The following is a 115343-nucleotide window of genomic DNA, read 5'->3' on the forward strand; positions in this document are numbered from 1 at the left end:
GGGCTGCTGTGGCTGCTGGGAACCGACGAGACGGGAGACCAGCGTCTGGTGACCCTGTCGCCGCAGGGAGAGGTGGGAGTGATCGACACCTCGACGCTGCCCGGTGGGATCGTCGACATCGCAGTCGACCCGACAGGCACCCGCATCGGAGTGCTGCTCGAGGTGGAGGGACAGGTTCAGTTCGGTCTGGTCATGATGGATGACGCACGGCAACTCTCGCCGTGGCGGGCACTCACCGTGGCTGCGGACTCCGGCGAGGTGTTGTCAGGGTTCACCGCCCTCGACTGGACCAGCGAGATCGATCTCGCGGTGATCGCGAGGGATGGGGCGGGGGGCTCGGTGTTCCTCGTTCGCATCGATGGTTCCCGGGTCCAGGACATCGGCCCAGTGATCGGGGAGCCGGTCCAGGTGACCGCCCTGCCCCGGCCGAGTGGGGACTCCGTTGCGATCCGGCACCCTGACGGCCAGGTCGTGGTCTACAGTGCACATCGCACCTGGCAGACCGCCACGGCGCACTTCGACTGGATCAGCTATCCCGGATGACCTGTGGACAAGCGTCCTGAGCGGGAGCAGGTGCCCATGATGGGGACATGAGGTTCCTCGACGCAGCCGCTGACCTTCTCCTCGGGGCGAGCTGTCCTGGCTGCCGCATCCCCTCCCTGGGGGTGTGCGCGAGTTGCGCCGGGCAGCTCCGGCAGCACCCGACACATGTGGTCAGACGCCCCGGACTCGACACGACGGTCTTCGCGGCGGCACCGTACCGTCCCCTGCTGGACCGGATCATCCCGACGTTCAAGGACGACGGGGCATGGGGTTGTGCCGGTTTCCTGGCAGGACTGCTGGCCCGCAGCCTCCAGCACCATGACCTGCGGCAGGGAGTGCTGCTGGTGCCTGTCGCCTCCCGTCCCGACGCGGTGCGACGTCGAGGTCTCGACCACGGCCGGGTGCTGGCCAGAGGTGCGGCGCGTCGGCTCGGGGTCGGGTGGGCGGCCCTGCTCAACCGGCCCAGTGGTGGAGCCGCCCAGCGAGGCCTCGACCGCCGCGGCAGACTTGAACTGTCCGCGTCGAGGTTCAGCGTCAGACGAACCGGGCGGCCTGTCATCCTCGTGGATGACGTGGTCACGACGGGGGCGACACTGCGCTCAGCCATCGGTGCGCTGCGTGACGCGGGTGTGCAGGTGGCGGGTGCAGCTGTCATCGCGGATGCGAACACGTTCCCCATCTGACGAAATTGCCTTGCCATCGGCCCACGGGGGAGTAATCTCGAGGAATGGAGGACGCCAGCACCAGCCGACCGAAAGGTCGGTACGGGCTGGCGTCAGGCTTTGAGGTCCCTTGATCTCTCACTGCACATCAGGAGGAAGCATGGACATCGTCGTCACCGGTAGGCACTGCACTGTTGGTCCTGACCTGAAGGAACTCGTGCACGAGCGCATCGCAACGGTCGAGCGACTCCGGGATCGGGTGATCCGGGTGGAGGTCGAGTTCTCCGCATCCGAGGCACGCAACCCCTCCGACGCCATCGAGGTGCAGATCACGCTCCGGAGCAGGGGCCCGGTGGTGCGTGCCGAGTCCCGCGCCCACGACAAGACCCTCGCCTTCGAGCAGGCCTTCGACCGGTTGAAGGTCCAGCTGCGCAAGGCCGCTGATCGGCGCAAGACCCATCGTGGCCTGCGCACCGCCGTCATCGTCGAGCCGGCTCCCGCCACCGAGGTGGTGGAGGCGCCGGAGCCCGAGGTGTCCCGTCGGGAGGTGGCCGGACTCGTGGTCGACGGTGACGGTCCACTGGTGGTCAGGGAGAAGGAGTTCGACTCCGCCCCGCTGACCCTGGCCCAGGCCCTCGACGAGATGGAACTCGTCGGTCACGACTTCTTCCTCTACCAGGATGCAGAGACGGGGCGCCCATCCGTGGTCTACCGCAGGAAGGCCTACAACTACGGTGTGATCCATCTCAACGTGAACCAGTGACGTCATGAACAACGGCGGACCGGGTCTCTCCCGGCCCGCCGTTGTTTGTGGTGACGGTCAGGCTGGCTAGGATTGCAGGCGGTGCGCCGTTGGCCACACTCGTCAACCCGAAGGAACACAGCTGTGGGTTTCATGGATTTCCTGAGCGGTCTCGGATCCGGGGCTCAGCTCAAGAAGCTGAAGAAGGTCGCGGATCAGGTCAACCTGATCGAGGAGGACTTCTCGTCGATGTCGGACGCCGAGCTTCGTCAGCAGACCGACGAGTTCAGGAAGCGACTGGAGGACGGCGAATCCCTCGACAAACTGATGCCGGAGGCCTTCGCCACGGTTCGTGAGGCCTCCGTCCGAGTGCTCGGCAAGCGCCATTTCGACGTGCAGATCATGGGAGGCGCAGCGCTCCACTGGGGCAACATCGCCGAGATGAAGACCGGCGAGGGCAAGACCCTCGTCGGCACCCTGCCCTCCTACCTCAACGCCCTGGACGGCAAGGGGGTCCACATCGTCACCACCAATGACTACCTGGCCAAGTACCAGTCGGAGCAGATGGGGCGGATCCACCACTTCCTCGGTCTGGAGGTGGGGGTGATCCTCGCCTCCATGACCCCGGCCGAACGCCGCGTCGCCTACGGGGCCGACATCACCTACGGCACCAACAACGAGTTCGGGTTCGACTACCTGCGTGACAACATGGCGCTCAGCGTCGAGGACCTCGTGCAGCGTGGGCACCACTTCGCCATCGTCGACGAGGTCGACTCGATCCTCATCGATGAGGCACGAACTCCGCTGATCATCTCCGGGCCCTCGCAGGACAATCACGAGTGGTACCCGGTGTTCGCCCGGCTGGTCCGGCAGATGAGCCGCGACGTCGACTACGAGGTCGACGAGAAGAAGCGCACCATCGCCATCGGGGCCTCCGGCATCGAGTTGGTCGAGGACCGGCTCGGCATCGACAACCTCTACGAGTCGGCCAACACCCCGCTCATCAGCTACCTCAACAACGCGATCAAGGCCAAGGAACTGTTCAAACGGGACAAGGACTACGTCGTGCTGGACGGTGAGATCCTCATCGTCGACGAGCACACCGGTCGCAGTCTCGCCGGGCGACGCTACAACGAGGGTCTTCACCAGGCACTCGAGGCCAAGGAAGGCGTCAAGATCAAGGATGAGTACCAGACCTTGGCGACGGTGACCCTCCAGAACTTCTTCCGCATGTACGACAAGCTCGCGGGCATGACCGGTACGGCGAAGACGGAGGAGTCGGAGTTCCAGAAGATCTACGGCCTGGGGGTCATCCCGATCCCGACCAACATGCCGATGATCCGCAAGGACCAGAAGGACAAGATCTACCGCACGGCCGAGGCGAAGTACGAGGCCATCGTCGCGGATGTCGTGGAACGTCATGAGAAGGGGCAACCGGTCCTGATCGGTACCGCCTCGGTGGCCAAGTCCGAGATCATCTCCGGGCTGTTGAAGAAGGCCGGTGTCCCGCACGAGGTGCTCAACGCCAAGCAACATGCCCGCGAGGCCGCGGTGGTCGCCCAGGCCGGCCGCAAGGGTGCCGTCACCGTCTCCACGAACATGGCAGGTCGCGGCACCGACATCATGCTGGGTGGCAACCCGGAGTTCCTCGCCGACCTGCAGCTGCGCAAGCAGGGCCTGGACCCCGTGGAGCACCCGGAGGAGTACGAGGCGCAGTGGCCCGACACCCTCAAGGCGCTGGAGGAGCAGGTCGAGGCGGAGCACAACGAGGTGGTGGAGGCCGGTGGCCTCTACGTGATCGGCTCGGAGCGGCACGAGTCGCGTCGGATCGACAACCAGCTCCGAGGACGTTCCGGACGGCAGGGCGATCCGGGGGAGTCCCGGTTCTACCTCTCCCTGCGTGACGACCTGATGCGTCTGTTCACGCCGGACCACCTGGAACGTTCACTGCTGATGATGAAGGTGCCGGATGACGTGCCGATCGAGTCGAAGCTCGTGAGCAATGCCATCGAATCTGCGCAGAAGCAGGTCGAGTCGCAGAACTTCGAGATGCGCAAGAACGTGCTCCGCTACGACGACGTGATGAACCGGCAGCGCCACGTGGTCTACCGTGACCGGCGACGGGTGCTCGACGGTGAGGACATCTCGGAGCAGTTGCGTGACCGTGCCGGTGAGGTGGTCGAGGCGGTGGTGCGGCAGCACACCGTCGGGGTGCCCGAGGACTGGGACCTGGACATGTTGTTCAACGAGTTGCGCACGGTCTATCCCGTGGGCGTGGACCAGGCAGAGGTGGAGGACGAACTGCCGAGCCAGGACGAGCTGGTCGAGCTGCTCGTCGACGACATCGCCGTGGCCTACGCCGCACGGGAGGAGTCGTTGGGCGAGGAGACCATGCGTGAACTGGAGCGCCAGGTCCTGCTCTCGGTGGTGGACCGCAACTGGCGAGAGCACCTCTACGAGATGGACTACCTTCGCGAGGGCATCGGGTTGCGCGCCATGGCCCAGCGTGACCCCCTGGTCGAGTACCAGCGGGAGGGTGGCGACATGTTCGTCTCGATGCGGGAGGCCTCCTTCGAACAGGCCATCCAGATGCTGTTCAACGTTCCTGTCAACAAGCCGGAGCCGCTCGAGGTCGGTGTGGTCACCGATGCCGATGGCAGGCCGGAGGATGTCCTCGGCAAGGCGGAGGCCGTGCGGACCGGCAAACCTGCACCGCTGGCCAAGGGCCTCGAGGGCAAGAAGCAGGAGAACCTCACCTATTCCGCGCCTGACGAATCCGGAGAGGTGACCACCACTCGCGCCGGATCGAAGCAACCGAGGCGGACCACGTCGTCGGGCGGTGGCAACCGCGCAGCTCGTCGCAAGGCGGCCAAGAAGCGCCGTTGAACGAGATCACCCGGCGCCGACGAGGGCCAGGTCAGAACAGTTCCACGTCTCGGCCAGTTCCAGTCTGAGACACAGGGCGAGCCATCGCTCGCCACTCTGGATCGTGCCCGTGGCCTCGGCGACGCCGGGGCTCGGGCACTGCACGTGCATCCGGCCCAGACGTCCCGGGCGAAGATCCAAGGTGTCGACGTAGACGACCAACCGGTTGAATGCCTCCGGAGCGAGCCAGGGCCGGATCTGGTGCAGTGCGCGGGACCCGACGAGTGCCTCGCGGATGCAACGGGCGACGATGAACGCCGCCTGGGTGAGCTGGGGATGGGTCATGGGGTCACGTTAGACACGTTGGTGTCACCCCGGCCGGGGTTCGGCATCAGGTGACAACACCTCGGCCCGGATTGACAACACCTGACCGCGGTGGCGGCATCGGTGCCGCGGCAGGGCGTAGGGTGGTCGCGTGGTTGGAGAATTGGTGTTCATCCCCATCGCACGGGAGGAACTGGGAGCGATCGACGGCTCGGTGACCTTGCGCGACCGTGAGGCCCACCGCGTCACCCCTGAGCTGCTGGAGGCCCTGGGCTACACCACGGAGCAGCGCGAGGACGCGGAGTACGCAGCACTCGTGCTGGCCTCGGTGGCCGCATTGGCGAGGCATGGCGAGCGGCTGGTGCTCGTGGCGGACGTGGCCCCGGCCCTGGTCTCCCAGGGCCGGGACCTGGACAATGGCGGATGTGTGCTCTCAGAGGTCCCACAACGGTCGCTGACCTGCTGGTTCAGTGAAGCGCCGGGCGTCGACTGGACAGCCGCAGCCGTTGCTGCGAAAGGCCTCGACATCGACACTGCGTGGGGATTCGATGAGGTTCAGGAACTGCTCGCCAGTTCCGACCTGCTGTGGAACGACGTCGAGGAGTACCGTCGGGGGCTGTGAGCGAGGGCAGGTCAGGACTTGCTCAGCCAGGCCCGGGCACGACGCTCGATGCCCGCGAAGGCGGACTTGATCATCGGTTCGACCATGCCTTCCACCTTCTTCCCGACGAGTGGGATCTTCACCTCCAGTTCGCCGTCGTACTGGGCCACCGAGGCGTTCTCCCCGGCGGGGGAGAGCAGGGCGTTGGCCTCCACGGCCACGGGAGCGCCTGCGATGTCCACGGTGAAGATGCCCTGCCGGTTGCCGGCCTCGTCGGGCTGGCTCCAGGCGAAGGACTGGGCGATCTTGATGCCCTTTCCGAAGAACTTCGAGATGGATTCGGGGGCGGGCAGGGACAGCTTGAGGTGGGTGGTCTCCCCGTCGATGTCGACGGTGTGCTCGAGTGCACCGGCATGCCTGGCGATGTCGTCGATGAACTCGGGGTTGCGGAAGAGGGCGACGACCTCGTCGGTGGTGCCGTTGAACTCGTGGCGGTAGTTGAGTTTCATGGCGGACAATCTAGCGCTCATCCACCGACGCCACGAGCCGGGTTCACTACGATGGCGTCATGAGGATCGACCTGCACACCCACTCCCGGGTCAGCGACGGCACCGACACGCCGACGATGCTGGTGATGAAGGCTTTCCAGGCGGGGTTGGACGTCATCGCGCTCACCGACCACGACACCTTCGACGGGGTCCCGGAAGCACTGGAGGCGGGCAAACGCATCGGTGTGAAGGTGCTGCCCGGGATCGAGATCTCATGTCGTCTCGAGGGGCGGACCGTGCACCTGCTGGGATACGGGTGCGACATGTGGAACCGAGCGCTGAACGCAGAGCTCGCGAAGGTTCGGGTCGGCCGGACACAGCGTTTGCCGCAGATGTGCGCCCGACTGGCTGATCAGGGTATCACGATCACGGTCGACGACGTGATGGCGGTGGCCCAGGGCGCCCCGTCGATCGGCCGCCCCCACGTGGCGGATGCCCTGGTGGTCAAGGGGGTGGTCAAGGACCGGCAGGAGGCCTTCGACGGCTACCTGGCGGAGGGAGGACCCGCATATGTCCCTCGTTACTCGATCGACCTCGACCAGGGCATCGATCTGGTGCACGAGGCGAGGGGTGCGGCGGTGATCGCCCATCCCTGGGGACGCAAGAGCCGGGAGGTGCTGACGGCTCCTGTCATCGAGAAGCTGACCAGGGAACACCAGCTGGACGGTTTCGAGACCGATCACCGGGATCATGACCGGGACACCCGCCTGCTGCTGTTCGAACTGGGAGCACGCCTGGGACTGATCAGAACCGGTTCCAGTGACTACCACGGAGCGAAACGTCCTGACCGTGACCTGGGGTGCTTCACCACCCGGAAGAGTGCCTACCTGGAGTTGCTCAGCAGGATCCGTGCCCGCGGTGGCACGGCCTGAGAGGTGTGTGTCCCGACGTGGCTCCAGACGATAGGCTGACCCGCATGGAAACGGAGTTCCACGACCCTGACAGGACCCTCGCCCGCTCGGAGGAGCGCAGCCGCGAGATCGAGGCCCAGATCGCAGCGGACCCCTCCCGGTTCCGGCTGCTGACCGGTGACCGTCCCACGGGACGGCTGCACATCGGGCACTACTTCGGCTCGTTGATGAATCGGGTCCGGTTGCAGGACCGGGGCATCGAGACCTACCTCATCGTCGCGGACTACCAGGTCATCTACGACCGTGACGGGGTGGGGGAGCTCAAGGACAACGTGTTCAACATGGTGGCCGACTACCTGGCGGCCGGCATCGATCCGGAGCGCACCGTCATCTTCACCCACTCCGCGATCACCGCGCTGAACCAGCTCATGCTGCCGTTCCTGGCGCTCGTCACGGATGCGGAACTGCGTCGCAACCCGACGGTGAAGGATGAGCTGGCCACCTCGAACCGGCCGATGTCCGGGTTGATGCTCACCTTCCCCGTCCACCAGGCCGCCGACATCCTGTTCTGCAAGGCCAACTTGGTGCCGGTCGGCAAGGACCAGCTCCCACACATCGAACAGGCCCGGGTGATCGCCAGGCGCTTCGACGAGCGGTACGGCCGGGTCGATCCGAGTCGTCCCGTCTTCCCGGCGGCCGACGCGCTGTTGAGCCGAAGCGGGACGGTGCTGGGTCTGGATGGTCAGAAGATGAGCAAGTCCAGGGGCAACACCATCGAACTCGGCATGACGGCCGAGCAGACGGCGAAGCTCATCAAGCGGGCCGTCACGGACTCGGATCGTCACATCACCTTCGACCCTGCCAACCGACCGGAGGTGAGCAACCTGGTCAACATCGCCGCGATGTGTCTGGACCGGGAGCCGGTCGATGTCGCCGAGGAGATCGGCGACGGCGGGGGCGGCGGCCTGAAGAAGTTGGTGACCGCCGCCGTCAACGACCACTTCGCCCCGCACCGTGCCAGGCGTTCCGAGCTCCTGGCGAACCCGGATCACCTGTGGGCGGTGCTGCGACAGGGCAATGAACGGGCCAACGCCGTGGCGGAGGCCACCCTGGCGGAGGTCCGCCAGGCCATGAGCATGGACTACTGATCCTGGTCGGTGACGTCCACGCCGGCCCGGCGGCGACGACGGCGCCGCTTCGGGGTGGCTTCGTCGCTCTTCGGGGGCTGATCCCCCGGGCCCTCGGTGTGACGGCGGCGTCGACGCCTGGTGGTCCCCTCCGAGGTGGTCTCCGGTTTCGCCCTGTCCTTCCGGGCAGGGCGGGCCGAGCGTGGGAGCCTGCCCTTGGTGCCCTCGGGGATGTCCAGGTCCTCGTACAGGTGGGGTGAGGAGGAGTAGGTCTCGACCGGGGTGTCGAAACCCAGGTCGAGTGTCTTGTTGATCACCTTCCAGCGGGTCACGTCTGCCCAGTCGACCAGGGTCACCGAGATCCCGGAGTTGCCGGCCCGCCCGGTGCGTCCGATGCGATGGACATACGTGGCATCGGTGTCGGGGCACTCGTAGTTGATGACGTGGCTGACCCCGGTGATGTCGATTCCTCGAGCGGCGACATCGGTGGCGACCAGGGTGGTGACCGTACCCGCGCGGAACTTCTTCAGGGCGCGCTCCCGGGCCGCCTGGTTCAGGTCACCGTGGATCGCGGCCGCCGGGAATCCCCGGTCCACCAGCTCATCGGTGAGTCGCTGGGCGGCTCGTTTGGTACGGCAGAAGACCATGATCTTGCCGGCGTCACGGGCCTGGATGATCCGGGCCACCACCTCCGGCTTGTCCAGGTCGTGGGCCTGGTAGACGAACTGGGTGATGTCCGGGACCGTGGCCGAGGCGTCAGCCCCCTCGGCGCGGATGTTGACAGGGTGGTTCAAGGTGGCCCGGGCCAGCGCAAGGATCGGTGCCGGCATCGTCGCGGAGAACAGCAGGGTCTGCCGCGAGGCGGGGGTTCTCGCCAGCAGTTTCTCGATGTCCGGCAGGAAGCCCAGGTCCAGCATCTCGTCCGCCTCGTCGAGGACCAGCACCTGGATCCTCGACAGGTCGAGGGCACGACGGTTGGCCAGGTCGAGCAGTCGGCCCGGCGTGCCGACGGCGACATCAACGCCCTTCTCGAGTGCTGCGAGCTGCTCGTCGTAGCCGGTGCCACCGTAGATGGTGAGCACCCGGGTGCCCAGCCGGGAGCCTGCGAGTTCCAGGTCACGGGCCACCTGGAGGGCCAGCTCCCGGGTGGGGGCGATGACCAGTGCCCGGGGGCGACCGTGATCAGCCGGCTCATCCGGGTCCTCGGCCAAGGCCTCCAGCCGGTGCAGCAGGGAGGTGCCGAAGGCCAGGGTCTTGCCGGTCCCGGTCCGGGCCTGACCGATCAGGTCGGTGCCGCTGAGGGCCAGGGGGATCGCGAGGGTCTGGATCGGGAACGGGTGGACGATGCCGGCCGCGGCGAGGGCGGCGGTGATCTCCTCCCGGATCCCGAGATCGGCGAAGGTCTCTGTGGTGGGGGTTGTCTCGCTCAGGGTCAGACCTAACTGTCAGGCGGTCGCCGCAGGTGTGGCGACCGCGGGGCATCCAGCCTCCGGGCGAGTCCACCGCGACAACGCGGATCGGAAGTGGGAGGGCCGGGTTCTACAGTGCGCCGAAACCGACGGGGCGGGCATCGGCGGGGCCGAGGTCCAGGTAGGCCACCTTGGCGGCCGGGATGAGAACTCGACGACCCTTCTCGTCGGTCACCTCGAACAGGGAGCCATCGGCGAGCGCGGCACGCAACGAACCCAACACCTCGTCCGCGTTCTCCGTGGTGCGGAGCTGAAGCTCGCGGTTGATGTCGCTGATACCGATGCGCACGTCCATGTGGACAACCATAGCGAAGTCGTCACAGTTCGTGCCGCAACAGGGCCACGGTGATGTTGTCACGACCACCGAGATCGTTCGCCCAGGTGGCGAGTGCCTCCACGATGGCGACCAGGGTCTCACGGCCGCGGGTCTGGTACTCGAGCACGGCTCGCAGGGCATCCGGTGCGCTGGCGTAGTTCCACAACCCGTCGGAGCACAGCAGCAACCAGCCCGCGGAGGGTGGCCGGAGCTCGACGAGCGCGGGTGTGACGTCGGAGGCGTTGCGACCGAGCCAGCGGGTGATCGAGTGGGCCTGCAGTGAGGCCTCGGCCTCCTCCCTGGCCATGCCGAGCATCATCCGGGCCTGGGCCATGGAATCGTCCTGGGTGAGCTGCCAGGTGGCACCGTCATCGCCGAACCAGTAGGCACGGGAATCCCCGATGCTGCCGACCAGCAGGCGACTGCCCTGGACGGCAGCAGCGACGAGCGTGCAGGCGGAGGCCTCTCCCTCGGGGGCTGCGGCCAGCACCGCCTCGTGGGCGTGTCCGAAGGCAGCGCGGAAGGCCTTGGCATCCGGACCCGGGCCGGAGAGCGCCCCCATCAGTGTGGAGCACGCGGTCTCCGCGGCGATGAGGGAGGCTCTCTCGGATCCGTGGGCGGTGCTCACGCCGTCAGAGACCACCAGGACGGCCTGTCGCACCGCCAGGTCCCGTGCCGCGAGGTTGAGGGCGTCCTGGTTGGTGGGGTGGCGTCTGCCCCGGTCGCTGCACCCGGCGAGCCACGGCACCGGGGAGGCCACGTAGTGGTGCCTGGCATTCGGCGAGGCACCGTCCTCGACGTTGGTCACCTCACAGCGGGCGGACGTGATCCGCCTGCTTGCCCTTGGGTCCCTGGACGATCTCGAACTCGACGCGCTGGTTCTCGTCCAGGGTCCTGAACCCGGTGGTGTCGATGGACTTGTAGTGCACGAAGACATCCTCGCCGGGGGCACCGTCGACAGCGATGAAGCCGAAGCCCTTCTCCGCGTTGAACCACTTGACGGTTCCCTGAGCCATGTTGTTCTCCTGAATCGCTGGCCATCGCACGGTGCGACGAACTCCAGACAAACTCTTGCACATTTTGTGGGTGATGCATGCTTCGATGGGGGCATGACCTCGGTGAACAAGTGGCGTCTGCGGGCCTCGGAGCCCGCCGGGGTCATCCAACTGGATGACGCCCAACGAACCGCCGTGAATGTCCATCAAGGCCTTCGAGTGGTGCTCGGCGGGCCCGGGACGGGCAAGTCCACGGTTCTCACCCAGGCCGTGGTCGAGCGGATCCGGGCCGGGAGTTCACTGGACCGACTGGTGGTGCTCGCCTCCTCCCGGACCGCTGCCCAGAGCCTGAGGCGTGAGATCGTGAGGCAGCGCGGTGGGGCCGAGGTCGGGGCGAGGGTGACCACCATCCATGGTTTCGCTCTCGCCCTGATGCGTGAACTCGGCGATCCGGAGCAGGACTTCCGGTTGCTGAGGGCCCCGGATCAGGAACAGCGGCTGCGTGACCTGCTCGACGGGCTGCCACCCGAGTTCTGGCCGCAGGAGGTACGTGAGGCCGCCGGGACCCGCACCTTCGCCAGACAGCTGCGCGAGGTGCTGGCCAGGGCCAGACAGCTCGGGCTGGATCCCGACCGGGTGGAGGAGATCGCGGGTGATGAGGACCTGTACCGGGCCGTGGGACGGTTCTTCGAGCTGCACCTGACGGTGGGGGACTTCCACGGTGCGCTCGACTATGCCGAGCTGGTGCACCGAACCCGGATCCTGCTCACCGAGGAGGGGGTGGCCAGGTCCTGTCAGGCACGCTTCGACGGGATCTTCGTCGATGACGCCCAGGAGCTTGACGAGGTGAGTTTCCGGCTGGTGGCGGACCTGGCCCGACTGGGCCTGCCGGTGCTCGCCACCGCGGACCCCCAGCAGCGACTCGGGGCGTACCGTGGTGCCTCGGGCGGTGCGGTCGGACACCTGCTGGGGCTTCCTGAGAGCACACGTGTCGAATTGCGGACGGGATACCGCAACAGTCCCGCAGTCACGGCGGCCCTCGCCCGGTTGCGGTCCGCACTCGATGCCAGCGAGGCCCCACCCGTGCCCGAGCCGGTCCGTACGGAGCCGGGGACGGTGACGGTCACCTGGTTCGACGACCCGGCGGCGGAGCGGGCCCATCTGGCGGCACGGTTGAGGCAGGCGGTGCAGGAGGGGTACCAGTGGCGTGACCTCGCGGTGGTGACGCGCCGTGGCGGGGCGGAGATCGAGCTCCTGGCCCAGGAACTCAGCGCACGCGGCATCCCCGTGGACGTCGACGGGGAGGACCGGGCGCTCGGTGCGCAGAAGGCGGTACGGGCACTGTTGGCAGCCCTGGCCCATGCCGCTGCGCCGCACGAGATGGAGACGGATCTGCCGATGCTCCTCACCGGCCCTCTCGGCGGGCTCGACGCCGTGCAGCTGCGTCGTCTGGGACGTCGTCTGCTGAGTCCGGGGAGCGATTCGACGGCAGCACTGCTGGGAGCGGCTGCGAACCCGTCCCGCCTCGACGAACTGGGGGATGAGGACGCCGCGACCGCGGCCCGTCTGGTCCGTCTGCTCTCCCTGGTGGGAGCCGAACTGGCGGAGGGCTGTGACGTGGGACGCGCCCTGTGGCTGCTGTGGGCGGGCACCCCGTGGCCGGAGCGCCTCAGGCAGGCCGCGTTGAACGGGAACCGCAGCGCGGAGGAGGACCTCGACGCCCTGGTGGACCTGTTCGACCTGGCAACCCGCCGGATGGAGCTCCGCGGGATCTCCGGGGCCCTCACCTTCATCCAGGAGATCGAACGCGAGGAGATCGCCGGTGACACGACCAGGGAGCTCGCGGCCCTGCCGAGGGGAGTCCGGCTGCTGACCGCACACCGCGCCCGCAGCGGGGTGTGGCGTCAGGTCCACGTCGTCTCCGTCACGGAGGGGAGCTGGCCCAGGAGCCGCTGGCAACCGGGACTGCTTGATCCTGATCGGCTCGCCCCTGACCATCTCGATGCCGCCTCCACGGCTGGGCTCGTCGCAGCGGAACGGCGCAGCTTCTACGTCGCCTGCTCCCGCGCGAGCGAGGCACTGCACGTCTCGGCACCGATGCCCGGTGAGGAACACCCCGACCCGCCGTCGAGGTTCTGCCGTGAACTGGGGGTGACACCGCAGGAGATCCACGGTCCACCGGTCGGCTTGCTCACCCCGCAGGCACTGGTGGCCGACCTGCGCCGGGTGCTCGAGGACCCGACGAGCAGTCCGGGACTTCGCCGTGCCGCGGCGCTGAGGTTGGCACGGTTCCCGCACCGGGATGCCGCCGTGACGAACTGGTGGGGGGCGAGGCACCCCTCATCCGGGGACTGGACCATGGCGGATCCCGTGGTCATCACCGGTTCCTCCCTCCAAGGGCTGGTCCGCTGCCCCCGGAACTGGTTCCTCTCCCGCAGGGGCGGGGGTGACCAGGGACGGGGCACGCAGGCCACCGTCGGTGACGTGGTCCACATGATCGCACAGCGGGCGGCACGCGACGACCTGGACCTGGAGCAGATGGTCACCCTTCTCGACGAGGTGTGGCCGAGACTGCGGTTCCCGCGGCTGTGGCGCAGCAGATCGGAACGGGAACAGGTGGTGGGGATCCTCACCCGGTTCCACCGGTGGCATCGGGACAACCCGGGACGGCTGCTGGGGGTGGAGGTGCCCTTCGAGGCTGCCCGGGAGGTCTCGGGTACCCCGGTACTGCTGCGTGGCACCGTGGACCGGCTGGAACTGCACGGCGACCGACTGGTCGTGGTGGACCTCAAGACCACCCGCACGATGCCGACGAGGACGGAGCTGGCCGAACACTCCCAGCTGGGGGTCTACCAGCTGGCGGCCCGCCTCGGTGCCTTCGCCCACCTCGCCCCACCCGGGACCCGGGTGGGGGAGCCGTCGCTGCTCCAACTGCGACACGGGCTCCACATCCCTCAGCAGCAGTACCAGACGGTGCTGCCCGAGGGACGGTCCTGGCTGGACGAGCAACTGGAGCAGGCGGTGGCCACCCTCAGGTCGGGGCACTTCGACGCACGTGAATCCGTCTTCTGCCGGTGGTGCCCGTTCCGGGACTCATGCCCTGCCGTTCAACCAGGAGGTCTGCTGTGACTGCGTTCACCCAGCCCGAGGACGTGTGTCGTGCCACCGGCATCCCGTTCAGCCAGGAACAGCTCGAGGTCATCTGTTCCCCCTTGGAACCCCAGGTGATCGTCGCCGGAGCCGGCACCGGCAAGACGACGGTGATGGCGGCCCGGGTGGTGTGGCTGGTCGGCTCCGGGCAGGTGCGTCCCGAGCAGGTGCTGGGTCTGACCTTCACCCGGAAGGCCGCCGCTGAACTGGGGGCGCGTGTCGCGCAGGCACTCACCCGAGGTGGGCTCGCCCAGGCAGAGGTCAGGGAGGAACAGGAACTGGTCCTGACCTACGATGCCTTCGCCGGACGCATCGTCCAGGAGCACGGCATCAGGCTGGGCAGGGAACAGGGCCATCGGATGCTCACCGGGGCGTCCCGGTTCCGACTGGCGCAGCGTGTGATCGAGGAGTTCGACCGGCCCCTGCCGATCATCGAGAGACGCCATGCGACGGTGCTGCCGGAACGGCTGCTCGACCTGGATGCCGCCATGGGGGCGCACCTGGTCTCCCCGGAACGGGTCCGGGAGTTCACCCGGCAGAGCATGGTGCAGTTCGAGGCGGCCCCCACCCACCGGGGCAACCGGTACAAGGTGATCGAGGAGTGCCTGGCAGCGGCGGAGGAACGGCTCCAGCTGCTGGAGCTGGTGGAGGCCTACCGCGGCCTCAAGGCGAGCATCGGGGTGGTGGAGTTCGCCGACCAGTTGGCGAGCGCGGTCGAGGTGGCCCGGTACTTCGCGCCCGTCAGGGCGGCGCTCAGGGAACGGTTCAAGGTGGTGCTCCTCGACGAGTACCAGGACACCTCGTCGGCCCAGGCGGAGCTGCTGCGCACCCTGTTCAGCGGGCCTGACCCGGAACGTGGGCGTGGTTTCCCCGTCACCGCGGTGGGGGACCCGAACCAGGCGATCTACGGGTGGCGGGGCGCGGCGGCCTCGAACATCCTCGACTTCCCGCTGGCCTTTCCGCGGTCGGACGGCACTCCGGCGACCCGATGGTCGCTCACCATCAATCGACGCAGTGGCACCAACATCCTGGCGGTCGGCAACGCGCTGGCGGAGCCGCTGCGACAGACGGTGGGAGGAGGCGTCTCCCTCGTCGCTCCCGACGGGGTCGGCCCGGGAACGATCGTCGCGCACGGTTTCGACACCGAGGATGAGGAGTTGGACCACCTGGCCCAGGACGTGCTGGGTCGGCATGCGACCGGGGTCGCCTGGCGGGACATGGCCGTGTTGACCAGGCGAAACGAACTCCTGGGCAGGGTGTGGCAACGGCTGAGGGATCGTGACATCCCCGTCGAGATCGTCGGTCTCGGCGGTCTGCTCCACCTGCCGGAGATCGCTCCCGTGGTCGCCACATTGAAGATCCTGGCGGATCCCCTGGCCAACGCCGAGGTGGCGGGGCTGCTGACCGGGGAACGCTGGCAGGTGGGTCTCGACGACCTCGGACGGCTCGCCGAGCGAGCCAGGGAGCTGGTCGGTGCCAAGGAGGAACTCCTCGGGACGATGGACGTGCTGGAGGAGGTCGTGGTCCGCTCGGACCCGGTGCTGACGCCGTCGCTGTTGGATGCGGCCCTGGACCCGGGGGAGCGATTGAGCCCGGAGGGCACGGCCCGGGTCCGGCAGTTCGCAGCCGAGATCAGCCGGTTGCTGGCACATCGGCTGGATCCGGTCCCGGAACTGGTGACCCGCGTGATCGCGATGCTGGGTCTGGAGACGGAGATGCTCATCGAGGGTGACACCAGCCAACTCGCCCGGTTCGTGGCGGCCTGCGCCAGCAGCCCGGACCTCGACCAGACAGGCAACCTGGCAGGGCTGTTGGCGTGGCTCGATGCCGAGGACCTCCACGGGGACGGCCTGGAGCGGGCGTTGCCGAGCGAGGCGGACTCGGTGAAGCTGCTCTCGGTCCATCGTGCGAAGGGACTGGAGTGGGAGACGGTGTACCTGCCAGCGTTGAGCCAAGGCGTCTTTCCCAGCCAGGATCGCAGCGGGAACTGGACCACCAACGCGGCCATGCTGCCTTCCCCGTTGCGTGGTGACGCCCTGGGCATCCCTCAGCTCCTGGAGTACTCGAAGCAGGGGATCGACACCTACAAGGACGAGCTCAAACAGGAGTCCCTCCTCGCCGAGGATCGGCTGGCCTATGTCGCAGCGACCCGTGCCCGCAGCCACCTGCAGGTCAGTTGTCACCACTGGGCACCGGGACGCAGGAAAGCCTCCGGCGGCAGTCGCTATCACGCGGTTGCCGAGGCCTTGGCCGACACCGTCACCAGGAGCGAGGTGAGTGACACCAATCCCGTCCCGGTGGCCCTGAGGCAGGCCGCATGGCCAGGCCGGGGGGACCCGGTGCGCAGGGAGGCAAGGCAGCGGGCAGCACGTCTCGTCGAGGAGGCCCGCCACGTCGAGGGTGACGAGGAATGGGTGTGGCGCTCAGGGATCGCCTCGAGGACGGAGCTGGAACGGATCGCCACGTGGGACGCCGAGGCGGCCTTCCTCGCGGAGCAGGCGGCGCGCAGGGAGATCCGGGAGGTGTTGCTGCCTGATGGGCTGTCGGCCTCCGCGATGATGGAGCTCGCTGCTGACCCCGAGGCCTTCGCGGAGCGGCTGGCTCGTCGGATGCCACGGGAACCCAGGGCCGAGGCACTGCTCGGGCAGCGGTTCCACGACTGGGTGGTCTCCCGGTACCGGGAGAGCCCGGGATTCGACGAACTCGTGGCCTCACCTGCCCCGGATCCGGCCCTGCTGCGGCTGCAGGAGGCGTTCGAACGCAGTCGTTTCGCCCACCTGCAGCCACTCGGTGTGGAGGTGCCGTTCCTGCTGGACCACGACGGGCTGATCCTCAGGGGGAGGATCGATGCGGTGTTCCCCGCCGTCGATGACAGCCATGACGTGCTCATCGTGGACTGGAAGATCGGGAACGCTGATGCCGATCCATTGCAACTGGCCATCTACCGGCAGGCGTGGGCCGAGGCGTCAGGGGTCCCGTCGGCGCGGGTCGCCACCGCCTTCCATCACGTGATGGGCAATCGGACAGAGTTCGTCGCGGCCCCACCGAGCCTGATCGCAGCCGCAGCCGATGTGCTCAGGACCTGAGACGGGAGGTCTCGTCGTGGATGGCGGAAGCCACCTGGCTGAGCTTGTCGCGGTGCTGGTTGGCGTGGTGGGCGCAGAACATCAGTTCGCCGCCGGTGAGCAGGGTGACGCGGAGGTATGCCTGGGCCCCGCAGCGGTCGCAGCGGTCCTGGGCGGTCAGGGTGTGCTGGGCCGGGTTGGTGCTGATGCTGGTCATGCTCGCCCTTCCTGTGGTGTCGTCTCGCGCAGTGATCTCTTACGTTGATATCAAACGTAGCGCGCCTGTTGAATGTTCCCGTGCCTTCAGGAGTAGCCTGTGTCGGTGCCTCAGAAGTCCAGTTCCCACAACCCCCGCGACTACGGGGCGAAGAATCTGCTCGTCCTCGAGGGGCTGGAGGCAGTACGCAAGCGTCCTGCCATGTACATCGGTTCCACGGACACCCGGGGACTCATGCACTGTCTGTGGGAGATCATCGACAACGCGGTGGACGAGGCGTTGTCCGGCCACGGGGACCACATCGAGGTGACCCTGAACGCCGATGGATCGGTCCTCGTCGCCGACCATGGTCGGGGCATCCCCGTCGACAAGGAACCCCGCACGGGCCTCAGCGGGGTCGAGGTGGTCTACACACGTCTCCACGCCGGGGGCAAGTTCGGCAACTCCTCGTACAACGCCACGGGGGGGCTCCACGGGGTGGGGGCATCGGTGGTCAATGCGCTCAGTTCCCGCGTGGACGTCGAGGTGGACCGTGAGGGTGCCACCTGGGCGATGAGTTTCAGGCGCGGTGTGCCGGGAGTCTTCGACGGTGAGGGGCCGGAGGCGCCGTTCACCCCGACCTCCGGGCTGCGCAAGGGAAAACGGATCCCGAAGGACCGCACGGGCACCCGGGTGCGCTACTGGGCGGACAAGCAGATCTTCCTGGCCGACGCCGGGCTCTCACTGACCCAGCTCCACGACCGGGCGCGGCAGACCTCCTTCCTGGTGCCGGGGCTGAGGATCGAGGTCACCGACGACCGCTTCGGTGAGGCCAGCCGCGAGGTGTTCCACCACGACGGGGGCATCACCGAGTTCGCGGACTTCCTGGCCAAGGACGCGCCGCTGACCGAGGTGCTGCGGCTTCAAGGGCGCGACGCCTTCGTCGAGACCGTTCCCATGCTGGACGAGGCCGGGGCGATGACCGCCACGGACGTGGAACGCACACTGGACGTGGACATCGCCGTTCGGTGGGGCACCGGTTACGACACCACGGTGCGCTCCTTCGTCAACATCATCGCCACCCCGAAGGGAGGCACCCACGTCTCGGGTTTCGAGCGTGGCCTCACCCGGGCCTTCGTGAAGTCGCTGGAGGGCACCCGGCTGCTCAAGAACGGTGACGAGATCATCAAGGACGACTGCCTGGAGGGACTGACCGCGGTGATCACCGTGCGGTTGGCCGAGCCCCAGTTCGAGGGGCAGACCAAGGAGGTGCTGGGCACCCCGCCGGTGCAGCGCCTGGTGGCGCGGATCGTCGAGCAGGAGCTGATCGACTTCCTCACCTCCTCGAAGGCGGCGACCAAGCAGGTGGCCCGCACGTTGATGGAGAAGGTGGTCGGTGCGTCACGGACCCGGGTGGCGGCCAGGGCGCACCGGGAGAACCAGCGCCGCAAGAACGCCCTGGAGTCCTCCTCGTTGCCACCGAAGCTGAAGGACTGCCGCAGCAGCGACGGTGAGGCCACGGAACTGTTCATCGTCGAGGGCGACTCGGCCCTCGGTACGGCGAACTCCGCCAGGAACTCGGAGTTCCAGGCACTGCTGCCGATCCGGGGCAAGATCCTCAACGTCCAGAAGGCCTCGGTCGGTGACATGTTGAAGAACGCGGAGTGCGCCTCCATCATCCAGGTGGTGGGGGCGGGCTCGGGCCGTACCTTCGACGTGGACGCCGCGCGCTACGGCAAGATCATCTTCATGGCCGACGCCGACTCGGACGGCGCGCACATCCGCTGCCTGCTGGCCACCTTGTTCTTCAAGTACATGCGGCCCCTGGTGGAGGCGGGAAGGGTGTTCTCGGCGGTACCGCCACTGCACCGGTTCGAGCTCATCAACCCGAAGCGGGGGATGGAGAAGTACATCTACACCTACACCGACGGCGAGTACCGACGCAAGATGGCGGAGCTCACCAAGAAGGGGGTGCGGTTCAAGGAACCGCAGCGCTACAAGGGCCTCGGTGAGATGGATGCTGGCCAGCTGGCGGAGACCACGATGGATCCGAGGCGCCGTACCCTGCGTCGTCTCACCGTCGACGACGCGGCCCGGGCGGAGGCGATCTTCGAGATGTTGATGGGCAACGAGGTGGCCCCGCGCAAGGAGTTCATCGTCCAGGGGGCCTACGCGCTCGAGGCCGACCGCATCGACACCTGAGACACGGTGGCTCCGGCGACCCGCATCATCTCCTCGACGTGTTGGTTACCCTGAGAGGGTGCGAATCGGGTTGACAGGCGGCATCGCCTCAGGGAAGTCGACGGTGGCCAGGGAACTGGAGCGCTTGGGGGCCCACGTCATCGACGCCGACGTGTTGGCCCGGGAGGTGGTGGAGCCGGGGACCCGGGGCCTCGAGGAGGTCGTCGAGAGGTTCGGGACCGGGGTGCTGGGGCCAGACGGGTCACTGGATCGGGCAGCACTTGGGGACATCGTGTTCTCCGACGCGGCGGCCAGGAGCGACCTGAACGCGATCATCCACCCCCGGGTCCGGGAACGTGCCCGGGAGTTGGAGGCGGCTGCACGGCCGGGCGCGCTCATCGTCCACGTCATCCCGTTGCTGGTGGAGACCGGTCAGGTGGACAGCTTCGACGCCGTCGTGGTGGTGGACACCACGGTGGAGGAACAGATCACCCGCCTGATGCGACGAGGCGGTCACGACCGCGACGACGCAGCGCGACGGGTGGCCGCCCAGGCCAGCCGGGAGGAACGGCTGCGGGCGGCCACCCATGTCATCGACAGCTCGGGTCCGGTGGCGCAGACCATGGTGCAGGTCCGGGCCCTCTGGGAGGAACTCAGTGGACGCGGGACCTGTGATCGATCCAGGCCAGCCCCATCGCCGAGAGGATGAAGGCCATGTGGATGAACGTCTGCGTGAGCAGCAACCAGGTGGCCTGGGAACCCATCTGGTCGTAGTAGGTCTTCGCCTCGACGAAGGTCTTGAGCAGGTGGACCGAGGAGATGCCGATGATCGCCATCGCCAGTTTCACCTTCAACACGTTGCTGTTGACGTGGCTCAGCCACTCGGGCTGGTCGGGGTGGTCGTGGAGGTTGACCCTGGAGACGAAGGTCTCGTAACCGCCGACGATCACCATGATGAGCAGGTTCGCGACCATCACCACGTCGACGAGTCCCAGCACCGCGAGCATCATGTCGGCCTCGGTCAGCGAGTTGACGTGGGAGGCGGTGTGCCACAGCTCCTTCATGAAGGTGTAGACGTACAGCAGCTGCGCTCCGACGAGCCCCACGTAGAGTGGGGCCTGCAACCAGCGGGAGGCGAACAGCAGGGCGGCCAGGGTGCTGGAGAACTGGCGTGGGGCGGACTCAGGGGTCTCGGTGTCGCTCATCGGTTCCTCTCAGGGGACGGTGGGGCCAAGGCAGCATACCCGCACCTGAGAAGGAGTGGGAACTACCTGGTGGCCTCGATGAGCTGTCGCAGCTCCTTCTTCAACTCGGCGATCTCGTCGCGGTGCCGGGCGGCCAGCTCGAACTGGAGATCGGCCGCGGCCTGGTGCATCTGGGCGGTGAGGTCGTCGATGAGTCTCGTCAGTTCCTGCTCCGGGAGGTCCGCCGTCGCACGCCTCGACCCCCGGCCCGCCAGCAGCTGGGCGGTGTCCGCATCCTCCCGGCCGAGCATGTCGGTGATGTCGGCGATCCTCTTGCGCAATGGCTGTGGATCGATGCCGTGGGCACGGTTCCAGGCCAGCTGTTTCGCCCGACGGCGGTTGGTCTCCTCGATGGCGGCCGACATCGACGAGGTGACCCGGTCAGCGTACATGTGGACCTGGCCCGAGACGTTGCGGGCGGCGCGGCCGATGGTCTGGATGAGGGAACGTTCCGAACGCAGGAAACCCTCCTTGTCCGCGTCGAGGATCGCGACGAGGGAGACCTCGGGCAGGTCGAGTCCTTCCCGGAGCAGGTTGATGCCGACCAGGACGTCGTAGTCGCCGAGCCGCAGTTCCCGCAGCAGTTCGACCCGCCGGATGGTGTCGATGTCGGAGTGCAGGTACCGGGTGCGGATCCCCGCCGCCATGAGGTAGTCGGTGAGATCCTCGGCCATCTTCTTGGTCAGGGTGGTCACCAGCACCCGCTCGTCGCGTTCCGCCCGGGCACGGATCTCGGCGACGAGGTCGTCGATCTGCCCCGTGGTGGGTTTGAGGATGATCTCGGGATCCACCAGACCGGTGGGACGGATGATCTGCTCCACGGGCCCGGAGCTGCGTTCCAGTTCGTAGGGGCCGGGGGTGGCCGACAGGTAGACGGTCTGCCCGATCCGCTGCGTGAACTCGTCGAACTTCAGCGGCCGGTTGTCCAGCGCCGAGGGCAGGCGGAAACCGTGTTCGACGAGGGTGCGTTTCCGGGAGGCGTCGCCCTCGTACATGCCGCCGATCTGCGGGATCGTGACGTGGGACTCGTCGACCACCAGCAGGAAGTCCTCGGGGAAGTAGTCCAGCAGGCAGGCGGGGGCGGACCCTGCGGCGCGGCCGTCGATGTGGCGGGAGTAGTTCTCGATCCCGGAGCAGGTGCCGATCTGGCGCATCATCTCGATGTCGTAGCTGGTGCGCATCCGCAACCGTTGGGCCTCCAGGAGCTTGTGCTGCGCCTCCAGGTCCTGCAGCCGGGTGGCGAGTTCCGCCTCGATGCCCTCGATGGCCCGCTCCATCCGCTCGGACCCGGCGGAGTAGTGGGTGGCCGGGAAGACGTAGATCTCCGACTCGTCACGGATCACCTCACCCGTGAGCGGTACCAGGGTGGTGATGCGTTCGATCTCGTCACCGAAGAACTCGACGCGGACCGCGTTCTCCTCGTACATCGGATAGATCTCCAGGGTGTCGCCGCGCACCCGGAAGGTGCCGCGATCGGTCGAGAGGTCGTTGCGGTTGTACTGGATGTCCACGAGGTGACGCAGCAGGGTGGAGCGGTCGTGCTCGTCCCCGACCCGCAGCGTGATCCGTTGTTCCAGGTACTCGGCCGGGGTACCGAGGCCGTAGATCGCGGAGACGGTGGCCACGACGATGCAGTCGCGGCGGGTCAGCAGCGAACTGGTGGCGGAGTGCCGGAGCCGCTCCACCTCCTCGTTGAGGGAGGAGTCCTTCTCGATGTAGGTGTCCGTCTGCGGCACGTAGGCCTCGGGCTGGTAGTAGTCGTAGTAGGAGACGAAGTACTCCACCGCGTTGTCGGGGAAGAACTGCCGAAGTTCGTTGGCGAACTGGGCCGCCAGGGTCTTGTTGGGCTGCATCACCAGCACGGGGCGCTGCAGCCGCTCCGCCAGCCAGGCCACCGTCGCGGTCTTGCCGGTTCCCGTGGCACCCAGCAGCACGACGTCCTGTTCCCCGGCGCGGATGCGACGTTCCAGCTCATCGATGGCGGCGGGCTGGTCCCCGGAGGGCGCGAAGTCCGCCTGGACGCTCAGCGGAGCGACCTGGCGGCGCAGTTCGTCAAGAGGTCTCATCAGGCCCACAAGCTTACAATTCGCCGGGTGGCGGTGGTCGGCAACAGACGGTCATCCGACGATTCGCGACCACGTCACGCCTGAACGGGAGCCAGACCCTGGTTGAGACACGAATGGCCGGGACCGGCAAACCGGTCCCGGCCATCGAAGGAGTCGTCAGGCGACCGGCTCGACGCAGTAGGTCCGCTTGGCGGTGGGCAACGACCACGGCTCGCTGGGGGCCTCGCAGGTGGCGTTGGCCTCCTCGATCACCTTGCTGATCTTCGCGTTACCAGCAGTGCACTCGACTTCCTTGTAGGGAGTCAAGGCATCATCGACCTCCTGGTAGCACTTGCCCTCGTGGAGGTTGGGGGCAAGGCAGGCCACCTTGTCGGTACGGCTCGCACCGCGACGCGACTTCGACGTGACGGTGTACGGAACGGTGTCTTCAGTGGGGCAGCCTGCCTCGTTCGCGGCGATCGAGGCGACCTTCCAGGAGAAGGGCTCCTTGTCGCACTCGATCTTCTTCTCGCTGGCATCATCAGCGGTGCCGCTCAGTACGATGCAGTTGCCCTCCTTGAGGGCCTGATCGGTCTGGATCTTCTGCCAGAGGCCCCAGCCACCGGCACCGACGGCGACGACGGCGACCACGATGCTGATGATGCCGCGCAGGCCGAGCCCACCGGACTTCTTGGCCTCGGCGGCCTGCTGCTCCAGGTACTCCTGGTGGGCCTCCTCCTGCGCCTCCTGGGCGGCCTGCTGCTGCCACGCGGCGTGCTGCTGCCATGCAGCCGCCTGCTGCTGCTGTGCCCAGGCCGCGGCCTGCTGCGGATCGGTCGGGATCTTGTTCGGATCGAAGGGCTGCCCGTTCGGGACGTTCGGGGGCTGAGTCATTGGGTATCCTTCACCACTCACTTCTGGGAACGGGGAAGATCGTACTCACAACCCCACTGGTTTTGTCCAGATGACAATTCTGTTTCGTCAGCTCTCCTGGACCCGGTCGGTGAGGGCGCCTCGGGTCGCCCACAGGAACAGGTCCCCGGTGGGGCCGCTCAGCCGAGGTCTTCCGGGGCCACTGCCGATGGTGCGCACCACACCGTCGTTGCTCTCCAGCTTGACCGGGCCGATGGGTGGTTTGATGCAGGTCAGTTCGAAGTCCAGCAGGCGCCGCGCGATCTCCGGGGCCAGTTCCACCCCGCCGTCGGCGGGTTCCAGATCGAAGTGGTGCAGCACCACCTCACGCAGCCGCACCAGGGGAAGCTCGTGGACGGCGATGTGGAGGCCCTCACGCAGGTGGAAGGCCCCGGTCAGATCCGCCAACCCCGTCAGGGCGGCCAGGACCTCACCGGAGGTGGTGTCGAGGGCGATCTGCATGTCCAGACCGTCCGACATCGACAGGATCTCGTCCTCGTCCCCCAGCCTCGGGTCCAGCAGATCCGGGGTCTCGCCGGTCTGCAACTGTTCGGCGATACGGGTCAGGCGACGTGCGCCGGTGATGAGGTGCGCCGCGACGTGGGCCCGGGTCCAGCCGGTGAGCATCGACGGGGCGCTCCAGTCGTCGGCCGAGTAGGTGATGGTGCGGCCCAGCAGGAGATGGGTGTGGTCCCGGATGGCGTGCAGAACCGCCTCGAAGGGGGACTGAGCCGGGTCAGGAGTGCTGCTGGACATGGCCGCAAACCTATCAAAACCGTCAACCCGCGTGTCGTGCAGGAGCCAGCTGTCCCACCCCGGGACGGCCCTGTTCCGACGCCTTCTCCGTGACACGCCCTAGCATGGGTGCTCGTGAATGCTCGACCGTCCTCACGTGGCCTGCTCGTCCGGGGTGCCCGTGTCCACAACCTGAAGAACGTGTCCCTGGACCTGCCCAGGGATGCACTGATCGTCTTCACGGGGCTCAGTGGTTCGGGGAAGTCCTCCCTGGCCTTCGACACGATCTTCGCCGAGGGACAACGACGCTACGTCGAATCCCTGTCCGCCTACGCGAGGCAGTTCCTCGGGCAGATGGACAAGCCGGACTGCGACTTCATCGAGGGTCTGTCCCCGGCGGTGTCGATCGACCAGAAGTCCACCTCCCGCAACCCGCGCTCCACCGTCGGCACCATCACCGAGGTCTACGACTACCTGCGGTTGCTCTTCGCCCGGATCGGCGTCCCGCACTGCCCGGAGTGCGGGGCCCCCATCGGGAAGCAGAGCCCGCAACAGATCGTCGACCGGCTCATGGGGATGCCGGAGGGCACCCGGTTCCAGGTGCTGGCCCCCATCGTGCGGGGCCGCAAGGGGGAGTTCCAGGAGACCTTCCGTCAGCTCATCGCCGACGGGTACGCGAGGGTCCGTGTGGACGGCGCGCTCCACGCCCTGACCGAGGTTCCCGCCCTGGACAAGAAACGCAAGCACGACGTCGACGTCGTGGTGGACCGGGTGGTGGTCAAGGAGTCCGCGAAACAGCGGATCACCGAGTCCGTGGAGGCGGCGCTGCACCTGGCCCAGGGCGTGGTGGGGGTGGAGTTCGTGGACCTGCCCGCCGATGACCCGGAGCGGGAGAAGCGGTTCTCCGAGAAGCTGGGGTGCCCGAATGAGCACGATGTCGCCATCGACGAGCTGGAGCCCCGCCAGTTCTCCTTCAACGGTCCCTGGGGGGCCTGTCCGGAGTGCTCCGGGCTCGGCACCATGCTGGAACCTGATCCGGAGCTCATCATCCCGGATGAGTCACTGAGCCTGCTCGACGGTGCCATCGCGCCCTGGAACACCCCGCACCTCAAGGGACACTTCGAACACGTCCTGGAGGCGCTGGCCGCGGAGTACGGCATGGACATGCGGGCCCCGTGGCACGCTCTGTCCGCAGCCCACAAGAAGGTGCTGCTCCACGGGGTGCCGGGCGCGGTGGCGGTCTCCTTCCGCAACCGTTTCGGGCGGGTCCGCTCCTACTCCCAGAAGTACGAGGGCATCATCCCGTTCGTGCGTCGTCGTCACGGCGAGGCGGAGACCGATGCCGGACGTGAACGCTGGGGTGGGTACATGCGTGAGATCAACTGCCACGGCTGTGGTGGGGCCCGCCTCAGGAAGGAGACCCTCGGCGTCACCGTCGCAGGACGCAACATCGCCCAGGTGGCGGACCTGTCGATCGGTGAGGCCTTCGCCTGGCTGGACGGGTTGCAGCTCAGCGAACGTGAGGCCCGGATCGCGGAGCGGGTGGTCAAGGAGATCCGGGAACGGTTGCGTTTCCTGCTGGACGTGGGGCTGGACTACCTCACGCTGTCGCGTTCCGCAGGCTCACTCTCCGGTGGTGAGGCGCAGCGGATCCGACTCGCCACACAGATCGGGTCCGGACTCGTCGGGGTGCTCTACGTGCTGGACGAGCCGAGCATCGGACTGCACCAACGCGACAACCTGAGGCTGATCGAGACCCTGGAGCGGCTGCGGGACCTCGGCAACACCCTCATCGTCGTCGAGCACGACGAGGACACGGTGCGCGCCGCCGACTGGGTGGTGGACATCGGCCCGGGGGCGGGGGAACACGGCGGTGAGGTGGTGGTCTCCGGCCCGGTCGACGAACTGCTGGAGTCGGAACAGTCCCTGACCGGCAAGTACCTCTCGGGACGGCTCAGCATCGACGTGCCCGCCCTGAGGAGACCCGGCAACGGCAGGAAGGTCACCGTGGTGGGGGCCGCGGAGAACAATCTGAAGGGCGTGGACGTCTCGTTCCCCCTGGGGAAGCTCATCGCGGTCACGGGGGTCTCCGGCTCCGGCAAGTCGTCGTTGGTCAACTCCATCCTCTACACGGCCGCGGCGAAGCAGATCTACAACGCCAAGGCGGTTCCCGGTCGTCACCGCTCGCTCAAGGGATTGGATCACCTCGACAAGGTGATCCAGGTGGACCAGTCGCCCATCGGCCGGACCCCCCGCTCCAATCCGGCCACCTACACCGGGGTCTTCGACAAGATCCGCGGCCTGTTCGCGACCACGCCCGAGGCGAAGGTGCGGGGCTACCTGCCCGGCCGGTTCTCCTTCAACGTCAAGGGCGGGCGGTGTGAGAACTGTTCCGGTGACGGCACGATCAAGATCGAGATGAACTTCCTGCCCGACGTCTACGTGCCGTGCGAGGTGTGCCACGGGGCCAGGTACAACCGTGAGACCCTCGAGGTGCACTACAAGGGGAAGTCGATCTCCGAGGTGCTGGAGATGTCCATCTCGGAGGCGGTGACCTTCTTCGAGTCCATCCCCGCCATCGCCCGGCACCTGCGGACCCTGGAGGAGGTCGGTCTCGGCTACGTCCGGCTCGGTCAGCCCGCGACCACCCTCTCCGGGGGCGAGGCGCAACGGGTCAAGCTGGCCGCGGAGTTGCAGAAGCGGTCCACGGGTCGCACCCTCTACGTCCTCGACGAGCCCACCACCGGCCTTCACTTCGAGGACATCCGCAAGCTGCTCACGGTTCTGCACCGGCTCGTCGACGCGGGCAACACCGTCGTGGTGATCGAGCACAACCTCGACGTCATCAAGGCCGCCGACTGGATCATCGACATGGGGCCGGGCGGCGGCTCCCGGGGTGGTGAGGTCGTGGCCGTCGGCACCCCCGAGGAGGTCGCGGCGACGGAGGGCTCGGCGACGGGTGAGTTCCTCGCCCCACTGCTCACCCGTCAGTGACCAGGCGGTACGTCGCCCAACCGGTGCTGAACCCGACCGCGACCAGGTCCGGGCCCAGGGCCGCGAGACACAGGGTGGCGCCGATGTGCCGCTCGGCGAGGAGTTCTCCCTCCTGACGCCAGGCGCGCAACCATCCGTCCTCGTCCACGGTGACCAGGATCTCCCCCGAGGATCCCAGGGCGACGACGTCGAGCGGCATCGCCTCGCCCGGCATCGGGATGCGGGCCAGCTCCTCCCCGAGGTGGGGATCCCAGATGTGCAGGGCTGCGTCGTCACCGAGGCTGGCCAAGCGGCCCCCATCGAGCGGGAGCAGCCCATCGTGGAACGTTCCCTGCTCCTTCGCGCCGGGGAACAGCTCTCCCAGCAGCCCACCCGCGGCGTCCCACAGCAGGACCGCGTCCTCGCAACCCGCACTGGCGATCCGGACGGTGCCATCGGGATCGGTCCAGGTGGCGGTGGAGAGCACCCAGTCGGTGTGGCCCGCCCACGGTTCCCCGAGCTGCCCGCCGAGCGGATCCCACAGCCGCAGGGTGTGGTCATCGGCTGCTGAGACCAACCTGAGTTGGCCATCAACCGTCACCGGGGTGAGGGACGTGATCCAGTCCTCATGCCCCCGCAGTACGTTGAGCACCTGCCGGGTGCGGAGGTCCCACACGACGATGGTGCGGTCGTCTCCGGCACTGGCCAGCAGGTGCCGCCCATCCGGGCCGATCAGGGTGACCAGGGCCCGCACCGCGTCGGTGTGTGCGTCGAGGGCGTCACCCACCGGTTGCCCGGTCACCGGGTCCCAGACCTGGATGACGCCGGTCACGTCCCCCGTCAGCAGGAGAGCGCGACCGTCGAGACTGACCGGGGCGACGGCGAAGACCGGCTGGAAGGAGGGTTGGGTGACGGGCAGCCGGGTGGGATCCCACAGCCACAGCATTCCGTCCGCGTCGCCGACGACGAGGCGGCCATCGGGCATGGTGGCCATCGCGGAACAGTCGTGAGGTGTGCGCACCGGGCGGCAGCGGACCCGGCCGGTGCCGGGGTCGATGAGACGGAAGCCGTGCACATCCCCCGCGACGGCGAGCTCGTCACCCGACGCGGTCGGCAAGGCCGCCCACAGTGGGAACCCGTCAGGGGTGGACACCACGGTGACCCCGGTCTGGCCCAGGAACCGTACCGTGCCGTCGTAACAACTCACCGCCAGTCGCTCGCCCCGGATGTGGACCGAGGTCAGGAAACCGCCGCCCGGGTCGATGCTGTCCACCCGGGTGGCGGAGTCGAGGTCCCACAGCCGCAGCCGACCGTCCCCGCCGACGGTGGCCAGCCCGGAGCCGTCGAGCGCGAGGATCCCGCTGACGATGCCGTCGTGGCCGGGCAGCTCACCGGTCGGCGAGCCGTCGGCGATCCGCCACGACCGGATCCGACCATCCGTGCCACCGGAGACCAAGGTGTCGTCCGTGACGTGGAGCACGGTGACGCCACCCGGATGCGCAGCGCGAACCCGCCACCGCTCCTCCGAGAGATCGGGGTCGAGGAGCAGCAGGGTGCCGTCGGCGAGCCCCACCGCGATGCCCTCGCCGGGTGCCGCAACCGCGAGGACGGGAACGTCGAAGCGGCGCCAACTCAACTCCCAGGTGTTCGGATCCGAGGCGATGACCGCGCCGTCATCAGCGCCCGTGACGAGCCGCCAGGAACCATGTGGACGATGTTGGACCACGATGGCCCTGATCGTGGAGTCGTGCACCAGGTGGTGCCGGTTCGGTGGGGTCGGGTGCCTCAGGTCACACACCTGCCGCCACGTCGTCGGGGTCATGGGAGGTTCAGGCGCTTCTGGAAGGCGGCCAGTGGCCGCTCCGAGATGAGCACGAACCGGATCAGCTCCAAGCTGCCGGGATCGTTCTGGGCGGCCCGAGCGGCGGCCACCGCGGCCGCGGCCACGTCGTGGATGGACCAGCCGAAGGCCCCGGCCGAGACCGCGGGCAGGGCCAGGCTCGTGCAGCCCAGCTCCTTCGCCAACCGCAGTGAGTTGTCGAACGCGGCCCGCAGCAGGGCAGGGTCGTCCTGACCCGCTCCCCGGTTCGGACCCACCGTGTGGATCACCCACGAGGCGGGCAGATCGAAGGCAGGGGTGGCGACGGCCTCGCCCACCGGCAGGCCCTTCGGGTGGGTGGTGCGACGCAGCTCCCGGCAGGCGGCCAGCAGCTGCGGTCCGGCGGCCCGGTGGATCGCACCGTCGACCCCGCCGCCTCCCAGCAGGGTCCAGTTCGCGGCATTCACCACGGCATCCACGGCCTGCGTGGTGATGTCGCCGATCACGGCCTCGATCGTCGTCATCGCGACTCCTCTCACAGATGGGTGGCCAACAACTCGGCCAGACTCATCGACTCGCGGCCGACCAGCCCCTTGAGCTGGGTCTGGCAGCTGAAACCGTCGGCCAGCAGGATGGCCTCCGGATGTGCCGCCACCGCCGGCCCCAGGTCGTGTTCGAAGACCTTCACGCTCACGTCGTGGTGCCCGATCTCCACCCCGAAGTTCCCGGCCAGACCACAACAACCCCCCGCACGGATCACCTCGGCCCCGGAGCGTTTCAGCAACCGGTGGTCGGCCTGCCAGCCGATCACCGAGGTGTGGTGGCAGTGGGGTTGGGCCACGATGGTGTGACCGCTGAGGTCCGGTACCTGGAAGTCCGGGTCCTGCTCCAGGAACTCCGCCAGGGTGAGCACCTTCCCACCCAGGGCCGCGACATTGGGGTCATCGGGTAGCAGCTCCAGGGCGTCCGAACGCCACACGCTCGTGCAGCTCGGCTCCACCCCGACGATCGGCACCCCCTCGGCGACCACCGGGGCCAGCACCTTCGCGGCCCGGGCGAGCTGTCTCCTGGCACCGTCCAACTGCCCGGTCGAGATCCAGGTCAGTCCGCAGCACGCGGTCTGGTCGAGTGCCCGCGGCTCGTAGCCGAGCCGAGTCAGCAGCTGCACCATCGCTGCGAAGGAGGTGGACTCGAAACAGTCACTGAAGGAGTCCACCCAGATCAGCACCGGTCCCTTGACCCCACCCGGGGGCAGGGGAGTCCGACGACGTGCCGTCCGGGAGGCGAAACGCGGGATCTCGCGTCGCCCGTCCACCCCGGCCCCCCACTTGAGCAACGCGCTGAGGCCCGGGGTCCTCCCGACGAGGTTGATGAGCGGACCCAGGCCGGGGATCCGGGTGATGAGCCGTCCCCACCGTGGCAACCAGCCCAGGGAGTAGTGGTTGCGGGGGCGGAGCCTGCCCTTGAACCGTTCGTGGGTGACGCGGGCCTTGTAGGCCGCCATGTCGATGCCGGTGGGACAGTCCCTGGCGCAGCCCTTGCAGCTCAGGCACAGCTCCAGCGCCTCGGCCACCTCAGGGGAACGCCACCCATCCACGATCACCGATCCGTTGACCATCTCCTGCAGGACACGGGCCCGACCCCGGGTGGAGTCCTTCTCCTCCCTGGTGGCCTGGAAGGACGGACACATCACCCCGCCCGAGACCGTGGTGCTCGACAGGCACTTGCCCACCCCCGAGCACTGGTGGACCTGTGCCACGAAATGGGGGTCCGAGGTGTTGAGCGGGGACCGGGTGACCGCCACCATCCGAAGGTTCGCATCCGTCGGGGCAGGGTCGACGAGCACCCCCGGGTTGAGCAGGTTCTCCGGGTCGAACAGGTGCTTCACGGCACCGAACAGTTCCAGCGCGGCGGGGGAGTACATCTTCGGCAGCAGCTCGGAACGGGCCCGGCCATCACCGTGCTCCCCCGACATCGAGCCACCGTGGGAGGCCACCATCTCCGCCGCCTCCAGCATGAACGCCCGGTACCGGGCACGACCGTCGGCCGCCTCGAAGGGGAAGTCGATACGGGCATGGACACAGCCGTCCCCGAAGTGCCCGTAGGGCATCGAGTGGAGTCCGTGCTTGTCCAGCAGTGCCTCGAAGTCACGCAGGTAGGCACCGAGTCGTTCCGGCGGCACCGCGGCGTCCTCCCAGGAGCCGTAGGCCGGTTTGTCGAGGGACACCCCCGCCAGTCCCGCACCGTCGGCGCGGAGCTTCCACAGCTGTGCGGCGCGTTGCTGGTCCTCGACCACCCAGCCGGCCTGCGTGTCTGCCTCCGCCAACAACGCCTCGGCCCGGGCCCGGACCTCCGCGGGGTCCTCCCCGGCCAGCTCCACGAACATCCAACCCTCACCGGTGGGGAGTTCGCCGACGGCCTCGGCGCCCTGCTTGCGGATCACCACGTCGACGATCCGTCGGTCCAACCCCTCGCAGGCGGTGGGGGAGAACTTCAGCAGCCGCGAGATGTCATCCCCCGCGTCCGGCATCGAGGGGTAGCCGAGGGCCACCATGACCCGGTGCGAGGGATCGGGCGTGAGACGGACCGTGGCCCGGGTGATGACCCCGAGTGTCCCCTCGGTCCCGGCGAAGAACTTGGCGACGTCGAAGCCCTTCTCCGGCAACAGGTGCTCCAGCGAGTACCCGGAGACCTGGCGGGAGAACCGGCCGAACTCGGTGCGGATCGTGCCCAGGTTGGCCAGCACCAGGTCCCGCAGCTCGGGGAACTCGTCGCGCCCGAGCACCCTGAGCTCACCGTGACCATCGATGATCTCCAGCTCCACGACGTTGTCGGCCATCCGCCCGTACCCCAGCGCGCGGGGTCCGCAGGCGTTGTTGCCGATCATCCCCCCGACCGTGCAGCGCGACGAGGTGGAGGGATCCGGGCCGAGCCGCAGCCCGAACGACGCGGCGGCCTGCTGCAACTGCTCCTGCACCACCCCGGGATCGATGACCGCGGTGCGTGCCTCGGGATCGATGCCGTGGATGTGGGTGAGATGACGGCCGACGTCGATGACCAGGCCCTCACCGACCGCGTTCCCGGCGCAGGAGGTGCCGGCCCCACGCACGGTCACCGGGAGACGGCAGGACAGTGCGGCCCGCACCAGGGTGATCAATTCGTCGCGACTGCGGGGACGGGCGACGGCGCGGGGTGGTACGCGGTACAACGACGCGTCGGAGGAGTACAGCGCCCGGGTCAACGAGGAGTCATCGACGAGGTGGGCCAGATCACCCAGTTCAGCACGCAGTCCGCCGGTCACGACTCCTCATCGTAATCGGCCACGGCGAGGATGGCCTCGCTGGCCCGGCCGATGACCTCCAGATCCGCCGGGGAGACGACATCGACGAGGATGCGTCTGACGGCGGCGACGTGGCTGGGGGCCACCTCCTCCAGGAAGGTCATGCCCTCCTCGGTCAGCTCCGCGAACACCCCTCTGCCATCGGCGGAGCAGTTCTGACGGCGGGTGTGACCGCGTGCCTCCATCCGTTTGATGGTGTGGGTGAGGCGGGAACGTGACTGGCTGACGGCATCGGCCAGTTCACTCATCCGCAGCATCCTGCCCGGTGCCTCGGAGAGCCGGACGAGGATCTCGTACTCGGCAAGGTCCAACCCGACGCGGCGCAGGTCAGCATCCAGGTAGTTCTGCATCCGGTGCATCGCGGCCAGGAGATTCCGCCAGATCTGCTGCTGCTCGGCGTCCAGCCAGTTCACCTCGGTCATCACGTCATATTAACGTCACCGTGGGATCGGGTCCCATCTGATGCCCCGGTGCACTAGGCTCGCACCGCGACACGACGAGGAGAGGCCATGAGTCTGCAGGACGAGCTTTTGGGTTTTGCCAACTCCGTTGGCGACATGTTCCGCAACCGGGTGGCCGCCACCCCTGATGCGCTGGCCTTCATGGACCCCGACCGTGCCCCGGAGGGGCCGAACACCTGGCGGCGGATGACCTGGGCCGAGGCCAGGGTGGTGGTCGACGAGTTGGCGGCCGGGCTGCTGGCGCGTGGCCTCGGCCACGAGGAACGTGTCGGGATCATCAGCACCACCCGGGTGGAGTGGATCCTGCTCGATCTCGCGGTGGCCTGCGCCGCCGGGGCCACCACGACGGTGTACCCGAACACCGCCGAGGAGGACGTCGAGTTCATCCTCTCGGACTCGGGCAGCGTCGCGGTGGTCGTGGAGAACGCCACCCAGCTGGCCAAGGTGCGGGCCGCGGAGTCGTTGCGAGGGAGACTCCACACCATCATCGTGCTCGATGACGACGGGGTGGAGCTTGATGAGCAGGTGGTCTCCTACGGCCAGCTCCTGGAACTCGGACGCCGAAGGCTGGAGGAGGACCCGGAGGTGGTGGACCGTGCCATCGCGACCACCACCAAGGACACCCTGTCCACCCTCATCTACACCTCCGGCACCACGGGCCAACCGAAGGGGGTGCGCCTGCTCCACGCCTCCTGGATCTACGAGGGAGCAGGGACGAAGCACTGGGAGATCATCGACCACACCGACCTGCAGTACCTGTGGCTGCCGCTGTCCCACGTCTTCGGCAAGGCGCTCATCGCCTGCCAGATCGCCTACGGTTTCGCCTCCGCCGTTGATGGTCGCATCGACCGGATCGTCGCAGGACTCGGCGAGGTCCGGCCGACCTTCATGTGTGGGGCACCCCGCATCTTCGAGAAGGTGCGGGCCGCGGTGCTGACCGGCAGCACCGGGCTGAAGGGAAGGATCGCCCGGTGGGCGTTCGCCGTGGGCCGTGACTCCCGCAGTTACCGCCTGGAAGGGCGTCCCATGCCGAAGGGACTGGCCTGGAAGTACCGGATCGCCGACAAGCTGGTGTTCTCGAAGCTCAAGGAGAAACTGGGCGGCCGTATCAAGTTCCTGATCTCCGGATCGGCGAAGCTGTCCCATCAGGTCCAGGAGTGGTTCTACTCCGCGGGCCTGCTCATCATCGAGGGCTACGGCGCCACGGAGACCTCCGCCATCGCCTTCCTCAACCTCCCCTCGGAGCCGAGATTCGGCTCCGTCGGCAAGGTGATGCCGGGCATCGAGACGAGGCTGGCCGATGACGGTGAGGTGCTGATCCGTGGTCCCATCGTCACCCCCGGCTACCACAACCTGCCGGAGGTCACCGCCGAGGCCTTCAGTGACGGCTGGTTCCACACCGGTGACCTCGGGGTCTTCGACGACGAGGGCAACCTCACCATCACCGACCGCAAGAAGGACCTGTTCAAGACCTCCGGTGGCAAGTACGTCGCACCGCAGAAGGTGGAGAACGCCGTCACCACGAACATCCCCTACATCTCGCAGGCCGTCGCGGTCGGGGACGGCCGCAAGTACTGCTCCGCGCTGCTGGTGCTGGACCCGGTGCTGCTGCAGAAGTGGGCCGAGAAACACCAGCTGGGACACCTCAGCTATGCCGAGCTCAGCCAGCGTCCGGAGATCCGGGCCTCCATCGAGCGGCAACTGGAGAAGGCCAATGCCCGGCTGGAGCGGTGGGAGACCATCAAACGTTTCGTGATCCTGGACCACGAGCTCACCGTCGAGAACGACGGCGTGACCCCCAACATGAAGATCCGTCGCGCTCTGGTCACCAGACGTCACGAGGACCTCATCGAGTCCCTGTACGACGCCGAGGACTGAGATGTTCCACACCACCGTCCCGCTTCGCTGGTCCGATCTGGACGCACAGGGGCACGTGGGCAATCCCCTCGTCGTGGACTACCTGCAGGAGGCCCGTGCGGCGTTCTTCCGGGCAGGCCCCTGCTCGGCGTTGCTGGACTCCGGGGTGGTCGTCGTGGGGCATCAGATCCGCTATGACGCACCCATCCGGTACATGGACGCGGGCGTTGAGGTCGCATTGGGGATCTCACGGCTCGGCGGGGCACGTTTCGAGGTCGCCTACCAGCTGTACCAGGGTGACCGACAGGTGGCCGAGGCCCGCACGGTGCTGTGCCCCTTCGACTTCGAGACCCAACGCCCCACCCGACTGGCAGCGACCGACCGGGCGTGGCTGGAGGGCCACGCGGTGGTGGCTGAGTCGTTGCGTGAACTCACCGCCTCGTCACTCGACGGGCACGGCACCGTCACACCGTGCCCCGTGCGCTGGTCGGACCTCGACTCCTACGGCCACGTCAACAATGTCAAGGTGTTCGACTACCTCATGCAGGCGCGCATCACCGCCACCACGGCATGGGACCCCGCCATGACCCGAGCAGGGGCGGGGGAGTCCAGCCTGACCTGGCTCATCGCCCGCCAGGACGTCGACTACGTCAACCAGATCCCCCATCGGGTGAGGCCCTACGCGGTGCGGACCGCTCCCGTGGCCCTCGGCCGGTCATCCGTCACCCTGGCCGGGGAGGTCTTCGACCCTGACGACGACACCCTCTTCGCCCGGGGCCGCACCGTCCTCGTCGCCGCGACCGGTGGTTCCGCCACCGAGGGGCCGACGAAGACCGACCTCCCCGAGACGCTCCGCGCCACCCTGAGCGGCAGGCTCGTCACGGCTCGATGACCAGACCCTGAGGGTGGATCCTCGCCCCCGCCTGACGCATCACCTGATGCAGGGGGTGGGCGGTGGCCCGTTCCCCGTTGATCTCCTCGATCCGGAACCGCTTCAGCCTGCCCTCGGTCACGGCCGCCACGAGGCAGGCCACCACACGGCTGGCGGCCTCCTCGCCCTGGAACAGGGTGAGGGTGCGCAGCCCCCGTGCCAGATGAGCCAGGCACTCACCATCCGAGATGACCACGAAGGATCCACTCGACCTGGTGGGTCGGGCACCCGCATGGGGTGGCCACGCCAGGGACAGCCCGAACGCGTTCGCGGGATCCCGCGCGGCCAACAGATGGGCAGTCGGGTCGCCGGGCTCCCGGAACGGTGCGGTGCGCTGGATGAAATCGGGCGGGGCGAACTGAGCAGGCCCGAGGCCCTCCACGAAGACCCCACGATCGACCACCCCCTGCGCCTCCAGCTGGCGCAGGTCCCGGTAGACGGCCGACCAACCGCCAGGCAGCCCCGTCGCGACGGGCCGCGTCACCAGGCCGAACAGCCCGAGCCACTGCGCCAGGAACACCTCGGCTCCGGCAGGTTCGTCGCTGACCGCGTACCAGCGTCCCGGCAGAACGGTGTCGTCCGCAGCAGGTCGCAGGGGCCGCGCGATGCGTCGCCTCGTGGGTCGCGGCGTGGGCACAACCCGTGTCGTTCTCCCGAGCAGGGCACGCAGGGGGTCCATGGACCCGGGCGCGATCGTCCCGGCTGCCGCCGCGGCCCAGGCCTCCTCAGCCCGGCTGGCCGGGATGAGACCGTCGCCGAGTCGTGCGGCGAACTCCCGGGACTCGGCTCCCGGCTCAGGACGGGGTGGCAGAAGATCGAGGTCCCGTGCGTCCATGATCGCGATGGGGGGATCCTCTCCCGGGCCGAGCACCCGGATGGCGGCGGCTCCCCGGGCGAGCAGCAGATCGAGATCCCGGGGCTGGTACCCGGGACATCGTGAGGGCAGCAGGTGTGACTCCCACTCACTCGCGGGCAGGACGGTGCCCGCGAGCACCCCCAGCGCCTCCAGCACGGAGTCACAGCTGCCGATGCGGTGCACCTCCGTGAGGAGGAATCGCGCGTACGCCCTGCCGGGGAGTGGGGTGACCCGGGCGCGGGCGGCGGCGAGGCTCCGTTCGACGAGGCGTCGCCAGACGGCGGCATCGCAGTGGTGGACACCGTGGGCCGTGGGCACTCGGACCCGCACCATGCGTCCGGCGGAGACCTCCGCGTCGAGCAGCCCCTCCGCAACGGCGTGGTCGATCGCGAGGGCCGCGGTCAGTTCCTCGACGCGGAACGGAGTCCGGGTGCGGGCGAAGCGGTCCACCAGCTGCACCATGGGGTCGCGTCCCGGAACCTGGCCAGGGGCCCCGGTGAACAGCGGCAGGTCGCTGCGGGCGATGATCCGTCCCACCCCGGCCAGGTCGATCTCAGCCCAGTCCGCGGGCAGTTCGGCGGGGAGCGCCACCTCGGAACGGGAGGCGAGTTCCTCCCGCGTCAAGGGGCCGAGACGGCGGGGCAGTTCGATCAGCTCGTCGAGGTTCCGGGCCCGGCGTCCGGGCAGCGTGTGCTGGAGCTCGCCCCACATCCGCTCGACGACGGCCTCGTCGAGGATCCGGGTCGGGTCCCCTGCCAGCCCGATGGCCTCGAGGGACTCCGAGTCGACCGCGATCCCGGTGCCGCCCCGATCGCCGACGGGCAGGTCACCCTCATACATGAAGGCGGCGGCGTAGCGGTGCAGCAGTGACGCGGCGAAGGGCGATGGAGAAGTGGTCTCCACCGCCACCACCCGGTGCCTGCCCCAGGCGATGTGCTGCAGCAGCTCCTTGAGGGCCGGGAGGTCCCACTCGTCGTGCAGCAGTTCCCGTACCGCCTCGACGGTGATGGGGAAGCGAGGGTGCCAGCGGGCGACCTGATGGAGCTGGGCCGCCCGGTTGCGCTGCTGCCACAGCGGCATGCGTCCGCCGATCCGTCGCGGCAGCACGAGGGAACGTGCCGCCGCCTCACGGAACCGTGCCGCGAACTGCCCGGTGGTGGCGATCCTCGCGACGACGATCTCCTCGACCCGCTGCGGGGAGACGTGCACCAGCTCGACGATCCGTTCCGCCAGGTGCCCGTCCGGGAGGCGAAGGATGATGGCATCGTCAGCGACGATGGGCCGAGCATCCACCCCCGAGCACTCCTCGACCGCCGCAGCCATCGCCACGGCCCAGGGCATGAGGACCGCTCTGCCGAGCGGGCAGTGGACGATGACCCGCCAGTCGCCCAGCTCGTCGCGGCAGCGTTCCACCACGACGGTGCCGTCGTCCGGGACGATTCCCGTGGCGGCCGCCTGCTCCTGGACGTGGGAGAGCAGTTCCGCCCGGGTCGTCTCGTCGATCCACGGCACCTCCAGCCGGTCCTCCCCGGAGGCGACGCGTCGGTTCAGTTCCCCGATGCGTCGCCCGAGCTCGGCGGGGCGCGACGGTTCCTCACTGCGCCAGAACGGCATCTGCCCGCTGAGTGCCGGGGCCGGCACGACACGCACGTGGTCCCTGGTGATCGCCACGATCGTCCACGAGGAGGCACCGAGGGTGAAGGTCTCTCCGACACGGGTCTCGTGCACCATCTCCTCATCCAGTTCCCCGACCCGACGTCCCGGCCCTTCCGCGTCGTCGAGGAGGACCGTGTAGAGACCGCGGTCCGGGATGGTGCCGCCGGAGGTGAGGGCGAGCCGACCGGCGCCACGCAGTGGGAACAGCCGACCGTCCCTGAGCGCCAACCGAGCCCGCAGCTCCGCGAAGTCCGCACTCGGGTAGGTGCCGAGGAGCAGGGTCAGGACGTCGTCGAGGGAACGGTGTGTGAGCTGTCGGTAGGGGTGGCTCCTGCGACAGGTCTGCAGCCACCTGCCCACATCCAGCCCGGTCTCCGGGTGCACGGCCGTCTCGGCCACCGTCTGCTGGGCGAGCACGTCCAGCGGGATCTCCGGGACGTGGATCTGTTCGATCCGCCCGCCCAGGAGGTCCCCCGTTGCCACGACGGCGGCTGCGAGTTCCCCGCGGTGCAGCACCTCGATGCGGCCCCGGGAGGTCGCCCCGACCTGGTGTCCGGCACGGCCCACCCGCTGCAATGCGGAGGACACCGACGGCGGTGCGCCCACCTGGATCACCTGCTCCACCGCGCCCATGTCGATGCCGAGTTCCAGGGTGGCGGTCGCCACGACCGCGCGCAGCCGCCCCTGCTTGAGGTCGGACTCGATCTCCTCCCTCAGGTGCTTGCTCACCGAGCCGTGGTGGGCGCGGGCGATGTGACCGTCGCCCCCACGTTCCACCCACAGTTCGTTGAGGCGGCCGGTGAGGGTCTCGGCCGTCCGCCTGGCGTTCGTGAACACGAGGGTGGATCGTGCCGTGAGGATGTCGTCGAGGAGGCGTTGGTGGATCGTGGGCCATGGGTCGGTCAGGGGTGCGGTGCGCACGGCGACGTCCCAGTCCTTCATCGTCTCGGGTGCGACGACGGTGACGTCGCGGTCGCCACCGAGGAACCTGGCGATGGCGTCGATGGGTCGCACGGTCGCGGAGAGGGCGATGCGCTGCACGTCGCGCCCGACCAGCAGGTCGAGACGCTCCAGGCTGAGCGCCAGGTGGGTGCCCCGTTTGTTCCCGGCGATGGCGTGGATCTCGTCGATGATGACGGCCTCGACGTCGCGCAGGGTCTCCCGGGCCGAGGAGGTCAGCATGAGGTACAGCGATTCCGGTGTGGTGATGAGGACATCAGGTGGGGTACGTCGCAGCCGGGCACGTTCCCGGGCGGAGGTGTCGCCGGAACGGATCCCGACGGTGACGGGGTGGAAGGGCGTTCCGAGCTCAGATGCGTGACGGGCGAGCCCGGCCAGGGGAGGTTCGAGATTGCGCTCCACGTCCACGCCCAGGGCCTTGAGCGGGGAGACGTAGACCACGCGGGTTCCCTTGCCCCGTCGTGGCTGGAAGGCGAGACGGTCCAGCCAGTGGAGGAAGGCCGCCAGTGTCTTGCCCGACCCGGTCGGGGCCACCACGAGGGTGTGTTCCCCGGTGCCGATGGCCTGCCAGGCGGCGTGCTGGACCCTCGTGGGGGAGTCGAAGGCGGCCGCCAGCCACGACGAGGTGGCATCGGCGAAGCCTGGTGCTGTTCTGGTCATGGATCTCCTCCTGTGGCGGGTTCAGCCTAGGCCCTGCACGGCCCGGCCACGCACCGAACGGGGTGAGGAAGGCCCCGCCGTGCCGCAGGTGCCCGTCTGGCTGATTGACGAGCCCTGCCGGGGCCGTTAGCATCAAAAGCGCTGGTTCATGCGCTCGATCACACCACGACGTGTCCGGGACATGAGGCAACAGGGAACCCGGTGGGAATCCGGGACTGCCCCGCAGCGGTGAGAGGGAACGACCGGCGAGACACAGCACTGGCCTTCGGGCTGGGAAGCTTCGCCCAGTAGGACCACGCCACAGGCGTCCGCCCTCGAGTCCGAATACCTGCCAGCGCCGGGGAAACCCGGTATTCGACCCAGGGTCTCGCGGGAAGGCCAGGTGCACGACAGGTGTTCCACCCGTGAGGCCCACGCTTCGAGGAGCAAGCATGTCGAGCACCATGACGGGCAGACTCCACACGCTGCCGTCCAGCCCGCAGAACAGGACAACCCGGCACGTCCCGGGTCGGTCCGGGACGAGACGTTCACCAGAACATCCCGGCAGACCTACCCTCAGCCGTGTCGTTGAATGACCACGCTGCTGACCAGGGAAGCCGGTGCGGTCGTCCCCGTGGCCGGAGAACGTCCTGGCCACGCCTGTGCCTCGGGGCTTCCTGCCGATGAGGTGCAGGACACTCACCGGGATCACACCGACCGCGACACCGTCATCGTCCCTTCGCCGGAGGAGACGCTCGATCGCCTCATCGAGGAGGGGCACCACGATCCCCGCGTGTTCGATCGCTACGACCTCGAGTTCATCGAGTCCCTGTTCCGGCGGGCCAGCGCCAGAGGACCCGGGGTGGAGGTCACGCACCACACCTGCGACGCGCCGAGCACCCTCCAAGGCGCCGGATGCCCGGAACGATTCGAGGACCGGGTGTGCATGGTGGCACTGAGCCTGGCCGCCGGGGATCGCTGTCTCGCCGAACAGATCGTCGACGAGATCCTCTCAGGGCGTTTCCACCCCGATGCAACCATGTTCCTGAACGTCGGTCGGGTTTCCCGAGGCGAGCTCATGCCCTGCATCCTGCTGCGTGTCGAGGACACCCTGGAATCCATCGCGTGGGCCGTCAACTCATCGCTCCAGCTGTCGGGGCGAGGTGGTGTGGTTGCCCTGTCCCTCACCAACGTCCGTGAGGTCGGGGCACCCCCCAGAGCCGCTGAGAGCAGCTCAACGGGGATCATCCCTGTGATGAGGCTGCTGGAGGACTCGTTCGCCTGCGCCGGAGCCCCGGGGGCGGGCGCCGTCTGCCTGCACGCCCATCACCCTGAGATCCTCTCCTTCCTGGAGGCCGGACGGGCCGGGACGGACGGGAGAACCTGCCTCGAGAACCTGTCCCTCGGTGTGGTGGTCCCTGACATCACCTTCGAGTTGGCACACGACGACCAGGAGATGCAGCTGTTCAGTCCCCACGACGTGGCGCGGGTCCACGGGGTTCCCCTCAGCGAGATCGAGGTCTCCAGGAGGTACCACGAGTTGGTCGCCGACGACCGCATCCGCAAGACCACGATCAAGGCCAGGGAGTTCTTCGAGGCCGTGGCCAAGCTGCAGCTCGAAAGTGGCTGGCCCTACCTGGTGTTCGAGGACGCGGTGAACCGGGACAACCCGATCCGGGGATGGGTGACGATGTCCGACGCCGATGCCCGGATTCTCCAGGTGGCCACGTCCTCACACCACAACGAGGATCTGAGCAGTTGTGTGGTGGGCAAGGACATCAGCTGCCCGCTGGGTTCACTCGACATCGCCGCGGCCCTGGAGTCCCCGGACCTCGGGCGGACGGTGGAGACCGCGGTCCGGGTACTGACCGCGGTCTCGGATCAATCCGATCTCGGCTGCGTGCCGAGTGTGGATCGTGGCACCACCATGGGTCATGCGATCGGTCTGGGACAGGTGAACCTGCACGGCTGTCTCACTCGGGAGTCCATCCGTCATGGTTCCGATGAGTGCCGTGACTTCACCGACATGTACTTCCGGGTCATCACGTACCACGCACTGTGGGCCTCGTGCAGGCTGGCCAAGGAACGAAGGACGACGTTCGAGGGTTTCGAACGCAGCACCTATGCGACCGGGGAGTATTTCGACAAGTACCTGGAGCAGGACCGGCTTCCCAGGACGAAGAAGGTCGCCGAGTTGTTCACACGGTCCAAGATCGTGCTGCCGACGCGTCAGGACTGGCTGGAGCTGGCCGCTGAGGTGGCCCGTCACGGCCTGTACAACCAGAATCTGCAGGCGGTGTCCCTGCCCGGTCACGGGGTCGACCCGGAGAAGGTCATCGACACCTGTGCCGAGGCGGTGAAGCACGTCGACCAGGGGGTCTCGCCCATGCTGGTCCTCCCGGGGACGGCGACGACGCAGGACCTCACCCGGCTGCAACGTCGTGCCTGGCGGAGCGGCCTCAAGACCCTGTGCCGGGTCCGGGTGGAACGAGCCCGTCCGGCAGGAGACGGGGGTGGGGATCACGAGGCCTGAGCCCCCACTCCACGGGGGTCGAGTGTCGATGTCAGGGGCCGGGTCAGCCATCGGTCCGTCCGGCTGAACCCCGAGCGGTGTCATTAGACTCCTGACATGGCGCTCTACCGGTTGTCGCCCGCATGGCGGATCACCCCTGTCGGTGAGGACTACGAGCTGCACGGTGGTGATGACGCCCGCTACCTGCTGGAGGCATCCACGGTGGCACGACGCCTGTCGGCAGGGGAGGGGATCACCCGGGACGAGGTTCCCGCCGTGGAGATCGGGGAGTTCGAGCAGCTCCGCAGCGCCGGGGTGATCGGACCCGTGCTGGAGACGAGGAGCGGTACGGTTGCGCTGCTGGGAGATCCGGTGCCCGTCGAGATCGGGCGACATCTCGTCCTCGAGAGGAGGGAAGTGGCCGGGGCCGATCTGGTGGTCGTCGTGCGTCATCGTTCGACGCACCGGGAGATCCTGGAGCAGGTCCGGGAACTGGAACGGGTGCACCTGTATGCCGACATCTCGTTCCATCACACGGTCTCGATCGGCCCGTTGGTGATCCCCCACGAGACCCCCTGCATCGGTTGCCTCTACGGTCGGCTGCAGGAACGGTGGGGGGATCATCGACCCGCCCCGCAACCGGCGGTGGTCACCGAGTTCGGTCAGCTGGTCTCGGCCCTGCTCAGCACGGAGGTGGGGCGGGTCCTGGCGGGGGACACCGCACTGGTGGGCCGAACCATCGCATGGGACCTGGAACAGCGACGTGTGGTCAGCGAACGGCTGTTGACGGTGCCGATCTGTTCCTACTGCCAGGACTTCGAGAACCAAGGTGTGATCCCGTCATGAACGCTGTCCGGACCCACGTCGATTCCGGCGGTGCCAGCAGCGATGGCTGAAGCGCTGAGCCGTCTCCTCATGGAAGGAGCGGTGGGCAATCGGCACGGTCTGGTGCTGCAGCCACAGCGGGCGCAGCTCTCGATGGCCGATGTCGAGGGGATCATCCACTACGGTGTGCCCAAGGTGGTGGATGCACCGTGGGAGAGCGCGGCCGGGGGAGTGGCTCGCGATGAGGAGGGTGCGAGGCTCGCGGCCATCGGGGAGAGCATCGAGCGGGCCAGTTCCGCGCAGGCGGTCCTGCCGATGCGGCCACGCCGGGAGACTCCCGCACCCAACCGGGTCGATGTGGAGGAGTTCGCGCTGTTCACCCCTGAACAGCGGGCCGACCCGGCCTTCCCGCACGGCTCGCTGTTCGACGATGAGTGCCCTTACGCCATCGCGTACGACCTGCAGGACAACTCGCCGTGGTGGGTGCCGCAGCCCTTCGTGACCCTGCAGGACCCCCATCACACCGGTATGCCGACCTCCTCGGGTCTGGCCGCCGCGCCCACCGCGAGGGAGGCGTTGCTGCGGGGACTGCTCGAGTTGATCGAACGTGACGCCCTCATGACGACCTGGCTCCACGGTCTTCCCGGCCGGGCCGTCGCGCCGATCCAGCAGCATGTCGCAGAGGTGAGCAGACTCGGCGGAGAGTTCACGCTGTTCGACCTGACTCCTGTCTACAGCCCGTTCCCCGTCGCCGCGGTGATGGGCGGCATCCCCAAGCGCGGTACCTGGCGGTTCTCGCTCGGGGTGGCCTGCCGCACGAGCTGGGAGGCGGCTGCCGAGAAGGCCTTCCTGGAGTGGACCCAAGGGGTGTTGTTCGCCGGGGTCTACGGCGAGTTCGTCGATGTCAGCGAATTGACCGAGTACAGGCAGGTGCGAAGTTTCGATCACCATGCCATGTTCTACACCCGCAACCCGCAGCTCTGGCCGCGTCTGCCGATCCTGCGGCACGACGGGACCCTGCACCCCCTCCCGGTGCGGGAGCTGGGAGCGGACCCGCTGGAGACGGCCCGGCAGTCCCTGGCCCGGGCAGGGATTCGGGTCCTCTATCGCGACATCACCACCATCGATGCGATCCAGGCAGGACTGCACGTGGTGAAGACCCTGTCTCCGGATGTCGCCCAGATCTACGCCCACGAGGACTGGCCACTGTGTGGCGGGGTCGAGGAGATGCTGCCCGGTCGTTACCCCGAGCGGGTTCAGGAATCCGTGTTTCCCAACCGGATGCCCCATCCTCTGGGATGATGCCACCATGAGAGCGGTCCGGACCCAGTTCGACGCAGGGGAGTTCCGTGGCGCGGTGGCCACACCGACCTGCTGTTCGTGTTGTTGTTGCTGCTGCTGTGTGACGACCGCGGCCACCGCGAGCATCGTCGGGGCAGGTGCTGCCGTGGTGGCGGGGCGGCGTCGCCCGATGTCCGCGGTGAGGAGGGCCGCGGCTGTGTTCCTCGGGGTCATTGCTCCCTGGCTGGTCATCCTGCCGATCTGTGTGGCCTTCACGTTCCGGCTCCCGACCTCGATCGGGTTCCTCGAACTGCTGGGGCTCGGGCTGGTGTTGATCTGCGTGGGTTACCTCATCCTGCCGTTGCTGCTGGGGCGCCGTCACCCGATGCGTGCGGGCCTGGCTGCTTTGTTGTCGGTGCTGGTGCTCGGATTCGTGGAAGCCTTTGTCATGTTCCACGTCCTTGCCAGCTTCGCAACCGGTGATCTGCCTCACGGGTGGCCGGTGTTCTACGGCTACGTGCTGCTGGCGGTGGTGCTGGCCATCGTGATGGGCAGAGGGCTGATCGTGAATCGCAGCAGTGCCAACTCCCGGACCTTCGTCGAAGAGCTGGCCGGGGTGTCGCCCGAACCGCCGCACACCGAGCAGCCCGCCAGCGATGAGTGAGGGCCTTCCCGAGGTCAGGAATGAGACTGTCATGAGAGCGGTCCGGACCCGGTGCGACGCAGGGGAGTTCCGTGGCGCGGTGGCCACCGGAGCATCATCGGGGCAGGTGCTGCCGTGGTGGCCGGGCGGTGTCGTGGGTTGCACTGGTTCGCGATCTGCGGCGGGGCGCTCCCGGGGCTGCTCGCCCCGTGGTTGCTGATCGTGCCGTTCCTGCTGTGCGCAGTGTTGTCGGGGTTTGGCGGGGAGATCATCCTGCTGTTGGTCCTCGGTATCCTGCTGAGCTGGGCGGCCCACCAGGCCTTGGGCGCGGTGCTGCGTCCCCATGCCTGGTTCTGGGTGGGGATGGGTTTCACGCTGGTGATGTATGTGTTCGGTTCCCTCGAGGCCTTTGCTGTTGCGGGGATCATCGATCTCATGGAGACCAGTGGAAGTGTGGGAACTGTTGTGCTCCACATCTACCTGGGATCAGCCGCTGTGGTCGCCGTCGCGGTGGGCACGTTGATGCTGTTGATCCGTACCCGTGAGGGGCAAATCCTCATCAAGGTGATGACTGGGGTGCCGCCCCGGAGGCAGGGCGGTGAGCCTGCTGGTGGGGGTGGGAACGCGTCGTGACCCGGTTCTTCGGAGACTTCTGGCAGGCCTCCAGCATTGATGCCCACAACCTGACCGAGTTCGCGCAGCAGATGGCGGCCTTCGACACCGAGGGCAGACCACTGAGGCTCGAGTACTCCACCGTTCCGACGCCGCTGCCAGAGGTCAGGCGTGGTGCCGTGGACCGCGTTGCGGCTCGGCGTCACAGCACCCGGGAGTTTTCCGACCGGCCGCTGAGCGACAAGGAGCTGTCGCGTCTGCTGGCCTCCTGCCGGGCCTGGGGCGGGGAGGAGCACCGCAGCTTCCCCTCGGCAGGGGCCTCGTACGCGGTGGAGCTGTTCCTGGTGCAGTGGCGGCCGAGAGCACGCATGGCCTACTACGACGCCGTCGATCACGGCCTGGTGGAGCTACCTGATCCGGCCCCGGCGTGGGAGGAGGCCACGCACCGGATCAACGTCTCCGTGACGGGGACCCCGGCCGCGATGGTGGTCGCGGTGCTCTTCCCCGAGCGTTTGACCAGGAAGTACGGCGAGCGTGGCGGTCGTTTCGCCCTGCTGGAGGCGGGGGCCGTCATGCAGCAGCTTGCGCTGGCCACGGCCGAGCTGGGCCTGGCCGGGGTGGTGGCGGGCGGCCTGGTGGACCGGTACTGGCTCACCCAGCTGGGGGTCGAGCGAGCCGGTGGGATTCTGGCCTTCGGCCAGCTCGTCGGTCACCCACTGGTCATCGAGCGAAGATGGGGAACGCGGTGACAGTCATCGAGGCCTCATGCCGCAGGGTGCCGGGATTCGGGATCACCGGGATCGGTCGTGGGTTCTCGACACGGACGGTTCGACCAGCGGATGAACAGCCCGTGTCGCGTCTCGTCAGGACTGCACTGTTCCACGAGCCGTATGACAACGAGGAGGACCACACCGAGGTCTGGGGACCCCTGAGTGCTGCCGAGGGGCACGGAGGTTGTTCGCAGCGGTGGTGGTGCACCCCGGCGTTGGTTGTCGGGATTCCCGAGTGTCGAGGCCTGCGGTCCTCGATACGGTCGGTGACGAGGTGTGATGAGTAGGCTGGGTTGATGATCATCGCGCGTTCGGGCGAACCCATGGCTGGGGCCGCCACCGATTCGCCCTGTTACCGCATTCCGGCGCTCGCAGTCATGGGGGAGCGGATGCTGTTGGCCTACGATGTGCGGGCCTCAGCGCTGGATCTGCCCGGCGTCAATGGCATGGCCATCCGTCATGCGGACGATGCTGCGGCGAACTGGTCGCCCCCGCGCTGGTTACGATCCCCCGAACCCGGTTGGGGGTGCGGTGATGCGAGTTTCATCGTGGATGGCGACGAGGTGTTGTGCTGGTACGTCGGCTCCCGTGGGCTCTCGTTCTGGGATGACTCACGTCCCGGGCAGGGATGGCAGGTGTGGCTCGCCCGTTCCTCGGACGGCGGCCTCACCTGGGCTCACGATGACCGTTCCGGTGAGATCTGGCCGGACTGGGCAGGGAGCCTGTTCCCCACCTCCGGCAACGGGATCCGTCTCTCGAGCGGGCGCCTCGCCCAGCCCTTCGTGTTTCGCGAGGCAGGAGGTGACGGGCGTGTCGCGGCACTGGCTCTCTCCGACGACCACGGGCAGACGTGGCGACTGGGCGAGGCGGTGGCGGGAGCCGACGAGTCGAAGTGCGTTGAGCTCCCCGACGGCCGTCTCGTGCTGCACTCACGCGCGAGGCCGCATCGTCTCGTGGCGTTCTCCTCGGACGGCGGGGAGACCTTCGACGCGCCGCAGCCAGACCTCCCGGATCCCGGCTGCAACGGTGGCCTCACCGCCCTCCCCGACGGACAACTCGCCTGCACGCTCGTGCATCCTGACGGCGTACCGGGCGAGGCATTCACCCTTCCCGACCCGACTGGTGGCCGAGGTACCCACTCCGGCCCGGACTGGTCCGCCCGCAGGAACCTGGTGCTCCGCGTCGGCCGTCCCGGCGACTGGGGAGAACCTCACACCGTCGATCCCGGCCCCGCCGCCTATTCGGTGTGCCAGGCACTGCCTGACGGTCGGGTCGCCGTCGCGTGGGAGTTCGGAGCCTACGAGGGGATCCGCTTCACCGTGGCGTCCTCATCCTCGGTATCCTCCGGGTCGACGTAGTGGGCTGCTTTCTTCCTGTGGGCGCCGAGTGTCCCGGCCACATCGGGAACCTCGTCCTGCAGCTCGCGTGCGGTGCGCACGTAGCCCGTGGACGGCGGCCGTTCCGGCAGCTGGATCTTGGGCCGGTCGACGTGCTCGTAGGGGATCGAACTCAGCAGATGGGCGATCATGTTGATCCGCGCCCGTTTCTTGTTCTCGGCCTCGACCACGTGCCAGCGGTTGCCGGGAACATCGGTGTGCACGAACATCTCATCCTTCGCCCGTGAGTACTCCTCCCAACGGGTGAGTGACTCGAGATCCGTCGGCGAGAGCTTCCAGCGTCGCATCGGATCGGTCATACGGGAGCGGAACCTCTTCTCCTGTTCCTTGTCGGAGACGGAGAACCAGTACTTGCGCAGCAGGATACCGTCCTCGATCAGCATCTGCTCGAACTGGGGACACTGGCGCAGGAAGCGGACGTGCTCCGCCGGGGTGCAGTAACCCATCACCTTCTCGACCCCGGCGCGGTTGTACCAGGACCGGTCGAACAACCGGATCTCACCTGCCGCAGGAAGATGCTCGATGTATCGCTGGAAGTACCACTGGGTGCGCTGCCGCTCCGTCGGGGTGGGCAGAGCAACGATGCGCGCGACGCGCGGGTTCAGGTACTCGGTGATGCGTTTGATCGCTCCACCCTTGCCCGCTGCATCGCGTCCCTCGAAGAGCACGACGATGCGCGCTCCCGTGTCCTTCACCCATTCCTGCATCTCCACCAGCTCGTACTGCAGGTGGGTCAGCTCAGCTTCATAGACATCATTGTTCAACTTGCCGTTGCCCATTTCCCAAGTCTAGATGAGTGAGTCCGAATTTGGCGTGTCGGGTGTGGTGGTGCTGGAAGTCTGGGTGGAGGGCCTCCAGAGTCTGTGCATGGACACCCTCCGCAACCTCACGATCAGTCTCATCCGCCTCACCCACGGCCCCACAACCGGTACCGCCCACCGCCCTCAGACACCCAGCGAAGCTACAAAACACCTAGTCAACCCACCATGAACACGACTTCGCCGACCCCCTGCATCACTGTCCGAGAAACATGTAGCAGTTCCGACGCAGATGTGTGAGGATGGTGTTCACAGCTCTTCTCACGCTGACCGAGTCGGCCGCAGAGCCCGACGAGTTGGGCTGGCGTTTCAGCGTCGCGACAGGTCACAAGGAGGAACGATGACCGATGATGATGGTGTCGAGTTCACTGATCCGGTGGGCGCCGTCGATGTCCACTACGACGATCACGGAGCGGCCCGGGCGGCACTCGTGGTGGGCGATGATCCCTCCTTCTCGACGCTGCTCTTCGAACATGTCGCCGACATCCTGGAAGTCGCTCCCTACGAGCCGGGAGCGCTCTACAAGCGAGAACTTCCATGTATTCGCGCTGTCCTGGAGCTGGCCCCGCGCGTTGGGCTCCTGATCGTTGATGGCTACGCCACGTTGGATCCGCAGGGCCGCCCGGGGCTCGGCCTCCACGCTGCCCGTGCCCTGGGAATCCCTGTCATCGGTGTTGCGAAGACCCCTTTCCGCACGGCCACCCATGCTGTGCAGGTCATCCGGGGCAGCGCCACTCGACCCCTGTATGTCACAGCGGCGGGAGGAATCAGTGATGCCTGGGCCGCAGCCGTGGTGGCCTCCATGTCAGGCCCGCATCGCATCCCGACGGTGTTGAAACGAGTGGACAGCTTGGCCAGGGGGCTGGTGTCCCCGTCAAAACTTCTGCTTTGACATTCGGGGCGCGGTTCAGGTGTCACTGCGCCTGCTCCGTTGTCGAGACGCTGCCGTCAGTGTGGTCGAGGAACCCGATGTAGGACTGGGACCGACGTGTCCGGTCGACCTCGAGGACCGTGGTGATCCCGGTGCGGCACCACGCACGTCGGGTGAGGGCCTCATGCTCGATCCTCACCTCGTCAGCGGCGAAGACGAGGTGTCCCTCCTCGAGGGCATGACCGACCTGGGTACGGATCTGGTCCATCCGGGAGACCACGACACCCTGGGACGGCGCTGCTCGATCTGCCGAGGGTGTGGAGCCTGCGCGCTGCGCCAGGTGGACCCTGCGGAACATCTGGTACGACATGCTGTCCGTGACCGCCGTGACCTCGACGCCGTCGCTGCCGGAACCGTCGTCCCGCTGGTGGACTGATGAGGATGCCGCAGTCATGAAAGCCACGGAAGGGGCCTGTTGAAACCCGAGACGCCAACAGTGCAACGACGTGGCCGACCCGGCGCGCGCGCCCAACACCATTGCTGACGGCCAGTCGCCTCGGCAACCTCGAGGGCCTGCTGCGCTGCCTCCAGACCTCCATCCAGCGTGAAGGGGATGGTGGCGGTGAAGAAACTGCCCTCGAGTGGTCCTGAGAAACTGACTGCCCGCGACCCCGAGTTCTCCTCGAGGCCGTACACACGCAACAACGAGATGAGGGAGTTGGCGCACTGCAGCATCTCACACCTGGATCGGATCGTGGGGGTTGACCCGGACACACTCCAGACGGGGCTCCGCCTCGATGGCCGCCGCGATCTGCGCCGTGCAGCCGACGATGATGCTGGGCAGATCGGTGTCAGCATCCACCAGGAAGGTGCCGCCCTCATCCCACACCCGGTTCGGCAGCACCGGAGGATCGGCGGGCTCCGTCAGGGCCCGGCCCAGCTCCGGGGTGACCTCGACCACGAAGTAGCCCCGGTGACCACCGTTGATGACCACGTGCCGCGACCCCTCGGGCCGGGGGAGGCAGTACCCGTCCCACTGCCCGACACTCACCGCCCCCGTGGCCCGCTCCAACAGAACCTGCATCAGCGGCACCCGGGAGTTGTGGGAATCGGCCCCCTCGTCGGGCTCATGCACCGGGAAGGAACCGGGGTTGTCGCTCTGCCAGCGACGACCCGTCAGCGACTCCCAGCTCGCCCGGGCCAGATCGACCCCGGGGGAGAGCTCAGCCCACCGGACCGGGGAGTCGTCGTGGGCTTTCGCAGGGTTGAACACCCGCACGAAGCAGGGCCAGTCCATCCCGACCCAGGTTCCCCACGGACAGCCGCCCATCCGGTGCTCACCGTCGATGGGTGATACGGCCCTGCCACATGGTCAGCTCCACCGGGTCCGGCAGATCACGACCGTGGTAGGGGTTGTTGTGGCTGCGGGACGCGGTGGTGCCACGATCCACGACGGCGCGGCGGCTGGGATCGAGCAGCACCACATTGGCGGGCTCCCCGACGGCGAGTGGGCGGCCCTGCCCTGCGGCCTTCCCGATCCGGGCCGGGGCGTGACTCATCCGCTGCGCCACCTCGGCCCAGGTGAGACGGCCGGAATCCACCATCACCTCCTGCACCACCGCCAGGGCCTGCTCCAGGCCGAGCATCCCGGGTCGGGCATCGACGAAGGCGTGATCCTTGTCCTGCGGGGCGTGCGGCGCGTGGTCGGTGGCGATGATGTCGATGGTGCCGTCGGTCAGGGCGTCACGCACCGCCTCGATGTGCTCACTCGTGCGCAGCGGGGGATTGACCTTGAAGGTGGTGTCGTAGCCACTCAGGTTCGAGGTGTCCAGGTAGATGTGGTGCGGGGTGGCCTCGGCCGTGATCCGCACCCCCCGCTTCTTCGCCCACCGCACCACGTCCACCCCCTCGGCGGTGGAGATGTGACACACGTGCAGCCTCGCCCCGGTGGCCTCGGCCAGCGCAGCGTCGCGGGCGATGATGACCGACTCGGCCACCGGCGGCCAGCCCGGCAGTCCGAGCCTGCCCGAGAGCTCACCCTCGTGGCAGCAGGCGCTCGGCCCTGCCAAGGAGGCGTCCTGGGAGTGTTGCGCCAGCACCCCGTCGAAGGGTTTCACCCACTCGAAGGCGCGACGCATCAGGCCGGCATCCATGACGCAGGCACCGTCGTCGGAGAACACGTTGACCCCTGCGCGTGAGCGGTGCATGAGCAGCATCTCCGCCAGCTCCCTGCCCGCCAGGCCCTTGGTGATGGCCCCGATCGGGAACACCTGGCAGTTCCCGGCGGTGGTCCCGAGGTCGAGGACCCGCTCAGCGGTCTCCGCGGTGTCGGTCACCGGTTCGGTGTTGGCCATCGCGAACACCGCCGTGAAGCCCCCCCGGGCGGCGGCCAGGGAGCCGGAGGCCACCGTCTCCGCGTCCTCCCGGCCGGGCTCCCTCAGGTGCACGTGGAGATCCACCAGGCCAGGCAGCGCCCGCAGCCCGTCGGCATCGATGACCTCGGCCCCTGCGGGACGCTCCGCAACGAAACGACCACCCTCGACGAACAGATCGGTGACCGTGTCGTCGGGCAGGGTGACCGAGGTGATGGTGTAACTGGACACGGTTGCTCCTTCAGTGGTCGGTGAGGAGATGGTGGAGGACGCTCATGCGGACGGCCACCCCGGCCGAGACCTGGTCCAAGACGATGGAGCGAGCATCATCAGCAGCTGCGGAGCTGATCTCCAACCCTCGGTTCATCGGGCCGGGATGGGCGATCGCCGCGTGCGGTTTCAGCCTCGCCAGACGTGGCACGGTCAATCCGTAGGCCTCGATGTACTCCTGCTCGGAGGGGAAGTAGCCGTGTGCCATCCGTTCCCGCTGCACCCGGAGCATCATCATCACGTCCGCATCCGCGATCACCTCGTCGATGTCGGTGACGACCCTCACCCCCCACGTCCCGACGGCGGGAGGCATCAGGGTCTGCGGGGCCACGAGCACCACGTCGGCCCCCAGTCGTTGCAGCAGCAGCACGTTCGAACGCGCCACGCGGGAGTGGAGCAGGTCCCCGGTGATCGCCACCAGTTTGCCCGCCAGGTCGCCCTGGTCGTGGGAGTGGAAGTGGCGCAGCATGGCGTGCGCATCCAGCAGGGCCTGGGTCGGGTGCTCGTGGGTGCCGTCCCCGGCGTTGACCATTGAGGCCCGCACCCAACCCGCCGCCTGGGCGACGGTGCCGGAGCCGGGATGGCGCATCACGATGGCATCCACCCCCATCGCGTCGAGGGTGAGCAGCGTGTCCCTCAGTGACTCTCCCTTGGACACCGATGAGCCCTTGGCGGACATGTTGATGGCATCGGCGGACAACCACTTCGCGGCGATCTCGAAGGAACTGCGTGTGCGGGTGGAGTCCTCGAAGAAGAGGTTGACCACGGTGCGGCCCTTGAGATCGGGCAGTTTCTTGACCCGCTCCCCCTGGAGCCGGTGCATCCGCTCGGCCAGCTCCAGGAGTGAGGTGATCTCAGAGGTGCTCAGATCAGCGATGCTGAGCAGATGCTTCACGGTGTTCCTTCCGCCTCGTCAGCCGCGGCTTCGTTCCTGCACCCGCAGGCTGCGTTCGGCCTCGTCGAGTCGCTCGCTCAGCAGGCGCCGCACCTGCTCGCTCGGCTCCCCCTCCGCCAGGTAACGACGGAACCTCGCCGTGACCTCGGCCGTGACCAGGGGCTCGGGGAACAGCCAGCGCAGCACCGTGTCGATCGCCGCGTAGCCTCGGGCATCCCAGCCGTCCTTGCGCTGCGAGATCGCGTTCAGCAGGTCGGCGTAGGCGTCCACGTACGGGGCCAGCACCTCCTCCTGACCGTAGTGCATGAAGCCGGAGGCGATGCTGCGGTGGGTCTCGTTCGGCACATCCGGATCCGCGGTGGCGCGCTGCCAGGCAGCGGTCTTCGCCTGAGCCGTCGGCATCCCGGCCCTGGCACCAGCGGCATGCTCGGCACCGGAGTTGGTGTTGTCACGCTCCAGTTCGGCGGCGATCTCCTCCTCGCCGAAGACCCCGGCGCGGGCCAGGGCAGCGACGATCCGCCACCTGAGGTCGGTGTCCACGGCCAGGTCGGTCGGCACCTCCTCGCCACTCAGCCAGCCCTTGATGAGTTCCAGGGCGTCGGCGCTGCGGGAGGTGCTGATCAGGGTCTTCGCGATGATGAGCTGGGCATCCGAACCCGGCTCGGCATCCTTGAGCAGCCCGGCCAGCCCGGCGACGAGCCGGGCACCTGCCTGTTCACGCAGTTCCGGGGCGGTGAAGCGATTGCTGCAGGCCGCGGCCTGGGTGAGCACAGTGGTGACCGCCGCCATGTCCTGCTCCGAACCGACACCGGCCAACGCCAGGGAGACCAACTCCTGCGGGGCCACCTCGGCGTCACGGACCGAGTCCCAGAACAGGGACCAGGTGATGGCGCGGGCCAACGGGTCACGCAACTGGTTGATGTGGTTCACCAGAGCGGCGCGGGAGGCGTCGTCGAGCCTCACCTTCGCGAAGGTGAGGTCACCGTCGTTGAGCAGCACGACATCGCCACGGGCGTGCCCGACGAGCTCCGGCACCTCCGTGCGTTCACCGCGGACGTCGATCTCCACGTAGTCGATGCGCTCCAGTCCGGTCTCCCGGGCGGCGTAGATGCCGATCCCCAACCGGTGGGTGCGCAGCGTCGGGTGTGCCTCCGGGGCACTCTGCACGATCGCGAAGCGGGTGAAGGTGCCCTTCTCATCCACCTCGAACTCGGCACGCAACGTGTTGACCCCACTGGTGGCCAGCCACTGTGAGGCGAACCAGGACAGGTCCTTGCCCGAGGCGGCCTGGAGCTCGGTCAGCAGGTCGGACAACGTGGTGTTGCCGAACGCGTGCTTGGTGAAGTACTGGCCAACCCCTGTGAGGAAGGCGTCGATGCCGACGAAGGAGACGAGCAGCTTCAGCACCGAGGCGCCCTTGGCGTAGGTGATGCCGTCGAAGTTCTGCTCCACCTTCTCCAGGTCGCTCATGTCCGCGGCGATCGGGTGGGTGGTGGACAACTGGTCCTGCAGGTAGGCCCACCCCTTGCGCTCATTGGAGAACGACACCCACGGGTGGGCACCGGTTGCGTGCCTCCTCGCGATCTCGTCGGCGGCGAAGTGGCTCGCCCACTCGGCGAACGACTCGTTCAGCCACAGGTCGTCCCACCAGCGCATGGTCACCATGTCACCGAACCACATGTGGGCCAATTCATGGAGGATCGTGTTGTCGCGGGCCTCCAGCTCACGGGCCGTCACGCGGGAACGGAACACGTACTGGTCACGGAAGGTGACGCAGCCCGCGTTCTCCATCGCACCGAAGTTGAACTCCGGCACGAAGATCTGGTCGTAGGAGTCGAAGGCGTACGGCACACCGAAGGCGGTCTCGAAGACCTCGAAACCACGCTGGGTGGTGGTGAGGATGTTCTCGGCGTCGAGGAACTCCGCCATCGCCGCACGGCACGCCACGCTGGCGGGGAGCACCCCCTTGACGGAGGTGATCTCGCCCTTGACGACGTGGTACTCGCCCGCCACCAGAGCGGTGATGTAGGTCGACATCACCGGGGTCGGGGCGAACTCGAACCGGGCCACCCCGTCGCGGACCGGGACCCCGGCCACGCTCGGGGAGTTGGAGAACACCGCCCAGTGGGCAGGGGCCAGCACCGTCAACTGGAACGTGGCCTTCTGGTCGGGCTGCTCGAATGTCGCATACATCCGGCGGGCATCGGCGGTCTCGAACTGGGAGTACAGGTACACCTTGCCGTCGGTGTCGACGAACCGGTGGAGCCCCTCCCCGGTGTGGGAGAAACGCCCCGTGGCCTCGACGACGACGGTGTGGTCCCCCTCGGTGAGGTTCGGCAACGGCAGTCGGTAGCCGTCGTAGCCCTCCAGCGGCAGAGCGACCCCGTCGAGGGTGGCCAGACGGATCTCGTCGGCAATGACATCGAGGTGGGTGGTGCCGGACTTCGACGCGAAGTCGAACTCCGTGCGGGAAAGGAAGTTGTGCTCCTTGTCCTCCACGCCATCCCCAGTGACGTCGACGGTGACCCGGTAGGCCTTGGCCTTCACCAGCTCTGAACGGGCAGCTGCTTCTTCTCGCGTGATATTGGCGGTTGCCATGAACACCTTCGCTTCTTGAGATCAGTCATTTCCTGAACACTTGTACTGTAACGCGCGCACCCCGACGACGGGAACAGACGCTCTGTGCGAGCATGAATCCATGACCAACCCTGCGACCCGGTGGCAGGAGCTCAACCAGGAGCTCCTGGCCGCCAGCGATGCCTACTACGGCAGTGCCGAACCGATTCTCTCCGATGCCGCCTACGACGAGAAGCTGCGTGAGCTCCAAGCGTTGGAGGCCGATCATCCGGGGCTGAGAAGCGAGACCTCGGCCACGTCCCGGGTGGCCTTCGCCCGCACCACGGACTTCGCACCGGTGGAACACCGGCAACGGATGCTGAGTCTGGACAACGTCTTCAACCCCGAAGAACTGGCCGGATGGCTCGCCAGGATTCCGGCCGAAAGTTATCTGTGCGAGCTCAAGATCGACGGCCTGGCGGTGAACCTGCGCTACGTCGACGGACGTCTCGAGGTGGCTGCCACCCGAGGGGATGGTCGAGTCGGTGAGGACATCACCGCCAACGTCGCCACCATCGCGGGCATCCCCCACCGTCTGCAGGGGAGGGACGTACCCACACTGCTGGAGGTACGAGGTGAGGTCTTCTTCCCGACCCAGGCCTTCACGGAGCTGAACGAGGCGCTCGAGGTGGCCGGGCAGAACCGCTTCGCCAACCCCCGCAACGCCGCAGCGGGATCGCTTCGGCAGAAGGACCCCCGGGTCACCGCGTCACGGCCCTTGAGGATGATCGCCCACGGCATCGGGGCGGTCGAGGGGAAGGAGTTCCCCTCCCAGAGTGCCGCCTACGAGGCGCTGGCGGTGTGGGGGCTGCCGGTCAGTGAGGCGACCCGCGTGGTCCACTCCCCCGAGGAGGTGCTGGCCTACGTGACCCATCACGGCGATCACCGCCACGACGCCAGCCACGAGATCGACGGCGTGGTCATCAAGGTGGACGCCCGCAGCGAACAGCTCCGGCTGGGTGCGACGTCGCGGGCGCCACGGTGGGCGATCGCCTACAAGTACCCGCCCGAAGAGGTCCACACCCGGCTGCTCGACATCCGTATCGGTGGGGGCCGTACCGGCCGCTGCACCCCGTTCGGGATGATGGAGCCGGTTCTCGTGGCGGGCTCCACCGTCGCGATGGCCACCCTCCACAACGCCCACGAGGTGGTGCGCAAGGGGGTGAGGGTCGGCGATGTCGTGGTGCTCCGCAAGGCGGGAGACGTGATCCCGGAGATCCTCGCCCCGGTGGTCTCACTCCGTGACGGCACCGAACGGGACTTCGTCATGGCCACCCACTGTCCCTCCTGCGGCACGAAACTGGTGCAGCAACGCCTTGGTGACAAGGACCTGCGTTGTCCCAATGCCCGCAGCTGCCCGAGCCAACTACGGGAACGCCTGTTCGCCCTGGCGGCCCGGGGGGCCTTCGACATCGAGGCACTGGGGGCGGTCGGGGCCCGCGACCTGCTGGAGTCCGGGCTGCTCATCGACGAGGGTGGACTGTTCACTCTGACCGCCGACGACCTGGTGCGGACCTCGGTGTACTCGTCGCGTTCCGGTGGGGTCAACGCGACCGGGTGGAAGCTGCTCGAGAACCTGGAGGCGGTCAAGCAGCAGCCGCTGTGGCGGGTGCTGGTCGCTCTGTCGATCCGCAACGTCGGTCCCACCGCGGCCCGAGCCCTGGCGAGCAGGTTCGGCAGCATCGAGCGGATCCGCGAGGCCTCCGTGGAGGAATTGGCCGACACCGAGGGGGTCGGGGCCGTCATCGCCCAGTCCCTCAAGGACTGGTTCGAGGTGGACTGGCACGTCGCCATCGTCGAGTCGTGGGCAGCCGCGGGGGTCACGATGGCCGATGAGCTCCCGGAGGCCCCGGATACCGACGAGCCTGCCGGGAGCGCCGACGACATGCAGACCTTGGCGGGGCTCACCGTCGTGGTGACCGGCAGCCTGGAGGGGTTCACCCGCGACGGCGCGAAGGAGGCGATCCTCGCGCGGGGTGGGAAGGCCGCCGGGTCGGTCAGTCGGAGGACGAACTTCGTGGTGGTGGGGGAGAACGCCGGGAGCAAGGCCGCCAAGGCGGAGGAACTGGGGCTGCCGATCCTCGACGAGGCGGGTTTCGTGAGGCTGCTGGAGCTGGGGCCGGCCGGGCTCAGCGGCGGCGACGGCGGGGCACCAGTCGCGCCCTGAGGGCACGGTGCCGGTCCACGATGCCACTGATCCCGTCGCGGCCGAACTCCCTCGGGGGCACCCTGCTGCTCATGGCAGCAGTGTAGGTTCTGGGAGGTGATCAACCCCAGCGGTCTCGAGGTGAGGATCGCCCGCCGACAACCGAGCACCCCGCACCGACGCCTGGACGGGCACACCGGTCAGGTGACCGACCTCGCCGTCGCGGCCCTGCCGGATGGCAGACAGCTGTTGATCAGCGCAGGTGCCGACGCTGTGGCGGTGGTCTGGGATCCGGTCAGCGGGGAGCAGATCACGCACCTGAGGGGCCACGAGAAGGCGATCCGGGCCGTCAGTTCCTTCCGTCGACCAGATGGCACCGCGTGCGTGGTGACCGGTGGTGACGACGGCACCCTCAGGTTCTGGGAGCCGTGCTCAGGGCAACAGCTCGGTGTGGTGGTCCGTGGTGACGTCACAGCGGTGAGGGAACTCGTGGCCTGGTGCGACGGGACTCACCCGAGGATCTCGGCGCTCGTGGGGACCAGCCAGGGGCGTGACGTCGTGTGCACCGTCGATGCCGTGACGAGGCAATGGGTCGGGGACCCGATCCACGGCACGGGTGAACTCGGCCACCTCGGCGTGTGCGAACTCGAAGGGCGATCTGTGCTCGTGGTCCTGGCGAGCGGCGAGGAGGAGGTCTCGATCCAGTTCTGGGATGCGGCCACCGGGAGGCCCGCCCGGACCTCGATCGCCGTCCCGGAGAACTGCGCCGAGACCATGACCGTGCTCCCTGTCAGCTCGGGAGGGAACCTGCTGGCCGTGATCCTCGATGAGCGCGTGGTCCTGGTGGACCCGACAACTGGGGAATTCGTCGGTGACGTGCTCATGCACCCGGAGAACCAGACCTCGGCGCTGACCTGGTTCAGGACCGGCAGTGGGGAGTTGCGGCTGGTGAGCGTGATCTCCACGGTCAGTGACCTGTGGACCGCGAAGTTCCCGTCGGTCACGCTCTGGGACCCCCTCGCCGGGGAGAAACTCGGAGGATTTCCGACCGGGTACCTGGGGCTGATCGAGTGCGTCGTGGTCCTCGACGGTGGACTGCTGACGGCGGCCTGTGAGGACGGCAGCGTGCGATTGTGGCAGCTCGATGAGGCGCTCGGCCATCGAACACCGGGGCTGACCGGTCGGGAGGGATCGGGGGCGCCGCTGCATCACGTGCCGGAGGGGTACGGCCCTGGTCTGCTGCTGACCACCCGCGACCTGCAGGGGCTCGCCGGGCAGGGTTGGCTCGTGGACGACGACGAGTACGACCTGTGGGATGTGGCCTCGGGGGAACTCGTCGGTACCCTGTCAGGAGGGTTCACCGAGGCCGTGGTCCATCTCGGCCCCGGGGGGAGGGCGATGGTGCTCACTGTCAATGAGGCCGGTGAGATGGCCTGGTGGGAGCCGCGCGCCCTGACCCCGATCCGCTCGATGCCCACCGACGTCGAGGGGTACTGGTGGCTTCACCCCGAACCGGGCGGCCACCGCGTGGCCTGCCGGAGAGACAGGGCCGAGGTGGACGTGTGGGATCCGGCCACAGGGCGCATGGTGGCGACCATCGGCAATGCCGACCCCGAGTACGGCCGCAGGTTTCCCGACTGTGACCCGGAAGGCGTCGCCTGGGTGCGCACCGGGCAGGGGACGCAGCTGGTGGTGTGTCATGCGACGAACCTCACGCTCTGGGACCCCCGCACCGGTGAGCTGCGCGCTCATCGGCCGAAGGACGGGGCCGTGTTGACGGGGCTGCTGCTGCCTGGACCCGGCTGGCTCGCCGTCGGCGATCACGAGGGCCAGCTCAGGGTGCTGGATGCCGAATCGCTGGAGGAGATCAGCACCCTGGCCACGGCCGAGGGCATCCGCGATGCCGCGGTACTGCCTGATGGCAGGCTCGCCACCGGCAGCGAGAGCGGCGGCATCGATCTCTGGAACCCCCGGACCGGAACGCACCTGACCCACCATGACCTCGGGGTCAGGTTGCGCGGCCTCGCGGCGCTGCCCGACAGTGCCCTGGCCGTCGGGCTGCTGGACGGCTGGATCGTCGTCGACCCGGCATGGGATTAGTCTTGACCGTCATGGGTCGTGACGTCACGGACTGGGTCTCCCAGGTCACCGACGAGGACATCAAGCGGCAGTGGGGGGTGCCCGCACTGCTGCGCGGTCGTACCCACATGGTCGCCGGACACGTCATGGCCAGTGAATTCGACGAGCGCGGCGACCTGGTCGCGAAGGTCGGCACCACCGGGAACCGCATCTACACCACCCGGGTCAGCCAGGACCGGTACGGACTGGAGAGCACCTGCTCCTGCCCCATCGGTTCCGGGTGCAAGCATGCCGTCGCCGCGCTGCTCGCCGCGCGGGAGGCCCGGGACCAGGACGAGGGACGGGCCTGGGAGACGGTGCTGGCGGCGATGTTGCCACCACCCCCACCCGAGGGAACCGTGACCGCGCTGGGACTGGAGTTCTCCACCCGGGACGGTGGGGAGGGCGCGGACGTCATCCAACTACGAGCCCTGGCAGGAACCACGAGGGGCTGGGCGCGCAGCCGCGCCTCCTGGACGGAGCTGCTCTCCCCGTATCCCGACACCGACTGGGAACCGCGACAACTGGTTTTGTTGCAGCAACTGGCCCGGCTCGCCGGGCCCTCCCAGGCCACGGCGACGTGGTTGACACTGGGGGAGTTGGGACCCCTGGTGTGGCCACTGTTGCGTCGTCTGCAGGCGGTCGGGCTGCCCTTCCTGCCGGGAGAGGGGCTGCGAGCGGTCGACCTCGCACCTGACCCAGGACGGATCTGGTTGGAGTCCACCACCCTCGAGGACGGGGCGTTGCGTCTGACCGCGGACGGTTCCCTCGGTGTCCTCCCCGAGGGGGGACGACGTCTCCTCCTCGGCTCCCCGGCCCACGGGGTGGCGGAACTGGCCCCCGGCGGCAGACTCCGACTGACCCAGTTGGAGGAGACCCCACCAGAGGCGTTGCGCAGCTTCCTGACCTCGCGGGCAGAGCTGCTGATCCCCGTCGAGGACATCCCACGTTTCCAGCTGATGTACCTGCCGAACCTGGTCGGTGAGGGTCTGCTGGCGGACCACGGCGAACTCGCGGCGGACCTGCCCACCCCTCAGCTGTTGCTGGACCTGGCCCACGGACCCGGACACCGCCTGTCACTGACGTGGGGGTTCCGCTACCGCTCGAAGACCTGCAGCGCGGACGTGCCCCTCAGATCCGCTGTCGGCGGTCCACCCCGGGACCGGCAACAGGAACGGGTGCTGGTTCGGCGTGCCGTCTCGTTGCTCACCCGACCGGGGCTGGTCGACGAGGAGGACGACCTGGTGCCGTCGCAGGAACTCACCGGGATCGATGCGGCCCGGTTCGTCACCGACGACCTCCCGGTGCTCCTCGAGGCGGACGTGGCCGTCGAGGTCAGTGGGGAGGAGACAACCTTCCGTCGTGTCGAGGAGTCCCCGGAGATACGTCTCGCCACCCAGGACACCCGAGACCGTGACTGGTTCAACCTCGACATCGAGGTCCGGGTGTCCGGACACCGGGTCCCCCTCGCGGACCTGCTCCGGGCGCTCACCAGTGGCGATGACGCGATGCTGCTGGCTGATGGCACCTGGTTCGACCTCGACGTCCCGCAGCTGAACCATCTTCGCTCGCTCATCGACGAGGCCCGGGAACTGACGGGCACGGGGGCGGACGAGGATCTGAGGCTCAGCCCCTACCAGCTGGGGTTGATGGCAGAACTCGAGGACCTCGCCACCTGGGAGAGACACTCGAAGCGCTGGCGCAGTCGGGTCAAGGGACTGATGGCCGCCGTGGACGACAGCCCGACGGAGACACCCCCACCCGGGCTCCGGGCGGAACTGCGTCCCTACCAGGTCGAGGGCCTCTCCTGGCTGGCGAGGTTGTGGGATGCCGAGCTCGGCGGGGTGCTGGCCGACGACATGGGCCTCGGCAAGACCCTCCAGACCATCGCACTGCTGGAGCGGGCCCGACAGCGAGGTGAGCTCGATGGACATCCCGTGCTCGTCGTCGCCCCCGCCAGCGTCGTCGGCACCTGGGCCGAGGAGGCCGCCCGGTTCGCGCCCGACCTGAGGGTGGTCACCATCGGTGCGACGAGGGTGCGACGCGGTTCGGTCCTGGCCGACGGGATCCGGGGGGCACACGTCGTGGTCACCTCCTACACCCTGCTGCGGTTGGAGGAGGAGCAGTACCTGGGCACCTCGTGGCGCGGGCTGGTGCTCGACGAGGCCCAGTTCGTCAAGAATCACCGCTCCCGCACCCACCAGGTGGTCGGGAGGATCGGTGCCCCCTTCACGCTGGCGATCACCGGCACCCCGTTGGAGAACTCACTCGGCGACCTGTGGTCGATGTTCGCGCTGGTGGCCCCCGGACTGCTCCCACGTCCGGTCGGTTTCACGGAGCGTTACCGTTCCCCCATCGAGAACGACGGCGACCCGGCGGCCCTGCTCAGGCTCCGGTCACGGATCCGCCCCTTCATGCTGCGCCGCACCAAGGCACAGGTGGTGCAGGAGCTCCCACCCAAGACCGAACAGGTGCTGGGTCTGGAGCTGGACCCTGCCCACCGTCGCATCTACGACCAGCACCTGACGAGGGAACGCGTGCGGGTACTGGGGATGCTGGACGACCTCGGTCGCAACAAGGTGGCGATCTTCCGGGCACTGACCCGGCTGCGGCAGCTGGCGCTCGACCCGCGTCTGGTCGACCCGGACTCGCCGGTCGGGGACTCGGTGAAGATCACTGCGCTCCTGGAGCAGCTGAGGGAGCTGAGTGCCGAAGGACATCGGGCCCTGGTGTTCTCCTCCTTCACCGGCTTCCTCGGTCTGGTCCGCGACACACTCGCACAGGAGGGCATCGGCCACGTCTACCTCGACGGCCGGACCCGGGATCGGCAGGCCAGGATCAACCAGTTCCGCGAGGGTACCGACCCGGTCTTCCTGATCTCGCTCAAGGCCGGTGGGTTCGGTCTCACCCTGACCGAGGCCGACTACGTCTTCGTGCTCGATCCGTGGTGGAACCCCGCGGCCGAGAACCAGGCCGTCGACCGTGCGCACCGGATCGGCCAGTCCCGCAGCGTCAACGTCTACAAGATGGTGGCCGGTGACACCATCGAGGAGAAGGTGGTGGCCCTGCAACAGCGCAAACGCACGCTCTTCGATGCCGTGGTGGACACCGGTGAGTTCCGTTCCTCGGCCATCACCGCCGAGGACATCCGCGCCCTCGTGGAATGACCCGGTACCCTGTCCCAATGCCCGAGGGACATGTCATCCACCGCCTGGCCCACGCCTTCAACGAACAGCTGGCAGGCCACCGGGTCGCCGTCACCTCCCCGCAGGGGCGGTTCGCCGAGGAGGCGGCCCGGCTCGACGGGCAGGTGCTGGTCGGTGCCGAGGCTCTCGGCAAGCACCTGTTCATCGAGTTCGAGGTCCCCGAACCACGTCTCGTCCACATCCACCTGGGACTGATCGGGAAACTGCGCATCCATCCCGTGGCGGCCCCGGTCGGGGAGGTGCGGCTCAGGATCAGTGACACCCGGGTCGCGGCCGACCTGCACGGGCCGCAGTGGTGCCGCACGGTGACCACCACGCAGCGTGACGAGGTCCACAACGCCAGCGGTCCCGACCCGTTGCGCCCTGACGACGACCCGCTTCGGGTGCTGGCGCGCATCCAACGCTCGCGGCGCTCCATCGCAGCCCTGCTCATGGACCAGAGGATCGCAGCCGGGGTGGGCAACATCTTCCGAGCCGAGGTGCTGTTCAGGCACCGAGTGCCCCCGATGACCCCGGGGAACCGGATCGAGGAGGCGACCTGGCTGACGCTGTGGCAGGACCTGCAGCACCTCATGACCGTCGCCGTCGAGCGGGGACGCATCGACACCGTCGCCGAGGAGCACTCGCCAGAGGTGCAGCAACGTCCGCCCCGTGACGATCCCCACGGTGGGGAGGTCTACGTCTATCGCAGGGCCGGTCAGCCCTGCCTGAGGTGTACGACCCCCGTCAGTACGACGAGTCTGGAGGGCCGCTCCCTGTACTGGTGCGACAACTGCCAGCATGTCCGCTGAGTCACGGATAGGCTTGCGCCATGGATCTGAGCCAGTACGAGGCATACCTCTTCGACCTTGACGGGGTCATCACCCCCACCGCTGAAGTGCACATGCGTGCCTGGGCGGAGATGTTCAACGAGTTCCTCGCCGGACTGGGGGATCAGCCGCCCTACACGGACGAGGACTACTTCGCCCATGTCGACGGCAAGCCCCGTTACGACGGGGTGCGTGACTTCCTGGCCTCGCGTGGGATCACCCTGGACGAAGGGCACCCCGACGACGACGGTGGCATGCAGACCATCTGCGGGCTCGGCAATCGCAAGAACGAGGCCTTCAACGAGATCATCGCCCGAGACGGGGTCGACCCGTACCCGGGGTCCAGGGCACTCATCGAGGAGCTGGCCCGTCGCGAGATCCCCGTCGCAGTGGTCTCCTCCTCCAAGAACGCGGTCCCGGTGCTGCGTGCGGCCCAGCTGGACCGGTACTTCCCCGTCGTGGTCGACGGCAAGGTGGCGCTGGCCCACGGGTTGAAGGGCAAGCCCGCCCCCGACACCTTCCGTTACGCCGCCGATCTCCTCGGTGTGGCCCACGAGAAGGCCGTCGTCATCGAGGACGCCCTGTCCGGGGTGGCGGCCGGTGCCGCCGGAGGTTTCGGACTCGTCGTCGCCGTGGACCGTGGGGTCGGCACCCAACCTCTTCTCGACGCGGGTGCTGAGCTCGTCGTCGACGACCTCGAAAGGCTGATGGACTGATGCGCTGGATCGCCTCCGACCCCCTCAACCGCTCCCGGTTCCCCATCGAGCCGTGGCGGTTCGTCGAGCTGGAACCGAGCCTCGACGACCTCGGGGTGACCGAGACCCTCTTCGCCGTCGGCAACGGCTACCTCGGGATGCGTGGCAACCCGGAGGAGGGCCGCAAGTCGTACGCGCACGGCACCTTCATCAACGGCTTCCACGAGACCTGGCCCATCAAGCACGCCGAGGAGGCGTTCGGTTTCGCCCGTACCGGCCAGACCATCGTCAACGTGCCCGATGCCAAGCTCATCAAGATCTACGTCGATGACGAGCCGCTCACCCTCGGTATCTCGGACCTCGACTCGTACGAGCGGGCCATCGACTTCCGCACCGGGTGTCTCACCCGGGACATCGTGTGGCGCACCCCGGCGGGCAAACGGGTCCAGCTGCGCTCCCGCCGCATGGTCAGCTTCACCGATCGTCACCTGGCGCTGTTCGAGATCGAGCTGACGATGCTCGAGGGTGACGCCCCCGTGGTGCTGTCCTCGCAGCTGGTCAACCGGCAGGACGGGTTCGACGACTACCGCAGGGCCGAGGATGAGGGCTTCGACCCGCGTCGTGCCGGGAAGTTCAATGGCCGCGTCCTCCAGCCCCGGCAGCAGTGGGAGGAGGACCAACGCATCGCACTCGGCTACGAGACCAGCGAATCGGGGATGACGCTGTGCGTGGCCGCCGACCACCAGCTCGACACCTCCAACCCGTTCGAGATCTACTCCCGTGTGGAGGAGGACCAGGCCAAGCAGGTGTACCGGATCGACGCCCGCGCCGGGGTGCCCGTGGTGATCCGCAAGGCGGTGGCCTACCACACCTCGCGCGGGGTGCCCGTCATCGAGCTCTACGACCGTTGCCGTCGCACCCTCGACCGGGTGCGTGACAAGGGGTTCGAGTTCTTCTTCGAGGCTCAGCGGGCCTGGCTCGACGAGTTCTGGCTCGACTCCGACGTGGAGATCGGCGGTCAGCCGGCCATCCAGCAGGCCGTCCGTTGGTGCCTGTTCCAGCTGGCCCAGGCCGCGGCACGTTCCGATCAGCTGGGTGTGCCCGCCAAGGGGGTCACGGGCTCCGGCTACGAGGGGCACTACTTCTGGGACACCGAGATCTACCTCGTGCCGTTCCTCATCTACACCGCTCCCCGGATCGCCCGCAACGCACTGCGGTACCGGGTCAACCTGTTGCCGAAGGCCCGGGAACGTGCCCGTGTGCTCGGACAGGACGGTGCCCTGTTCCCGTGGCGCACCATCAACGGTGAGGAGGCCTCGGCCTACTACGCCGCCGGCACCGCCCAGTACCACATCGACGCGGACATCGCCCATGCCTTCGCGAAGTACAGCGATGTGACCGGCGACATCGACTTCATGTACCGCGACGGGGCCGCCGTGATGGTGGAGACCGCCCGACTGTGGGCCGATCTCGGGTTCTGGCGCACCGAGGCCGACGGCTGTGAACGTTTCCACATCCACGGGGTCACCGGACCGGACGAGTACACCGCGGTGGTGAACAACAACATGTTCACCAATGTGATGGCACGCGCCAACCTGCGCCGCACCGTCGCCCTGCTGAAGGAGATGGAGGTCAACGATCCCCGGGCCCACGACCGTGTCGTCACCGGTCTCGGGGTCACGCCGCAGGAGATCGCGGAGTGGGAGCGATGTGCCGACGGCATGGTGATCCCCTTCGACGAGACCTTCGGCATCCACCCGCAGGACGAGAAGTTCCTGACCAGCGAGTTGTGGGACCTGGAGAACACGCCAGCCGACAAGTTCCCACTGCTGTTGAACTTCCATCCGCTGGTGATCTACCGCTACCAGGTGCTCAAGCAGGCTGACGTGGTGCTGGCCCTGTTCCTCCAGGGCGACCAGTTCACCCGGGAGGAGAAGCGCGCCGACTTCGAGTACTACGACCCGATCACCACCGGGGACTCGACCCTGTCCGGCGTGGTGCAGTCCGTCATCGCCGCCGAGGTCGGGTATCAGGACATGGCGATGCAGTATTTCCTCACCGGACTGTACGTTGACCTGGCGGACATCCATGCCAACGCCCGCGACGGCGTGCACATCGCCTCCACCGGTGGGGTCTGGAACGCGCTGATCTTCGGTTTCGCCGGGATGCGCGACTACCACGGTCACATCAGCTTCGATCCACGCCTGCCCGCGGAGTGGACGGAGATGCGGTTCCCGCTCCAGATCCGGGAATCCCGGATCCGGGTGCTGCTGGAGCGTGACGCCATCACCTTCGACGTCGAGACCGGTGACGGTGCGGAGGTCGAGGTGCGCGGTGAACTGTTCCACCTGCTGCCCGAGAACCGGGTCCGGGTCCCACTCCACGGTCAGGGTGAACAGCTGCCGTCGCTGACGGGCCGCAACCCCGTGACCGGAGGACGTCGTGCCGACGGCTCCGTCGTCACCGCGATCGTTCCGGAGGCTCCTGAGCCCGATCTCCTCGGAACTGAGTGAACACACCACACCTGCACCTGCCCGATGCGGCGGTCGAGGTGCCGGACAGCGATCCGGTGGAGTACCGGCTGGGGCCCCTCCGGATCGAGGTGAGGCGTCACAGCGACACCCTCGACGTCGTGCTGCACAACACCAGCGGGAACGAGGTCGAGGCTCCGGGGCTGCCGCTCAGGTGGGAGAAGGACTGCCCGGTCGCCTGGTTGAGCGGTGGCACCGGCATGGTGCTCGCCCCCGACGGCAGGTCGATGTGGCGGATGCTGAGTGGCTGGTGCAGTGACACCGGACAGCGTGATGAAGGTCCGACGGCACTGCTCTTCGGGGAGGTGACGCGCCTGGCCGCCGGGCAGCGGGCATGGTCTCGGTGGCGCTGTGAGGATGTCACGGCCGGGATCACGCTGCCAGGCTGGGTACCGTCACGGCGACACCTGCCGACGGGTGAGGCACTCGAGATCACCGATCTGGACGTGGCCCTCTCCGGTGACGGGCTGAGTTTCGAGACCACCTCGACCGCGAGCCTGGTGCGGGGAGCCCCCGGGCTCCATCAGCTCACCGTCCACGGTCCCGGGGGAGCCACGACCCTTGAGGTCGGGTGGTTCCCGAGCGTGTCTGAGCTGGTGGCGACGGCTTTGACGCAGGATCCCGATGCGGGTGTGGCGGCCTGGCTGATGAGCTGGCTGCTGACCGATCCCGTGAGGGCCAAGGATGAGCGGTTGCTGGACCGACTCGACGTGACACTCGGGGCGTTGGAGGAGGCACCGACGCTGTTCGGCGTGCTCGCCGCGTTGCGTGTCACCGCGACAACTGAACTGCCATTGCGTGAGGTGGCACTCCGGATGACCCGTGACTTCCTGACCACGCACCCCGGTCACGGCGATGCAGTGTTCATCGCGGTGGCGGCCCTGCTCACGGGATGCCCGGAGGCGGTGGCGGGTCTTGCTCCGCCACGTGTCACGATGACCGGTGACAACCTGCTCCGGACCTTGGAGCATGGTCTGCCCAGTTCTGTCGGTCCCACCTGCACGGCCAGGGATGTGGCGTGGGCCCGGCTGTGGTCGGTCTCGCGTCCGGACTCGATCGACCACCTCGCCGTGACGGAGGCGACGGCCCTGGCACAGGCCCGGCTGATGTGCAGGCTCACGCAGGCCATGGACCCGACGGAGGTCGCATGGCTGCTCCTGTGGGAGGCGATGACCTGACAATCCCGGCATAATCGATGGCGGACGGGATCACTCCCGCCTGTTGTCGACCAGTCAGGAAGAACATGTCCCACGAGCCCCACGAGGGCACCACGGCCACGAGACAACACCGGATCAGCGAGACGGTGCGTGCCTCACTCGGGGCGACAGCGGTGCTCATGCTCGCCACCGTCGCGTTCACCATGGTGATGACGGGTGCGTATCTGAACTACCTGCAGCCATGGTTCGGTCCCTGGCTCCTGGCGGCCAGCATCGCTGCCGGGACATTGGCCCTGTGGAGTCTGCTGGAACTGGCGGAGCGGGCCCAGCAGGAGGCCGGTGCACACAGAGCCGCCAGCGGTCACGGCCACGGTGTGCCGAGGATCACGGCGCTGTTGGTGGTGCCGGCGCTGCTGTTCGCCCTGGCCGCACCCTCGTCGCTCGGGGCGGATGCGGTGAGCGAGGTGCAACTCCAGCAGCGCACCGACGAGGTGGAGACCATCGAGTTCCCTCCGCTGCCGGAGGACGAGGTCAACGAGTTGAGCCTCCAGGAGTTCTCCGACCGTTACGTCTTCGGGGATCCGGAAGAACTGGACGGCACGCCGGTTCGTCTGCTCGGTTTCGCTGGCCACCCCAGCCATCTTCCCAAGGAGCAGTGGACGGTCAACCGGTTCCGAATCTTCTGCTGTGTGGCGGACTCGACCCTGTTCTCGGCCATCATCACCGGGGTGCCGATGCCACAGGGGGACGACGTCTGGGTGGAGGTCGAGGGTGTGATCGACCTCGGGGCCAGTGACCGATTGCCGGTCATCGTGGCCACCAGCGTCGAGGTCGTGACCAGACCTGAGGAGCCCTACCTGTGAGCCCGACCTTCCGACGCGTGTGGCTCGCTCCCTTCCTCGGGGTGATCCTGCTCGTGCTGCTGCAGCAGTACGTCGGCCGGGTGGGGCCACTGCTGAGTCTTCGTGGGGCGGTGGCGCCCTGGAGCACCCTGTTCGTCGGCATCGTCGTCCAGGCTCTGCCGTTCCTGGTGCTGGGGGTGCTGGTCTCTGGCGCGATCGCGGCCTTCCTGCCCAAGGATCTTCTGGCGCGGATCACCCCGAGATCCCCCCTGCTGGCCGTGCCGACCGCTGGGGTCGCAGGCATGGTGCTGCCCGGTTGTGAGTGCGCCTCGGTCCCGGTGTCCCAGTCGCTGATGCGGCGGGGGCTGCCGCAGGCGGCGGCACTGGCATTCCTGTTGGCGGCTCCTGCGGTCAATCCCATCGTGCTGGTCGCGACGGCGGTGGCCTTTCCCGGGAACCCGACGATGGTGTGGGCCAGGCTCATCGCATCGTTGCTGGCCGTGGTCACGGCCTGCTGGCTGTGGATCGCCCTCGGCAGGCAGGAGTGGATGAGGCCCCAGGAAGGTCACCGGCACGACGGTGTCACCAAGGCGTCGGTGTTCCGGGAGACCGTGATGCACGACCTCCAGCAGGCCGGTGGTTTCCTGGTGCTCGGCGCTGCGGTCGCGGCCGCCTTCAAGGTCCTGGTGCCGGTCGGTGTGCTCGGTTTCCTGAGCGAGAATCCGTGGTTCGCGGTGCTGGCGATGGCACTGCTCGCCATCGTGCTGTCCCTGTGCTCCGAGGCCGATGCGTTCGTGGTCTCCTCGTTCTCGTCGATCTCCCCGACGGCTCAACTGGCTTTCCTCGTCGTGGGGCCGATGGTCGACATCAAGCTCTTCGCGATGCAGTCCGGTGCCTTCGGTGTGAGGTTCGCCACCCGTTTCATGCCGTTGACACTGGTGTGCTGCATCGTCGCGGCCGTGATGGTCGGACGTCTCATGTTCGGTCAGTTCTGAGTGCTGTCGGCCGGAAGGACTGCAGGGTCGAGGGAACAACTGCGCAGGGTGCGGAATTGAAGGAGGTGGGCCTGATCACAGGTCCGATCCACCGCCATCAAGGAGTCCACATGGGAATCCACACCGCGACCGCCACAGCCGCTCGGGATGCCGCCTTCGCTGCCATGAGGGGAGGTTTCAGGCTCCTTGACCTGACCGAGGTGCTCGGGCCTGAGAGCGTGATGTGGCCGGGCGCCCCGGCCTGGAGCGTCGAGGATGTCGTCACCTTCGAAGGGGGTGGGTACCACGCCCGGATGGTGCACACCTTCGAACATGCGGGAACCCACCTCGATGCCCCCGGACACCTCGTGCCCGGTGCGGGTGATGTCGCCAGCCTGCCCATCGAGGACCTGGTGGTGCCCGTGGTGGTCATCGACATCAGTGAGAAGGCCGCGACGGAGCCGAACTCCGTGATCACCGCAGCGGATGTGGAGGCCTTCGAGGACGTCCATGGGCGAATCGCCGCGGGTTCGGCGGTGTTGATGAACTCGGGATGGGGCAGGCGCAACCATGACGCCCTGCTCTACTCGGGCACCAGTGGCACCACCGATCTGAGGTTCCCGGGGTTCGGTCTGGACGGGGCGGCGCTCCTCGTGGAGCGGGGGGTCGTCGGGATCGGGGTGGACACCCTGGGGATCGACCCGGGAAACGAGCCGACCCTCCCGGTGCATCGCGAGATCACCCACCCAGCAGGGCTGTGGCACCTGGAGAACCTCGTCAACGTGGAGTTGCTCCCTCCGACAGGGGCTGTTCTCGCGGTCGGGGTGCCCCGCATCCATGGCGGCACCGGTTTCCCCTGCCGGGTCTTCGCCTTCGTGCCCAAGGCCTGAGGGCCAGGCATCACCGGTGCCGCGCCAGACGACGTCGTGCGGGCTGGAGGAGCAACACCTCGAGCCCCAGGGTGAGGGCAGCCATGATCCCGGAGAGGGCGAAGACATCGGCTGTCTCCAGGTTGGTTCGTGCCTGCTGCACCTCCGCCCCGATGCCAGTCGCGGTGCTCAACAGCTCAGCCATCACGGTCAACCGGATGGACTGCCCGACCGCCACCGTGATGGCGGAGAGCACCGGGGGAACCACGGCGGGGACCACGACCCGGTGCAGGGTGCCGAGGAGCCCGAACCCGAACAGCCGGGCCATCTCCAGCAGGTCCTGGTCCACGCCCGCCACCGCATCTCGCACGGCTGTGACCAGCAGGGGCAGGGTGACCAGGGTGACCACCAGCAGGACCACCTCAGGTCTGGGCCCGAACCACAGCATCCCCACCACGACGATCACGATCGGGGGGATCGCCATGAGCAGTTGCAGCCAGCTCACGGTCAACTCGGCGATGGGACGCCAGGTCCCGGCGGCCCAACCCCACGGCAGACCGATCAGCAACGCGAATCCGAGCCCCAGCACGGCGCGTTGAAACGTCAACCAGATGCTCGGGATGAGCTCCTCGTCGCGAATCAGTGCCAGGAGAGCGTCCCAGGTCGCGGCCGGGCTCGGCAGGGCGTAGGCGGGCTGATCGCGGGCGACGAGGGCCCAGATGCCCACCACCATGCCGAGTCCCAGCCACCACAGCAGGGTCTCACGCCACCGGAGGGCCGTTCGCCCGGGCTGCTTCACCTGGGATCAGCGATGTAGAAGGCGTCGTCGGGGAGTTTTCCACCCACGATGTCGGGGCTGAGCTCCATCAGCCGCGTGTAGAAGTCCTCCAGTTCGTCCTTCGCCCCGGCCCCTGGGACCACCTCGAGCTGCAGACGAGGGATCACGGAGGTCACCACGGGTTCCGGCACCTCCGTCGCGCGGGTGATCGCAGCCACGGCAGTGGCCTCGGTGGCATTGACCTGTGCGACGGCCGCCTCCAACTCGGTCAGGATGTTCCCGACGAGACCCGGGTTGCCTTCGGCGAGTTCTGCCGGCATCACGACCCCGGCCATGGGGAAACGTGCCTGAGTGCCGGTGGCCTCGGCCCACAGCGCCTGCAGATCAGCGGTGCGGTCCAAGGCCCTACCGTTCTGCTTCGCCTGGTTCTGCGCGACTGTTGCTGCATGTTCCGGCAGCACCGCGTAGTCCACCTGACCGGACAGCAGCCCCTGGAGCGCGTCCTGTGCCTGCTCGTAGGGCGCTATCTCCACCCCTTCTGCGCCACCGTCGGCGCTGATCTGGCTGTTCTTCAACAGGTACCGGAACACCAGATCAGGCATGTTGCCGGGCAGTGGGACCGCCACCCTCCTCCCCTTCAGCCCGGCCAGACCGGAGTTGGCGGTGCCCTCAGGGCCGAGCAGGAAGAGCATCCCCCAGACGGTGATGGCCACCAGCCTCACCGGCAGACCCTTGTTGTACAGGTTCGCCGAGGCGTACGACGGAGTGGCGGCCAGATCAGTCTCCTTGCTGATGAGCAGTGATTTGAGGACGTCGACGGTGGCCCAGTTGTCCAACGTGACCTCACCGACGGCGTCATCGAGGTGGCCCAACGTCCCGAAGACCGCCATCGGTGCCATGAAGGCCAGCGTGGTGGGCACATGGACACGCAGTGTCTCGAGTTTCCCGGCCTTCGTCGGGGTGGGGGAGTCGCCACCGGGGGAGGGGCTCGGGTCGGGCGGTGAACAGGAACCCAGGCCGGTGGTGGCCAGCAGGCCGAGGCCGGTGAGGCTGAACAGGCTTCGTCTTCTCATCATTGCTCCTTGTCGTGGTCGGTGAGCCGCCAAGTTCCCGGTGGCCCGTCGAGTTCGAGATGAAGATGGGAGACCGCCTCGGCCTCCTCGAGGTCATGGGTCACCCAGATGGTGATGACCGCTTCCTGTGCCAGCAGGGCGACCAGGTCGCCACGAAGCGCCGTCGCCAGCGGCCTGTCCAGGGCGGAGAAGGGCTCATCGACCAGGAGCAGCGCAGGTTCGGTCGCCATGGCTCGTGCGATGGCGACCCGTTGGCGCATTCCCCCTGACAGCTGCGCCGGGTGGAGATGGGTGGCGTGTGCCAGGTCCACCCGTGCCAGCCACTGCTGGGCGATCAGGTCGGGGAACTCGTGCCTGACGACGAGGGCCACGTTGCGGTGGGCGCTGTACCACGGCAGCAGTCGTGGTTCCTGGAACACCTGGGCCACACGTCCCTCAGGTCGGATGACCGAGCCGCCGTCGCACGGGCTGAGTCCGGAGATCGCCCGCAGCAGGGTGGTCTTTCCCACTCCTGAGGCACCGGTGACGGCGAGGACCTGCCCGGGACGCACCGTGAGTGAGAGATCGGCGATGAGGGTGTTCCCGCCGCGGCTGAGGCTGACATCGCTGAGTACGAGATGTTCCGTCATCAGGACTTCCGAGCCAGGATGACGATGCCGCCCATGAATCTGCCCTGTGCCCGGAAGCCCTGGCGCATGGCGCGCAGCCGATCCCTCGCCCCCGGCATCCGCCGTGCGTTGTGCCAGAACCTGAGTGCGCCGAGCAGCCCCTCGTCGTCGATGATGCGTCCCGGTTCCAGGAGTTCCAGTGGGGCACGTTCATGCCATGCCACGGTGAAACCGTGCTCCTCCAGCAGTTCGCCCCAGCCCTCGAGGCTGAGTGGACGCGCCCCGACCTTGATGATCCTGGAGAGTTCCCTGCGTGCTCGTTCGCCGTCGTCGTCGCTGACCCCGGGAAGCCAGGCCATCTCATGGAGGGCGTAGCGTCCCCCCGGACGCAGCAGCCTGGCGGCCTCCGCGATGACCGCACGTTTGCCCTCGAGGTCCTGGATGGTGAGCATGGCCTCACCCACCACCAGATCGGCCGAGGCATCCGGCAGACCGGTGTCCCGGGCATCGGCGACGACGTACTCGGCCCTGTCATCCCCGGAGAGGAGCCGGGTCATGGCCTCGTGCCCTTCAGGGTTGGGGTCCACTCCGCGGTAACTGTGTGGCTCTGCGGCGAGCAGCAGCTCAGCGGTTGCCCCGACCCCGGGGCCGAACTCGACGATGTCATCCGATCTGCCGGGGGTGGCCTGTCGGAGGAGGGATGCGGTGAGGGCGCGGCCACCCGGTCGCAGGATGCGTTTGCCCAGTTTCGCCAGCAACCAGTGTCCCTGCATCTTCGACGCCTGGGGCGGTGTGGGAGAGGTGGGATGGGCTGTGGTCATGGTGGCCTTCCTGCTCGACCCGGGAACGTGACCCATCACATATTAGTCACAAAATCTTTGTCAATATGTGGCGGGGTCGGGGAGTGGGCGCTCCCTGAGCGACTCGATCGGGATCACCATCGGCTGGCCGCCCACGGGGTCGTCGATCACCTTCGCCCGGATCCGGAACACATCTGCCAGGAGGGACTCGGTCAGCACCTCCCGCACCGGGCCGTCGGCCACGATCTCACCGGAGCTCATGACGATGAGGTGGTCCGCACAGCGGGCGGCCAGGGAGAGTTCGTGCAGCACCAGGACCATCGTGCGGCCCTCGTCGCGGTTGAGACGTCGGCACAGTTCCAGCACCTCCAGCTGGTTCGCGATGTCGAGGAAGGTGGTCGGTTCGTCCAGCAGCATCGTCGGTGGGTCCTGGGCCAGCAGCAAGGCGATCCAGACCCGCTGACGTTGACCTCCGGACAGCTCCTCCACGGGCCGGTCCACCAGGTCGAGCAGATCTGCTGCCTGAAGTGCCCTGTGGACGGCTGCCTCGTCAGCGATGGTCCACCGCTGCATCAGGTTCTGGTGCGGATGACGGCCTCGTGCCACGAGATCGCCGACGGTGATCCCGAACGGGGCGCGGGACTGCTGGGGGAGCAGTCCCAACCGCCGCGCGAACTCCTTGGCAGGGATCCGGGCGATGTTCTTGCCGTCGAGCAGCACCTCCCCGACGGCAGGGTTCAGCAGGCGTGACAGCGCCCGCAGCAAGGTCGATTTCCCACAGGCATTCGGTCCGACGATCACCGTCACCTGTGAGGCCGGTACCACCACCTCAAGATGCCGGGAGATCGTGCGTCCGGGGTAGCCAAGGGTCAGATCCACGCCATGGATGAGTTGGTTCGTCATGGGAATCTCCTTGTCAGACAATCGTCAAACCTGCCGTGTGCGGGTGAGGAGCCAGGCCAGGTACATCCCTCCGAGCAGTCCTGTGACCTGGCCGATGGGCAGGGTGACGGTGCCGGGCAACAGGGAGGTGATCAGCAACGCCCCGGTCAGGATCACCGCCCCCATCGCAGCAGCGCTGAACACGGGCAGTGAGGTGCTCCTGGTCAGGATGCGTGCGAGTTGGGGGGAGGCGAGGGCGATGAAGGCGATCGGTCCGATGGCACTGGTCGCGATCCCGGCCAGAAGCACCGCCAGCAGGATCAGCCAGCGGCGGGTCGGCTCGCCCCGGATCCCCAACTGCTGCGCCATGTCATCCCCCATCTCCAGCAGCGTGGCTCGGCGGGCCATCGACGCCACGAGCGGTAGCACGAGGAGGGTCACCACCAGAGTCGGTGAGGCCTGACCCCATTTCACGTCATCAAGGGAACCCGACAGCCAGACGTTGGCCGAGAAGGCGCGTTCGACATCGCCACGCACCATCATCAGGGCGTTGACCGAGGACAGCAGTGATCCGACCCCGAGACCGATCAACACGAGTCGGTGGCCACCCGTGACACCTCCCTTGAGGGACAGCAGGTAGATCACGGCGGAGGTGCCGAGCCCTCCCACCAGGGCACCGAGGGCCACCTGCAGCGGATCCGCCTGGAGGAGCACGATCTGACTGATGGCCCCGGTGGCGGCCCCTGTCGTCAGACCGATCACGTCAGGAGAGCCCAGCGCGTTGGCCGATATCGACTGGAAGACGGCTCCTGAGACCCCGAGCGCTGCTCCTGCGACCAGGGCCACCAGCACCCGGGGAAGTCGCATCTGATGCACCACCAGGTTGTGACGGGCGTTGGAGTGCTGCCCGAGCAGTGCAGACGGCAGGTCATCGAGGGGCACACTCACCGCTCCCATGGCCAAGGTCATCATCCCGAGCACGACAGCCGCGACGGCGAGCAGCACGGTGACCGTGACCAGGCGTGGCTGCACGATCAGGGAGAGCCAACGCCATCTCACCGGGCGTCCGGTCACCAGCTCCCGCTTCACAGTTGGGCCACTCTCCGGTGGCGAACCATGGCGATGAAGGTCGGGGCGCCGATCAGCGAGATCATGATGCCCACCCCGATCTCGGCATTCGGGATCACCGTGCGACCCGCGACATCTGCCAGCAGCACCAGGGCGGCGGCCAGCAGTGAGGTGGCAGGGATGAGGCGTCGATGGTTCAGGCCGACGACGAACCTTCCCAGGGCGGGAGCGGTCAGACCGACAAAGCCGATGGGGCCAGCCGCCACCGTCACGGCACCACACAGGATCACCACCACCAGGGCCGACAGTGACAGCACCACGGTCGGGTTCACCCCCAGGGAGCGGCTGAGGTCCTGTCCCAGTGCACTCGCGTCCAACGCACCGGACAAGGCCAGGGCCAGCGCCACTCCGATGACCACCGCGAGTGCGGTCGGGGCCAGGACATCGAAACCACGTCCCTCGAGGGAACCGACGGTCCAGGTACGAAACCGGCCGAACAGTTGGGGATCCATGTTGACCAGGATGATGCGGGTGGTTGCCAGGAGCACCACGTTGACCGCGGCCCCCGCCAGGACCAGACGCACGACCCCGGCACCATGACGCACCCCGCCGAGGGCGTGGACGGCTGCTCCTGTCACGGCAGCTCCCAGGAAACCGAAGGCCTGTGATGCCCCGAGGGAGCTGAAACCGAGGAAGGCGATCGAGACCGCGACGGCCAAGGTCACGCCGGCGTTGATGCCGAGCAGTCCTGGTTCGGCCAGTGGGTTGCGGGTCAGGGCCTGCATCACCACACCGGCCGAACCGAGCCCGGCCCCCACCAGGAGCGCGAGGAGGGTCCTCGGCACCCGGACCTCCCGGATGAGCAGGTGCTCCGTGACGCCGGGATCGAACCTGGCCAATGCCGCCCAGGCCTGGCCGAGCGAGATCTCGACGGTGCCCACCACGAGTGACACCGGCATCAGGACGATGATCAGGACCGCTGTGGCACCCAGCCAGCGTGACGGTCGACGCGCCGTCGCACGGGTCTCAGGAACTGAAGGTCTCACGCACCGTTTCCACGATCTGGGTTGCGGAGTAGTAGTCGATGCGGAACGAGTTCTTGCCCAGTCCGTGGACTTGTCCCTTGGTGACACTCGGCAGGTTCGCCAGGACGGGATCAGCTGCGAAGGCCTTGGCCCCCTCGTCGTCCTGGGCGAGGATGAACGTGGTCTCGGCCGTGAGGCGGGTCAGGTTCTCATAGGTCGCCCACACGAAGTCGTTTCGGAGAGTGTCCTGGGTGTGCCAACTGGGGTCAGGGTCCTCGATGGTGAACCCCAGTTCCGTCAGCAGCTGGGCGTGGGGTCCGGATGCCCGGGCGATGGGATTGGACTCGCCGGGGCCGTTGAAGGAGACGATGTTGGTCATGCCCTCTGGCACGGTGATCGCTGCCTTGACATCCGAGACCAACGTCTCGAACCTGGTGATGGTGGCCTCTGCCTCGGCCTTCATCCCCGTCGCCTCGGCGAGTTGCAGGGTCAGGTCCTGCCAGGTCTGGCCACCGTAGTCGACCAGAATGGTGGGTGCGATCGCCTGCAGGTCGGACAGGTTGTCCTTGGCCGAGTCCGCACCTGAGCTCGAGACGATGATGAGGTCAGGCTCAGCGGCGATGACCGCCTCCAGGTTCACCTCGCCTGCGGGGTACAGCGGTTCGAGTCCTTTCTCCTTGGCCACGGAGGCCCACTGGGGGAAGAACTTCCCTCCTGCTGCGCCGGCAGAGCCGACGACGGGGGCGTCGAAGGCGAGCAGGGAGCCGGTCACCGTGACAGAGGTGGAGACCACCCTCATCGGTTTGGTGGGGATCTCGGTCGTGGATCCGTCCGCATTGGTGAAGGTGAGCGGGAAGCTCGTGCTGTCCGATGTCCCAGGGGCGGGAGTGCTCGCAGCCTGTGACGCGGTGTTGTCGTTGGAGGGTTGTGGGGCGGAACCGCCACACCCGGCCAGGGCCAGTGTGGTCACCAGGGCTGCAGCTGCACATCTCAGCCAGGTGGGGACGAGATTCATTGTTCTCCTCGGAAGAAGTGGGGAGGGGGGACAGGGCGAAGCGGCCCTGGCCACGACGTCTGATGTCAGGAGAGGCTAACCTAATTTCCTGTGGAATGCCGTGGAGAGTCCACCGTGCGGAACGGAGAGCCATGTCCCGGGATCGACGACTCCTGGCCACACCGTTGGCCGATGGCGGGTACCCGTATGCGGCCAACCCGGTCTGGCAGGAGCGGCTGCGCGATGGCGACGTGTCTGCCGGACAACTCTGGGACCTCGCTGCACGGCTCCCGTTGCTCGGCAGACGGGAACCGATCGGCGGGGTCGACATGGTCGAGGTGGGTTTCCTGACCCAGGGGGGCGTGGGTCAGGAGGTGCTGCTCCACGTCAATTCCCTGACCGACAACGTTCGCCACTCCTTCGAGCCCTGGCTGATGGAGCCAGTGCCCCACACGCCGCTGCACACTCTTGACCTCTGGCTCCCGGCCGATGGCTGCTACTCCTACCGATTCGTCGCCATGCGTCACGTTCCCCGGGATGCCGGTGCCACGCCTGAGGGGTGGCGGGCAGTGCACGCGAACGGTCGTCCGGACCCCCGCAACCCGGAGCGCATCGTCGATCCCCTGGGCCAGTTCTCATCGGTGTGGCGCGGGCCGGATGCGATGAGCCCCACCGGGTCGGGTGCGGCGGTCGACTGGGAGGGGGACGTCGTGGACTGTCCTGACGGTGAGTCCCGTCCGGTGTGGTTCCGGCGGGGGAGCGAGGGCGACCGGTTGCCGCTTCTGGTGCTCTTCGACGGTGAACTGTGGCGCAGCCCGGGAGTGGTGGAACGGCTGGGAGAGCCTCGGCTCAAGGCGATGGATGTCGTACTGATCGATGCGAGGAGTCCCCGGGACAGGTGGCGAGACCTCACGTCACGGGGATGGGGCGATCAGGTGCGTGTGGTGCTGGAACAGGTGCTGCCACACCTGCGGCGTGCCACGGACGACCCTGAACAGGTGATCCTCGCCGGACAGTCGTTGGGTGGCCTCGCCGCGGCGCGACTGGCACTCGGGCCCGATCGGGTGGCGGATCGTGCACTGTGCCAGTCTGGATCGTTCTGGTGGCGTGACGGGGCGAAGGATCCGGGGCGACCGGGAAGGCTCATCGAGGAGCTCGTCGACATCGAGGCGAGTGGCAGCCAGTTCGTCGTCCAGGTTGGGATCGATGAACAGGAGATGGTGGAACGTTCACGTGAGTTCACTGCAGCCGCCCGGGCTGCCGGAGCGCAGGTGCGGCACCACGAATGGCGAGGCGGCCACGACTACGCCTGGTGGCGCGAGGGCCTGGTCTCGGGAGTCACCGATCTCCTGGGGTGAGGGAGCACGGGCAGGGGTAGGTGCGCCTCACGGCACGAGGCGTCGGGGTTCCCCTGCAGGGGAACCTCCGCGTCCTGATCATCGGGCGTGCCCGTTCAATCCGTGGGTGGCTCAGTGCGATGGAGCAGCTGGTCGTGTCGTCGCGATCTGCGCGATGGTGACCTTCACCTCGGGCTCGGGCAGGTCGCGTTCCCGACAGGCCGCGGTCAAGGTCTCGACGAGGTGTTGGGCGACGTCCCCGGCCCGGTGAGCTGCCTCGACGGCGCACGAGACCTCGATGGTGCAGCTGTCGTCCGTGAACTGAACCTTCAAGGCGGAGGCGCCGGAGCCCATGCCCAGCATCCGGGCCCCCTCGGCCAGGGCGGCACGGATGGGAGAGCCCGCCAGATAGAGCTGGCGCACGCCCGGAACCATCCGGGCGATGTCCTCCAACTCAGCTGTCAGGGCGGCTGCGTCCGTCACCTGGGTACCTCCCTCGTGTCGCTTCCGTGAAGTCAATCGGTGTGCACGTCCGTCACAACGATATCCACGGCCGCCACGTGAAGGTCGGTGTGTGTGCCGACATCGCTCAGTATCTCGGTCCGCAACTGCTCCGCCATCTCAGGGATGGAACGCTTGAGTGGCATGCACACCTCGATCACCACGGTGACGGGTGCACCGAGGGTCTCCACGTCCCCGTCAAGCCGACAACGCCCGATGATCACTCCGTCAAGCTTCTCCTCGACCTGACGGACCAGGCCGCGAACGGCACCTTCCGTGATGCCGAGGTCGTGTGGTGTGGGCACGTCGTAGGGGATGCGTCGACCAGCGCGGGCGTCGAGGGCGATACCGCTGAGGATCCAGTCAACCCAGGAGTCGTCGGCTGCCTCGAGGGCCTCGTCCTCCCGGATCATCTCCGCGGTGAGCCGGTTCAGACGTTCCAAGGACTCGAGGGCGAGCTGGCACCCCGGGGACTGCTCAATCGACTCGATCCGGGGATTCCTGCCCGATTCGAGGTAGGTACCCAATTCCTCCAGGGTGTGGCCATCGAGGTCATCCGGTGCGAAGGTGTGCTGTGTGTCAGGTCGGTCGGTCATTGCCACACCTCCATGCGCGCCATGATGCTCTTCCGGGCACGGGCAAGCAGTCCCCGCACGGTGGACTCGGGAAGCTCCAGGGCCTCGGCGATCTCGCGGTAGCTCATCTGTTCCGCCTCTCGGAGGACCCAGCAACGACGTTGGGCCTCCGGTAGCTGTGCCAGGGCGGCGCGTAGTGCTGCCACCGTCGCCTTGGCCTGGGTGATGTGGGATGGGGAGTCGGACTCTGCGGTCGGCACGTCCAACTCGGTGGCGTCGTCGGTGTGTCGATGGGCACGCACCCGGTCGATGGCGCGGTGGCTGGTGATGCGCATCAGCCATGCCTTCACCCTGCGGGGATCGTCGAGCTGATCCAGCTTGTTCCAGGCAGTGATGAAAGCCTCCTGCACCACGTCGTCCACATCTGAGCTGGAGCCGAGGATGCGTCGCGCCGTGGCCCGCATCATCGGGCCGTAACGGCGAACCAGGACCGCGAAAGCAGTGACGTCCCCGTCGGCAGCGCGCCCGGCGACGATCCTGTCGTCAGACGTCGCCAGCAGGACATCATGAGGGCTGCGACCCTCGGGAAGAGGATCGCAGCCCGTTTCACGTGTGTCGTCGGTCAACTCACGCCTTGCGTCCAACGATGTAGCCGTAGATCGCCAGGACGATCAGGGAGCCGCCGATGGCGAGCGCCCAGCTCGACAGCGAGAAGAACTCGTCGATCTTCGCGTTGAACAGCAGGCTGCCGAGCCAGCCACCGACCATTGCGCCGATGACGCCGAGCACCAGGGTGGCGACCCAGCCACCGCCCTGCTCGCCGGGCATGATCACCTTCGCGATCGCCCCAGCGATCAGACCAAGCAGCAAGAAGCTCAAGAATCCCATGAGGGTCAACCTTTCGTGTGGTGCCACCAAGATGTGGCGGCGTTCACTGATGAGACGAGGACGGGTGCGGATTCGTCACACGTTTCCTCGAACTTTTTTCCACGATCTTGTCCGGCTGGGTCAGGGACACGGTCATTCGACCTCTTCCTCCGGAGTCTCGGTGTCGTCGGAAGGGGCGTGGACATCCTTCACGGTGACGTTGACCTCGGCCACCTGCTTGCCGACGATGTCCTCGATGGCCCGGGTGACAGCGGTCCGCACCCCGTCGGCGACCTCCTGCAGTGGAACGGGGTAGGCGGCGACGAGAGTGACGTCGATGCTCACCTGATCCTCGTCGATGGTGACCTTGATGCCCTGAGTCTGGGCCTGATCGGTTCCGGTCACGGCTTCACGGATGGCCCCCAGGGCTCGGGCCACGCCTCCGCCGAGCGCGTGGACACCGTGGGTCTCGCGGGCCGCGATGGCTGCGACCTTCGCGATCACGCCGTCCTCGATGGTGGTCGTGCCGTGCCCGGTAGCGGGGGTCTGTGCTGTTGACATGGGTCCTCCTTGCATCGTCGTGGCGCCGGGATGCCCGGCCTCACTGGGGGGACGGGCCCGAGGTCGACTCTGTCACACGGTGGAACATCTTGAAACGGACCCCATCTTAGGGTTACCTGTGTCGAAGACCAGATCACTGCGCGAAGGAGCAGTCATGACCTATGTCAACATCACCGCACTGACCTTTCCCGAGGGAGCGGAGGAGGAGATCGAGCGTCGTTTCGCCGCTCGCAAGCGCTCGGTGGACCAGTCCCCGGGTTTCCAGTCCTTCGAGCTGCTTCGTCCCGTGGTGGGGGAGAGTCGCTACTTCGTGGTCACCCGTTGGGAGTCCCAGGATGCCTACCAGCACTGGGCGGACAATCGGGTGGCCGGCTCCCATGCCGAGGACGAGCGCCGTGGCATGAGCATCGAGGTGCTCGGTTTCCAGGTGGTCCAGCACGACGAGTGATCCGAGCCGGCCCCGCCCTGACTCATTTTCGCAAAGTTAAATTTGCTTAAATGGGTCAGGGGAGCCTAGGTTGTAACCCGACATCCGGGTGGGTCGGTCTGTCCGACCCCGACCACACAGGCAGGAGCCAGAAGTGAAACGCAGGATCTTTCTTGGAGCAGTCAGCCTCACCGCACTCGCCGCATGCAGTGGCGGCACCCACCAGGAGTCCACCGGATCAGGTTCTCCCACGCCGGGGAGCTCCGCCGGTGCCGGTGCACTGACCTTCACCGACGTCGCCGGACGCACCGTGACCCTCGAGGCGGCTCCGTCCCGCATCGTGCTGGGTGAGTCGAGACACGCCTATTCACTGCTCTTCCTGCAGCGCGACAACCTGCTGGACAAGGTGGTGGCCTGGGGTTCCGACCTGCAGAAGGCGGCGCCGGATGTCTACCAGCGCCTTGAGAAGGTCAAGCCAGAGGTGGCCGATCTCCCGGTCATCGGAAGCGTCTCGAAGGGTGATCTCAGCGTGGAGACGCTGCTGGAGCACAAGCCCGACCTGTTCCTGATGACCCTGGACCAGTACGAATCCGCCCAGCAGGAGGGCTTCGACGCCAAGCTGGACACCGCGGGCATCCCTTACGCCGTGACGGACTTCAGACGCAAACCGGTGGACAACACCCACACCAGCGTCGAACTGCTCGGCACGATCTTCGGGGTCTCGGAGAAGGCCACCGAGTTCCTCACGTATTACGACTCCCTGGTCAAGCCGGTCACCGCTGCTGCGGCGGCGCGGGCCGAGGGCGAGCGCCCGGTGGCCTTCGTCTGGCGTTCGGCGGGGATCTCGGAACCGGGGCGCACCTTCGGGGACAACAACTTCGGGCAGATCGTCGCGGCCAGTGGCGGGGTGAACCTGGGAACCACCCTCCTGGCGGGGCAGGACGGCACCATCACGACTGAGCAACTGATCGCCTCCCAGCCTGCTCTCATCATCGCCACGGGGGGCGACTGGGAACAGCAGCAGCCGAGTGACAAGGCCAGCACCGGCTACGTCAAGCTGGGCTACAACGCGACACCGGAGCAGACCGACCAGACCCTGGCCCAACTCGTCAACGAGACCGGCTACGGCGAGCTCAAGGCATTCGCCGACAAGCAGGTCTTCGGCATCTACCACCAGTTCTACGACGCTCCGTTCAACTTCCTCGCCTATCTGGCCTTCGCCGAGTGGCAGGGACTCCAGGTCGAGGGGCAGCCGGGCGTCGATCAGGTGTGGCGTGAGTTCCACACCAGGTTCATGCCGTTCGAGGCCGAGGGCGTCTTCGCCGCGAAGCTGTCGTGAGCGGGGACGACCAGCCTGACGAGCTGCGTCAGCACCATCGGATCAGGAGACGTCGCATCCTGATCCTGCTGGGTCTGTCGCTGCTTCTCGTGCTCATGTACGTCGTCGCCATGCTCGTGGGACCCATGAACGTGCGTGCCGAGGACATCGTCCGCGTCCACCTGGGCCTGGAGATTCCCTCACAGACCCGGGTCATCGTGTTCGACCTGAGGACCCCGCCTGCCCTGATGGCCGTGCTGGTGGGGGCAGCACTCGGTCTGGCGGGTGCCCAGATGCAGACCATCCTTGACAATCCCCTGGCGGAGCCCTTCACCCTTGGTGTTTCGGCTGCGGCAGGATGTGGGGCAGCCGTCGTCATCGCGACGGGGGTGACGATCCCGTTCGCGCCCTCGGCGTCCGTGGCGCTGGGTGCGGCTGGTTTCGCGCTGATCGCCAGCCTGGTGATCGCCGGGGTCTCCCGGGCCCGCCGCTCGGGTCGGGAGACCATCATCCTGTTGGGCATCGCGCTGGTCTTCGGCTTCCAGGCGGTGTTGATGTTGCTGCAGTACGGCGCCACGACGGAGTCGTTGCAGAGGATGGTGTTCTGGACCTTGGGGTCGTTGATGCGTGCGAACTGGGTCTCCATCCTGACAGTGTTGGGTGCCTTGGTCGTCATCACGCCGATGTTCGTGGTGAACCAGGCCAAACTGACCGCACTGACCCTCGGTGAGTCACGGGCCAGGGCCATGGGGATCAAGGTTGACGACGTGCGGATGTGGTCCCTGCTCGGGGCCTCCTTGCTGGCTGCCGTGTCGGTGAGTGCCGTCGGGATCATCGGCTTCATCGGACTGGTCGGCCCCCACGTCGCGCGGATGCTGGTGGGGGAGGACCAGAGGTTGTTCGTACCGACGGCCATGACCTGCGGTGCACTGGTGCTGTGCACGGCCCACGCCGTCGCCCAGGTCGTGCTGCCGGGAGTGGTGCTGCCCGTCGGGATCCTCACCGCCATGGTGGGGGTGCCCATCTTCGTCCTGATCATCATGAGTCGGCGTCGCACCACGTCGGCCATCGCCACGTGAGGTCGGAGTCGTGCTGGAACTCAAGGGACTGGGTGTGAGCTATGGCGCGCACAGGGTCATCGAAGGGTTGGACCTGTGTCTCGAGGAGGGGCGTGTGGTGGGGCTGCTCGGTCCCAACGGATGTGGTAAGTCCTCCCTGATCCGCTCGATCGCGGGTGCCCAACGTCACGATGGTGTGGTCTCCTACCGAGGGCTCGTGGGGCAGGGACTCCGTGATCTCATCGGATACATGCCCCAGGAGATACCCGGCCACGTGGTGCTGACCGCGCTGGAAGCGGTGCTGGTGGCGGCACGACGCGGTGGTTCGGTCTGGCGCGTCCGACGAAAAGAGGTTGAGCATGCCTACCAGGCTCTGGCCAGTCTCGGGGTCGGCCGACTCGCCAACACCTACCTCGGTGAGTGCTCAGGAGGTCAACGTCAGTTGATCTCCTTGGCCCAGACCTTGGTCGGGGACCCCTCCCTGGTGCTGCTCGACGAACCGACGAGCGCGCTGGACCTGAAGCATCAGGTTCGGGTGCTGGCCCGTGTGCGTGAGCATGTCATGGATGCCGCCCGTCATCGGTTGGCGCTGGTGGCACTGCACGACATCAATCTGGGGGTTCGGTTCTGCGATGAGCTGGTGCTGATGACGGACGGAGCCGTGATGGTCCAGGGAACGGTTGACCAGGTCTGCACTGGTGAGCACCTCAGCCGTGTCTACGACACCGAGGTGGTGGTCAGGGTCGGCGATGACGGCGTGCGGTACGCCGTCGCGCTCGGCTGACCCACGTGAGCGGCCTGCACGGGCGGTACGGTTGATGGCATGGCCCGAGCGAGCAACAGGACGCAGCTGCTGGAGGCCGCCATCCGGGTGGCGGAACGGGAGGGGTTGCCAGCGGTGACCCTCGAGTCCGTCGCCACAGAGGCAGGGCTCACCAAGGGGGGGCTGCTGTACCATTTCCCGACCCGTCGTGCCCTGCTGGTCGGGGTGTACACCCACCTGGCCGAGCTCTGGCATGCCGACATGGTGGCCGAGCTCGGCTCGCAGCCCGAGGATGCCGATCCCGGAGAACGGTTGCGTGCCTACATCCGGGTCTCGTCGCAGGCGATGAGCAAGGCGGAGTTGGTCTACCTGGCCGATGCCGGCGACGATCCGGACCTCACGGAGGACTGGAAACGGGTCTCTGACCGATGGATCCTCCCGATCGAGGAGGCAGCCGCCACGCACCCCGGGGTGGCGGTTGCCTGCCTTGCCGCCGATGGTCTGTGGGTCCATGACGCCTTGTCGGGTCGACAGCTGCCGCAGGAGGTGCGTGACCGGTTGGTGGCCCGGATCCTCGCACTGCTGGATCAGTGATCGTTGCTCTCGTAACGGCTGGCCTGGCTGCCGACCCCGTAGTTGCGCAACGCCAGGGTCGTCCAAGCGGTGGCCGCGGCCAGCACGACGGTGATGACGAGCAGCACCGCGAAATGAGCGCTGGTGAAGGCAGCGGATGCCGCATCGATGATCGTCGGATCCCCGGTGGCCTGCGCCTTGGCGATGCTCTCACCGGCTGAGGCAGGTGCCCCGTCGGGGAGCTGGATGCGGGCGGAGTAGAGCAGGCTCAGCAGACTTCCCAGCAGGGCGATGGCGATGAGGCCACCGAACTCGTAGGAGACCTCCTCCACCGAGGAGGCCATGCCGGCGCGGGAGGGTGGAGCGTTGCCGACGATGGCGGTGGATGCCACCGACATGGTGGCGCCCAGCCCTGCACCTGCGATCACCAGGCCGACCACAAGCAGCCATATGGAGCTCTGGGCGCCGAGGAGGGCGCAGAGCATGCCGAGCGTGGCGAGTCCGAAACCGCCACCGATGATGATCCGCAACCCCAGGAGGTGGAGGAAGGCGCCACTGAGCAGGCTGGTGGGCAGGGAACCGAGGGCAACCGCCGTCACCACGAGTCCTGCCTGCAGTGGGCTGTACCCCTCCACCAGCTGGAAGCGTTGGGTGGTGGACATCTCCACGCCACCGATGCCGAACATGGAGATGGCGGCGGTGACCACACCGGTCGTGAAGGCCGGATTGTTGAAGACGGTGAAGTCCAGCAGGGGATCGGTCAGGTGCTGCTGTCGCCTCACGAAGAAAAGTCCGGTGACGATCGCCAGGATGACGCTGGGCACGGCGATCTCCCACCGTGGTGGGAGGTGGGCGATCTCCTTGATGGTGAGAACGGTTCCGGTGAGTGTCGTCAGGGCCAGGAGCGAGGAGAGCCAGTCCCAGTGTTTCGAGGTGTCCACCGGGCTCGCCGCTGCGACCACAGGGGTGGCGATGAGAGCGACGAGGACCACGGGAATGTTGATGAGGAAGACCGAACCCCACCAGAGGTGCTCCAGCAGCAAGCCACCCATGATGGGCCCACCTGCCATGCCGATGATCGCGACACTGCCCCACACTCCGATGGCCAGATTGCGCTCACGTACGTCATCGAAGGTCACCCGGATCAGGGCCAGGGTGGCGGGCATCATGCAGGCGGCACCCACGGCCAGCAGAGCCCGGGCTGCGATGAGGGAGAGCGGGGTGGTGGAGAAGGCAGCCCAGGTGGAGGCGATGCCGAAGACCACCAGGCCGATCAGGAACAGGCGACGGTGTCCGAGTCTGTCCCCCAGGGTGCCGGTGCCGAGCAGCAGCCCCGCCATCACCAGTGGGTAGGCGTTGATGATCCACAGTCCTTCGGAGGGCGATGCCCCGAGCTCGGCGGTGAGGGTCGGCAGTGCAGTGTAGAGGATGGAGTTGTCCATGGCGATCATCAGCAGGCCGAAGCTGACGGTCGCCAGCAGCATCCAGCGCCGCAGGGGGGTGTTGTGTCGGACCATGCCCACACTGTACCAGTTGGTAAAGTTTGGTTCCCTTTTCCGTTCTCTGCGGCAGAATGGAGAAAACTGAGGAGGAGTGATGGGAATGGAAGCCGAGGAGGTGGCCGCCCAGCTGAGGTGTCCCCACGGTGAGATCGGGAAACAGTTCGGACAGGTGATGAACCTGAGGAACCTGACGATGATCGTCGAAGCGTTGGCGCAGCTTGACATCCATGACGGGTCCCGGGTGCTGGAGGTGGGGTGCGGCAACGGTGGGCTGCTCGGTCACATCCTGTCGTTGGCGAAGGGGGTGCGCTACGCGGGGGTGGAGATCTCCGCTGACATGGTCGAGGCGGCGCAGGCCTTCAATGCGCCCTTCCTGGCCGCAGGGCTTGCCGAGTACGTGCTGTTGGAGGATGCGACGGAGGGGTTGCCCTTCCCGGAGGACAGTTTTGACCGAGCCCTCAGCGTCAACACGGTCTACTTCCAGGAGGATCTGGGGTGCTGGTTGGGGGAGATGAGACGGGTGCTGGTGCCGTCGGGCAGGCTGTGCCTGACCTTTGCCGAGCGCGCGTTCATGCGGTCCCTCGCCTTCACCCGAGACGGTTTCCATCTGGTTGACGGTGATGAGGTGGTCTCAGTGGCGGGTGCGCAGGGGTGGACACTGTTGCGACGGGTTGACCGGCAGGATCTCGCGGTCTCCAAGGATGGGGAACTCGTGGAGCGGCCCTTCGTCCATCTGGTTCTCGAGAAGGGCGATGAGAGGATCCCGCCCAACTGAGGCCAGAGGGATCCTGGTGGTAGGCCGTGACGGACGACGGTCGAGCAAAGGCACTGAGAACGAAAAATGACCTCAAGAGCATGAGGTCAATTGTTCGAACGAGATCTTCCTGGTCGGCATCGCGCACTGCCGTCAGAACAACAGATCACGCCCGGTTCCGCCGACGCTGACTGCGTCGACGGGAGCTGGGGTATCTCAATGTCCGTAAGGATTTTGATGGGCGGTTGGTGAACACTGTTGATGTGGATCCGGTGCGGGCTCCGTTGATTCGGTGGGCGTTTGAGCAGTACGCCACGGGGGAATACAGCTTGGCGGGGTTGACGTTGGAGTTGGAGCGGCAGGGTTTGACGACGCGTCGTACCGCTCGCTGGGTGGAGCGGCCGCTGTCTCGGAGTCAGTTGGCGTTGATCTTGCGGGATCCGTATTACATCGGGAAGGTGGTGTTCAAGGGGGAGGTGTTTCCTGGGCGTCATGTGCCGTTGGTCTCGGCGGAGTTGTTCGAGCGGGTGCAGCGGGTGTTGGATGTTCGGCGGCGTCGGACGCATCGGGATCAGCGGCACTGTCATTTTCTGCGGGGGTTGATGCAGTGTGGTCGGTGTCGGGCGGCTGGTCGGGAGAGTCAGTTGGTGTACTCCCAGCCGGTCAATCATGCGGGTCGGGCGTATGAGTACTACTCGTGTATCAATCGTATGGATGTGGGCTGCGGGTTGCCGCATCTACGGGTGAGCGATGTGGAGGACGCGTTGGTGCGGGAGGTGGCTGGGTTGCGGCTTGCTCCCGGGGTGGTGGCGCGGTTGCGGCAGGAGGTGACGGGGAGTTTGGAGGCGCGGCAGGCGGTGGAGCGGGAGGCCAGGCAGCGGCTGCGGAAGGAGTTGACGAAGCTGGATGCGCGGGAGGAGCGACTGCTGGATCTGGCTTCGGATGCGGAGTTGGGGACGACGCAGCTACGCAAACGGCTGCGGGAGGTGCAGGTGCGTCGGGCGGTGGTGGTGCAGCGGTTGGAGGTCTCGGATGAGCAGCTGCGGCGAGAGACCGAGGGCGTGGTGGCGTATCTGGATCTGTTGGGGGAGCCGGAGCGGTTCTACACCGCTGCGGTGCCCGCGGTGAGGCGGAAGTTGTTGGGGGCGTTCTTCTCCGGGATCTGGCTTGATGATGGCGGTGAGGGTCCGTCGGTGCTGGTGGAGGAGCAGGATGTGGTGGCGCGGATCCGTGGAGGGTGCGAAAAAGGCGCCGGGCGGGTGCCCGACGCCTTCTGCGTCGTTCCTTCCGGTCAAGACCTGAAGGTCGATTGTTCGAACGAGTCGAACGTGGTAGCGGGGACAGGATTTGAACCTGTGACCTCCGGGTTATGAGCCCGGCGAGCTACCGAACTGCTCCACCCCGCGTTGCTCGAACAACAGTACACGACGCCGCCCTGGACGCCAAATCGATGGCCGAGGGGTAGGATCGTTCGGGTCCTGTTCACCGATTCGGGAGATGACGCATGAGCCTCAATCACCACTTCCGGCGCCTCGCCGCTCTGGTAGGTGTCCTGCTGGGCGTGAGCGTGCTGCTGGGTGCCTGCTCCAAACCGACAGGGGCCGGCGGCAGTCAGCCGGTGATTCTCAACGTCGGGGCCACCGCTGAACCAACAGGACTGGATCCCGCCACCACCACAGGGGCTGGGACCCCGTTCGTGCTGTTGTACAACGTCTACGAGACGCTGGTGCGGATCAACGACCAGGGAGAGATCAAGCCCCTGCTCGCGAAGAGCTGGACCGTCAGCCCGGATGCCACGGTCTACACCTTCGACCTTGAGCCCTCGGCCACCTTCGCCTCGGGAAGCCCGGTCGATGCCCAGGCTGTCGTCGACTCCCTGCTGCGCATCCGGGACGGCAAGGATACCACCCAGGTCCTCAGGTCCCAGATGGAGAAGGTCAAGGAGGTGACCGCGGTGGACGAGCACCAGGTCAGGGTCACGCTCACCGGGCCGAGCCAGCAGTGGCTCTACGACATGACCTCCACCGCCGGCATCATCTACGACCTCGGTGCAGCCACCGACCTCAGCACCACTCCGGCGGGTTCCGGGCCCTATGTCTTCTCCTCACACGACGTCGGCTCCAGCGTCACCCTCAAACGCAACGAGAACTACTGGGGCACCGGGCCACGCGTCGACGAGGTGAACTTCCGGTACTACGCCGATGCCAATGCCATGGTCACCGCCATGCTCTCCGGTCAGCTCGACATCGTGTCCAACCTCACGGTGCCGCAGGCCGTCGACCAGTTCAGCGACGCCGCCAGGTTCAAGGTCCTCGAGGGCACCACCGATGGTGAGGTGGTTCTCGGTTTCAACCATGTCAATCCGGCACTGCAGGACGTCAGGGTCCGACAGGCCATCAACCATGCCATCGACAGGCAGGCGATCATCGATGGCGCCTGGGGCGGCAAGGGAACCCTGATCGGCTCCATGGTGCCCCCCACGGATCGCTGGTACGAGGACCTCTCCAGGACCTACCCCCATGACCCCGAGAAGGCCAGGGCCCTGCTGGCCGAGGCCGGGCACGCCGAAGGGCTCACCCTGCGTCTGCGTGTACCCAACCTGCCGTACGCCCCGCCCATCGCCCGACTCGTCGCCGCCCAGTTGCGTGAGGTCGGTATCGAGGTGGTCACCGAGGAGCTCGAGTTCGCCACCTGGTTGGAATCGGTCTACAAGCAACGCGACTACGACATGACCGTCGTCGCCCACGTCGAGCCCTGGGATCTCGCCGCCTTCGCACGCAGTGACTACTACTGGGGCTACGACAATCCCGAGTTCACCGAACTGATGGCCGCAGCCGACGCCACCACCACGGAGGCTGAGCACACCGCGACCCTCAAGAAGGCCGCCAAGGTGCTCGCCGACGATGCCGCAGCCGACTGGCTGTTCCTGCTGCCGAACATCATCATCACCACCACGGAGGTCTCCGGGATCGCAGCCAACGGCACGGGGCTGTCCTTCGACCTGACCCACGTGGCCACCAGCCGCTGACGATGAACCCCCATGCCGTCGCCAGGCGCATCATCGGCCTGGTGGTGAGCCTCCTGGTGGCGTCGGTCCTCATCTTCCTCGCCACCAATGCCCTGCCCGGAAGCGTGGCAGGGATCCTGCTCGGCACGCAGGCCAGCCCTGAGGAGGTGGCTGCGTTGGAGACCAGACTGGGACTCGACCGTCCGCTGGTCATCCGTTACCTGGAGTGGATCAGTGGTGTGGTGGTCGGGGACTTCGGCACCTCGATGATCTCCGGCCAGGAGGTCATGTCCCAGATCCTGCCCCGACTCGGGATCTCGGTATGGCTCATCGTCTCGGGGATGCTCATCGCCCTCGTCGTCGCGATCCCACTCGGTACCCATGCCGCGCTCAGGCGACGACACCTGAGTGGTTTCCTGTCCTCCATGCTGTCCCAGGTGGGGTTGGCCGTTCCGGCTTTCTGGGCGGCCATGTGGCTGGTCATCGTCTTCGCAGTCCACCTCCGGTGGTTCCCGGCAGGGGGATACGTACCCCTCACCCAGGACCCCGCCCGGTGGGCTTCACACCTGGCGTTGCCGGCCCTGTCACTCGGGCTGGTCCAGGGCAGCCTGCTGTCCCGCTACGTGCGCAGTGCAGTCATCGAGGTCACGGGGGAGGACTGGTTCCGCACGGCCCGTTCCGTGGGCTGGAGCAGATGGGGTGCACTGCTTCGGCACGGTTCCCGCAACGTGGCCATCTCCCTGCTCACCGTCCTCGGTCTCCAGATCGCGACGCTCCTGGTGGGGGCCATCATCATCGAACAGGTCTTCTCCATCCAGGGACTGGGCTCCCGGTTGCTGCGTGCGGTCTCGCAGCGGGATCTGGTACTGGTCCAGGGAATCGTCCTGATCCTGGTGTGGACGGTGCTGGTGATCAACTTCGTCGTCGATGCGATCTACCACGTGGTGGATCCCCGCCTTCGCAACACCCGGGAGGCGCGATGATCCGACGCTCCAACCTGCTCTTCGGCACCATCCTGATCGGGCTGGTCGTCCTCGCGGCGCTGCTCGGGATGTTGTGGACCCCGCATGACCCGCAGGCGATCACCGGTTCGAGGCTCGAGACTCCCTCATCCCAGCACTGGCTCGGCACCGATGGCGGAGGTTTCGACATCGTCAGTCGCCTCATGAAGGGGGCCCGGTTGGTACTGCTCATCGGGGTGATCTCCGTGGCGGGTGCTGCCGTCATCGGAATCCCGGCAGGCATCGTCGCCGGAATGAGCCGTGGCTGGGCAGGCAGGCTCATCGCCCGAGGTGCTGACATCCTCTACGGTTTCCCGGCCCTCCTGCTGGCCATCCTCTTCGCAGCGGCCCTGGGTGGTTCCGTCTGGACCGCGCTCATGGCGATCTCCCTGGCCACCGTGCCGGGCTTCGTGAGGATCGCCCGTGCCGCGACACTGCAGGTCATGGGACAGGCCTATGTCGAGGCCGCTCGTCTCTCGGGCATCCCGCGCACCCACATCGCCTGGCGTCATGTCCTGCCCAACATCGCCCCGGTGCTCGGGGTACAGGCCAGTGTCAGCGTCGGCATCGCCATCCTCGCCGAGGCAGGACTGTCCTACCTCGGCCTGGCCTCCAGCGCCGACGACGCCACGTGGGGCCGTATGCTCCGTGAAGCCCAGGATCAACTGTTCTCCGCACCGATGATCGCTTTCTGGCCCGGAATGGCGGTGGCCGTGGCGACCATGGGCTGCAATCTGCTGGGGGACGGACTGCGTGACCTCCTGGACCCCCGGTTGAGGGAGTTGGCATGAGTCTGTTGGAGGTCGAGGAACTGCGGATCACCTTCGGGCGACGCCGCAAGGTCGCTGTCGACGGCATCAGTTTCACGCTCGAGGCCACCGAACGGCTCGGCATCATCGGTCAATCGGGGTCCGGGAAATCGGTGACGGCGCTCGCGATCATGGGATTGCTGCCGGAGACGGCGAATGTCTCCGGCTCCATCAAGCTGGCCGGCAAGGAACTCGTCGGCCGTCCGGAACGAGAGCTGCGTGCGCTGCGTGGCGAGGTCGTCTCCATGGTCTTCCAGGAGCCCATGACCGCCCTCGACCCGACGATGCGGGTGGGGAGGCAGGTGGGGGAGGCGGTCGCGCTCCACCACCCTGAACGACGTGGGCGGATCCGTGGCCTCGTCACCGACTGGTTGCAGCGAGTCGGTCTGGAGGATCCGACACGGATCGCCGACTCCTACCCACACCAGCTCTCCGGGGGGCAACGGCAGCGTGCCCTCATCGCGATGGCTCTGGCCAACGAGCCGGATCTCGTGATCTGCGATGAGCCGACCACTGCACTCGACGTCATCGTGCAACGACAGATCCTCGACCTGCTCCACGGTCAGTTGGAGGGTCGCGCGGCACTGTTCGTCAGCCATGACCTGGCCGTGGTGCGGGAGGTCTGTCAGCACGTCGTCGTCATGCTGGACGGTGGGATCGTCGAGTCCGGGCCCATTCAACAGATCATCGACTCACCGCAACATCCCTACACGCGTGGGCTGGTCGCGGCGGCACGCATCTCCGCCGTGGCGCCGGGGGAGCGGTTGCCCACCGTCGCCGATCACTGGAGACGATCATGACGCACCTCGTGGAGTTCCGACGGGTGGATGTCACCTTCCACCGCAACCGGAGCACCTTCCGTGCCCTTCATGAGGTGGACCTCACCGTGGCAGCAGGGGAGCGGGTCGGGATCGTCGGGGGCTCAGGCTCCGGCAAGACGACACTGTTGCGGACCATTCTCGGCCTGGTCCAGCCGAGCGCCGGTGAGGTGATCTTCGACGGTGAGCGCGTCGATCACCGCACGGATCGGCAACTGGCGGAGATGCGGCGGCGGGTGTCGCTGATCCACCAGGACCCCAACTCGTCGCTCAACCCCCGGATGCGGCTCCGCGACATCATCGCCGAGCCGCTGCGATCGCCGTGGACCAGGCGCTCCGGGATCCCGGTGAATCAGCTGGTGGCCGAGGTGGTCGAGGCCGTCGGGCTCGACGTGGAGGTGCTGGAGCACTACCCGCACCAGTTGTCCGGCGGTCAGCGCCAACGCATCGCCATCGCACGTGCCCTCATCAGTGAACCCGACCTGCTCATCGCCGATGAGCCCGTCTCCGCGCTCGACGTCTCCGTGCGTGCCCAGGTGCTCAACCTGCTGGGCGACACGGTTCGAGAACGTGGTCTGGCCATGTTGTTCGTCAGTCATGACCTCGCGGTGGTGCGTCACCTCTGCCAGCAGGTGGTGGTCCTCCGGCACGGCCGGGTGGTGGAGACCGGGCCGGTCCCACAGGTCCTCGACGACCCTGAGGATCCATACACCCGAGAACTGGTCAAGGCGACCCTGTCCTTGTGAATCCGGGTAGCATGCGGCTCGTGAAGGCTCTGCTGCTCGAAAACATCCACCCCGAAGCCGTTCGTGTGCTGTCCTCCCGTGGCCACGAGGTCGAACTGCTCCCCAACGCCTTGAGTGAGGACGAACTGATCGAGGCACTCGACGGCGTGCAGTTCCTCGGTATCCGGTCGCGTACCCATCTCACCGAGGCCGTGTTCAAGGCACGGCCGGGGCTGGCGGCGGTGGGGGCCTTCTGCATCGGGACCAACCAGGTGGACCTGCCGGCGGCTGCAGCTGCAGGGGTCCCCGTCTTCAACGCCCCGTACTCGAACACCCGATCAGTCGTGGAACTGGCTCTCGGCGAGATCATCGCCATGGCGCGCCGTCTCGGTGATCGCAGCGCAGGAATGCACGCCGGTGTGTGGGACAAGTCCGCCGTCGGTTCCCATGAGGTCCGTGGCCGCACCCTGGGCATCGTCGGCTACGGCAACATCGGCTCCCAGCTGTCCGTGTTGGCCGAGGCCCTGGGGATGCGGGTCTACTTCTACGACGTGGTGGACCGGCTGGCTCTCGGCAACGCCACCCGGGTGGACTCGATGGAGGAGCTGTTCGCCACCTGCGAGACCATCTCGCTCCATGTCGACGGACGTGCCGCGAACAAGCACCTCATCGGGGCGAAGGAGTTCGCCCAGATGCGTCCGAGGACGCTCTTCCTCAACCTGTGTCGAGGCAACGTGGTCGACATCGAGGCCCTGGCCGAGGTGCTGCGTTCCGGCCACATCGCAGGAGCCGCTGTGGACGTGTTCCCCACCGAGCCGAAGAGCAAGGAGGAGCCCTTCGTCTCACCGCTCCAGGGGATCCCGAACGTTCTGCTCACCCCACACGTGGGTGGCTCCACGCAGGAGGCCCAGGTGGACATCGGGCGCTACGTGGCGGGCAAGCTGGCTGACTACGAGGAGTTCGGCAACACCTCGATGTGCGTGAACCTGCCCGAGGTCTCCGTGACCGCTCCCCGCAGTGAGCGGATCCTGCACCTGCACCACAACGTGCCCGGTGTGATGGCCCGGTTGAACCAGGTGCTGGCCCGGCACAACATGAACATCGGGTTTCAGACCTTGGCGACGCTGGGGGAGCACGGGTATGCGGTGACCGATGTCGGTGGAGAGCATTTCGATGGTCTCCTGCAGGAGCTCCAAGGGCTCGAGGAGACCATCCGGGTCCGCGTGATCTGAGTTCTCAGAGGCTGAGCCGCTCCAGCACTGCGTCATGGAGGGGCCCGTTCGTGGCCAGGGCGTTGCCGTGGTACGGGCCGGGTTTGCCGTCGATGCTGGTGAAGCGGCCCCCTGCCTCACGCACGATGACGTCGAGAGCGGCCATGTCGTAGAGCTGCAGCTCCGGCTCACAGGCGATGTCCACGGCGCCCTCGGCGAGCAGCATGTAGCTCCAGAAGTCCCCGTAGGCCCTGGACCGCCACACCTCGCGCATGAGATCGACGAAACCCTGGCCACGCCCGGACTCGATCCAGCCGTCGATGCTGGCGTAGGAGAGCGAGGCGTCCTCGACCCTCGACACCTTGCTGGTGCGGATCTCCGTGGGGTTGAGGATGGAACGTCCCGTGAAGGCCCCGCCTCCCTTCGTCGCCCACCACCGACGCCCCAACGCGGGGGCGGAGACCACGGAGGCGACGATCTCGCCCTCGACCTCCAAGGCGATCAGGGTGGCCCACACCGGTACACCGCGAAGGTAGTTCGCCGTGCCGTCGATGGGATCGATGATCCAGCGGCGCGGAGAACTACCGGAGTCCTGCATCTCCTCGCCGTGGACGGCGTCCCTGGGGCGGGTGCGCGACAGGGTCCGACGGATCGCCTCCTCGACGGCGGTGTCGGTCTCGGTCACGGGGGTCCGATCCGGTTTGGTGCGCACATCGAGGTCCTGGGCCTTGAATCGTGCCATGGAGATCGAGTCGGCGTCGTCGGCCATGACGTGTGCCAGACGGATGTCATCGGTGAATGATTTGCTGGAGGCCATGGACATAACCTAGCCGAGACCCGGGTTGATCACGCGAAGGCCCGTTCCATTCTGCGGAACGAGGCGAGTCGCTGCGCATCCAGCAGGCCCTCACCGAGTGCCTCGTCAAGGGCACATTCAAGGGCCTGGGAGTCATGACGGCAGCCTCGGGGACAGTTCTCGACGAGATCCGCCAGATCGCTGAAGGCCGCCACGAAGGACTCGGGTTGGACGTGGCTGATGCCGAAGGACCTGACTCCCGGGGTGTCGATGATCCAGCCGCCACCCGGCAGGGCGATCGCTGCCGCCGAGGTGGAGGTGTGGCGTCCCTTGCCGGTGACCTCGGAGACCGCACCCGTCGCCCGACCGGTGCCGGGAACCAGCGCATTGACCAGGGTGGACTTGCCCACCCCGGAGTGTCCGATGAGAACCGTGGTGAGATCCTCCAGGTGTTCTCGGACCGGCTCCAGATCCGCTCCGGGACGGGTCACGACGATGGGCACCCCGAGCGGTTCGTAGGCGGCCCGCAACGCATCAGGCGAGGCGAGATCTGCCTTCGTCAGGCACAGCACGGGGGCGACCCCGGCGTCATAGGCGGCCACCAGGATCCGGTCGATCATCCCCATCCGAGGTTCGGGGTCGGCCAGCGCCGTGACGATCATCAGCTGGTCAGCATTGGCGACGATGGGGCGCTCGAAGGTGTCGGCATCATCCGCGGAGCGGCGAAGCATCGAGGAACGCTCCTCCACCTCGACGATGCGGGCCAAGGTGCCCTCAGCGCCGGAGACGTCGCCGTCGAGTCGGACCCGGTCGCCGACGATCACCCCCTTGCGGCCGAGGATCCGGGCCTTGGTGGCACTGACGGCCCGGCCATCGGTCATGAGACAGCGGTAACGTCCCCGGTCGATGGAGGCCACCATCGCCACCGGGGCCGAGGAGTAGTCCGGACGGTCCTTGGTGCGGGGGCGGCTACGCCGACGGGGCCGCTCGAAGGCGGTGTGGTCGTCATCCCAGCGCGCCATCAGACGCCCACCAGGCCGGTCCAACGTTCGATGAAGTCCGGCATGGTCTTGGAGACACAACCGACGTCATCCACCGTGATCCCGGGACGGACCAAGGCCAGGATCGCGGCGAAATGGACCAGGCGGTGATCCGCGTAGGTGCGGAGTTCGACCGGGTCACCGGTCGGCAGGCCACCGGTGATCTCCAGCCCGTCGGGCAGCTCGACGACGGAGACCCCGAGCGTGGTCAACTCAGCTGCCAGGGCGCTCAGCCGGTCGGTCTCGTGGCCGCGGATGTGGGCCACACCCGTGATTCGTGTGGTGCCCTCCGCGACCGCTGCGAGGGCGGCGACGACCGGGGTGAGCTCGGAGGCCTCGTGCAGGTCGACCGCCACCGCGTGGAGTCGTTCGGGACCCGTGAGCTCAACGGTGTCACCGAGGAGGCTGACCGTGCAGCCCATCTCCTCGGCCACGGGGAGGAACATCGCGCCGGGTTGGAGGGAGTATCGGGGCCAGCCCGGGACGGTGACCCGCCCTCCGGTGACCGCTGCAGCGGCGAGAAAGGCAGCAGCATTGGTCAGATCCGGCTCAACGGTCACGTCGCGGGCGGTGATGGTGCTCTCCTGCACCCTCCAGGAGGCCTCGTCCGGGGACTCGACGTGGACCCCGCGTTCCTGCAGCATCGTGACGGTCATCTCGATGTGGGGACGGGATGGGAGGCGGTCCCCCCGGTGTCTGAGACAAAGCCCCCCGGTCAGTCGGGCACCGATCAGGAGCAGCCCGGAGAGGAACTGGCTCGAGGCCGATGAGTCGATCACGACCTCCTGCGGACGACGCGGTACGTCGGGACCGGGCGGTGTGACGGTCAGTGGCAGGCGGTCCCCGTCGATCGTCGCACCGAGCTGCCGCAGGCCGTCGAGCAGGCCTGCCATCGGACGGTTCGAGGCATGGGGATCCCCGTGGAACCGGACAGGACCGTCCGCCAAGGTGGCCAGGGGAGGGACGAAGCGCATCACGGTACCGGCGAGCCCGCAGTCGATCCCGCCCACTGGTGCGCGGAACCGGGCTGGTGGGGTGATCCTCAGCGCGTCGGGGGCGACCTGTGCGATCTCGACCCCGAGGCCGCGCAGGGCAGCCATCATGAGGTCACTGTCGCGTGATCTCAGCACCCCCTCCAAGCTCGCCGGGCCGTCGGCGAGGGCGGCCAGCACCAGAGCGCGATTGGTCTCGGACTTGGAACCCGGGACACGGGTGAGCCCCACCACCGGACCACGCGTGGTGGGCAGCTCCTGCGGGGTCAGGACGACACCACCCGCTTCTTGGCCCTGGCGGTGGCCCTGGCGACCTTCTTGGCCGCGTGCTTGCGTCGCCACTTCAGGCTGGGCTGACCCTGCAGATCTCGTGCGGCCAGGAGCGCGGCACCCACCAGGGCGACGCGACGCAACAGGTCAGGCCTGTCGTGGACGCGCTCCTCCTTGGGGGTTCCCTTGCCCGGCAGCGCGGTCACGACGTTCATCACACCGGCCCCACTGAGCAACAGGGCGCCTGCGCGGCGTCCGATCCCGGTGGCGAACATGGTCCCGCCGGCGACCTCCGCCACCCCACAGAGCCTGACCCAGGTCTCGGGCAGCTCCGGGACATAGGAGGAGTACCGAGCAGGCAGGACCCGTTGCACGACCGGAGCGACGGCGGAGGTGAACTTCTCGGCCTCAGGGGCCACATCGGTCGGTCTCGTGACCTTGTGGACGCCGTCGGCGATGAAGGCGCTGGCGAAGAGGCTTCGGGCGAAGAAACGCAACAGACTCATGGCACCTAACATACCCACACCACAACCGCTTCGTCGCCGCCGCCTCGGAAAAATCCGTGGGAATAGACACCCGGCCGACGACGTTGTCACGGGCATGACCGCAACTTTGGTGCTGGACCCTCCCACGGATCGGGTCCTGGAGGCGGTAGTTTCTTCCTCGATGGATTCTTCAGTGGAGATCGACGCAGCCGGCCTGGGACTGGCGTTCGAGGAGGAGGCACTCAGCCACCTCGACCGCCTCTACTCCGCCGCGCTCAAGATGACCAGGAACCCGGCCGATGCGGAGGACCTGGTGCAGGAGACCTACGCCAAGGCCCTCAAGGGAAGGGAGTCGTTCAAGGACGGCACCAACATGAAGGCCTGGTTGTACCGGATCCTCACCAACTCCTACATCAGCACGTGGCGCAAGGCGGAGCGATCCCCCAAGCTCAGTGGGGATGAGGACGTCACCGACTGGCAGCTGGCCCGGGCGGCATCCCATGACTCACAGGGGCTCCGGTCCGCGGAGATGGAGGCACTCGACAGCACCCCCGACCAGGTTGTCGCCGAGGCGATGGCAGCGCTACCGGAGAACTACCGACTGGCGGTCTACCTCGCGGATGTCGAGGGTTTCAGCTACAAGGAGATCGCAGCCATCATGGATACCCCCGTCGGTACCGTGATGTCACGGCTCAACCGGGGACGTTCCCAGCTGCGTACCGTCCTGGCGGACTACGCGGCCGAACGCGGCATCGGGAGGTCCCGATGAGCGACCCTGACATGTGGAGCCATGACCACGATGACATGGATGAGTGCGTGCGGGCCCTGGAGGTCGTCCACGCCTTCCTGCACGGTGAACTTCCGGAGACCGAGGCCGATCTCGTGCGCCATCATCTGCACGCCTGTGAACGCTGTATGGAGAGCTTCGAGATCGAGCAGACCATCAGTGTGATGATCCGTCGCAGCCAACCGGCCACCTCGGCCCCGACCCAGCTCAGGAATCGCCTCACCGCGTTGTGCCTCGGTGGAATGAACGGGTGATCACGTGAGGACGCCCCGTCCCGGTTCGGGACGGGGCGTCGTGATGGCTCTCAGGCGTTGGGACGCTTGCCGTGGTTGGCCTTGTTCTTGCGGCGAGCGCGACGCTTGCGACCGGTCTTGCCCATCAGGGTCTCCTTCTCTTGCGATGCGACGGCCCATTGTGCCAGAACCCTCGTGGCGCCACCAGCTCCCGTGATGGCAGAGTATGCCCATGGTGATGTCCGCCGTCGATCAGTTGACAGATGCCGAGTGGCTTCTCGCCTTCCAGGGCCAGTGGCACCTGCTGAGCGATCTCTCCTTCTCCGACCTGCTGCTGTGGGTGCCCGATGACGACTCCGAGGACTGCCAGGAGTTCACCTGCGTCGCCCAGATCCGCCCGGTGACCGGACCGACCGCGCTGGAGGACGACGTCATCGGGGAACGGATCTCCTACGAACCCGAGCACCAAGTGCTCGTGGCTTTCCTCAGCCATGAGATCTGCGAGACGGGGGACAACGCCCTGTCCGCAGGGATCCCGGTCGACGTGTGGGCCGTCCCCATCCTTCGGGGTGGGCGGTGCATCGCGGTGCTCGAGAGGCACACCAACCAGATGGGGATGCGTGCCACCGGCTCCCTGGAGGAGAACTATCTCGAGGCGGCCGACATCTTCACCTCGATGATCCTCGAGGGCAGGTTCCCCCTGGCGCCGGTCAGTGACAAGGCCCTGGCACCCAGGGTGTGCGACGGCGTGCTCAGGGTACAGCCCAGTGGTCGGATCAGCTACGCCTCGCCCAATGCCATCACCGCGTTCCGGCGGCTCGGAGCGCTGGGCGATGTCGCGGACGAGGACTTCCCCGTCCTGATCCGGAGTGTGATGAAGAATGTCGAATCGGTGGGGCAGACCGTCCAGTCGGATCTGGCGGAGCAACGCAGCGTCGTCTTCGACGTGGAACAACCGCGGGCCTCGATGCGCCTCGTGGTGCTGCCCCTGGTGGTCCAGGGGGAGCGTCAGGGAACCCTGGTGCTGTGCCGGGACACGACTGACCTGCGGAGCCGGGACCGGATGCTGGTCACCAAGGACGCCACCATCCGTGAGATCCACCATCGGGTGAAGAACAACCTGCAGACGGTCGCCGCGCTGCTTCGGATGCAGGCCAGGCGACTGAAGTCCGAGGAGGGGTACGAGGCGTTGACGGATGCGATGCGACGGGTCTCGTCCATCGCCCTGGTCCATGACACGCTGAGCCACAGCATCACCGACGACGTCGCCTTCGACGCGGTGTGTGACCGGATCCTGCGGATGGTTGGTGACCTCGCAGCGACCAGTGGAACCGTCGAGGCCACCAGGGACGGAAGCTTCGGTGAGGTACGTGCCGAGGCCGCGACCTCACTGGGCATGGTCATCACCGAGCTGTGTCAGAACGCCATCGAGCACGGGCTGGGCAGTGGCTCAGGGCGTCTCGTGGTCCATCCGCACCGCGACGACCAGCATCTCCTCGTCGATGTGATCGACGACGGTGTCGGTCTGCCGGACGGGTTCAGGCTCGGCAACCAGAAGAGTCTGGGACTGGCCATCATCTCCACCCTGGTGGGGGATCTGGGGGGCACGCTGGAGATCGGGCCCGCCGAGTCAGGGACCGGCACCCGGGCGCGCCTGGTGCTGCCGAGTGAGGTGTGAGCCCCGGGTCAGCTGGCGCGTACCCGGGACCGTGCCTGACGACGCTTGATGGCGCGTCTCTCGTCCTCACTCATCCCGCCCCACACCCCGTGGTCCTGGCCCGCCTCGAGGGCCCAGGCGAGGCACTGGTCCTTGACCTCACAGCGCTGGCAGATCCGTTTCGCATCCTCGATCTGCTGAAGGGCAGGGCCGGTGTTGCCGACGGGGAAGAACAATTCCGGATCCTCCGTCAAACAAGCTGCCCTGTGCCGCCAATCCATTGGTCGAGCCCCTCCATCTGTCATCAATTCGCGAGCGGATGAACCTTACCCCTCAGGGACACGATAGACAACCCCCTTTTCCTCGGGGCCTGTTTCCCGAATATTCCTACTGGAGGCGACCGGCGCCGGCCTCCGGGGTCGCGACGAACCACGACGGTGCATCGAACCCGGCAGCGGTGAAGGCCTCGGAGATGGCCTGGCCGATGCGGTCACCCTCACCGGTGTGGCACCACGCGATGATGCATCCACCGAAGCCGCCCCCCGTCATCCGGGCCCCGAGCGCACCGGCGGCACGCGCGGTCTCCACCGCGAGGTCGACGGTGGGAACCGTGATCTCGTAGTCGTCACGCATGGAGGCGTGTGAGGCGTCGAGCAGTGCCGGCAGCTCCTCGAAACGACCTGCCCGAGCAGCTGTGAGGGCAGCCATGGTTCGCTCATTCTCAGTGACCACATGGCGGACACGTTTGCGCATCCGTTCGTCCGGCAGCGCCGCCAGCGCCCGATCCAGGTCCTCGACGTCCCGCAGGGCGGAGAGTCCGAGCAGGGCGGCGGCCGCCTCGCAGGTCGCCCGACGTTCCCCGTACTCCCCGTCGACATGACTGTGCGGGGTGTGGGTGTCCAGCACGAGGATCTCGGCACCGTGGTCGGCCAACGGTAGGGGCACCGTCGTCGCCTCGAGACTGCGGCAGTCCAGGAACATCCCCGCGTCCTTGGTGCACAACGTCGAGGCCGCCTGGTCCAACAGGCCGGTGGGGGCCCCGACGTAGACGTTCTCGGCCCGCTGGCACAGCTTCGCCCGTTCCATCGGGGCGATCTCCAGCTGGAACAGGTCGCACAGGGCAGCCATGGTGGCGCACTCGATGGCTGCGGAGCTGGACAGCCCAGCCCCGTGTGGGACATCGGAGGTGAGCACCAGGGAGACCGGCCCGACCGGGTGCCCTGCCTCCCGCAGGGCCCAGAGCACCCCGGCCAGGTAGGCGGACCAGCCCCCGCTGCCGGGGGCCAGGTCCGCCCACGGCAGCTCGACCGACTCGTCGAGATCCAGCGCATGCATCACGACGATCTCGTCGTCGCGACGGGCCGCCGCCACCCGGGCGCGTTGTCGCAGGGCGAAGGGCAGGACGAAACCGTCGTTGTAGTCGGTGTGCTCCCCGATGAGGTTGACCCGCCCGGGGGCGAACCAGATGCCCTCTGGTGGTCTGCCGACCAGATCGGTGAACCTCGTGGTGAGATCGCTCATCACTCCTCCTCGTCGTCCAGCCGGGCCAGCCACGACGCCAACCGGTCGACGGCGGCCTCGAACTCCGGGTTCAGGTCGGTGAAGGTGCGGAGTTGATCGGCCAACCACTCGAAGGAGATCTCCTCGTCCCCACGTCGGGACGCCAGTTCCTCCAGGCCACGATCTGTGAAGTACATCTCACTCCTCGAATGCGGTGTTCAGCAGGGCCTCGCTCTGCTGCTGATGGACCTTCAGGGAGCCGACCGAGGGAGCCGACGACCACGGCCTGGCCACCCGTCGCATGTTCAGTCTCAGCTCGGAGTGCTGTGCGACGGCGTTCGGCAGATGGACGGAGATGAACGGCCACGCTCCCTGGTTGGCAGGTTCGTCCTGGACGAAACGGATGTCGGTGACGTGACGGTAACGCTCCAACACCCTGGCCATCTCCTCGCCCGGCAGCGGGTAGAGGCGTTCGAGGGCGATGATGGCCACCTGGCCGTCCAGGCCGAGCTTCTCGCGTCTGGCCACCAGCTCCCAGCGGATCTTGCCGGAACAGACCAGCAGGCGTGTCACCCGCGCCGGATCCGTGATGGTCGGATCATCCAGGACCGGTTCCCACCTGCCGGAGGTGAAGTCGTCAGGCATCGAGGACGCGGCCTTGGCGCGCAGCATGGACTTCGGGGTGGCGATGACCACGGGGCGGTGCCAGTTGACGTAGGCGTGTTGACGCAGCAGGTGGAAGTAGCTGGCCGCGGTCGAGGGCTGACACACCGCCAGTGCGTTCTCGGCGCAGAGCTGGAGCCAACGTTCGATCCTGGCCGAGCTGTGGTCCGGCCCCTGGCCCTCGAAGCCGTGGGGCAGCAGCAGCACCACCCCTGACTTCTGTGACCACTTGGCCTCACCCGAGGCGACGAACTCGTCGGCGATGGTCTGGGCCCCGTTGGCGAAGTCACCGAACTGGGCCTCCCAGAGCACGAGTGCGTCGGGCCGGGCCACCGAGTAGCCGTACTCGAACCCGAGGACCGCGTACTCGCTGAGCAGTGAGTCGAACACGTCGAAGGTTCCCTGGTCGTCGCTGAGGTGCTTCAACGGCACCCAGGCCTCATTGGTGACCCGATCGACGATGGCTGCGAAACGTTGCGAGAAGGTGCCCCGTCGTGAGTCCTGGCCGGTCAACCGCACCGGACGACCCTCCATCAACAGCGAGCCGATGGCGAGCAGCTCGGCGGTGGCCCAGTCGATCGGGCCCTCGAGGATCTGCTCGGCGCGACGTTCCAACTGGGGCATCACCTTCGGGTGCGGTGTGAACCCCTCGGGCAACCGGGTGTGGACCTCACTGATGCGATGCATCATCTCCGGGGTGATCTCGGTGAGGCGACGCTCCGGTTTGGTGGGGTAGTAGGGAACCCGGGTGTAGTCCTCCGAGACCTTCCCGGAGCTCTTCGCCTCTCGTACCACCTTGAACACGTTCTCCAGGCGGTTCCGGAACGCGTTCATCACGTTCTCGGCGTCGGTGACGGAGATGTCACCGCGTCCGATGAGGGCCTCGGTGTAGAGCCGACGCACAGAGCGCTTCTGCTCGATGAGGTCGTACATCTTCGGTTGGGTGAAGCTCGGGTCATCCCCCTCGTTGTGACCACGACGGCGGTAGCACACCAGGTCGATCACGACGTCCTTGTGGAACTTCTCGCGGTAGGCGAAGGCGATGCGGGCGGCCCGGATGCAGGAGTCGGGGTCGTCCCCGTTGACGTGCATCACGGGGGCTGAGATGGCCTTGGCCACATCGGTGCAGTAGGTGGAGGTGCGGGACTCGACCGGTGCGGTGGTGAAGCCGACCTGGTTGTTGACCACGATGTGGATCGTTCCGCCGGTCTTGTAGCCGCGCAGCTGGCTCATCTGGAGGGTCTCGAGCACCACGCCCTGACCGGAGAAGGAGGCATCGCCGTGGAGCAGTACCGGCAGGACCGCGAAGTCGTCGCCGCCCAGCATGTCCTGCTTGGCCCGGGTGATGCCCTCCAGGACCGGGTTGACGGCCTCGAGGTGGGAGGGATTCGCGGCGACGGAGGTCTTGATGGTGGAGCCGTTGCTGGCCACGAATTCGCCCTCGGCACCCAGGTGGTACTTGACGTCACCGGTGCCGGAGACGTCGATCGTGCCGTCGAACTCCTGGAAGATCTGGCCGTAGTGCTTGCCGATGATGTTGGTGAGCACGTTGAGGCGGCCGCGGTGGGGCATCCCGATGCAGACCTCGTCCAGTCCCTCGGAAGCGGCCTGCTGGCAGACCTCGTCGAGGAGGACGATGACGGATTCGCCGCCCTCGAGGGAGAACCTCTTCTGACCGACGAACTTGGTCTGCAGGAAGGTCTCGAACACCTCGGCCTCGTTGAGCTTGTCGAGGGCGTGCATGTGCTCCTCATGGGTGAGCGACTGCCGGGGCACCTCGATCCGCTCCTGGAACCACTCGCGCTGCCGGGGATCAGCGATGTACATGTACTCGTAGGCGACCGTGCGGCAGTACGAGTTCTGCAGGATCTGCAGGATCTCCCGGAGCGTGAGGTAGGAGCGTTTCTGGGCCCCGAAGGTGCCGACGGCGAACTCGCGGTCCAGGTCCCAGATGGACAACCCGTGGGTCTCCAGCCGGAGATCCTCGTGGGCCCGCTGCCGATACTCCAGCGGATCGGTGTCGGCGACGAGATGTCCGACCGTGCGGTAGGCGTTGATCAACTCGAGCACCCGACCCTGCTTGCTCACCTGACTCGCCCGGTGGGCGGAGACGTCCTGGCTCCACCGCAGCGGTTCGTAGGGGATGCGCAGTGCCTCGAAGATCTTGTCGTAGAAACCGTCGGCACCGAGCAGGAGCTCGTGCATCACCTTGAGGAACTCACCCGACTGGGCGCCCTGGATGACCCGGTGGTCGTAGGTGGAGGTCAAGGTGGTGACCTTCGAGATGCCGAGATCGGTGATGCGCGAGATCGAGGTCCCCTGGAACTCGGCCGGGTAGTCGATGTTGCCGACCCCCAGGATCATCCCCTGCCCGTTCATCAGGCGTGGTACCGAGTGGTTGGTGCCGATCCCGCCCGGATTGGTGATGGTGGCCGTGGTTCCCGCGAAGTCGGCCACGGTCAGCTCCCCCTTGCGGGCACGCGCGACGACCTTCTCGTAGTCGGACCAGAACTGGGCGAAGTTCAACCGCTCGCAGCCCTTGATGTTCGGCACCAGGAGCTGTCTGGTGCCGTCGGCCTTCTTCAGGTCGATGGCGATCCCGAGGTTGATGGCGGGATTCTCGATCAGTGTCGGTCTGCCGTCGATGAGGTCGTAGGCGTTGTTCATCGCGGGAACCGCCTTGAGCGCCTGCACCATCGCGTAGGCGATGACATGCGTGAAACTGACCTTGCCGCCCTTGGACGTGGTGAGGAAGTTGTTGATCTGGATCCGCTGGTCGATGACGAGCTTCATCGGCACCGAACGTACCGAGGTGGCGGTGGGGACACTCAGGGAGGCGTCCATGTTCTTGGCGGTGCGCATGGGGGCACCGCGCAGCACCGTCAGCCTCGGTTCCACCGTGGTCGCCTCGTCCCGGACCGAAGGATTCGGGGCGTTCGCCGACAGTCCGGCACCGGTTCCGGGTGAGGCTGGCGTCTCGGTCGTGGGGGCCGCCTTCGACTCGACCCTGGGTTGGCTGTTCTCCGGGCGTGTCGTCCGCTCCTTCGGGACGGGTCGGGCGGTGCCGGGAGCGGTTGACTGCGCTGGTCGCGCAGCAGGTTTCTCCGGGGTGGTCTTGGCCTCCGCGAAGAACCGCTGCCAGGACACGTCGACGGAGGTTGGGTCCTTCTCCCACCTCTCGCGCATCTCGTCAATCAGCCAGGAGTTCGCTCCGAATGCTTCATTGGAGTCAGGATTTGACATCTTTGCCCGCGGCGCTAGCCACTTTCCCCTTACGTGAGAGTGATGGAACACAGGCGAGAGCCTCTTCGCCCAGCCGTCAGCTTAGCGAAACTTTTCCGACGCGGCGGTGGCGCGCCAGGCGAGTCCCCCCACCAGTCCGAGCAGGAGCATCAGGAGCAGGTTGCGCCCCACCAGGGAGGCGATCTCCGGACCGCTCGGACTTGGGACGGCCATGATGCCCTGGGCTCCCCAGGGGTAGGTGTGATGGGTGAGGACCGCCACCGCGAGCATCAGAGCCGATGCGACCAGCAGGGGGCGCTTCAGCCAACCCGCCGTCGGCAGGGCAAGACAGGCCGCCAACGGGCCGGCCAGCCACTGGACGTACTGCGGGGACAGCGTCTTGTTCGCGATGATCGTCGCCAGGACGATCGCCAGGACACTCAGCAGCACCGCCTGGGTGTGCCGGGAGGAGTTGCTGGGCACGTTGCGGAACAGCCGCCACGTCAGCAGGAGGGTCAACACGACGGAACCCAGCGTGAGCAGGGTGGAGACCCGCAGCAGGTGTTCCGTCGCCGGCCCGAACAGCTCGATGGCGTTGTAGGGACTCAGTTCCAGCGACCAACTGGTGTCATCGGTCCAGGCACGCAGCACGTGGATCGGGGTGGCGGGGATCGACTCGATCTGCAGCCCGCGGTCGGACTGCCAGGCGATGGGGGAGACGGAACGCGACCACCCCCCGAAGGCCAGGGAGGCGAGTCCCAGCAGTCCTCCCAGGGTGATGAAGCCGAGCAGGCGGGACCGGGCCCTGCCCCGGACCTGGGGATCGGACGAGGACATCGGGAGGATCAGGAGGGCAGGCCACAGCTTGATGGCGGCACCGAACCCGACGAGGGCACCCGAGGTGAACGGATGGCGGGTCAGCCACAGACAGGCCAGGGCGACGGCGGCCGCGGTGAGGATGTCGAACCGGAACCACACGATCGGTCCACAGGCGCCGATGAAGAGGATCCAGAACAGTGCCGCACGTACCGATCCGTGTCGGTGCAGCAGTACCGCGACGAGGGCGTCGAGCAGCAGCATCGTGAGGGCGAACAGGGGCAACCAGGTGTTGAAGGCACTCGCCCGGGTGGGCAGGGCTGCGAAGAACCACAGGGCCAGGGCGGCCAGGAGCAGCAGCAGTGTGGACCAGCTGGCTGCGCGAGGTCGTCGTCGCGCCCGCAGCAGGGCGTGGCTGGCCACCGCCGTCACGGCCAGGAAGAGCAGGACCCATGGCAGCCATGGCGGAAGTGTCCCGCCGAGTGTGTAGACCAGTTCCAGGAACCAGACCGCGGGCAACGGGTACTCCGTCATGACCCCGGCACCATCCAGGGCGCTGCGGCAGCGTTCGTGCGACGAGCCGTCGCCCAGCAGGCACCACACCCAGTAGCCGTAGTAGGAGACGTCGTTCTGCACGAAGTCGACCCCGGGCATCCTCCAGAACCAGATGTTGAGCACGCGGGTCGCGAGGAACACACCGATCAGGGTGATGCCCCATCCCAGTCGACGGGTGGGAGAGGTCAGGGATGACGCATCACTGGTCACACCCGGTACCCCCTGCAGATGACCACGCCGGTGCCTCCGGCGGTCCAGCGCCCCCGCGAGGATTCGAACCTCGGCACCCGCCTCCGGAGGGCGGTGCTCTATCCCCTGAGCTACGGGGGCTGAACTCATCGCGTCGTGACGCGACCTGAGAAAGGGTAGCAAATTCGGGAGAAAGTGCCACATGGTGAGTCGTCGCCGTGTCCGGTTGGCGGCTCTGGCACCCTGTTGAGACATGACGCACATGCACATCGCCGGGTCGATCCATGCGGATGTCGCACAGGGCGGGCCGCACTGGCTCACCATGCCCAGCGACCCCATGGCCCTGCAGCACAGGCTGTGGCCGGAGGGAACCGTTCGTGACCGCGAGGGTCGGATCACCGTCGGGGGTCTGCCCCTGACGGAGGTGGCACGCCAGCAGGGAACCCCGGTCTACGTCATCGACGAGGCCGATTTCCGCTCCCGTGCCCGGGCGTTCCGTGACAGTTTCACGGGGTGGCACGTCTACTACGCGGGGAAGGCGTTGCTGACCCGCTCCATCGCACGCTGGGTCGCCGAGGAGGGACTCGGGCTCGACGTCACCACGATGGGGGAGATGCACATCGCGCTCGCCGGGGGCATGCCGGCCGAGCGACTCGGTTTCCACGGCAACAACAAGTCCCTCGACGAGATCCGGTTCGCCCTGGGACAAGGAGTCGGACGTGTCATCGTCGACTCGTTCAACGAGATCGACCGGATCGAGCGGGCCTGTACCGAACTCGGTGCCGTGGCCAGGGTGCTGGTGCGGGTCACCACCGGGGTCGAGGCCCACACCCACGAGTACATCGCCACGGCCCACGAGGATCAGAAGTTCGGTCTGTCGATCCTCGGTGGCCACGCTCTGGCGGCATTGGTGCGGTGTCAGTCGTCGCCCCACATGGAGCTTCGGGGCATCCACTCCCACATCGGTTCCCAGATCTTCGAGACCCATGGCTTCGAGGTGGCGATCCGTCGCACCCTGCGGCTGGCCGAACAGTTCCGTGCAGCGACCGGGGTCGAGCTGGCCGAACTCGACCTGGGGGGTGGGTTCGGGATCGCCTACACCGAGGCCGACTCCCCGAAGACCACGGCCGAACTCGCACAGGCCTTCGAGGAGATCCTCGACCATGAGTGCCGGGGCTTCCAGATGGCGCGTCCCCAGCTCAGCATCGAGCCCGGACGTGCCATCTGCGGGCCTTCCGGGGTCGCGCTCTACGAGGTCGGCACGGTCAAGGTGGTCGAGCTCGAGAACGGGCGGAGTCGCACCTATGTCTCCGTCGACGGTGGGATGAGTGACAACATCCGTCCTGCCCTGTACGCGGCCGAGTACTCATGCGCGCTGGCCAACCGCAGCAGCGACGCCGAGCCGGTGCTCAGCCGGGTCGTCGGCAAGCACTGCGAAGGGGGCGACATCCTGATCCGTGACGTCTTCCTGCCACGCGACATCGCACCGGGGGACCTCATCGCGGTTCCCGGCGCAGGAGCGTATTGCCGGTCCATGGCGAGCAACTACAATCAGCTTCCGAAACCGCCCCTGGTGGCGGTGGCCGAGGGGGCGGTGCGCACGTTGCTGCGTCGCGAGACCCTCGATGACATGATGCGTCTGGACGTAGGGGAGTGAGCATGACGGAGGACACGGCGCCGCTGAAGGTGGCGCTGCTGGGTGCAGGGGTGGTCGGCTCGCAGGTGGCGAGGATCATCACCAGCGAGGCCGAGCAGCTTCGGCAACGGATCGGTCGCCCCCTGGAGCTGGTCGGCATCGGGGTGCGTCGCCCCGACACCGAACGTCCCGGCATCGATTCCGCCCTGTTCACCACGGATGTCCACGCCCTGGTGCAGCGCGGTGATCTCGATCTCGTCATCGAGGTCATCGGTGGGATCGAGCCGGCGGCGACCCTGCTGACCGAGGCGATGAACGCCGGTGCCTCCGTCATCACCGCGAACAAGGCCCTGCTGGCCGAACAGGTCGCGCAACTGAGCACGACGGCCCGGGCGAACGAGGTCGACCTCTACTACGAGGCCGCCGTGGCCGGGGCCATCCCGATCATCAGACCACTGCGGGAATCCCTCGTGGGTGACGAGATCCGCGCCGTGATGGGCATCGTCAACGGCACCACCAACTACATCCTCGACCAGATGACCACCAACCACCTGAGCTTCGACGTGGCACTGGAACAGGCGCAGGCGTTCGGTTTCGCGGAGGCGGATCCCACCGCCGATGTCGAGGGGCACGACGCCGCCGCCAAGGCGGCGATCCTGGCCGGGTTGGCCTTCCACACCTCCGTGAACCGTTCCGAGGTCTTCTGCGAGGGGATCTCGAACGTCACCCAGGCAGACATCGTCGCAGCCGACCAGATGGGGTGCGTCATCAAGTTGCTGGCGGTGGCGAAACTGACCGATGACGACCGGGTCATCGTGAAGGTCCACCCGGCGATGGTGCCGAAGACCCACCCACTGGCCTCGGTCTCGGGGGCCTACAACGCGATCTTCGTCGAATCGGTCGAGGCCGGCCAGCTGATGTTCCTCGGTCAGGGGGCAGGTGGGGCTCCGACGGCATCGGCCGTGATGGGGGATGTCGTGACGGTGGCGCGCAACCGGGTCCGCGGCACCGCCAGTCACCTGGGGACCGGGTACACCAAGCGTGGTGTGGCTCCCATCGGTGAGGCGACGAGCCGTTACTACATCCGGTTCCAGGTTCAGGACAAGCCGGGGGTGCTGGCCAAGTGCGCGACGATCTTCGGCAACAACCGGGTCTCGTTGCAGACCTGTCAGCAGTCCTACCTCGAAGGCCTGGGACGCACCGACGGCTTCACGGCGAGTCTCAACTTCATGACCCACGAGGCCCGCGAGTCCGATCTGCAGGCGGTCATCGAGGAGCTGCGCGGCTCGAGCTTCGTCGGTGATGACATCAAGTACATGCGCATCGAGGGCAGATGAGGCTGAGGGTCCGGGTCCCGGCGACCACGGCGAACCTGGGATCCGGTTTCGACTGCGTCGGGTTGGCCGTCGACTGGTATGACGACCTGACGCTCGAGGTCCAGGACACCCCGGGGGTGGTGATCGAGGTCACCGGTGAAGGGGCTGGAGAGGTTCCACGGGACGGGAGCCACCTCGTGATCTCGACGATCCGGCACTGCCTGGAGCTGTGGCAGGTCCCGGTCCCCGTCGGGCTGAGGCTCAGCGCCCACAACACCATCCCGCACTCCCGTGGGCTGGGGTCCTCAGCGGCGGCGATCGCGGCAGGATGCGCCCTGGCCCACGGTCTGGCCTGGCCGAACCGGGAGCTGGACCTGCAGGAGGTGGCACGGGTCGCCTGCTTGCTCGAGGGGCATCCCGACAACGCGGGTGCGGCGGTGTGGGGAGGGGCGGTGCTCGCCTGGATCAGCGGTGACCGGGTGGAGGTGATCCGGCTCGAACCGGCCGAGGGGCTCCGCTGCATTGCCTTCGTCCCCGCCCTCGAGGTTCCCACGTCGGGGGCGAGAGGTGTGCTGCCGGAGGCGGTTCCCAGGAGTGACGCCGTTGCCCAGGCGATCCGGGCAGCCATCCTGCCGAAGGCACTGGAACGGCGTCCTGACCTGCTGCTCGAGGCCACCTCCGATCGGCTGCACCAGCTCCAGCGAGCACCGTTGATGCCCGAGTCCTGGGAGTTGATGAACCGGCTGCGTGACTCAGGTGTCCCTGCCACGATCTCCGGGGCGGGGCCGACGGTGTTCGCCCTCGGGCTGTCGGAGCAGCTGGCCGGAGCTGCCGCGCTCACGCATGATGGTTTCGAACGACACGATCTCGGGATCGGCACGGGCATCAGCATGTCGATCCGGTGAGTCGTCCTCCTCGTGAGTGGTCGGAGTGGCAGGGCACACGTAATTGTGTGCTAAACTCGATGTCGTCATCTGTAGCGCAGGTGGAATGTCTGCCACCGAGAACCGCATAGTGACCTCATCGCAACCGGGACCTCAGTTCTGCATTTTCCCGGCGTCCAGAAATTTTGGAAAGGCACTCCGTGACCGAATCCGGCACCAACACCCTGGCGGGCCTGAAACTCACCGAGCTCAAGAAAATGGCCTCGGACATGGGACTCAAGGGCATCTCCACCATGCGCAAGGGCGACCTCATCGAGGCCATCACCACCCATGCCCGTCCTGTGCGCAGGGCCTCGGCGGATCGCCCGAAGAGCCCCCAGCCCCCACGGGCCGAGCAGCCTGAACTGCCTCGGGCCAAGGCCACGGAGGCCCAGCCGACCGAACGCCCTGAGTCGACGAAGCGGGCCGAGAAACCGCGAACGAAGGAGGATCAGGCGGAACAGTCCGCCCCCGACAACGCGAGCGAGGCACCTCGCAACCGACGGCGCAGGGATCGCAACCGGGATCGCGACAAGGCCTCCCAGGAGGCCACGAACGAGGAGGTGGGTGAGCGACTGGCGTTGGCACTGGGGCAGCCCGCCGCGCCTTTGTCGCTGCCCCCGGCGAGTTCGGGTGCCAACCGCTTCGAGGAGGAGGGGGAGGGAGGCCGTCGCAGCCGTCGTCGTCGCAACCGCGACCGGCAGAACCGGCGCAACCGTGGCACGGCAGGATTCGACCGGTTCGACTCCGAGCCCACCGTGGCCGAGGACGATGTGTTGGCGGCCGTCTCCGGGATCGTCGACATCCTCGACAACTATGCCTTCGTCCGGACCACCGGCTATCTTCCCGGCCCGAACGACGCCTACCTGCCGTTGCCGGTGGTACGTCGGTACGGACTGCGGCGCGGCGACGTGATCGTCGGCGCGATCCGCACACCACGCGAGGGGGAACGCAAGGAGAAGTACAACCCCCTGGTGCGGATCGACTCCATCAACGGTGACGACCCGGAGAAGGCCAAGGGACGTCCCGATTTCGCGAAGCTGACCCCGCTCTACCCGCAGGAGAAGCTGCGTCTCGAGACGGTGGGCACCCAGCTCACCGGTCGGGTGATCGATCTGGTGGCTCCCATCGGCAAGGGACAGCGTGGCCTCATCGTGTCCCCGCCCAAGGCGGGCAAGACGATGGTGATGCAGAACATCGCCAACGCGATCGCCGCGAACAACCCCGAGGTGCACCTCATGGTGGTGCTGGTGGACGAACGTCCCGAGGAGGTCACCGACTTCCAGCGCACCGTCTCCGGTGAGGTCATCGCATCCACCTTCGACCGCCCGGCCGAGGATCACACCGTGGTTGCGGAGCTCGCCATCGAGCGCGCCAAGCGGCTCGTCGAGCTGGGGCATGACGTGGTGGTGCTGCTCGACGGCATCACCCGCCTCGGCCGTGCCTACAACCTTGCCGCTCCCGCCTCCGGTCGGATCCTCTCCGGTGGCGTCGACTCGGCTGCCCTGTACCCGCCGAAGAAGTTCTTCGGTGCTGCCCGCAACATCGAGAACGGTGGGTCCCTCACGATTCTGGCCACCGCCCTGATCGAGACCGGGTCCCGGATGGACGAGGTGATCTTCGAGGAGTTCAAGGGCACCGGCAACATGGAGCTCAGACTGGCCAGGCAGCTCGCCGACAAGCGTATCTTCCCCGCCATCGACGTGGACGCCTCCGGCACCCGGCGGGAGGACCTGCTGCTCGGACGCGACGAGCTGAACATCATCTGGAAGCTGCGCCGGGCGCTGTCCGGCCTGGATGACCAGGCCGCCCTGGAGACCCTGCTCGCCAGGATGCGCAAGACGCAGAACAACCACGAGTTCCTGCTCAGCGTCCTGAAGACCACCCCGGCCCAGGACGGCTGAGGTTTGGCTGCCGGCCTACTGGCTGGCACAAT

At 67.3% G+C, this 115343-nt stretch carries 99 protein-coding genes, 2 tRNA genes and 1 riboswitch (1 of these 102 only partly in view); of the genes, 53 read left to right on the plus strand and 48 right to left on the minus strand.

Features of this window, described 5'->3' with window-relative positions; translation table 11 throughout:
• The 4 genes from EII34_RS00285 to secA all read left to right on the plus strand — a co-directional run.
• Positions 1-543, plus strand: the final stretch of a protein-coding gene (locus tag EII34_RS00285) for a GerMN domain-containing protein (protein WP_185711091.1). 1146 nt of this gene lie to the left of the window's left edge; the window shows 543 of its 1689 coding nt (coding positions 1147-1689); its start codon lies off the left edge, out of view; its stop codon occupies positions 541-543.
• Positions 544-590: 47 nt separating this feature from the next.
• Positions 591-1226 (plus strand): ComF family protein, encoded by a 636-nt coding sequence (locus tag EII34_RS00290; protein ID WP_124841614.1) that lies wholly within the window; start codon positions 591-593, stop codon positions 1224-1226.
• Between the two features lie 139 nt (positions 1227-1365).
• Positions 1366-1968 carry a ribosome hibernation-promoting factor, HPF/YfiA family gene (hpf, locus tag EII34_RS00295; RefSeq protein WP_124841616.1) on the plus strand — a complete coding sequence of 201 codons (603 nt, stop codon included), beginning with the start codon at positions 1366-1368 and terminating at the stop codon, positions 1966-1968.
• Between the two features lie 132 nt (positions 1969-2100).
• Positions 2101-4833: a preprotein translocase subunit SecA gene (secA, locus tag EII34_RS00300; protein ID WP_124842580.1), complete on the plus strand. Its 2733-nt coding sequence runs from the start codon at positions 2101-2103 to the stop codon at positions 4831-4833.
• A gap of 6 nt (positions 4834-4839) precedes the next feature.
• On the opposite strand, the gene EII34_RS00305 is transcribed toward secA, so the two are convergent.
• Positions 4840-5157, minus strand: coding sequence for an Rv3235 family protein (locus EII34_RS00305; protein ID WP_124841618.1), 318 nt, complete (start codon positions 5155-5157; stop codon positions 4840-4842).
• A 145-nt stretch (positions 5158-5302) separates the two neighbouring features.
• Here EII34_RS00305 and EII34_RS00310 point away from each other — a divergent pair, with 145 nt between their 5' ends.
• Positions 5303-5758 carry a DUF6912 family protein gene (locus tag EII34_RS00310; RefSeq protein ID WP_124841620.1) on the plus strand — a complete coding sequence of 152 codons (456 nt, stop codon included), beginning with the start codon at positions 5303-5305 and terminating at the stop codon, positions 5756-5758.
• Positions 5759-5769: 11 nt separating this feature from the next.
• Here EII34_RS00310 and EII34_RS00315 read toward each other — a convergent pair whose 3' ends face one another.
• Positions 5770-6246, minus strand: coding sequence for a DUF2505 domain-containing protein (locus EII34_RS00315; RefSeq protein WP_185711092.1), 477 nt, complete (start codon positions 6244-6246; stop codon positions 5770-5772).
• Between the two features lie 59 nt (positions 6247-6305).
• On the opposite strand from EII34_RS00315, the gene EII34_RS00320 reads away from it, so the two are divergent.
• Complete coding sequence (locus tag EII34_RS00320) at positions 6306-7157, plus strand: PHP domain-containing protein (protein WP_124841624.1); 852 nt, start codon at positions 6306-6308, stop codon at positions 7155-7157.
• A 44-nt stretch (positions 7158-7201) separates the two neighbouring features.
• Positions 7202-8284, plus strand: coding sequence for a tryptophan--tRNA ligase (gene trpS / locus EII34_RS00325; protein WP_124841626.1), 1083 nt, complete (start codon positions 7202-7204; stop codon positions 8282-8284).
• Here the strand turns inward: trpS and EII34_RS00330 are convergent.
• From EII34_RS00330 to EII34_RS00345, 4 genes are all read right to left on the minus strand, one after another.
• Complete coding sequence (locus EII34_RS00330) at positions 8278-9699, minus strand: DEAD/DEAH box helicase (RefSeq protein ID WP_124841628.1); 1422 nt, start codon at positions 9697-9699, stop codon at positions 8278-8280. The genes trpS and EII34_RS00330 overlap by 7 nt on opposite strands.
• Before the next feature lie 103 nt (positions 9700-9802).
• Positions 9803-10027: a DUF3107 domain-containing protein gene (locus EII34_RS00335; protein WP_124841630.1), complete on the minus strand. Its 225-nt coding sequence runs from the start codon at positions 10025-10027 to the stop codon at positions 9803-9805.
• A 22-nt stretch (positions 10028-10049) separates the two neighbouring features.
• Complete coding sequence (locus EII34_RS00340) at positions 10050-10856, minus strand: PP2C family protein-serine/threonine phosphatase (protein WP_185711093.1); 807 nt, start codon at positions 10854-10856, stop codon at positions 10050-10052.
• Between the two features lies 1 nt (position 10857).
• Positions 10858-11064: a cold-shock protein gene (locus EII34_RS00345; RefSeq protein WP_124841634.1), complete on the minus strand. Its 207-nt coding sequence runs from the start codon at positions 11062-11064 to the stop codon at positions 10858-10860.
• A 93-nt stretch (positions 11065-11157) separates the two neighbouring features.
• Between EII34_RS00345 and EII34_RS00350 the strand changes: the two genes are divergently transcribed.
• Positions 11158-14172: an ATP-dependent helicase gene (locus EII34_RS00350; RefSeq protein ID WP_124841636.1), complete on the plus strand. Its 3015-nt coding sequence runs from the start codon at positions 11158-11160 to the stop codon at positions 14170-14172.
• The gene (locus EII34_RS00355; RefSeq protein WP_185711094.1) at positions 14169-17279 is read left to right on the plus strand and encodes an ATP-dependent DNA helicase; all 3111 of its coding nucleotides are present in this window, start codon (positions 14169-14171) and stop codon (positions 17277-17279) included. The genes EII34_RS00350 and EII34_RS00355 overlap by 4 nt, the downstream gene beginning before the upstream one ends.
• Here the strand turns inward: EII34_RS00355 and EII34_RS00360 are convergent.
• Positions 17269-17475, minus strand: coding sequence for a DUF7455 domain-containing protein (locus EII34_RS00360; RefSeq protein ID WP_124841640.1), 207 nt, complete (start codon positions 17473-17475; stop codon positions 17269-17271). The two genes, EII34_RS00355 and EII34_RS00360, sit on opposite strands and share 11 nt — an antisense overlap.
• Positions 17476-17580: 105 nt before the next feature.
• On the opposite strand from EII34_RS00360, the gene EII34_RS00365 reads away from it, so the two are divergent.
• Positions 17581-19656, plus strand: coding sequence for a DNA gyrase/topoisomerase IV subunit B (locus EII34_RS00365; RefSeq protein ID WP_260424991.1), 2076 nt, complete (start codon positions 17581-17583; stop codon positions 19654-19656).
• A gap of 58 nt (positions 19657-19714) precedes the next feature.
• Positions 19715-20344: a dephospho-CoA kinase gene (gene coaE, locus EII34_RS00370; RefSeq protein WP_124841644.1), complete on the plus strand. Its 630-nt coding sequence runs from the start codon at positions 19715-19717 to the stop codon at positions 20342-20344.
• Here coaE and EII34_RS00375 read toward each other — a convergent pair.
• From EII34_RS00375 to EII34_RS00390, 4 genes are all read right to left on the minus strand, one after another.
• On the minus strand, positions 20289-20840 hold the full coding sequence (locus EII34_RS00375; RefSeq protein WP_124841646.1) for a TIGR00645 family protein: 552 nt from the start codon (positions 20838-20840) through the stop codon (positions 20289-20291). The two genes, coaE and EII34_RS00375, sit on opposite strands and share 56 nt — an antisense overlap.
• A gap of 62 nt (positions 20841-20902) precedes the next feature.
• On the minus strand, positions 20903-22945 hold the full coding sequence (gene uvrB, locus EII34_RS00380; protein WP_124841648.1) for an excinuclease ABC subunit UvrB: 2043 nt from the start codon (positions 22943-22945) through the stop codon (positions 20903-20905).
• Positions 22946-23101: 156 nt separating this feature from the next.
• The gene (locus tag EII34_RS00385; RefSeq protein ID WP_124841649.1) at positions 23102-23818 is read right to left on the minus strand and encodes an LppU/SCO3897 family protein; all 717 of its coding nucleotides are present in this window, start codon (positions 23816-23818) and stop codon (positions 23102-23104) included.
• Between the two features lie 87 nt (positions 23819-23905).
• Positions 23906-24592, minus strand: coding sequence for a maleylpyruvate isomerase family mycothiol-dependent enzyme (locus tag EII34_RS00390; protein ID WP_124841651.1), 687 nt, complete (start codon positions 24590-24592; stop codon positions 23906-23908).
• A gap of 114 nt (positions 24593-24706) precedes the next feature.
• On the opposite strand from EII34_RS00390, the gene uvrA reads away from it, so the two are divergent.
• Positions 24707-27565 carry an excinuclease ABC subunit UvrA gene (gene uvrA / locus EII34_RS00395; protein ID WP_260424992.1) on the plus strand — a complete coding sequence of 953 codons (2859 nt, stop codon included), beginning with the start codon at positions 24707-24709 and terminating at the stop codon, positions 27563-27565.
• Here uvrA and EII34_RS00400 read toward each other — a convergent pair.
• The 4 genes from EII34_RS00400 to EII34_RS00415 are packed head-to-tail and all read right to left on the minus strand — an operon-like array spanning position 27552 to position 33125.
• Complete coding sequence (locus tag EII34_RS00400) at positions 27552-29366, minus strand: WD40 repeat domain-containing protein (protein WP_124841653.1); 1815 nt, start codon at positions 29364-29366, stop codon at positions 27552-27554. The genes uvrA and EII34_RS00400 overlap by 14 nt on opposite strands.
• Complete coding sequence (locus EII34_RS00405) at positions 29363-29887, minus strand: O-acetyl-ADP-ribose deacetylase (protein WP_124841659.1); 525 nt, start codon at positions 29885-29887, stop codon at positions 29363-29365. Before EII34_RS00405 ends, EII34_RS00400 begins: the two co-directional genes overlap by 4 nt.
• An 11-nt stretch (positions 29888-29898) precedes the next feature.
• On the minus strand, positions 29899-32664 hold the full coding sequence (locus EII34_RS00410) for an FAD-binding and (Fe-S)-binding domain-containing protein (RefSeq protein WP_124841661.1): 2766 nt from the start codon (positions 32662-32664) through the stop codon (positions 29899-29901).
• On the minus strand, positions 32661-33125 hold the full coding sequence (locus EII34_RS00415; protein ID WP_124841663.1) for a MarR family winged helix-turn-helix transcriptional regulator: 465 nt from the start codon (positions 33123-33125) through the stop codon (positions 32661-32663). Before EII34_RS00415 ends, EII34_RS00410 begins: the two co-directional genes overlap by 4 nt.
• Before the next feature lie 87 nt (positions 33126-33212).
• Between EII34_RS00415 and EII34_RS00420 the strand changes: the two genes are divergently transcribed.
• Together EII34_RS00420 and EII34_RS00425 are read left to right on the plus strand one after the other, a co-directional pair.
• On the plus strand, positions 33213-35042 hold the full coding sequence (locus tag EII34_RS00420) for an AMP-dependent synthetase/ligase (protein WP_124841665.1): 1830 nt from the start codon (positions 33213-33215) through the stop codon (positions 35040-35042).
• Between the two features lies 1 nt (position 35043).
• The gene (locus EII34_RS00425) at positions 35044-35913 is read left to right on the plus strand and encodes an acyl-CoA thioesterase (RefSeq protein ID WP_124841667.1); all 870 of its coding nucleotides are present in this window, start codon (positions 35044-35046) and stop codon (positions 35911-35913) included.
• Here EII34_RS00425 and EII34_RS00430 read toward each other — a convergent pair.
• Positions 35900-40084 carry a DEAD/DEAH box helicase gene (locus EII34_RS00430; protein WP_124841669.1) on the minus strand — a complete coding sequence of 1395 codons (4185 nt, stop codon included), beginning with the start codon at positions 40082-40084 and terminating at the stop codon, positions 35900-35902. The genes EII34_RS00425 and EII34_RS00430 overlap by 14 nt on opposite strands.
• Positions 40085-40209: 125 nt before the next feature.
• A riboswitch (cobalamin riboswitch) is annotated at positions 40210-40434 on the plus strand.
• Between the two features lie 221 nt (positions 40435-40655).
• Between EII34_RS00430 and EII34_RS00435 the strand changes: the two genes are divergently transcribed.
• The 7 genes from EII34_RS00435 (at position 40656) to EII34_RS00465 (ending at position 48064) form a co-directional block, all read left to right on the plus strand.
• A complete protein-coding gene (locus EII34_RS00435) occupies positions 40656-42596 on the plus strand; it encodes a ribonucleotide-diphosphate reductase subunit alpha (RefSeq protein ID WP_124841671.1) in 1941 nt (646 codons plus the stop codon).
• 96 nt (positions 42597-42692) lie between these two features.
• A complete protein-coding gene (locus EII34_RS00440; protein ID WP_124841673.1) occupies positions 42693-43421 on the plus strand; it encodes a TOMM precursor leader peptide-binding protein in 729 nt (242 codons plus the stop codon).
• 42 nt (positions 43422-43463) lie between these two features.
• Positions 43464-44702, plus strand: coding sequence for a YcaO-like family protein (locus EII34_RS00445; protein WP_124841675.1), 1239 nt, complete (start codon positions 43464-43466; stop codon positions 44700-44702).
• Between the two features lie 7 nt (positions 44703-44709).
• A complete protein-coding gene (locus EII34_RS00450) occupies positions 44710-45345 on the plus strand; it encodes a hypothetical protein (RefSeq protein ID WP_124841677.1) in 636 nt (211 codons plus the stop codon).
• Positions 45346-45396: 51 nt separating this feature from the next.
• Entirely contained in the window at positions 45397-45957 is a 561-nt protein-coding gene (locus tag EII34_RS00455; RefSeq protein WP_124841679.1) for a hypothetical protein, read from the plus strand.
• Positions 45954-46685: a SagB/ThcOx family dehydrogenase gene (locus EII34_RS00460; RefSeq protein WP_124841681.1), complete on the plus strand. Its 732-nt coding sequence runs from the start codon at positions 45954-45956 to the stop codon at positions 46683-46685. Before EII34_RS00455 ends, EII34_RS00460 begins: the two co-directional genes overlap by 4 nt.
• Before the next feature lie 317 nt (positions 46686-47002).
• Positions 47003-48064, plus strand: coding sequence for a sialidase family protein (locus EII34_RS00465; protein ID WP_124841683.1), 1062 nt, complete (start codon positions 47003-47005; stop codon positions 48062-48064).
• Here the strand turns inward: EII34_RS00465 and ppk2 are convergent.
• A complete protein-coding gene (gene ppk2, locus EII34_RS00470; protein WP_185711095.1) occupies positions 48004-48882 on the minus strand; it encodes a polyphosphate kinase 2 in 879 nt (292 codons plus the stop codon). The two genes, EII34_RS00465 and ppk2, sit on opposite strands and share 61 nt — an antisense overlap.
• Before the next feature lie 379 nt (positions 48883-49261).
• Between ppk2 and EII34_RS00475 the strand changes: the two genes are divergently transcribed.
• Positions 49262-49813: an endonuclease V gene (locus tag EII34_RS00475; RefSeq protein WP_124841685.1), complete on the plus strand. Its 552-nt coding sequence runs from the start codon at positions 49262-49264 to the stop codon at positions 49811-49813.
• Positions 49814-49835: 22 nt separating this feature from the next.
• On the opposite strand, the gene EII34_RS00480 is transcribed toward EII34_RS00475, so the two are convergent.
• The 5 genes from EII34_RS00480 to pepN form a co-directional block, all read right to left on the minus strand.
• Complete coding sequence (locus tag EII34_RS00480; protein ID WP_124841687.1) at positions 49836-50246, minus strand: hypothetical protein; 411 nt, start codon at positions 50244-50246, stop codon at positions 49836-49838.
• A 282-nt stretch (positions 50247-50528) separates the two neighbouring features.
• Positions 50529-51089: a hypothetical protein gene (locus EII34_RS00485; protein ID WP_185711096.1), complete on the minus strand. Its 561-nt coding sequence runs from the start codon at positions 51087-51089 to the stop codon at positions 50529-50531.
• A gap of 40 nt (positions 51090-51129) precedes the next feature.
• Complete coding sequence (locus EII34_RS00490) at positions 51130-52395, minus strand: dihydroorotase (RefSeq protein WP_124841691.1); 1266 nt, start codon at positions 52393-52395, stop codon at positions 51130-51132.
• A 10-nt stretch (positions 52396-52405) separates the two neighbouring features.
• A complete protein-coding gene (locus EII34_RS00495) occupies positions 52406-53329 on the minus strand; it encodes an aspartate carbamoyltransferase catalytic subunit (protein WP_124841693.1) in 924 nt (307 codons plus the stop codon).
• A gap of 18 nt (positions 53330-53347) precedes the next feature.
• Positions 53348-55927 carry an aminopeptidase N gene (gene pepN / locus EII34_RS00500; protein WP_124841695.1) on the minus strand — a complete coding sequence of 860 codons (2580 nt, stop codon included), beginning with the start codon at positions 55925-55927 and terminating at the stop codon, positions 53348-53350.
• Between the two features lie 100 nt (positions 55928-56027).
• Here pepN and ligA point away from each other — a divergent pair, with 100 nt between their 5' ends.
• The 10 genes from ligA to EII34_RS00550 all read left to right on the plus strand — a co-directional run bounded on the left by ligA (position 56028) and on the right by EII34_RS00550 (position 71313).
• Entirely contained in the window at positions 56028-58112 is a 2085-nt protein-coding gene (gene ligA / locus EII34_RS00505; RefSeq protein WP_124841697.1) for an NAD-dependent DNA ligase LigA, read from the plus strand.
• Between the two features lie 96 nt (positions 58113-58208).
• The gene (locus EII34_RS00510; protein WP_124841699.1) at positions 58209-60191 is read left to right on the plus strand and encodes a WD40 repeat domain-containing protein; all 1983 of its coding nucleotides are present in this window, start codon (positions 58209-58211) and stop codon (positions 60189-60191) included.
• A gap of 11 nt (positions 60192-60202) precedes the next feature.
• Positions 60203-63376, plus strand: coding sequence for a DEAD/DEAH box helicase (locus EII34_RS00515; protein WP_185711097.1), 3174 nt, complete (start codon positions 60203-60205; stop codon positions 63374-63376).
• 17 nt (positions 63377-63393) lie between these two features.
• Positions 63394-64206 carry an Fpg/Nei family DNA glycosylase gene (locus EII34_RS00520; protein WP_124841703.1) on the plus strand — a complete coding sequence of 271 codons (813 nt, stop codon included), beginning with the start codon at positions 63394-63396 and terminating at the stop codon, positions 64204-64206.
• A 20-nt stretch (positions 64207-64226) separates the two neighbouring features.
• On the plus strand, positions 64227-64940 hold the full coding sequence (locus tag EII34_RS00525) for a beta-phosphoglucomutase family hydrolase (RefSeq protein WP_124841705.1): 714 nt from the start codon (positions 64227-64229) through the stop codon (positions 64938-64940).
• Positions 64940-67432 (plus strand): glycoside hydrolase family 65 protein, encoded by a 2493-nt coding sequence (locus tag EII34_RS00530; protein WP_124841707.1) that lies wholly within the window; start codon positions 64940-64942, stop codon positions 67430-67432. The genes EII34_RS00525 and EII34_RS00530 overlap by 1 nt, the downstream gene beginning before the upstream one ends.
• Positions 67429-68628, plus strand: coding sequence for a hypothetical protein (locus tag EII34_RS00535; protein WP_124841709.1), 1200 nt, complete (start codon positions 67429-67431; stop codon positions 68626-68628). The genes EII34_RS00530 and EII34_RS00535 overlap by 4 nt, the downstream gene beginning before the upstream one ends.
• 65 nt (positions 68629-68693) lie before the next feature.
• A complete protein-coding gene (locus tag EII34_RS00540) occupies positions 68694-69470 on the plus strand; it encodes a TIGR03943 family putative permease subunit (protein WP_185711098.1) in 777 nt (258 codons plus the stop codon).
• A gap of 89 nt (positions 69471-69559) precedes the next feature.
• Positions 69560-70444 carry a permease gene (locus tag EII34_RS00545; RefSeq protein WP_260425020.1) on the plus strand — a complete coding sequence of 295 codons (885 nt, stop codon included), beginning with the start codon at positions 69560-69562 and terminating at the stop codon, positions 70442-70444.
• A gap of 110 nt (positions 70445-70554) precedes the next feature.
• Positions 70555-71313: a cyclase family protein gene (locus EII34_RS00550; RefSeq protein ID WP_124841715.1), complete on the plus strand. Its 759-nt coding sequence runs from the start codon at positions 70555-70557 to the stop codon at positions 71311-71313.
• Positions 71314-71323: 10 nt separating this feature from the next.
• Here EII34_RS00550 and EII34_RS00555 read toward each other — a convergent pair whose 3' ends face one another.
• Genes EII34_RS00555 through fepB form a run of 8 tightly spaced genes read right to left on the minus strand, consistent with a single transcriptional unit; the run spans position 71324 to position 78541 of the window.
• Positions 71324-72091, minus strand: a complete 768-nt coding sequence (locus EII34_RS00555; protein ID WP_260424993.1) for an ABC transporter permease — start codon at positions 72089-72091, stop codon at positions 71324-71326.
• Positions 72088-73143 (minus strand): ABC transporter substrate-binding protein, encoded by a 1056-nt coding sequence (locus EII34_RS00560; RefSeq protein WP_124841717.1) that lies wholly within the window; start codon positions 73141-73143, stop codon positions 72088-72090. The genes EII34_RS00555 and EII34_RS00560 overlap by 4 nt, the downstream gene beginning before the upstream one ends.
• Positions 73143-73772 carry an ABC transporter ATP-binding protein gene (locus tag EII34_RS00565; protein ID WP_124841719.1) on the minus strand — a complete coding sequence of 210 codons (630 nt, stop codon included), beginning with the start codon at positions 73770-73772 and terminating at the stop codon, positions 73143-73145. Before EII34_RS00565 ends, EII34_RS00560 begins: the two co-directional genes overlap by 1 nt.
• Complete coding sequence (locus EII34_RS00570) at positions 73772-74572, minus strand: class I SAM-dependent methyltransferase (RefSeq protein WP_221620149.1); 801 nt, start codon at positions 74570-74572, stop codon at positions 73772-73774. The genes EII34_RS00565 and EII34_RS00570 overlap by 1 nt, the downstream gene beginning before the upstream one ends.
• A gap of 60 nt (positions 74573-74632) precedes the next feature.
• Complete coding sequence (locus tag EII34_RS00575; protein WP_124841721.1) at positions 74633-75454, minus strand: ABC transporter ATP-binding protein; 822 nt, start codon at positions 75452-75454, stop codon at positions 74633-74635.
• Positions 75455-75478: 24 nt separating this feature from the next.
• Positions 75479-76522, minus strand: coding sequence for a FecCD family ABC transporter permease (locus EII34_RS00580; RefSeq protein ID WP_221620150.1), 1044 nt, complete (start codon positions 76520-76522; stop codon positions 75479-75481).
• Positions 76519-77547 carry a FecCD family ABC transporter permease gene (locus tag EII34_RS00585; protein ID WP_221620152.1) on the minus strand — a complete coding sequence of 343 codons (1029 nt, stop codon included), beginning with the start codon at positions 77545-77547 and terminating at the stop codon, positions 76519-76521. The genes EII34_RS00580 and EII34_RS00585 overlap by 4 nt, the downstream gene beginning before the upstream one ends.
• Complete coding sequence (gene fepB / locus EII34_RS00590) at positions 77528-78541, minus strand: Fe2+-enterobactin ABC transporter substrate-binding protein (RefSeq protein WP_124841723.1); 1014 nt, start codon at positions 78539-78541, stop codon at positions 77528-77530. The genes EII34_RS00585 and fepB overlap by 20 nt, the downstream gene beginning before the upstream one ends.
• Before the next feature lie 131 nt (positions 78542-78672).
• Here fepB and EII34_RS00595 point away from each other — a divergent pair, with 131 nt between their 5' ends.
• Positions 78673-79878 (plus strand): enterochelin esterase domain-containing protein, encoded by a 1206-nt coding sequence (locus EII34_RS00595; protein WP_185711099.1) that lies wholly within the window; start codon positions 78673-78675, stop codon positions 79876-79878.
• Positions 79879-79989: 111 nt separating this feature from the next.
• Here EII34_RS00595 and EII34_RS00600 read toward each other — a convergent pair whose 3' ends face one another.
• The 5 genes from EII34_RS00600 to EII34_RS00620 all read right to left on the minus strand — a co-directional run bounded on the left by EII34_RS00600 (position 79990) and on the right by EII34_RS00620 (position 82361).
• Positions 79990-80340, minus strand: a complete 351-nt coding sequence (locus EII34_RS00600) for an Asp23/Gls24 family envelope stress response protein (RefSeq protein ID WP_124841727.1) — start codon at positions 80338-80340, stop codon at positions 79990-79992.
• Between the two features lie 32 nt (positions 80341-80372).
• The gene (locus EII34_RS00605) at positions 80373-80954 is read right to left on the minus strand and encodes an Asp23/Gls24 family envelope stress response protein (RefSeq protein WP_124841729.1); all 582 of its coding nucleotides are present in this window, start codon (positions 80952-80954) and stop codon (positions 80373-80375) included.
• Positions 80951-81559, minus strand: coding sequence for an RNA polymerase sigma factor (locus EII34_RS00610; protein WP_221620153.1), 609 nt, complete (start codon positions 81557-81559; stop codon positions 80951-80953). The genes EII34_RS00605 and EII34_RS00610 overlap by 4 nt, the downstream gene beginning before the upstream one ends.
• Position 81560: 1 nt before the next feature.
• On the minus strand, positions 81561-81821 hold the full coding sequence (locus tag EII34_RS00615) for a GlsB/YeaQ/YmgE family stress response membrane protein (protein WP_124841731.1): 261 nt from the start codon (positions 81819-81821) through the stop codon (positions 81561-81563).
• Between the two features lie 132 nt (positions 81822-81953).
• Positions 81954-82361: an Asp23/Gls24 family envelope stress response protein gene (locus tag EII34_RS00620; protein ID WP_221620154.1), complete on the minus strand. Its 408-nt coding sequence runs from the start codon at positions 82359-82361 to the stop codon at positions 81954-81956.
• A 154-nt stretch (positions 82362-82515) separates the two neighbouring features.
• Here EII34_RS00620 and EII34_RS00625 point away from each other — a divergent pair, with 154 nt between their 5' ends.
• The 5 genes from EII34_RS00625 to EII34_RS00645 all read left to right on the plus strand — a co-directional run bounded on the left by EII34_RS00625 (position 82516) and on the right by EII34_RS00645 (position 86521).
• Positions 82516-82809 (plus strand): antibiotic biosynthesis monooxygenase family protein, encoded by a 294-nt coding sequence (locus EII34_RS00625; RefSeq protein WP_124841735.1) that lies wholly within the window; start codon positions 82516-82518, stop codon positions 82807-82809.
• Positions 82810-82942: 133 nt separating this feature from the next.
• Positions 82943-84127, plus strand: a complete 1185-nt coding sequence (locus tag EII34_RS00630) for an ABC transporter substrate-binding protein (protein ID WP_124841737.1) — start codon at positions 82943-82945, stop codon at positions 84125-84127.
• A complete protein-coding gene (locus EII34_RS00635; RefSeq protein WP_260424994.1) occupies positions 84124-85185 on the plus strand; it encodes a FecCD family ABC transporter permease in 1062 nt (353 codons plus the stop codon). The genes EII34_RS00630 and EII34_RS00635 overlap by 4 nt, the downstream gene beginning before the upstream one ends.
• A 10-nt stretch (positions 85186-85195) precedes the next feature.
• Positions 85196-85948 (plus strand): ABC transporter ATP-binding protein, encoded by a 753-nt coding sequence (locus EII34_RS00640; protein WP_124841739.1) that lies wholly within the window; start codon positions 85196-85198, stop codon positions 85946-85948.
• Positions 85949-85987: 39 nt separating this feature from the next.
• The gene (locus EII34_RS00645; RefSeq protein WP_124841741.1) at positions 85988-86521 is read left to right on the plus strand and encodes a TetR/AcrR family transcriptional regulator; all 534 of its coding nucleotides are present in this window, start codon (positions 85988-85990) and stop codon (positions 86519-86521) included.
• Here EII34_RS00645 and EII34_RS00650 read toward each other — a convergent pair.
• Positions 86515-88017 (minus strand): MFS transporter, encoded by a 1503-nt coding sequence (locus EII34_RS00650; protein ID WP_124841743.1) that lies wholly within the window; start codon positions 88015-88017, stop codon positions 86515-86517. The two genes, EII34_RS00645 and EII34_RS00650, sit on opposite strands and share 7 nt — an antisense overlap.
• A 79-nt stretch (positions 88018-88096) precedes the next feature.
• Between EII34_RS00650 and EII34_RS00655 the strand changes: the two genes are divergently transcribed.
• Entirely contained in the window at positions 88097-88777 is a 681-nt protein-coding gene (locus EII34_RS00655; protein WP_124841745.1) for a class I SAM-dependent methyltransferase, read from the plus strand.
• Between the two features lie 251 nt (positions 88778-89028).
• Positions 89029-90129 (plus strand): recombinase family protein, encoded by a 1101-nt coding sequence (locus EII34_RS16725; protein ID WP_395858062.1) that lies wholly within the window; start codon positions 89029-89031, stop codon positions 90127-90129.
• On the opposite strand, the gene EII34_RS00670 is transcribed toward EII34_RS16725, so the two are convergent.
• Positions 90086-90162, minus strand: a tRNA-Met gene (locus tag EII34_RS00670). The two genes, EII34_RS16725 and EII34_RS00670, sit on opposite strands and share 44 nt — an antisense overlap.
• A gap of 98 nt (positions 90163-90260) precedes the next feature.
• On the opposite strand from EII34_RS00670, the gene EII34_RS00675 reads away from it, so the two are divergent.
• The 6 genes from EII34_RS00675 to serA are packed head-to-tail and all read left to right on the plus strand — an operon-like array spanning position 90261 to position 96348.
• Positions 90261-91784 carry an ABC transporter substrate-binding protein gene (locus tag EII34_RS00675; RefSeq protein WP_124841747.1) on the plus strand — a complete coding sequence of 508 codons (1524 nt, stop codon included), beginning with the start codon at positions 90261-90263 and terminating at the stop codon, positions 91782-91784.
• A gap of 2 nt (positions 91785-91786) precedes the next feature.
• A complete protein-coding gene (locus EII34_RS00680; RefSeq protein WP_124841749.1) occupies positions 91787-92746 on the plus strand; it encodes an ABC transporter permease in 960 nt (319 codons plus the stop codon).
• Positions 92746-93555 carry an ABC transporter permease gene (locus EII34_RS00685; RefSeq protein WP_124842598.1) on the plus strand — a complete coding sequence of 270 codons (810 nt, stop codon included), beginning with the start codon at positions 92746-92748 and terminating at the stop codon, positions 93553-93555. The genes EII34_RS00680 and EII34_RS00685 overlap by 1 nt, the downstream gene beginning before the upstream one ends.
• Positions 93552-94373 carry an ABC transporter ATP-binding protein gene (locus EII34_RS00690; RefSeq protein WP_124841750.1) on the plus strand — a complete coding sequence of 274 codons (822 nt, stop codon included), beginning with the start codon at positions 93552-93554 and terminating at the stop codon, positions 94371-94373. Before EII34_RS00685 ends, EII34_RS00690 begins: the two co-directional genes overlap by 4 nt.
• On the plus strand, positions 94370-95137 hold the full coding sequence (locus tag EII34_RS00695) for an ABC transporter ATP-binding protein (protein WP_124841752.1): 768 nt from the start codon (positions 94370-94372) through the stop codon (positions 95135-95137). The genes EII34_RS00690 and EII34_RS00695 overlap by 4 nt, the downstream gene beginning before the upstream one ends.
• A gap of 20 nt (positions 95138-95157) precedes the next feature.
• Positions 95158-96348, plus strand: coding sequence for a phosphoglycerate dehydrogenase (gene serA, locus EII34_RS00700; protein ID WP_124841754.1), 1191 nt, complete (start codon positions 95158-95160; stop codon positions 96346-96348).
• 4 nt (positions 96349-96352) lie between these two features.
• Here the strand turns inward: serA and EII34_RS00705 are convergent, their stop codons facing one another.
• The 4 genes from EII34_RS00705 to EII34_RS00720 are packed head-to-tail and all read right to left on the minus strand — an operon-like array spanning position 96353 to position 99931.
• A complete protein-coding gene (locus EII34_RS00705; RefSeq protein WP_124841756.1) occupies positions 96353-97144 on the minus strand; it encodes an inositol monophosphatase family protein in 792 nt (263 codons plus the stop codon).
• Positions 97145-97173: 29 nt separating this feature from the next.
• Positions 97174-98145, minus strand: coding sequence for a ribosome small subunit-dependent GTPase A (gene rsgA, locus EII34_RS00710; RefSeq protein WP_124841758.1), 972 nt, complete (start codon positions 98143-98145; stop codon positions 97174-97176).
• Positions 98145-99425 (minus strand): 3-phosphoshikimate 1-carboxyvinyltransferase, encoded by a 1281-nt coding sequence (gene aroA, locus EII34_RS00715; RefSeq protein ID WP_395858063.1) that lies wholly within the window; start codon positions 99423-99425, stop codon positions 98145-98147. The genes rsgA and aroA overlap by 1 nt, the downstream gene beginning before the upstream one ends.
• Positions 99422-99931, minus strand: coding sequence for a DoxX family protein (locus EII34_RS00720; protein ID WP_185711100.1), 510 nt, complete (start codon positions 99929-99931; stop codon positions 99422-99424). The genes aroA and EII34_RS00720 overlap by 4 nt, the downstream gene beginning before the upstream one ends.
• 160 nt (positions 99932-100091) lie before the next feature.
• Here EII34_RS00720 and EII34_RS00725 point away from each other — a divergent pair, with 160 nt between their 5' ends.
• Positions 100092-100679 (plus strand): sigma-70 family RNA polymerase sigma factor, encoded by a 588-nt coding sequence (locus EII34_RS00725; protein WP_124841764.1) that lies wholly within the window; start codon positions 100092-100094, stop codon positions 100677-100679.
• Complete coding sequence (locus EII34_RS00730) at positions 100676-100951, plus strand: zf-HC2 domain-containing protein (protein ID WP_124841766.1); 276 nt, start codon at positions 100676-100678, stop codon at positions 100949-100951. Before EII34_RS00725 ends, EII34_RS00730 begins: the two co-directional genes overlap by 4 nt.
• A 50-nt stretch (positions 100952-101001) precedes the next feature.
• Here EII34_RS00730 and EII34_RS16730 read toward each other — a convergent pair whose 3' ends face one another.
• Positions 101002-101076: a 50S ribosomal protein bL37 gene (locus EII34_RS16730; RefSeq protein ID WP_390620223.1), complete on the minus strand. Its 75-nt coding sequence runs from the start codon at positions 101074-101076 to the stop codon at positions 101002-101004.
• Positions 101077-101156: 80 nt separating this feature from the next.
• On the opposite strand from EII34_RS16730, the gene EII34_RS00735 reads away from it, so the two are divergent.
• Positions 101157-102608 (plus strand): sensor histidine kinase, encoded by a 1452-nt coding sequence (locus EII34_RS00735; protein WP_464115340.1) that lies wholly within the window; start codon positions 101157-101159, stop codon positions 102606-102608.
• An 8-nt stretch (positions 102609-102616) separates the two neighbouring features.
• On the opposite strand, the gene EII34_RS00740 is transcribed toward EII34_RS00735, so the two are convergent.
• From EII34_RS00740 to EII34_RS00760, 6 genes are all read right to left on the minus strand, one after another.
• A complete protein-coding gene (locus EII34_RS00740; RefSeq protein WP_124841770.1) occupies positions 102617-102868 on the minus strand; it encodes a WhiB family transcriptional regulator in 252 nt (83 codons plus the stop codon).
• Positions 102869-102974: 106 nt separating this feature from the next.
• Positions 102975-104108: a galactokinase gene (gene galK / locus EII34_RS00745; RefSeq protein ID WP_124841772.1), complete on the minus strand. Its 1134-nt coding sequence runs from the start codon at positions 104106-104108 to the stop codon at positions 102975-102977.
• Complete coding sequence (locus EII34_RS15830) at positions 104108-104284, minus strand: DUF6104 family protein (RefSeq protein ID WP_185711101.1); 177 nt, start codon at positions 104282-104284, stop codon at positions 104108-104110. Before EII34_RS15830 ends, galK begins: the two co-directional genes overlap by 1 nt.
• A gap of 1 nt (position 104285) precedes the next feature.
• Positions 104286-107993, minus strand: coding sequence for a multifunctional oxoglutarate decarboxylase/oxoglutarate dehydrogenase thiamine pyrophosphate-binding subunit/dihydrolipoyllysine-residue succinyltransferase subunit (locus EII34_RS00750; protein ID WP_124841774.1), 3708 nt, complete (start codon positions 107991-107993; stop codon positions 104286-104288).
• Between the two features lie 81 nt (positions 107994-108074).
• Complete coding sequence (locus tag EII34_RS00755) at positions 108075-109553, minus strand: glycosyltransferase family 87 protein (protein WP_124841776.1); 1479 nt, start codon at positions 109551-109553, stop codon at positions 108075-108077.
• Positions 109554-109601: 48 nt separating this feature from the next.
• Positions 109602-109673 (minus strand) — tRNA-Arg (locus EII34_RS00760).
• A gap of 112 nt (positions 109674-109785) precedes the next feature.
• Between EII34_RS00760 and lysA the strand changes: the two genes are divergently transcribed.
• The 4 genes from lysA (at position 109786) to rho (ending at position 115311) form a co-directional block, all read left to right on the plus strand.
• A complete protein-coding gene (lysA, locus tag EII34_RS00765) occupies positions 109786-111189 on the plus strand; it encodes a diaminopimelate decarboxylase (protein WP_124841778.1) in 1404 nt (467 codons plus the stop codon).
• Positions 111186-112505 (plus strand): homoserine dehydrogenase, encoded by a 1320-nt coding sequence (locus EII34_RS00770; protein ID WP_185711102.1) that lies wholly within the window; start codon positions 111186-111188, stop codon positions 112503-112505. The genes lysA and EII34_RS00770 overlap by 4 nt, the downstream gene beginning before the upstream one ends.
• On the plus strand, positions 112502-113389 hold the full coding sequence (gene thrB / locus EII34_RS00775) for a homoserine kinase (RefSeq protein WP_124841782.1): 888 nt from the start codon (positions 112502-112504) through the stop codon (positions 113387-113389). The genes EII34_RS00770 and thrB overlap by 4 nt, the downstream gene beginning before the upstream one ends.
• Before the next feature lie 179 nt (positions 113390-113568).
• Complete coding sequence (gene rho / locus EII34_RS00780) at positions 113569-115311, plus strand: transcription termination factor Rho (RefSeq protein ID WP_124841784.1); 1743 nt, start codon at positions 113569-113571, stop codon at positions 115309-115311.
• The last annotated feature ends 32 nt before the right edge of the window (positions 115312-115343 follow it).

Source organism: Arachnia propionica (assembly GCF_003859805.1).
Lineage (GTDB): Bacteria > Actinomycetota > Actinomycetes > Propionibacteriales > Propionibacteriaceae > Arachnia > Arachnia propionica_C.

What these genes read in the sequence shown, in the direction of transcription:
- EII34_RS00750 (WP_124841774.1), bottom strand. Translation starts at nt 107,993, where the DNA reads ATGTCAAATCCTGACTCCAATGAAGCATTCGGAGCGAACTCCTGGCTG.
- EII34_RS00520 (WP_124841703.1), top strand. Translation starts at nt 63,394, where the DNA reads ATGCCCGAGGGACATGTCATCCACCGCCTGGCCCACGCCTTCAACGAA.
- EII34_RS00525 (WP_124841705.1), top strand. Translation starts at nt 64,227, where the DNA reads ATGGATCTGAGCCAGTACGAGGCATACCTCTTCGACCTTGACGGGGTC.
- EII34_RS00730 (WP_124841766.1), top strand. Translation starts at nt 100,676, where the DNA reads ATGAGCGACCCTGACATGTGGAGCCATGACCACGATGACATGGATGAG.
- EII34_RS00290 (WP_124841614.1), top strand. Translation starts at nt 591, where the DNA reads ATGAGGTTCCTCGACGCAGCCGCTGACCTTCTCCTCGGGGCGAGCTGT.
- EII34_RS15830 (WP_185711101.1), bottom strand. Translation starts at nt 104,284, where the DNA reads ATGTACTTCACAGATCGTGGCCTGGAGGAACTGGCGTCCCGACGTGGG.
- EII34_RS00720 (WP_185711100.1), bottom strand. Translation starts at nt 99,931, where the DNA reads ATGAGTCTGTTGCGTTTCTTCGCCCGAAGCCTCTTCGCCAGCGCCTTC.
- uvrB (WP_124841648.1), bottom strand. Translation starts at nt 22,945, where the DNA reads ATGAGACCTCTTGACGAACTGCGCCGCCAGGTCGCTCCGCTGAGCGTC.
- EII34_RS00605 (WP_124841729.1), bottom strand. Translation starts at nt 80,954, where the DNA reads ATGACCGACCGACCTGACACACAGCACACCTTCGCACCGGATGACCTC.
- EII34_RS00695 (WP_124841752.1), top strand. Translation starts at nt 94,370, where the DNA reads ATGACGCACCTCGTGGAGTTCCGACGGGTGGATGTCACCTTCCACCGC.
- fepB (WP_124841723.1), bottom strand. Translation starts at nt 78,541, where the DNA reads ATGAATCTCGTCCCCACCTGGCTGAGATGTGCAGCTGCAGCCCTGGTG.
- EII34_RS00705 (WP_124841756.1), bottom strand. Translation starts at nt 97,144, where the DNA reads ATGGCCTCCAGCAAATCATTCACCGATGACATCCGTCTGGCACACGTC.
- EII34_RS00675 (WP_124841747.1), top strand. Translation starts at nt 90,261, where the DNA reads ATGAGCCTCAATCACCACTTCCGGCGCCTCGCCGCTCTGGTAGGTGTC.
- EII34_RS00560 (WP_124841717.1), bottom strand. Translation starts at nt 73,143, where the DNA reads ATGAGAAGACGAAGCCTGTTCAGCCTCACCGGCCTCGGCCTGCTGGCC.
- EII34_RS00615 (WP_124841731.1), bottom strand. Translation starts at nt 81,821, where the DNA reads ATGGGATTCTTGAGCTTCTTGCTGCTTGGTCTGATCGCTGGGGCGATC.
- EII34_RS00530 (WP_124841707.1), top strand. Translation starts at nt 64,940, where the DNA reads ATGCGCTGGATCGCCTCCGACCCCCTCAACCGCTCCCGGTTCCCCATC.
- EII34_RS00385 (WP_124841649.1), bottom strand. Translation starts at nt 23,818, where the DNA reads ATGACTCAGCCCCCGAACGTCCCGAACGGGCAGCCCTTCGATCCGAAC.
- EII34_RS00345 (WP_124841634.1), bottom strand. Translation starts at nt 11,064, where the DNA reads ATGGCTCAGGGAACCGTCAAGTGGTTCAACGCGGAGAAGGGCTTCGGC.
- EII34_RS00420 (WP_124841665.1), top strand. Translation starts at nt 33,213, where the DNA reads ATGAGTCTGCAGGACGAGCTTTTGGGTTTTGCCAACTCCGTTGGCGAC.
- EII34_RS00645 (WP_124841741.1), top strand. Translation starts at nt 85,988, where the DNA reads ATGGCCCGAGCGAGCAACAGGACGCAGCTGCTGGAGGCCGCCATCCGG.
- pepN (WP_124841695.1), bottom strand. Translation starts at nt 55,927, where the DNA reads ATGGCAACCGCCAATATCACGCGAGAAGAAGCAGCTGCCCGTTCAGAG.
- EII34_RS00625 (WP_124841735.1), top strand. Translation starts at nt 82,516, where the DNA reads ATGACCTATGTCAACATCACCGCACTGACCTTTCCCGAGGGAGCGGAG.
- EII34_RS00655 (WP_124841745.1), top strand. Translation starts at nt 88,097, where the DNA reads ATGGGAATGGAAGCCGAGGAGGTGGCCGCCCAGCTGAGGTGTCCCCAC.
- EII34_RS00350 (WP_124841636.1), top strand. Translation starts at nt 11,158, where the DNA reads ATGACCTCGGTGAACAAGTGGCGTCTGCGGGCCTCGGAGCCCGCCGGG.
- trpS (WP_124841626.1), top strand. Translation starts at nt 7,202, where the DNA reads ATGGAAACGGAGTTCCACGACCCTGACAGGACCCTCGCCCGCTCGGAG.
- EII34_RS00475 (WP_124841685.1), top strand. Translation starts at nt 49,262, where the DNA reads ATGACCGATGATGATGGTGTCGAGTTCACTGATCCGGTGGGCGCCGTC.
- EII34_RS00565 (WP_124841719.1), bottom strand. Translation starts at nt 73,772, where the DNA reads ATGACGGAACATCTCGTACTCAGCGATGTCAGCCTCAGCCGCGGCGGG.
- EII34_RS00570 (WP_221620149.1), bottom strand. Translation starts at nt 74,572, where the DNA reads ATGACCACAGCCCATCCCACCTCTCCCACACCGCCCCAGGCGTCGAAG.
- EII34_RS00680 (WP_124841749.1), top strand. Translation starts at nt 91,787, where the DNA reads ATGAACCCCCATGCCGTCGCCAGGCGCATCATCGGCCTGGTGGTGAGC.
- EII34_RS00315 (WP_185711092.1), bottom strand. Translation starts at nt 6,246, where the DNA reads ATGAAACTCAACTACCGCCACGAGTTCAACGGCACCACCGACGAGGTC.
- EII34_RS00725 (WP_124841764.1), top strand. Translation starts at nt 100,092, where the DNA reads ATGGATTCTTCAGTGGAGATCGACGCAGCCGGCCTGGGACTGGCGTTC.
- EII34_RS00445 (WP_124841675.1), top strand. Translation starts at nt 43,464, where the DNA reads ATGGCTGAAGCGCTGAGCCGTCTCCTCATGGAAGGAGCGGTGGGCAAT.
- EII34_RS00690 (WP_124841750.1), top strand. Translation starts at nt 93,552, where the DNA reads ATGAGTCTGTTGGAGGTCGAGGAACTGCGGATCACCTTCGGGCGACGC.
- EII34_RS00515 (WP_185711097.1), top strand. Translation starts at nt 60,203, where the DNA reads ATGGGTCGTGACGTCACGGACTGGGTCTCCCAGGTCACCGACGAGGAC.
- EII34_RS00335 (WP_124841630.1), bottom strand. Translation starts at nt 10,027, where the DNA reads ATGGACGTGCGCATCGGTATCAGCGACATCAACCGCGAGCTTCAGCTC.
- EII34_RS00430 (WP_124841669.1), bottom strand. Translation starts at nt 40,084, where the DNA reads ATGACCAGAACAGCACCAGGCTTCGCCGATGCCACCTCGTCGTGGCTG.
- EII34_RS00405 (WP_124841659.1), bottom strand. Translation starts at nt 29,887, where the DNA reads ATGACGACGATCGAGGCCGTGATCGGCGACATCACCACGCAGGCCGTG.
- EII34_RS00435 (WP_124841671.1), top strand. Translation starts at nt 40,656, where the DNA reads ATGACCACGCTGCTGACCAGGGAAGCCGGTGCGGTCGTCCCCGTGGCC.
- EII34_RS00480 (WP_124841687.1), bottom strand. Translation starts at nt 50,246, where the DNA reads ATGACTGCGGCATCCTCATCAGTCCACCAGCGGGACGACGGTTCCGGC.
- hpf (WP_124841616.1), top strand. Translation starts at nt 1,366, where the DNA reads ATGGACATCGTCGTCACCGGTAGGCACTGCACTGTTGGTCCTGACCTG.
- galK (WP_124841772.1), bottom strand. Translation starts at nt 104,108, where the DNA reads ATGAGCGATCTCACCACGAGGTTCACCGATCTGGTCGGCAGACCACCA.
- secA (WP_124842580.1), top strand. Translation starts at nt 2,101, where the DNA reads ATGGATTTCCTGAGCGGTCTCGGATCCGGGGCTCAGCTCAAGAAGCTG.
- EII34_RS00390 (WP_124841651.1), bottom strand. Translation starts at nt 24,592, where the DNA reads ATGTCCAGCAGCACTCCTGACCCGGCTCAGTCCCCCTTCGAGGCGGTT.
- EII34_RS00620 (WP_221620154.1), bottom strand. Translation starts at nt 82,361, where the DNA reads ATGTCAACAGCACAGACCCCCGCTACCGGGCACGGCACGACCACCATC.
- EII34_RS00540 (WP_185711098.1), top strand. Translation starts at nt 68,694, where the DNA reads ATGTCCCACGAGCCCCACGAGGGCACCACGGCCACGAGACAACACCGG.
- EII34_RS00485 (WP_185711096.1), bottom strand. Translation starts at nt 51,089, where the DNA reads ATGGACTGGCCCTGCTTCGTGCGGGTGTTCAACCCTGCGAAAGCCCAC.
- EII34_RS00465 (WP_124841683.1), top strand. Translation starts at nt 47,003, where the DNA reads ATGATCATCGCGCGTTCGGGCGAACCCATGGCTGGGGCCGCCACCGAT.
- EII34_RS00735 (WP_464115340.1), top strand. Translation starts at nt 101,157, where the DNA reads ATGCCCATGGTGATGTCCGCCGTCGATCAGTTGACAGATGCCGAGTGG.
- EII34_RS00450 (WP_124841677.1), top strand. Translation starts at nt 44,710, where the DNA reads ATGAGAGCGGTCCGGACCCAGTTCGACGCAGGGGAGTTCCGTGGCGCG.
- EII34_RS00375 (WP_124841646.1), bottom strand. Translation starts at nt 20,840, where the DNA reads ATGAGCGACACCGAGACCCCTGAGTCCGCCCCACGCCAGTTCTCCAGC.
- EII34_RS00415 (WP_124841663.1), bottom strand. Translation starts at nt 33,125, where the DNA reads ATGACCGAGGTGAACTGGCTGGACGCCGAGCAGCAGCAGATCTGGCGG.
- ppk2 (WP_185711095.1), bottom strand. Translation starts at nt 48,882, where the DNA reads ATGGGCAACGGCAAGTTGAACAATGATGTCTATGAAGCTGAGCTGACC.
- EII34_RS00320 (WP_124841624.1), top strand. Translation starts at nt 6,306, where the DNA reads ATGAGGATCGACCTGCACACCCACTCCCGGGTCAGCGACGGCACCGAC.
- EII34_RS00360 (WP_124841640.1), bottom strand. Translation starts at nt 17,475, where the DNA reads ATGACCAGCATCAGCACCAACCCGGCCCAGCACACCCTGACCGCCCAG.
- EII34_RS00400 (WP_124841653.1), bottom strand. Translation starts at nt 29,366, where the DNA reads ATGACCCCGACGACGTGGCGGCAGGTGTGTGACCTGAGGCACCCGACC.
- EII34_RS00305 (WP_124841618.1), bottom strand. Translation starts at nt 5,157, where the DNA reads ATGACCCATCCCCAGCTCACCCAGGCGGCGTTCATCGTCGCCCGTTGC.
- thrB (WP_124841782.1), top strand. Translation starts at nt 112,502, where the DNA reads ATGAGGCTGAGGGTCCGGGTCCCGGCGACCACGGCGAACCTGGGATCC.
- EII34_RS00425 (WP_124841667.1), top strand. Translation starts at nt 35,044, where the DNA reads ATGTTCCACACCACCGTCCCGCTTCGCTGGTCCGATCTGGACGCACAG.
- EII34_RS00595 (WP_185711099.1), top strand. Translation starts at nt 78,673, where the DNA reads ATGTCCCGGGATCGACGACTCCTGGCCACACCGTTGGCCGATGGCGGG.
- EII34_RS00550 (WP_124841715.1), top strand. Translation starts at nt 70,555, where the DNA reads ATGGGAATCCACACCGCGACCGCCACAGCCGCTCGGGATGCCGCCTTC.
- EII34_RS00650 (WP_124841743.1), bottom strand. Translation starts at nt 88,017, where the DNA reads ATGGTCCGACACAACACCCCCCTGCGGCGCTGGATGCTGCTGGCGACC.
- lysA (WP_124841778.1), top strand. Translation starts at nt 109,786, where the DNA reads ATGACGCACATGCACATCGCCGGGTCGATCCATGCGGATGTCGCACAG.
- EII34_RS00440 (WP_124841673.1), top strand. Translation starts at nt 42,693, where the DNA reads ATGGCGCTCTACCGGTTGTCGCCCGCATGGCGGATCACCCCTGTCGGT.
- rsgA (WP_124841758.1), bottom strand. Translation starts at nt 98,145, where the DNA reads ATGGCGCGCTGGGATGACGACCACACCGCCTTCGAGCGGCCCCGTCGG.
- EII34_RS00575 (WP_124841721.1), bottom strand. Translation starts at nt 75,454, where the DNA reads ATGACGAACCAACTCATCCATGGCGTGGATCTGACCCTTGGCTACCCC.
- ligA (WP_124841697.1), top strand. Translation starts at nt 56,028, where the DNA reads ATGACCAACCCTGCGACCCGGTGGCAGGAGCTCAACCAGGAGCTCCTG.
- EII34_RS00740 (WP_124841770.1), bottom strand. Translation starts at nt 102,868, where the DNA reads ATGGATTGGCGGCACAGGGCAGCTTGTTTGACGGAGGATCCGGAATTG.